Here is a 114452-nt window from a genome sequence, read left to right on the forward strand (position 1 = left end):
CGTCCCGGTTGCGCAGCTTTTCCGGCGCGGTGGGTACGATGGCGACGCCGCCGCCCGCTGCGCGCAGCGCGGCGAGTACGCGCTCGCGGCGCGTGCGGTAAACGTCGATGGCGATGGTGGGTTCGGTCGGCTGGTTCATCGTGCGATTGTAGCGCCCAATGCGCGGACTTTTTTTGTGCGGATACGGATGATCGAGGTGGCGGAGCTTGCCTCGCGCGGCAGGCTGGCGCAGTGTCCCGATAAGACGCGCGACGGCGGCAGCGCCGCGCGCCTCGTGTCAGTCTTTCAGTCAATCGGCCGTTTAGCCTGGTAGACGTCCGGCGCGCGGCACGGCAATGTTGCTATCCATCCACAGCCAGCATCCACGCGGCTTGCGAAGATGCGGCACCGCACTCGGAATGCCGCCGACCACTTATACTTTCGCCGAATTCAAGAAAAGGGCAGATGTGATGATGAAACTCATCGGTTCGCTCGGCAGCCCGTTCGTGCGTAAAGCGCGCATCGTGCTGGCCGACAAGAAGATCGACTACGAGCTGGTGCTGGAGAACGTCTGGGCGCCGGATACCGCGATTCACACCTTTAACCCGATCGGCAAGGTGCCGTGCCTCGTCATGGAAGACGGCGAAGCGGTGTTCGATTCGCGGGTGATCTGCGAGTACGTCGATACGCTCTCGCCGGTCGGCAAGCTGATTCCGCAGTCGGGGCGCGAGCGCGTCGAGGTGCGCTGCTGGGAAGCGTTGGCCGATGGCATGCTGGACGCGGCGGTGCTGATTCGCCTCGAGGGCACCCAGCGCACGCCCGAGCAGCGTGTGGACGCGTGGGTCGCGCGGCAGCAACGCAAGATCGACGAAGGCCTGATCGCGATGTCGCAGGGATTGGGCACCAAGCCCTGGTGCACGAGCAATCACTACACGCTCGCGGATATCGCAATGGGTTGCGCGCTGGGCTACCTCGATTTCCGCATGCCCGAGCTGAACTGGCGCGAAGCGTATCCGAATCTGGACAAGCATTTCCAGAAGCTGTCGCTGCGCCAGTCGTTTATCGATACGGTGCCGGCGAACTGAGCGAGCGGCGTGGGCGCCGCGGCGAGTCGAGTATGTTGAGTTCGCATCCGGCTTCACCGGCGCGCGCACAGCATATTCAGCAGCGGATCGCTTTGAATCAGTAAAGCCTGATTTGGTTAAAGAGGCGCGCGCATCTGGTTTTCAGAGCGCGCGCTTTTTTGTGGGCGGATTTTTGCGATTCAACAGCGCTTTTATGTATAAACCGCAGAAACGTAGTATCGGCGTTTTAGCGCAGCTTCAATTCTTACCGCTGCGCCGCCGCGTAATCCCTGGCCCGAACGCAAACCCGAAAGCCAGCAGGAACAACGAAATCGCCAGCACCGTGTTGTTGCCGCTCGTCACATAAGGCGTCCTGCCCGACGTGCCTTGTACTGTCACATCGAGCGAACCGACTGTGTAAGGCGTCAGGCGCCCCAGCACCTTGCCGTTAGCATCGATCGCAGCCGTCATGCCGGTGTTGGTCGCGCGCAGCATCGGCCGGCCGGTCTCCAGCGAACGCATCCGCGCAATCTGCAAATGCTGATCGAGCGCGATTGTGTCGCCGAACCAGGCGAGATTCGTCGAGTTGATCAGCACGCCCGCGGGCGTATCGCTCTCGCGGATGCTCCGCGCGATCTCTTCGCCGAAAATATCCTCGTAGCAAATATCGACGGCGACCGGCTGGTTATGCACGATGAACGGTTTCTGCACCGGCGCGCCACGTGCGAAATCGCCGAGCGGAATGCGCATCAGATTCACGAACCAGCGAAAACCCCATGGCACGAATTCGCCGAACGGCACGAGGTGGTGCTTATCGTAGCGATACACGTCGCGGGTGCCCGGCGTGACGCCGAACAGGCTGTTCGTATAGTCGATCACCTGACCTTCCGGGGTAATGGTGCCGCCGATCGCGCCGAACAGGACCGCGGTGCCCGTGGTATCCGAAAAGTTGCGCACCGCCGACGCAAACTGCGGCGGCAATTGTTGCGCGAGTACCGGAATGGCCGTTTCCGGCGTGACGACCAGGTCGGCGGGCCTCGACGTGATCATCTGCTGAAACTGGTCGATCGCGGCGCGCATGCCCGCTTCCTCGAACTTCATCTCCTGCTTGACGTTGCCTTGCAACAGGCGCACGGAGAGCGCCGCGTTGGCCGGTACGGTCCATTGCGCGAGCGGCAGCAGCAGGCCGGCCGCAAGCAGCGCGAGCGCGATCAGCGCCGGCACGGCGACACGTGCGCCACGCTTACTGCCTTTAGTGGTATCGAGCGGCTCACGCAAACGCACTAAAGCCTGCGCGATCAACGCCGCCACCAGCGCCAGCATCCAGCCGACGCCGTATACGCCCGCCACCGGCGCAAAACCGGCGAGCGGACCGTCGACCTGCGCATAGCCGCTCGCGAGCCACGGAAAACCGGTGAACACGGTGCCGCGCAGCCATTCACCGATCGCCCAGGCACTGGCAAAAGCCAGCGCGCCGTGCAAGGTCGGCGAAAAGGGTTTGTCGTCGTCGAGTGCGCCGTTGCGCGCGTGGCCGGCGCAGAAAGACCAGACACCCGCGGCCAGCGCCGGATAAAGCGCCAGATACAACGAGAACAGCACGACCGCCGCGCCCGCCAGCGGCGCGGCCATGCCGCCGTAGTCATGCATGCTGACGTACAGCCACCACACGCCGGTGACGAAGTTGCCGAAGCCAAATGCGCCGCCCGTCAGCGCGGCGCTCTTCCAGCCGGTCGTGCGTGTGAGCCACGTGAAGAAAAACGCGAAGATCACGAGTTCGAGCCAGCCGCCGTGCGGCGTCGGCGCAAACGAAAGCGTGTTGGCCGCACCGGCGGCCAAAGCGACGAGATAGTGCCAGCGGGGCAGTGCGCGGCCGCGTGTTTCCTCGGCGGCAGGGGCACTCACGCCGCGGCGCGAACGGGAAGTAATCGGGTCGGCCATTGTTGCGCGGTCGGCGTGAGGAGTTGAAGAAACGAAGAAGTGAAGCGGCTCAGGTCTGCACGTGCTGTGCGTCGCGCTCGCGCTGGCCGGCAAGCGGATCGCGGCGCACCAGCAGCATGTGAATCTGGCGGGCGTCGCCACGCAGAATCTCGAAGATCAGATCGTCGATGCGGACCTTTTCGCCACGATGCGGCACGCGTCCGAAGTGATGCGTGACGAGGCCGCCGATCGTATCGACTTCCTCGTCTGAGTAATGCGTGCCGAACGCCTCGTTGAACTGTTCGATCTCGGTGAGCGCGCGCACGCGGAACCGGCCGTCCGGCGAGGCGATGATGTTGCCGCTTTCCTCGTCGAAATCGTATTCGTCTTCAATATCGCCGACGATCTGTTCCAGCACGTCCTCAATCGTGATCAGACCGGCGACGCCGCCGTATTCGTCGACCACGACCGCGAGGTGATTGCGATTCACGCGAAAGTCGTGCAGCAGCACGTTCAGGCGTTTCGACTCTGGAATGAATACGGCGGGGCGCAGCATGCCGCGCACGTCGAATTCCTCTTCGGCGTAGTAGCGCAGCAGGTCTTTGGCCAGCAGCACGCCGATGATGTTGTCGCGATTGCCTTCAAAAACCGGATAGCGCGAGTGCGCTTTTTCCAGCACGTAGGGGATGAATTCGGCGGGATTGTCCGCGATGTTGATCGCGTCCATTTGTGCGCGCGGCACCATGATGTCGCGCGCGCAGAGCTCGGAAACCTGGAACACGCCCTCGATCATCGACAGCGAGTCGGCGTCGATCAGGTTGCGCTCGTGCGCGTCCTGCAGAATTTCCAGAAGTTCGCCGCGCGAGTCGGGCTCAGGCGAGATGAAGTCGGTCAGTCGCTCGAGGAGTGAGCGCTTTTCCTGCGGTTTGTCGATTTGGCGTCGACTGGGATACGTGTCGTTCATGGTAGTGCGCCCGGCAAGACTGGGCGCGCTGTTGCAGAGCATTAAGGATACACCAGGCACATGGCAGGACCGTGTCCCGCCGGGCGAGGCGCTGAGTGAAGCAGCCGTGAAACTGCCCCGTCGCTAACCGCGGGGCGTAGGTCAATCGTAACTGATAACGCGAGGAAAAGCGTTCTGAAGCAAAAAAGTGCGGCTTGTGGCGCAGTAGGCGGCACCGGTGCCGTCGAAACGGGTGTTGCCCGGTTGTCCGCGGGCTGCACGCGCAGTGGCCGTCCGGTGGCCGCCCGGCGGCGGACCTGAGTCGCTGCCGCTTTCGTCCCGATCGCCGGCCTGACTACTGCCTCGCCTCGCCGCTTTCCTCGCGGCAGCGCTCGAGCAGCGCTTCCAGCGCGCGGTCCGGCATGCCGCTTTCGCGCAGCGCATGCACGGTGCGGCTGACGTAGTCGAGCGTCGTGCCGTAGCGGCCGCGGGCGCAACCGAACACGGTTTTGACGACCTCGTCGCGCAGTTTGCCGGTGTAGGTGGACACGTCGCGGCGCATCACGAACGCGAGCGCATCGACGCGCCGGCCGTCGGCGAGCACGCACGGCAGCCATGCCGGACGATACGAACCCATCGCCATTTCACGGCGCCACAGTGCGTCGAGATGCGGCATCGCGCCCTCGGCGGCCAGGCGAAACGCAATACCGGTGCAGGAACCGCCGCGATCGAGCGCGAGCACGAGGCCCGGCTGTTCGGGCGTGCCGCGATTCACGCGCGACCACAGATACAGCCCGCGGTGGTAACCATGCACCTTGGAGCGGGTCGCTTCGACGGTGGGCAGGCCGGGATTCCAGATCAGCGAGCCATAGCCGAACAGCCACAGATCGCTTTTGCGGTCCCAGTCGCGCAACGTGCATTCGAGCGACGCGCGCAGCTCCTCGTCCGTCAGCAGCCGCGATTCGCCGAGCGCCGGCGGGTAGTCCGGACAGGGCTGGCGGGTGTCGGCTTCGGGGGAAGAGGTGCTCACGGCGGCTTTAAACGATGCTGTCGGCGGCTATTGATAAGGATCGGGGAAACCGAGCTTGCCGAGAATTTCAGTTTCGATCGCTTCCATTTCCTCAGCTTCTTCCTCGACCTCGTGATCGTAGCCTTGTGCATGGAGCGTGCCGTGCACCAGCAGATGCGCATAGTGCGCGACGAGCGGCTTGCCCTGCTCGGCGGCTTCTTTCTCGACCACCGGACAGCACAGGATCAGGTCGCCGGTCACCGGATCGTCTTCGGATTCGGCGTACGCGAAGGTCAGCACGTTGGTTGCGTAATCCTTGCCGCGATAGGTGCGGTTCAGCGTGCGGCCTTCTTCAGCGTCGACAAAACGCACCGTCAGCTCGCCGTCCGCGAAGAGCGCCGCGCGGATCCAGCCGGCCACGGTGGCGCGTGGCAGCAGCGCCTTGTGTTCCGGCCAGGCCTTGGCGGCGGGGAATTGCAGATTCAACGTCAATTTCGGAGCGCGGCTCATGCGTGATCGATTTGTTGCTTTCTTTGTGACGGCATTTTCAACCGCATTTTCAACTGCATTTTCAACGGTAATCGACGCCAATCAGCGAGAATCCGCCGGACTGGCGGTCTTCTGCGAATGCGCATCGTACGCCTCCACAATTCGCGCGACCAGCGGATGCCGCACCACGTCCGCGCTGGTGAAGCGCGTGAGCGCAATGCCTCGCACTTCCGACAGCACCTGCTGCGCCTCGATCAGTCCGCTCTTCGCACCGCGTGGCAAATCCACCTGCGTCGTGTCGCCGGTGACCACCGCCTTCGAGCCGAAGCCGATCCGCGTGAGGAACATCTTCATCTGTTCGGGCGTGGTGTTCTGCGCTTCGTCGAGGATGATGAACGCGTGGTTCAGCGTGCGGCCGCGCATGTACGCGAGCGGCGCGATTTCGATCATCTGCCGCTCGAACATCTTCGCGGTTTTGTCGAAGCCGAGCAGGTCGTACAGCGCGTCGTACAGTGGGCGCAGATACGGATCGACCTTCTGCGCCAGATCGCCCGGCAGGAAGCCGAGGCGTTCGCCCGCTTCGACAGCCGGACGCGTCAGCACGATGCGCTTGACCTGATCGCGCTCCAGCGCATCCACCGCGCAAGCCACCGCGAGATACGTCTTGCCCGTACCCGCCGGACCGACGCCGAAGGTCACGTCGTGCGAGATGATCTGCTTCAGATACTCGCGTTGCGCCGGCGTGCGGCCGCGCAGATCGGCGCGCCGCGTGTACAGCTTCGGGCCGAGTTCTTCGAGGTCTTCGTCATCGTTGTCGGCCGGTTGGTCGAACGGATGATCCGGATTGCCGGGGAAACGCGCATCGCCTTCTTCACTGCCTTTGCCGTTCGTGCGATGGCGCGCCGGATTGCGCACTTCGACGAGCGCAAGCTGGATGTCGTCGACCGACAGCGGCTCGCGTGCGTTGTTGTAGAAGTTTTCGAGCGCGGTGAGCGCGAGTTTCGCGCCGCGTCCACGAATCGCGATGCGATGGCCACGGCGTTGCAGCGTCACGTCGAGCGCCTGCTCGATCTGCCGCAGATTTTCATCGAGCGGTCCGCAGAGGTTGGCGAGCCGCGCGTTGTCTTCGCGCGGTGCGGTGAATTCCAGATGCTGCTGAGTGGTCTTCAAGGCGGTGGATCGATCCTGTCGGTTTCGAAACGGCTTAGTGGGTGGTGGCGGGTGCGTCGTCGTGCACCAGCACGAGTTCGCCGCGTAGCGAATGTGGGTACGCGTGGACGATTTTCACGTCGACCATCTGGCCGATCAGCCGTGCGTGCGACGCGATCGGCGCCGGGAAATTCACCACGCGATTGTTTTCGGTGCGGCCCGCGAGTTCGTTCGGGTCCTTGCGCGCCGGGCGCTCGACCAGAATCCGCTCGACCTTGCCGACCATCGAATCGCTGATGCGCTGCACGTTCTCTTCGATGGTGGCCTGCAAATGTTGCAGGCGTTTGAGCTTCACTTCGCGCGGCGTGTCGTCGTGCAGATTCGCTGCCGGCGTGCCGGGGCGCGGGCTGTAGATGAACGAGAAGCTGGTGTCGTACTTCATCTCGTTCACGAGTGCCATCATCTTGTCGAAGTCTTCTTCCGTCTCGCCGGGGAAGCCGACGATCATGTCCGTCGACAACGACAGGTCGGGGCGGATCGCGCGCAGCTTGCGGATCACCGACTTGTATTCGAGCACCGTATAGCCACGCTTCATCGCCATCAAAATGCGATCGGAGCCGTGCTGCACGGGAAGGTGCAGGTGGCTGACCAGCTTCGGCACTTTCGCGTAGGTGTCGATCAGGCGCTGCGTGAATTCCTTCGGATGCGACGTGGTGTAGCGAATCCGTTCGATGCCCGGAATATCGGCGATGTATTCGATCAGCGTCGCGAAGTCGGCGATTTCAGACGAGCCGAGCGTGAGGCCAGCGCGGTAAGCATTCACGTTCTGACCGAGCAGCGTGACTTCGCGCACGCCCTGGTCGGCGAGGCCGGCGATTTCGGTCAGCACGTCATCCAGCGGACGCGACACTTCCTCGCCGCGCGTGTACGGCACGACGCAGTAGCTGCAGTACTTGCTGCAACCTTCCATGATCGACACGAACGCGCTCGGGCCGTCGACGCGCGCCGGCGGCAGGTGATCGAACTTCTCGATTTCCGGAAACGAAATATCGACTTGCGCGCGGCCGCTTTCGCGGCGCTTGTCGATCATCTGCGGCAAACGGTGCAGCGTTTGCGGACCGAACACCAGATCGACATACGGTGCGCGCGCAACGATCGCCGCGCCTTCCTGGCTCGCCACGCAACCGCCGACGCCGATGATCAGATTCGGATTCGCTTCCTTCAGCTCGCGCACGCGGCCGAGGTCGGAGAAGACTTTTTCTTGGGCTTTTTCGCGCACCGAACAGGTGTTGAACAGAATGACGTCCGCGTCTTCCGGGGTGTCCGTCTTGACGAGGCCTTCAGCCGCGCCGAGTACGTCGACCATTTTGTCGGAGTCGTACTCGTTCATCTGGCAGCCAAAGGTCTTTACATAAACTTTCTTGGTCATCGAATTTCGCCGGTCGCAGTGGTTAACCTGGGGGCGTCGTTTAAAAGGTGAAAGAGAGGCCAAACGTGCGGGCAGCGTGCGGACGAGCCGCGGGACGGCGCGTGGGTTGCCTTTCCGGGCCACTTTCAATGCACGTTTGCAGCGTAGCTCAATATTATAGCCCTTCGTCGAATGAGGTTTCTGCCGCGGCCCGTGCTTCCGGCCGCTCCGGCGGCAGGCCCAGCAGGCCTTCCAGTTCGTCCGATACCTGCGCGAAGCGCTCGCTCAGGAAATCCAGCAGCACGCGCACGCGCGGCGCCATGAAACGGTTGCGGTGATAGAGCGCGTGCAGCGGCGCGTCGGGATAGCGCCACTCCGGCAGCAGGATTTTCAGGCCGTCGGCGCGCAAGTCCGCTTCCACGTCCCACATCGACTTGATCACGATTCCATAACCGCGCAGCGCCCACTCGCGGGCCACTGCGCCGTCGTTGGTCTCGCGCGCGGTGTCGAACGGCACGGTGTAGTGCTGCACTTCGTCGCCGCGCGTGAAGCGCCATTCGTTGACGGGCCCGGACGCGGTGCCGAGCACGATGCAGTCGAAATTCGCCAGATCGTGCGGATCCTTCGGCTCGCCGCGCCGCGCGATGTAGTCCGGCGACGCGCACAGCACGCGCCGGTTCGGCGCCAGTTTGCGCGCGACCAGCGAACTGTCCTGCGGCACGCCGAAGCGGATCGCGAGGTCGATGTCTTCCTGCACCAGATTCGACAGCGAGTCCGACAGCGTGAGCGCGAAAGTCACCTCCGGGTAGCGCGCGTTGAACTCGTCGAGCCAATGCATCAGCAGATTGCGGCCGAAGTCGGAGGTCGCGGAAATCCGCACCTTGCCGCGCACCACGCCCTGGCCGGCTTGCAGCGCGGCTTCGGCGTCGTCGAGCGATTGCAGCGCCTGGCGGCAGCAGTTGAGGTACAGCCGCCCTTCGTCGGTGAGCCGCAACTGGCGGGTGGTGCGCTCGAACAGGCGCGCTTTCAGGCCGGCTTCGAGCTTGGCCAGCCGCGCGCTGGCGGCGGCCGGTGTCAGGCCCATCTTGCGGCCCGCCGCCGACAGGCTGCCTTGCTGCGCCGCTTCGACGAACAGGCGAATGTCACCGAGGTTATCCATCGCAGTCTTTCAAAAAGAATTTGAAAATGCTTCAAATGCTACGCCAATTATCAAAACCACGCTGTCCGCCGACAATGCACTCCTCGAAAACCCTAATGTCCGCTGAGCCGCCAACGCCATGCAACTCGATCACGCGACGATCGTCACCGCCGATCTCGACACCGCCCGACGTTTTTTCGTCGACGTTGTCGGGCTGACGGATGGCGCGCGGCCGCCGTTCCGGATCGACGGCAATTGGCTGTATGCGAACGGCCGGCCGGTGATTCATCTGATCGACGCGACGGTGCAGGCCCAAGTGGGAAGGGCAGCGCCGCGCATCGATCACATTGCGTTCCGGCTCGAGAGTGCCGGCGAATGGCAGGCGTTGCTCGGCCGGCTGCATACGGCGGACGTGCCCTACCAGCTCGCCGAAGTGCCTCCGATGGGCCCGCAGCGAGCCGAATTACAACTGTTCGTCGCGCTCGCGCCGGGTGTGGTCATCGAATTCGTGACCGCGCTACGCCACGCTCAGCACGTGCAACTTTAGAACCTGGAGAAGATAGATGCCCATTCCATTACTGGCGTTAGCGATTAGCGCATTTGCAATCGGCACCACCGAGTTCGTGATCATGGGTTTGCTGCCCGAGGTCGCGCACGATCTGGCGGTGTCGATTCCGTCGGCCGGTTTGCTCGTGAGCGGCTATGCGCTCGGCGTCGCGGTCGGTGCGCCGCTACTCGCGGTGATCACCAGCAAGATGCCGCGCAAGCTCGCGCTGCAGTTGCTGATGGGCGTGTTCATCGTCGGCAACGTGCTGTGCGCGGTCGCTTCCGGCTATTCCGTGCTGATGATTGCGCGTGTGGTGACGTCGTTCGCGCACGGTTCGTTCTTCGGTATCGGCGCGGTGGTGGCGGCTTCGCTCGTGCCGGCCGAAAAGCGCGCGAGCGCGATTGCGCTGATGTTCACCGGCCTGACGCTGGCGAATGTGCTCGGCGTGCCGTTCGGCACCTTCATCGGCCAGGAGTTCGGCTGGCGCGCCGCGTTCTGGATCGTCGGCGTATTGGGCGTGCTGTCGCTGGCCGGTGTGTCGGCGCTGGTGCCGAACCGTCACGATTCCGGTCCGGTCGGCCTCGGTCATGAAGTGCGCGTGCTAAAGGATCCGCAGGTCTGGACCGCGCTCGCGATGACGGTGCTCGGCTTCGGCGGTGTGTTTGTCGTCTTCACCTATATCGCGCCGATTCTCGAGCAGGTGAGCGGCTTCTCGCCGCGCGGCGTGACGCTGATTCTGGTCCTGTTCGGCATCGGCCTGACGATCGGCAATACGGTGGGCGGCAAGCTCGCCGACCGCGCGCTGATGCCTTCGCTGATGGGCATTCTGGTCGCGCTCGCAGTGGTGATGGCGATCTTCGCGCGCACCAGCCACTCGCAGGTGGCCGCGGCGATTACCGTGTTCGTGTGGGGCATTGCCGCGTTCGCGACCGTGCCGCCGTTGCAGATGCGCGTGGTCGAGAAGGCGGCCGCGGCGCCGAATCTGGCTTCCACGTTGAACATCGGTGCGTTCAACGTCGGCAATGCGGGTGGCGCGTGGCTCGGCGGTCTCGTGATCAATCACGGTCATTCGCTCGATACGCTGCCTTGGGTGGCGGCGGCGGTCAGCGTGGTGGCTTTGCTGCTAGCGTGGTTCGCGGCGCGGATGGATGCGCCGGCATCGACCGTCGCGCTGCGTGCCTGAATGCGCCTGAGCGTACGGATCGGCATGCGGGCGCCCATATGAAAAATTCGCACAAGCTTTGCGAGAATCGTCCTCCGCAATGCTGATAACAGTGTGAAGATAACTTCGTTGGGTGCAGCCAGGGGCGATGCTATCTTGCTTCCACTAACCGCTTGCCCGCCGTCCGGCGGCGCTCCTGGAGGCAATCATGCATTCCCCGCTTGCGCTGGTTCGCGATCCCGCGGCTGACACCGAAGCGTCGCCGCGTGCCGCCGAACCCTTCGACGCACTTGAACATCTGGTCGGCGTGAATCTCGCCCGATTGCGCGCCGAGCGGCAACTGTCGCTCGACGCCTTGGCCCGCGCTTCGGGCGTTTCGCGAGCGATGCTCGCGCAGATCGAGTCGGCGCGCAGCGTGCCGTCGATCAAGGTGCTGTGCAAGGTCGCGGCGGCGTTGAAGGTGTCGGTGGCAGCGTTTTTGCGGCGTCACGCGACTAACGGCTTCGAGCATCTGCCGGCTGAACGTTCGTCGCGCGTGGTTAGTTCGAACGGGCGTTATTCGGCCCGGCCGCTTTATCCCGACGCCGAACCGACCGCCGCCGAGTTTCACGAGCTGCGTATCGCGCCGCTGCATACCGAGGCCGGCACGCGCCGCGCGCCGGGCACGACCGTGAATCTGGTGGTGAGCGAAGGCACGCTGGAAGTCAGCGTGCACGATCAGCGTCAATTGCTGGCAACGGGTGACGCGATCGTCTTCGATGCCGATCAGCCGCATAGCCTGCGCAACCCGGGCGACACCGAAGCGCGCGCGTTTCGTGTGACACTGAAGGCGGAATCGCCGCCGCGCTGGGACGTGCCTGCATCACACGATGCGACTCGGCAGACCGCGCCGGTTTAATGTATTGAGGCTTCGCGGCGCGAGTAGGGTCCCGCTTGCGCTGTTAAGCAGAGGTGTCCGTCTAATCCGTAGGGGTTGCGCTGCACGTCCGGCGCGACTGTTGTATGCTTTGCCCGCCGGTCGATCCGGCAATCAGTGCGTCTTCAGGGCGGGGTGAAATTCCCCACCGGCGGTATGCCGGCAGCGCGACAGCGTTAGCCGACGAGCCCGCGAGCGCCCGCGTCGTCAAGGTGTTTGGAACTGTGCAACTACGTTGCATGGGACCAGAGTAAGCGCTAACTCTGGTCGACACGGGGTCAGCAGATCTGGTGAGAAGCCAGAGCCGACGGTTAGAGTCCGGATGGAAGAAGATGTGCAGATAGTCATGTTCGTTTCCGTGGCGCCGCTTGTTGGTCGAGCGGTGTGCGAGCGTCGCTTTAAGCGGCGTTCAACGGCGCGTCTTTGTCTGTTTGCAATGCCCTGAAACGTTTTTCGCCCAACTTTTGCGATGAGCGTTTCAACTATGTCCTTTGCTGCTTTTCCTGCTCCGTCGGTGATTGCGAATGACGCATTCCTCGATCTCCCGCTGCTCGCCACCGAAGCCGTTCCGCCGCGTATCGCAGCCGCCTTGCAAGCGATGCGCGATGGCCGCGCCGTGGTCCTGCAAGACGATCACGACCGCGAGAACGAAGCCGATCTGATCGTTTCCGCCGAGCGTCTTTCCGTCGAAACCATGGCGCTGCTGATCCGCGAATGCAGCGGCATCGTCTGCCTGTGCCTGCCCGACGACAAGATCCGCGCGCTCGAATTGCCGCCGATGGCCGTCAACAACGAAAGCCGTCATGGCACCGCGTTCACCGTCTCGATCGAAGCACGCGACGGGGTGACGACCGGCGTGTCCGCGCTCGATCGCGTGACGACGATCCGCGCGGCAATCGCCGATACGGCGAAGCCTGCGGACATCGTGCGTCCGGGCCACGTGTTCCCGCTGCGTGCGATGCCGGGCGGCGTGCTGGCGCGCCGCGGCCACACCGAAGGCACGGTGGATCTGGCAATTCTCGCGGGCCTGAAGCCGGCCGGCGTGCTGTGCGAACTGATGAACGCGGACGGCACGATGACGCGCGGCGCGGATGTGGAGCGCTTCGCGGCGCAACACAATCTGCCAATGCTGACGATCGCCGAACTGGTGGAATTCCGTCAGGCGCTGGCGACGGCACGTGAATGCGTGGCCGACGAGGCGTGATGCGCGTATCCGCGCTGACCGTTGTTCGATAAAAAAGCCGGCGATCCAGCCGGCTTTTTTGTTGCATCATGGCGAGCCGTTAGCCGCTACGACTGCACGTCGCCGAATTCGCCGCGCACGCCTGCCTCGATCAACGCGGGCAACTCATCCATATGTTTCATGATGCGCGTCATGCCCATCTTGCGCAGCGCGTCCGCATAGCCGTCGGGGATATGACTCGCGCCGACGAAGGCGATCGTCTTCATGCCCGCCGCGCGCGCTGCGTTCAAGCCGGCCACGCTGTCTTCCACGACGATGCAGCGGGACGGCTCCACACCCAGTGTCTTGGCGGCGAACAGATACACATCCGGATAAGGCTTTGGCCGCGCGACCTGTTCGGCGCTGAATATCCGCTCGCCGAAAATCTGCTGCAAACCCGCGCGCCGCACCGACGCGTTTACACGCGCCATCCGGCTGTTCGACACCACCGCTGCCGGCAGTGTCACGCGTTGCAAGGCGTCGCGCACGCCGTTGATCGGACTGAGCGACGCCGCGAGCGCGAGCTCGACATTGTGTTCGATGGTGTTGAGGAAATCCGCCGGCAGGGTGACGTCGAACGACGTCTCGATGCCTTCGAGAAAGCGCGACGTCTGCTGGCCGAAGGCCGTTTTGACGACGGGTTCGAAGTCGAGGCCGGGGAAGGTGGCGGACAGCGTTTCGAGGAGCACGTGGTCAGCGATGATTTCGCTGTCGACGAGCACGCCGTCGCAGTCACAGATGAGGTGGTCGATCATGCGTTAATACGGAAAGCGAGAAGCGCACGAGCAAGACAGTTGCAAGCTCATGCGCGGAGATTGAAAGCAACATGATACGTGCTTTGGCGCCGCCTGCGCGGCGCCGTCGCTTTCCGTTCTCGCGTTTCCTTACTGCGCAATCAGTGCGCGTGCAGGTACATATACAGCGCTGTTGCCACCGCGCCACCCAGCAGCGGGCCGCAGACCGGAATCCACGAATAACGCCAGTCGCTGTCGCGCTTGCCCGGAATCGGCAGCAGCGCATGCATCAGACGCGGCGACAGGTCGCGCGCCGGGCTCATCGCGTAACCGGTCGGGCCGCCGAGCGAGATGCCGATGCCGAGCACCAGCAAGCCGACCGGCAGTGCGTCGAGCGCGCCCAGGCCGACTTGCGGCGACGCCAGATACAGCACGCCGAGAATCAGCACGAAGGTCGCGATCATCTCGGTCAGCAGGTTATGCGGCACGCTGCGAATCGCCGGCGACGTGCAGAACACGCCGAGCTTCACGTCGGCATCGCCTTCTTTCGCGAAGTGTTGACGATACGCGACCCACATGAGCAAGGCGCCCGCCATGCCGCCGAGCATCTGCGCCGCGACGTAGCCGGGGACCTTGGCCCAGGCGAACTTACCAGCGAGAGCGAGGCTGATCGTCACGACAGGATTCAGGTGCGCGCCGCTAAAAGAAGCGGTGACGTACACGGCGATGAACACCGCCATCGCCCAGCCCATCACGATTACGATCAGGTCCGCGCCTTTGCCCTTGGTGCGCGCGAGCAGCACGTTGGCGACCGCGCCGTTGCCGAGCAGAACCAGAAGGGCTGTGCCGATGAATTCCGCAATGTAAGGAGACATGGTTGGTTGTCCGAAATATAGTTATTAGGGAAGCCGCTGGAGGAAGCGGCTTCGTTATGTCGAAAGGTGTTTTATGGAGCGGTGAAACGCGCGGTCAGGGCGTGTCGGCCCAGGCCTTCGCGGCGCGAATCGCGCGCTGCCAGCCGTCGAGGCATGCCTTGACGTCAGCTTGTTCGAGCGCAGGCGTGAAGCGGCGATCGAGCTTCCACTGGCTTTGCAGTTCGTCGACGTCCTTCCAGTAGCCGACCGCGAGACCGGCCAGATACGCCGCGCCCAATGCGGTTGTTTCCGAAACCTGCGGGCGTACTGCGTCGACGCCGAGAATGTCCGCCTGGAACTGCATCAGCAGATTGTTCGCGCAAGCGCCGCCGTCCACACGCAGCTCGCCGATGCGAATACCGGAGTCGGCTTCCATTGCCTTCAGCACGTCGAGCGATTGGTACGCGATCGAATCGAGCGCGGCGCGTGCGATATGTGCCGAGGTCGTGCCGCGCGTCACGCCGAACAGCGTGCCGCGAGCGCGGGCGTTCCAGTGCGGCGCGCCGAGGCCGGCAAACGCGGGCACCAGATACACGCCGTCACTATGGGGCACGCTGCGCGCCATCGTTTCGGTTTCCGCAGCGTTCTTGATGATGCCGAGGCCGTCGCGCAGCCATTGCACCACGGCGCCGCCGATGAAGATGCTGCCTTCGAGCGCGTAGTTGATCTGGTCGCCGATCTGCCACGCGATCGTGGTGACGAGGTTGTTCTTCGATTCGATCGGCTTGTCGCCGGTGTTCATCACGAGGAAGCAGCCCGTGCCGTAGGTGTTCTTCACCATGCCCGACTGCGTGCACATCTGACCGAACAGCGCGGCGTGCTGGTCGCCGGCGATGCCCGCGAGCGGAATCTTCGACGCGAATACGGTGGTCTTGGTCGGCCCATACACTTCCGACGACGCACGCACTTCCGGCAACATGCTGCGCGGAATGTCGAGCGCTTCGAGCAGTTCGTCGTCCCACTTCAGCGTGTGAATGTTGAACAGCATCGTGCGCGACGCGTTGGTCACATCGGTGACGTGCAGGCCGCCCTTGGTGAAATTCCACACCAGCCAGCTGTCGACCGTACCGAACGCGAGGCGTCCTTGCTTCGCCTTTTCGCGTGCGCCTTCGACGTTGTCGAGAATCCAGCGGATCTTGGTCGCCGAGAAATACGAGTCGATCGGCAGACCGGTTTTCGCGCGAACTTTTTCTTCGAGACCTTGCTCCTTGAGCTGGTCGCAGAAGTCGGCGGTGCGGCGGTCTTGCCAGACGATCGCGTTGTAGATCGGATGCCCGGTTTCGCGGTCCCATACGATGGTGGTTTCGCGCTGATTGGTGATGCCGATCGCGGCGATCGACGTGCCGTTCATGCCGGCGCGCGTGACGGCTTCGGCGGCGACGCCGGCCTGGGTCGACCAGATTTCCTGCGGATCGTGCTCGACCCAACCCGGGCGCGGATAGATTTGCTGAAATTCTTTCTGAGCGGTCGACACGACATTGCCGAGCCGGTCGAATAGCATTGCGCGGGAGCTGGTGGTGCCTTGGTCAAGCGCGAGGATGTATTGATCCTGCATTGTGTCTTCTCCATGCGTTTTATGAATCGCCGGAATGCGAGCCGGCGACGGGAACGGCTTGTTGTTTTAAGCGGGCTGCAACAGCTTGCGGTGGTGCGTCCCGGCTTTGTCCGTAGCCGAGGGGTGAAGCGTTTCAGGTTGTGCGATCGGGCCGCGTTGCGATGGCCTTACGCGTTCTGCTTTTGTCTAACGGGCTCGCGGGCGAACCACGCGTCGATCTCGTGGGTGACCGACTCGAGCGTGCCGGGCTCGACGTGCAATCCGAGCTTCGAGCGGCGCCACAACACGTCCTGTGCGCTGCGCGCCCATTCGGTGTCGCGCAGATAAACGAGTTCTGCTTCGTAGAGACCGGGCGCGAATGCGTTGCCGAGTTCAGCGAGCGAGCGTGCCTTGCCGATCAGGTCCTTGACTCGCGTGCCATACGCGCGAGCGAGGCGATGTGCCAGTTCGGCGGGGAGCCACGCATGCTGTTGCTTGAACTGGGCGAGAAAGCGCTCGAAGTTGGCTTGCGGAATATCGCCGCCGGGTAATGGCACACCGGCCGTCCACGAAGGCGTGTTGTTTTGCAGCGCTTGCGCTAGTTTGTCGACGGCTTCTTCGGCCAGCTTGCGGAATGTTGTGATTTTGCCGCCGAACACAGACAGAAGTGGTGCTTCGCTCGCGGGTGCGTCGAGTTCGAGCGAGTAATCGCGCGTGACCGCCGACGGGTTGTCCGCGCCTTCTTCTTCGAGCAGCGGACGCACGCCCGAGTAGGTCCAGCGTACGTCTTGCGGCGTGATCTTCTGCTTGAAGTAGCGGTTGATCGAATCGCACAGATACTGCGTTTCGTCCGGCGTGATCGCGACTTGCGACGGATCGCCGCGATATTCGATGTCGGTCGTGCCGATCAGCGTGTAGTCGTGTTCGTACGGAATCGCGAAGATGATCCGCTTGTCCGGGTTCTGGAAGATGTACGCATGATCGTGTTCGAACAGGCGCCGCGTGACGATGTGGCTGCCTTTCACGAGGCGCACGCTGTGCGTTGCTTCCCGGCCGAGCGCGCCTTGCAGCAGTTCGCCGACCCACGGACCCGCCGCGTTAGCAATCGAGGCGGCGCGCACGTCGAGGATCGTGCCGTCGGCGCGCTTGAGTTGTGCGCGCCATTCGCCGCCGGCGCGCACCGCGCTCACCAGCTTGGTGCGTGTGAGAATCTTCGCGCCGCGTTCCTGCGCGTCCAGCGCGTTCAGCACGACCAGGCGCGCGTCATTCACCCAGCCGTCCGAATACACGAAACCGCGTTTGATCGAATCGACCAGCGGCGCGCCCGCCGGATGGCGGCGCATATCGATGCCGCGCGAGCCGGGCAGCAGTTCGCGTTTGGCGAGATGGTCGTAAAGGAAGAGGCCGGCGCGGATCAGCCAGGCGGGGCGCAGATCGGGCATGTGCGGCATCACGAAACGCAGCGGCCACATGATGTGCGGAGCCGCGCGCAGCAGCGTTTCGCGCTCCTGCAAGGCTTTGCGCACCAGCCCGAACTCGCGGTACTCGAGGTAGCGCAGGCCGCCGTGAATCAGCTTCGTGCTGGCCGACGACGTATGCGCCGCCAGATCGTCCTGTTCGCAGAGCAATACCGACAGGCCACGGCCCGCCGCATCGCGTGCGATGCCTGCGCCGTTGATCCCGCCGCCCACGACGAGCAAATCGTACTTTGAGCCTTGCGTCACCTGCTGTGTCCCCTACGCCGTATTCGGAAGCTATCTGAAAAAACTATCGAACCGATAGTGTTCGTTTTCGAACTTTAATGAACATATTCGAAAAAGTAAAGTTCGGTTTGTCTAAGAATTCCTCTAACAGTTAGCCAGGGCGGTGGCGCAACGCGCGGCCACGGACGATACTCTCGGCAGCAGCCATATCGAGGTGAATTCATGCGTGGACTTTGGATGATCGGCGCGGCGGCGCTTGTCGCGGGATGCGTCAGCACGCCGAGCTTGAAGGGGACGAGGGGCGCGCCGTCGTTTGCGTCGTTGCAACAGATGTGCAGCGCGCAGACGGTCGACTACGGCAACGACGCGCAAGGCGTCTACGTGACGCTGTTCGATGCGTATGTGGCGAATCGGCGCGGCAGGCTGTCGAAGGATGACTACTGTGCGTTCCAGACGTCGATCGCGCAGCACTACACGAGCCTGGGCGTGAGCAGCGACCCGCAGGCACGGAATCAGTGGGTCACGTTCTTTACCGACCAGCGTGTCAAGGCGTTGAGCTGGCGCGCTGCGGTGGATCCGACCTTGCGCAGCGGCTGAGTTTTTTGCTTGGTTTTCCGCGCAGTTCCCTGTGTAGTTGCCTGATTAGCTCGCTCAGGCCTTGGCGCGCTGCGGCTGCGCGCCGCGCCACAACATCTGGCGAATCTGCGCGAGCACGGCCTCGCGCGTCGGCGCCTTGCTCGCGGCGGGCTGCTGCGCTTGCGGCAGCGGCAGATGATTGGCGAGCGCCAGCATCGTGAAGCCGTGCAGGCTCGCCCAATACGCGTAGCCGATCAACTGTGGATCGCCTTCCAGAATGCCCGCGGCGACGAGCCGCTCGAAATGCGCGCCGAGCATGTGCCACGCTCGCTGCGACGCGGCTGCGAGTTCCGGGTAGCCGCTTTCCTGCTGCGTCAGATCGAACATCAAACGATACGCGTGCGGTTCGTCGAGCGCGAACGCGACGTACGCGTCGCCGACGGCCGAGTGGTTGGTCTCCTCTGGGGCCAGCTTGGCTGCTGCCTCCAGACGCGCCGCGAAGCGGTTGAACGCCGCGGCACGGACCATCGCGAGAATCTCGTCCTTGTCGCGGAAGTAGCGGTAGGGTGTCATCGCGCTGCAACCCAGTTCTTTCGCCAGTTCGCGCATCGTCACGCCCTGTGCGCCGCGCGTGGCGAAGGCGTTCTCGGCCACGCGCCGCATGGTTTCGCGGAATTGCTGGATGTCGTCGGAGGAGAGCGTTTTTGGCATGCGCGAAGGCAGAGGGTCCGTCGCGTCAATTTACTGTGTAAATGAATTGTGCACAACAAAACGTCCGCGTGAGCGGACCGACAGCTTTGCAGAAACAGAATGCGAGGCAGCTTTCAGGGGCGCGCGCCTTTACAACCAGCAACAGCCAGCGCGCAGCCCACCTTCAGCTGCCGAACGTCGACCGCACAGGCCGACGTACCTGAAAAAACACTACGAGAAACGTTTAATGGCTCGAATTGCGCTGTCGCCGGATTCGGTCACGCGCCATTGTTCGTTGCCCGACGCGAGCCGTTCGAGTTGTACGAGCTGGCGTTCCAGCAGGGCGTCGAGTTCTTCTCGCTCCATGTCGACTTGATTGGGAGCGTCCTTGACGAGCAACAACGTGGCGAATTCATGCGGACTCAGCATCGTTTCTCTCCATGTCAAGCTAGCGCGGACGGCCTTGCCGGCGACTGGCCATATGCCAGTGGAGTCCGCTAGAGGATCAGGCGGGAAATACGGCTAATACACACAGGTTCATGCAACCGGCACTACGCGCAACGCGGAACGGACGCCGGGGAACTGGAGTGTAGTCAACCGCACGTTAAACACCAAATGGGTCCCAGTAAATTTTTCCTTTGACAATTGCGCCATGCAGAGGCGGTTTGGGGCCGCGCTCAAATCCTTGATTTCACTCGAAGTTTTGCGTGCGCTGCAACATGGCGGAAGATGCCTGGGGTTACGCTGCGATGTACACCTGACAGCCGGCGGCGGCCAGCGTTTCGGCCATCTCGGCGGGCGGTGCGGCGTCGGTGAAAAGCGCGTCGATCTGGTCCAGATGACCCTGGCGAACCAGAGCCGGGCGGCCGAACTTCGAATTGTCGGCGGCGAGGAAGACCGTGCGTGCGTGCTGGATGATCGCCTCGGCGACGCGCACTTCGCGGGTGTCGAAATCGCGCAGCGTCCCATCCGTCTCGATGCTCGACGTGCCGATGATCGCGAAGTCCACCTTGAACTGGCGGATGAAGTCGATCGCCAGTTCGCCGACGATCCCTTTGTCCCAAGGCCGCACGATGCCGCCCGTCACCAGCACTTCGCAATCCGGATAGCCGCTCATCATGCTGGCGACGTTCAGATTGTTGGTAATCACGCGCAAACCGCGATGCCGGTTGAGCGCACGCGCGACTTCTTCGGTGGTGGTGCCGAGGTTGATGAAGAGGGAAGCCTGGTCGGGAATGTGAGTGGCCACTAGCGCTGCGATGCGCCGTTTCTCTTCATGGAACATCCGCTGACGCGCGGTGTACGAGACGTTCTCGGAGCTCGTCGGCAGACTCGCGCCGCCGTGATAGCGGCGCAGCAGGTTCATGTCGGCGAGCCAGTTGACGTCGCGCCGGATCGTCTGCGGCGTCACGTCGAAGTGGGCCGCGAGGTCGTCCACGGTCACGAAGCCGTCGCGTTGCACCCACTCCAGCAGTTCCTGTTGCCGGGCGTTGAGAGTCAGGCGGGGGTCTCGGGTCATGTGTCTCGGGTCGTGGGTTTTTGTCGGTGCCGCCCAGCCACCGGCGCGGTGCGTCGTGCCGGGGAGCAGGCGATGCGTGAATAGGAGTGAGCGTATTGTAAGACCTTCGCACGCCTTGTCTGCCAACTCGTGCGACACGCGTCAGATAGGCGCCGACCCATTCAGGCCATTTATGCATTTATTCATTTGATAAATGAATTTGTTTTTTGTGCCGGATCGCGCTGCAATCCGGGGTTCTCCATTTCACCGTCTTACCACGGTTTCCGGCGTCCCCTACGGCGGCGGGCCGTGCTTTCGAGAGTGTTCGACATGACTGGTTTCGACTGGCAAAACCCTTATCCGACGCCGCGTCTGCCTGTATTCGCGCGCAACATCGTTTCGACGTCGCATCCGCTCGCCGCGCAAGCCGGGCTGCGGATGCTGTGGAAGGGCGGCAATGCCGTCGATGCGGCGATCGCGGCGGCTGCGGCCATCACGGTGGTCGAGCCGGTGTCGTGCGGGCTGGGCGGCGATGCATTCGCGCTGGTGTGGGACGGCAAGAAGCTGCACGGCCTGAATGCGTCGGGTGTGTCGCCGGCAGCGTGGAATGTGGATTACTTCAAGCGCAAGTACGGCGAGGAAAACGGCCTTGCGAAGCAGCCCAAACGCGGCTGGGACGCGGTGACGGTGCCGGGCGTGATCGCCGGCTGGGAAGCGCTGCATCAGAAATTCGGTTCGCTGCCGTTTGCCGATCTGATGGAGCCGGCCATTGAAATCGCCGAGCGCGGTCATGCGCTCGCGAGCATCGTTGCGCACAAATGGGCGGCGGCGGTGCCCGAGTTGAAAGACCAGCCGGGTTTCGCGCAAACCTTCATGCCGCGCGGGCGCGCGCCGGAAGTCAGCGAACTGGTGCGCTTTCCCGGCCACGCGAAGACGCTGCGCAAGCTGGCCGAGCAAGGCCCGCGGGCTTACTACGAAGGCGAGATCGCCGAGCAGATCGCAGCCTTTGCGCGTGATGGCGGTGGCGCGCTGAGCGTCGACGATCTGCGCAATTACCGCGCGGATTGGGTCGAGCCGATCGGCAAGGATTATCGCGGCTACACCGTGCACGAAATTCCGCCGAACGGCCAGGGTATCGCGGCGCTGATCGCGCTCGGCATCCTCGAAAAATTCGACGTGAGCCCGCTGACTGTCGACAACGTTGAATCGCAGCATTTGCAGATCGAAGCGATGAAGCTGGCGTTCGCCGACGTGTATCGCTACGTCGCCGATCCGCGCTCGATGGAGGTTACACCCGAGCAGATGCTCGACGACGCGTACCTCACGTCGCGCGCCAGGCTGATCGATCCCAGGCGCGCGACCCACTTCAACTTCGGCATGCCGAAGGCCGGCGGCACGATCTACATGTCGGTGGCCGACGAACGCGGCATGATGGTGAGCTTCATCCAGTCGAACTACATGGGCTTCGGCTCGGGCATCGTGGTGCCCGACAGCGGCATCGCGCTGCAGAACCGCGGCTGCGGTTTCTCGATGGACCCGAAGTCGCCGAATGTGGTGGAAGGCGGCAAGCGGCCGTTTCACACGATCATCCCGTCGTTCCTCACGCAGCAGGTGGACGGCAAGCAGGAAGCGGTGATGAGCTTCGGCGTGATGGGCGGCGACATGCAGCCGCAAGGTCATTTGCAATCGATCGTGCGGATGCTCGACTACGGTCAGCAGCCGCAGGCGGCGTGCGATGCGCCGCGCTGGAAGGTCAACCGCGACTTCACGATCGATATCGAATCGACGCTCGATCCGAAGACCGCGGTGGCGTTGCAGAAGCTGGGCCACACGATCAAGTCGATCGACGATCCGTACATGGACTTCGGCTCCGGCCAGTACATCTGGAAGCTCGACCGCAACGATCCGGAGCGTGGATACGTGGCGGCGAGCGATAGCCGTCGCGACGGGCTGGCAGCCGGGTTCTAGGCGATTCAAACGAAGCGCGGCGCCGCGTTCCAGAGCAATGGTGCGGCGTATCGTGTTTTGGTCGTCGAGACGTTTATACATTTGACCGGTGACAAGCTTGCACCAAGTTACTACGTGCTGATTGCCGCAGTGCTGTCGGGCACGTCGGTCGTCATCGTCGCGCCTGACTTCGAAGCAATGTATCCACACACGAGCCAGCTCCTTGAGCTGGCTTTTTTGTGCCGTCCGCGCGCCTTTTTATTTCTGACTGAATATTTCGACTACCTTGATATTGGAACTGCGGCGGTTCGGCATGGTCTGTGCTGGGTTATCTGCAGAGTTGTGAAACACCGGCTAAGATGCAAGATACAAGGGGTTAACTCTAATTCAAGGCGCTGTATCTGACACGGCAAACCGTCCTGACGAGAGCGGGCGGTTTCGAGCACGCTCCGCGAGTCGATACAGCTTTGGGAGCAAGACACGATGCACACTGAGCTGAACCATGTGATGCCCTGGCGGATCGAGGATATCGACCTTACCCGCATAGATCGCCAGAGGGCCGTCGCTAACGAAGATCTGCTGCTGCTGCTGTGCGCCGCTTCGTTTATCGAAAGCGGCTCGGATCTCTACACCAGCAATCTGAACACCTTCTTCGACGGCGATCCGGAAGTCTCGGCCTGGCTCAACAGCGAATGGGAGCCGGAAGAATTGCAGCACGGCCGGGCGCTCAAGACGTACGTCGCTTACGTCTGGCCCGAGTTCGACTGGGACACGGCGTTCCGCAATTTCTTCGAAGAGTATTCGCTGACCTGTTCGGTGGAAGACTTCGAAAAGAGCCGCGCGCTCGAGATGGTGGCGCGCTGCGTCGTGGAAACAGGCACGGCTACGCTGTATCGCGCGATCGGAGAATGTTCGGACGAACCGGTGCTCAAGCAGATCATCGACAACATCCGTACCGACGAAGTCCGCCACTACAAGCACTTTTTCAAGTACTTCAAAAAGTACAACAAGATTGAAGGCAACGGCCGTCTCGCCGTGCTCGGCGCTTTGATGCGCCGCGTGATGGAGATCAAGAACGAAGACTCGGAGATCGCGTTGCGGCATGTATTCGCAATTCGTTATCCTGAGCGCGTGCACGATTCGGCTTATAACCGTGAGCGCGCGGCACGGATCAACGCGCTGGTGCGCCGCAATCTGTCGGCGGACATGTGCGTGAAGATGCTGCTCAAGCCGCTCGATCTGCCGGCCAAGATTCAGCCAGGCGTGCATTACCCGCTAGCGAAAATCACGCAACATGTGTTTTTCCGCTGAACCTCTTATCTCTGACGTAACGGTATGAAAACGAATGGCCCGCCTGTGCGGGCCATTCGTTTTTCGAGGCATGATGTGCTTTTCGACCCGCGCGACGTTTGCGACATGCGCGACCTTCACTGACCGGATCAAGAATATGAGCGATTCACCTGCACCCGAACGTCCGCTCGAACAGACCGTGTTCGACGAATGGCCCGACGCTGTCCGCACGCTGTTCGACGGCTCGTCGCTCGCGAGCAAGACGGGCTTTACCGCGTCGCTGCTGACGGTAGATACGAACGATCATGTGCGCACGTCGCTGCTCGGCGTCGGCGAGTTGTATGCGCCCGATTCGCGCACGCTGTGCATCGCTTTATGGCCGCAAGCGCGGGCCGCGCGCGCGATTGCGCAAAGCGGCCGGGCAGCGCTAACGTTTGTCTGCGATGAGGCGTTTTATCAGGTGCAGTTGCTTGTGACGCTGCTAACGGCCGTCGAAGGCGATGACAGCGGCCTGGCGTATCTGATCGGCTCGATCGATACCGGTGAGGCGCAAAGCGTTCGTTATGCGCGCCTGACGGGCGGCATCACGTTCGAACTGCAAGGGGAAGGGAAGGCGGTGCTCGATCGATGGGAACGGCAGATCGAGCACCTGAAGCAAGCAGCCGCTGCGGCTAACCGTAGGGACTAACGCCCCGCAGTCAGTCTGTCAGCGGCTTTGAATCTCAACGGCCGCGCTGGCCGCTGCGCGACGGTTGGCCGCCACGCGGCGTATCGTTGCGCGGCTTCGCGCCACCCAGCAATGCACCCGGATTGCCGCCTTGCGGCTTACCGCCCTGCGGTTTGCGCGGCGCATGCTGCGCGGCACTGCCTTCATGCGCCGCTGCGCGCGGCTTGTCGTCGTGACGTTGGCCGTCCCGGCGCGGCTGGCCGCCGTTACCCGCTGGCTTCGCACCTTGCGGACGCGGCTGCTGCTGACCATTCGCCGGACGCTGACCCGAACGTTGCGCCGGTTTTGCCGGCGCAGCGCCGTCGCGCCGGGCGCCGTCGCGCTTCGGCGCGCCTTGACCCTGACGCGGCTGACGGCCACCGCCGCCGCCACCACCCTGGCCGCGGCGCAGAATCGGCTCCGGCTTCGCATTCGGATCCGGCTCGAAGCCCGCGATCACTTCCTGCGGCACTGGACGCTTGATCAGCTTCTCGATGTCCTTCAGCAGTTGCAGTTCGTCGACGCACACCAGCGAGATCGCTTCGCCCGTCGCACCTGCACGGCCTGTGCGGCCGATGCGGTGTACGTAATCTTCCGGCACGTTCGGCAGGTCGAAGTTGACCACATGCGGAAGTTGATCGATATCGATGCCGCGTGCGGCGATGTCGGTCGCGACCAGCACTTGCAGCGTGCCGTCCTTGAACTCGGCGAGCGCGCGCGTACGGGCCGACTGGCTCTTGTTGCCGTGAATCGCCAGTGCGCTGATGCCGTCTTTGGTCAGCTGTTCAGCGAGCCGGTTCGCGCCGTGCTTCGTGCGCGTGAACACCAGCACCTGGAACCAGTTGTGCTGCTTGATCAGATGCGTGAGCAGTTCGCGCTTCTTGTCACGATCGACCGGGTGAATCTTTTGCGCGACCGTCTCAGCCGTCGTGTTGCGGCGCGCGACTTCGATCAGCGCCGGCGAGTCGAGCAGGTTGTCGGCGAGGGTCTTGATTTCGTCGGAGAAGGTGGCCGAGAACAGCAGGTTCTGACGCTTCGGCGGCAGCTTCGCGAGCACGCGCTTGATGTCGTGGATGAAGCCCATGTCGAGCATGCGGTCAGCTTCGTCGAGCACGAGAATCTCGAGATGCGACAGATCGATGGTCCTCTGCTGCATGTGGTCGAGCAAACGGCCAGGCGTCGCGACGACGATGTCCACGCCGCTGCGCAGCGCGCCGATTTGCGGATTGATGCCGACGCCGCCGAACATCACGGTCGACTTCAGCTTCAGATACTTGCCGTAGGCGCGCACGCTTTCTTCGACCTGTGCGGCCAGCTCACGCGTCGGCGTGAGGATCAGCGCGCGTACGGCGCGCTTGCCCGAGGCCGTGGCGACGGCGGGCATGGTGTTCAGACGCTGCAGGATCGGCAGCGTGAAGCCGGCGGTCTTGCCGGTGCCGGTTTGCGCGCCGGCCAGCAGATCGCCGCCGTTGAGCACGGCGGGAATCGCTTGCGTCTGGATCGGAGTCGGCGTGGTGTAGCCGAGTTCGTGTACAGCGCGGACCAACGGTTCGGACAAGCCGAGGGAATCAAAAGACATAAAAGCTCTTTGCAATGCAGTTTTGCGAACGGCACAAACGGGCCCAAGCGGGCACAAACGAGCCCAAGCGCGGCATGAACACGCCTCTATGGCGCGTTCGAGGCCAAAGCCCAGTTCCGGTCGCGGAGAAATCGGCGGCACGCTCAAACGCGTGCCGAATGCTTCAACGCGCTATGCAGACACGTTGACTGGCCTTAAGTTGCATTTCGCCGCCGTGGCGTGTCACGCGACGTAGCGCGCGACACTGACGAATTGACACAGACTGCCCGCCAGTACGAACAGGTGCCAGATACCATGTCCGTGCCGGATGCGCTCGTCGTTAATGAAGAAGTAGATGCCGGCGCTGTAGATGACTCCGCCGGCCACGAGCCAGGCGGTACCCGCTGCCGGTAAGGCTTGAATCAGCGGGCGGACGGCAACGAGCGCGAGCCATCCCATCAATACATACAGCACCATCGAAACGCTGCGGGTGCGTCGCCCGAGCGTCAGTTCCTGCACGATGCCGAGGGCGGCAAGCCCCCAGCTTACGCCGAATAGCGACCAGCCCCACGGTCCGCGCAACGTGACAAGCGTGAACGGGGTGTAGCTGCCGGCGATCAGCAGGTAGATCGCCGAATGGTCGCATTTTTGCAGAACGGCTTTCACGCGCGGGTTGCGCACGCTGTGGTAAAGCGTCGAGATAGCATACAGCACGAACAGCATCGCACCGTACACACTGAAACTGACCACTTTGTACGCGTCGCCGTCGAGCGCGCCCATCGTCACGAGCGCAGCAAGCCCCGCCACCGACAGCACGGCGCCGACGAGGTGGGTAATGCTGTTAAAACGCTCACCGACATGCACGGCTCTTTCCTCCTGCGCGGTTTCATAAGGGCAAATGTGCCCACATGATACCGGTCCTGAAAAAACGAAGGGCGCGGCTGCGTTTTTCGCAGGCCGCGCCCCGGGTGCATCTAACGCTGCTTAGTCGAGCGGCGCCGAACGCAGATCGGCCACTTGCTGCGGCGACACGGCCGTGCCGTGGTTGCCCCACGACATACGGATGTACGTCACAACGGCCGCGACTTCCTGATTCGACAGCGCCTGTGCGAACGGCGGCATGCCGTACGGATGCGGGTTGGCAGCCGTGCTCGGCGGGTAACCGCCGTTCAGCACCATACGGATCGGGTTGACCGCCGACGGCATCTGGATCGACTGGTTGTTCGCGAGCGGCGGGAAGGCCGACGGCCTGCCGAGGCCATTTTCCGCGTGACACTTCGCACAGTTGTCAGCGTAGATCTTCTGACCTTGCTTCAACAGTTCGCCGCCGAACTTCTCCGACGTTTCGAGTTGCAGCGGCTCCGGCGCCTCGCTCTTTTGCGGAATCGTCTTCAGATACGTCGACATCGCGCGGATGTCGTCGTCCGACATGTACTGCAGGCTGTTGTGAACCACTTCAGCCATCGGGCCGAACACCGCGCCGCGCTGCGACACGCCGGTCTTCAGCAGATCCGAGATGTCTTTGATATCCCAGTCGCCGAGGCCCGCTTCCTTGTTCGACGTCAACGAAGGTGCGTACCAGTTCTGCAGCGGGATCAGACCGCCCGCAAATGCAGCCGAATTGACCGGACCGCCCATCGCGTTGATCGACGTGTGGCACATGCCGCAGTGGCCGAGGCCTTCGATCAGGTACGCGCCGCGGTTCCATTCGACCGACTTGGTCGGATCGGCCTTGTACTCGCCTTCACGGAAGAACAGCGTGCGCCAGCCGATCAGCAGGTTGCGGTTGTTGAACGGGAACTTCAGTTCGTGCGGACGGCTTGCGACGTTGACCGGCGTGACCGAGCGCAGGTACGCGTAGATCGCGTCCGAGTCGGCGCGCGTGACCTTCGTGTAGCTCGTGAACGGGAAGCCCGGATACAGCAGGCTGCCGTCTTTAGAACGGCCGGTGTGCATGGCGCGATAGAAGTCGTCTTGCGTCCACTTGCCGATACCGTACTGGTCGTCAGGCGTGATGTTCGGCGTGAACATCGTGCCGAACGGCGTAGCCATCGGCAGGCCGCCAGCGAACTCCTTGCCGCCGCGCACCGTGTGGCACGCAATACAGTCGCCGGCGCGGGCAAGGTACTCGCCCTTCTTGATCAGTGCGGCCTCGTCGGCGGGCGTGGCCGCCACGGCCGTGCCGTTATGCAGGTTGTCGCCGCCCGACCACAGGACGGGAACGAGTGCGGTAGCCGCTACGACGACGACTGCCGAGAGGGCGAACAAAGACTTGCGTTTCATTTGAGTGTCTCTCCCGGTGCCTTATTGCGGTTCGCTGCCGCAGGCAAGCGGAGTCTTCATCGAGCGGGCCGGAGCCGGCACGGGGTTTTGCGGAGCCGTCTGCGTGGAAAGCCATGCAGCGACGGCGTTCACGTCTTCATCGGTAAGACGCGTAGCGATGGTATGCATGCAATCAGGCGCGATTGCGTGGCGCGAGCCCGAACGCCATGCGCCCAACTGCGCGCTGATGTAATCAGCATGCAGACCGACCAGACCCGGGATAGCGGGTTCCATACCGGTCAGCGCCTTGCCGTGGCAAGCCGCGCAAGCAGGAATCTGTTTCGATGCGTCGCCTTGCAGCACGATCTGCTGGCCGCGCGCAACGATAGCCGGCGACACGGTCGGCTTGGCCGGCGTCGGGTACGGCGGACGTTGCTGCGAGAAGTAAGTGGCGATCTGATGAAGGTAGTCGTCCGAGAGATACGTGACGAGGTAGTTCATCGGCGGGTACTTGCGGCGCCCTTCACGGAAGTTCTGCAACTGGTTGTACAGATAGTCCGCCGGCTTGCCCGCCAGACGCGGGAAATAGTCGTTGTCAGTACCTTGGCCGTGCGTGCCGTGGCAGGCCGTGCAACCTTGCACACGCGCTTCCATCGTATCGGGGGCCTTCGGTTGAGTCTGCGCTTTCGCAGCGCTATAGACGCCCGCGGAGCCGATCAGCAGAAGGGCAAGCAACGGGCGGAAAATGCGTCTTGAAGACACGCGTAACTCCATCAAAATCGGGGACCTGACCGAACTTCGAGCGGCTCGGTGTAAAGGGCAGACGGCGCTGCGGCGACGCAGCATTCTAGCATCGAAGGGTGATGGTGACTATTTGCCACATAAGAGAAGGTTCCAGCTGTCACAGGTATGCGACAGTTTGCCGCGGATTGTGGTTGACATGGCTTGCCAGTCATCTCGATTTTGCGTGCGCGATCCACCTCGCAATCAGTGAACGTGGTTGTTCGAATAACAAAGCAGGTTGAACCGACGCGCGTGGCAACCATCGAAGCGTACACTTCCGGGCGCGCCAGCGCGTCTCCGGCAGAAGCGTCCATCGGCTCGACGTCCACCGTTTTCTTTTTTCACAAGCTATCGGCCTTTCATGAAGCTATTCAATTTTTCTTGTCCGGCGCTGCGTGCGTTGACTGTCGGCGCCGTGGCGCTGGCTCTGACGTCCACGGCTTTCGCGCATGCGCATCTCGTGTCGAGCGAGCCGGCGGCGAACGCCGAAGTTGCCGCGCCCGCTGAAGTGACGATTCATTTCACCGAGCCGCTCGAGCCGGCTTTCAGCAAGATCGCACTGAGCGACGCGAGCGGTAAGGCTGTCGCGCCGGCTGCCTCGCAAGTCGACAAGAACGACGCCAAGGTCATGCACCTGGCGCTGCCGTCGTTGGCGGCGGGCCGCTACGCGGTGCACTGGAGCGCGGTCGCCACGGACGGGCACCGTACCCAAGGCGACTTCGCGTTCACCGTCAAATGAGCATCGACGGACTGTGGATCGGGCAGGTCGCAATGGCCGCGCTCATGAATGTCGCGTTTGCGTTTGCCGTGGGTTCGGCGCTGCTCGGCGCGTGGCTCGCGAAGGACGCGCAGGCCAAGATCGCACCGGCGCGGCCCGCCTGGTTGCGTGCGCAACGGTCGATGCTGACGGCCACCGTCGTGCTGGTGCTCTCGGATCTCGGCTGGCTGCTGTACCAGGCGGCGTCGATGAGCGGCGTCGCGTTGCCGGCTGCGATCGGCGTGGTGCCGACCGTGCTGACCCAAACGCATGTTGGCTACGGCTGGAGCGTGGCGTTCGCGGGCGCGCTGGTCCTGCTCGGAACCGCCATGGCTCATCACACGGGCATGGTGCGCAACGCGCTCCTGTGGCTGGCGGTGATTGCAATCGCCGCGGGCAAGGCATCGCTCGGGCATGCCGCCGATGCCGGACCGGCCTCGGCGGCGATCGGCATGCAGACGCTGCATGTGCTGGTCACGGGCGTATGGGGCGGGCTGGCGATGGCGGCGGGGCTATCGGTTTTGCCCGCGCTTGGCATCTCCACTGCGCGTGGCATGCTGATCCGCACGGCGACCCAGGTGTCGAACGTGTCGCTGGTGGCGGTCGGCTTCGTGTTGCTGACCGGCATATTCAATGGCGTGCGCGGTTCGGGTGGCTCGTTCGAGGCGATCGAGATCAGCACGTGGGGTCACGTGCTGACGCTGAAGCTCGCGCTGGTCGCGCTGGCGCTGGTGCTCGGCGGCCTCAACCGTTTCCTGGCTCTGCCGCGTTTGCGCCGCACCGCATCGACGATGGATGCGCATACCTTCGTCAACGTGCTGTATCTGGAAGCGCTGGCGATCATCGGTGTGTTCGTCGCGGCGGCGGTGCTGGCGCATAGCGTGCCGGCGTTCGCTGCGCTGGGCTGAGTTGTCTCGCGGCTAGCCTGGCGCGCGGACCGGGGGCACGCCGGCGCTCCGAATGCCTGACATAGCGCGGCATAAAAAAGCGCCGCACAGCAAAAGCGTGCGGCGCAATACACACGGTCGCCCGGCGGTGGCCGATTGATCCGTTACTACCCGCTAGGCGGCAAGCGCGTTCTTCGCCCGTTCCAGCGTTTCTTCCGGAAACATGTCCTGATGCAGTTCGCCATCGTCGCCGAACCATTGGCAGATCAGCCAGTTGCCAGGCGCGAACACCACCGGGCCGGCCCAGGTGGCTGTCATCGGACGTCCGCCGGACTTCAGCATCAGTACGTCGCCGGTGCGGTACGCGGGTCTTTTTGCCAGTCGCATGGAGAACATCCGATCGATGAATGCGGGGTTATTCAAAGCCGAGCCGATGTCCGAGGATCGGCGCGCAGAACAGCGCAATCGCACAGCCCGCTACCTTGCCTTCCAGTTCCGCGCCCGCGGCGCGTGAGCCGTACATGTGCGTCAGCAGGTCGAAGAGTTGCGGCAGGCAGTACAGCACGGCGGCAGCGATGAAGCATTTCTCGACCACCGAGATGCGCCAGCCGCGTTCGAACGCGAGCGCCGCGCCGATAATGCGAAGCACGCCGAACACCACCAGCGCGCCCACGGCGGCCTGTTCGCGAAGCAGATAGTCTGGAAGGAATTCGCTCATGATGCCCCCCGATGCATTGTCGTTTGAATGCATTTGAGCAAGGAGCGGGCCAAGCGTATGTCCGGTGCCGAACAAACGGCGTGAAAGCCTTTGTGGGCAAGGCTTTGCGCGATCCGTGGCGGGGCGCGGAAAGTGCCGGAAACGACGTGTTTCGACCGTTTCGGTCCGGGATGTTACGTAACTGCGACGGCGTGTGCGCCACACTTTACGTAACGCGCGCCGACGCCGCGGGGCGTTCAAAACAGAACGCCGCCCTCAGGCGGCGTTTTCGTTCACGCAATTACCATTCCGCGACGCTGCCATCCTCGTGGCGCCACACCGGATTGCGCCAGCGGTGGCCGACCTTCGCCATCTCGCGCACCTTCTCTTCGTTCACTTCGATGCCGAGACCCGGGCCTTGCGGAATCGACACGAAGCCGTCTTCGTATTTGAAGACTTCCGGATTCTTGATGTAGTCGAGCAGATCGTTGCCCTGGTTGTAGTGGATGCCGAGGCTCTGTTCCTGGATGAACGCGTTGTAGCTCACGGCGTCGATCTGAAGACACGTGGCCAGGGCGATCGGGCCGAGCGGGCAGTGCAAGGCGAGCGCGACGTCGTACGCTTCGGCCATCGACGCGATCTTGCGGCACTCGGTGATACCGCCCGCGTGCGACGCATCCGGCTGAATGATGTCGACGTAGCCGCCCGACAGAATGTGCTTGAAGTCCCAGCGCGAATACAGACGCTCGCCGAGCGCGATTGGCGTGTTGGTCTGATTGACGATGTCGCGCAACGCTTCGGCGTTCTCCGACAGCACCGGTTCTTCGATGAAGAGCAGCTTGTACGGGTCGAGTTCTTTCGCCAGCACCTTCGCCATCGGCTTGTGCACGCGGCCGTGGAAGTCCACGCCGATGCCGATGTTCGGCCCGACCGCTTCGCGCACCGCGGCGACGTTGTTGATCACGCCTTGCACTTTGTCGAAGGTGTCGATGATCTGTAGCTCTTCCGAGCCATTCATCTTCACTGCCTTGAAGCCGCGTTCGACCACGGCGCGCGCGTTGTTCGCGACGTCGCTCGGACGGTCGCCGCCGATCCACGAATACACCTTGATCCTGTCGCGCACCTGGCCGCCGAGCAGTGCATGAACCGGCACACCGTGATGCTTGCCCTTGATGTCCCATAGCGCCTGGTCGACGCCGGCGATCGCGCTCATCGTGATCGGACCGCCGCGGTAGAAGCCCGCGCGGTACATCACCTGCCAGTGATCTTCGATCAGCAGCGGATCCTTGCCGATCAGATAGTCGGACAGTTCCTCGACGGCAGCCGCCACCGTATGCGCGCGCCCTTCGACCACCGGCTCGCCCCAGCCGACGATGCCTTCGTCGGTCTCAATCTTGAGGAAGCACCAGCGTGGCGGAACGATGAAGGTTTCAAGCTTGGTGATTTTCATGGCGTGCGTCTCCTTGCGGCTTGCCCGTCTGCGGAATATTTCGAGGAGTCACATGCTACAACAAAACGCTGCTTCAGTACTATTAATAGTACTATTGGCGAAAGTTTGGGATCGATTCGACGGATCCGACGCGGTAGGTGCGAGGGCTGGGATACCGGATAATCCCGCTCGTTCCGGCCTTGCTTCCAATATCAAATAGCGCCGCAAGGCTGCTGGGAGAAAGCTATTCAGCACGATCTGCATGGGCGCGTCGCCCATCTGCTGGCGACCGCGATTCTGCGCGGCGACTACGCGCCCGACTCGATCCTGCCGCGTGAGGCGGAGTTGATGGACACGTTCGGTGTGAGCCGCACGGTGCTGCGCGAGGCGCTGCGCACGTTGACGTCGAAAGGATTGATCGAATCGCGGCCGCGCGTAGGCACGCGCGTGCGGCCGAAAACCGCGTGGAATCTGCTCGATGTCGATGTGCTCGACTGGTACTCGCGCGTTGCCGAGCCGATGGCGTTCGCACTCAAGTTGCAGGAAATGCGCGAGATGATCGAGCCGTACGCGGCGGGTCTGGCGGCGGCCTCTCACACCGATGAGACTTTCGACACGCTGGCAACGGCACATGCGGCGATGGTCGCGGCGCGCAATGTCGATGAATGGGTGCGCGCCGATCTGCAGTTTCATTTGAGCGTGCTGAGCGCTTGCAGCAATGAACTGCTGATTCCGCTCGGCACGCTGATCGAGCGCACGCTGGAAGCGCAACTGCGGCTGAATGCGAAACGCGCGGATGTGTTCAACGCGTCGCTCGCCGAGCATTCGGCGGTGTTCGAAGCGATCCGCGAGTGCGATGCCGCGGCGGCGCGCGCGGCGATGGCGGGGTTGCTGGGCGTGACGCGAGGAAGAATCGAGGCTTGACCGTTGTGGTTAAGGCGGCCTGCGGATCAATCCATCGCTGCATGCGCGAGCGATGCATCCGGTGCCTTGCGCGCGGGCCGGATCAGCAACAGCAGTGGAATCACCAGTAGCGTTGCGACGAACATCAGTTTGAAGTCGTTCAGATAAGCAATCATCGACGCCTGCTGCGTGATCGACACGTTCAGCGCCGCGATGTCGTAGTTCGAACCGTTGTTGAGCATCGGCGAACGCCGCTGTTCATTTCGATTCAGACGCGGCACCCGACGGCTGGACCAGTTCGAAACATGCCGCCTTCGTTTTGGCATCGGATTGCGACGGGTCGATGCATTTGAATGCGCTCTGGTCGCGTTGGACAAAAATAGTGTCGGCGGAGCCGGCGCTGAAGTGCGCACCGTTGACCACTGCGACGATCTTGTAGCCGTCCTGCAAAAGCGTGGAGAGTGTGATCGGATTGGCGCGCCACTGGCCGTCGGGTGCTGTCTCGGCGTGAGCAGTGAGCGAAGACGCGGCGAAGAGAATGACTGCGGAAGCGGTAGCCGCGGTGGTACGGAACGTCATCAAGAAAACTCCTTGAAGTTGAAGTTTGGAAAGCCGGCAGCGCGTTCGACACGGCAGCGGGCCAGGGCAAGAATCTTTTTGCTCTCGATTTCGGCCATCTCGATTTCAGTTATATTACGCACCCGTTGTCTCCATACCTCCAAATGGGGCAGCTATCCGGTGGTTTCCGCGAGTTGCTCCCGCGCGCTCGGCAATTGCGTTCAGTGCGCTTTTTTGGTGCGCTCGACGTTGAGTGTCGTCGGCTCTAGCCCCGTTCACGTTTGTGGCAGTTGGTTTTCATTTCAAGCGGCGTCCATATCCTGCGACGCACTACGCACCCGAGACACAAAAAATTTGTCGCCGTACGCGATGGGAAGTCATAGCGCTTCCCATGCGCAGGCTTTTACTGATGCATTCGGTTCCTCCGTTCGGGACTCCGATTGAGATGTGGGAAGGCTTTTTGCCGAAACCGTTCAATCGGAAGTCCCGGTAAGGATTTTGTGCACGTTGAGAAAGGTTGTTCATTTTGCTTAAAACGATAAGAGCAGTTTTGTTGGGGTTGGTTCTTTCCGTGACCGCGCTTTCCGCGCAAGCCGGCGAGACGAAAAAGGTCGATGTCCTGCTGGTGGGCGGCGGCATCATGAGTTCGACGTTGGGCGTGTGGCTCCATGAGCTCCAGCCCGATTGGTCGATGATAATGATCGAGCGTCTGGACGGTGTGGCCAAGGAAAGCTCGAATGGCTGGAACAATGCCGGCACGGGGCATTCCGCATTGGCCGAGCTCAACTACACGCCCGAGAAGCCGGACGGCACGATCGATATTTCGAAGGCCGTCGAAATCAACGAGGCCTTTCAGGTGTCGCGCCAGTTCTGGGCCTGGCAGGTCAGGAACGATGTGCTCAAGAATCCGCGATCGTTCATCAACTCGACGCCGCACATGAGCTTCGTCTGGGGTGACGACAATGTCCGTTTCCTCAGGAAGCGCTACGACGCGCTGCAGGCGAGTCCGTTGTTCCGCGGCATGAAGTACTCGGACGACTTCGACCAGATCAAGCAGTGGGTTCCGCTGATGATGGAAGGCCGCGATCCGAAGCAGAAGGTCGCGGCGACCTGGTCCCCGGTGGGCACCGACATGAACTTCGGCGAGATTACGCGCCAGTTCGTCGGCTATCTGCAGAGCCAGCCCAATTTCAATCTCTCGCTCTCCAGCGAAGTACGAAGCATCAAGCGCAATGCTGACGGCACGTGGCGCGTGTCCTACGTGAAGACTCAGACCGGTGATTCCGAGCAGGACGTCGACGCGAAGTTCGTGTTCATCGGCGCAGGCGGCGGCGCGCTGCACCTGCTGCAGGCGTCGGGCATTCCGGAAGCCAGGGACTATGGTGCCTTTCCGGTCGGCGGCTCCTTCCTCGTGACGGAAAATCCGGAGATCGTGAGCCGGCACCTGGCCAAGGCTTACGGCAAGGCTTCCGTCGGTTCGCCGCCGATGTCGGTGCCGCACCTGGACACGCGCATCATCGATGGCAAGAAGATCATTCTGTTCGGACCGTTCGCGACGTTCTCGACCAGGTTCCTGAAGAACGGTTCGTACTTCGATCTCCTGAGCAGCACCAATGTGCATAACGTCGTGCCGATGGTGCACGTGGGCATCGACGAGTTTCCGTTGGTCGAATACCTGGCAGGTCAGCTGATGCTGTCGGATGACGATCGCTTCAATGCCTTGAAGGAATACTTCCCGCAGGCCAGGAAGGAAGACTGGCGCCTGTGGCAAGCCGGTCAGCGCGTGCAGATCATCAAGCGCGACGGTGCGAAGGGCGGCGTCCTCAAGCTCGGCACTGAAATCGTGAGTTCGCAGGATGGGAGTATCGCCGGTCTGCTGGGTGCGTCGCCAGGTGCCTCGACCGCTGCGCCGATCATGCTCAGCCTGCTCGAGAAGGTGTTCAAGGACAAGGTCGCTACGACGGCCTGGCAGGAAAAGATTCGGCAGATCGTGCCGAGCTACGGAACCAGGCTGAACGACAGCCCGGCCAAGGTCTATCAGGAATGGACCTATACCAGCGACGTGCTGCAGCTGACGCCGCCGCCGCAGATCGACCTCTCCGTCGCGCCGCGTTCGAATTCGGGAACGGGTGCGCCTCGGCCGGGCAAGGCTGCGGCTGACATGGCGCTATAAAGTCTGAGATAGGGAAGCGGCCAGCCGTACGGTCGCTTCCGATTGCTGCAAATTCAAAGCGCGGTATGTGTTGCAGTTTGGCAAGCCAAAACAAAAAAGCCGCTGCTTCGTGAGAAGCAGCGGCTTTTTCTTGCAACTGGTGGCGAATCAGGGACTATCGCCGTATAAATCAAGCCATTGAAAATCAACGACTTGGAAACTCAAGCACCGCGCTCCTGTACTCGTACTTTGTACCAGCCTCGGCAACACCGCGCAAGGGGCCGTACCTGCACGTCTGGTGTGCTAACGCCTGCCAAGTGCATCAAGCATTGCTTCGCGGTTAGCGGCTTGAGCACGTTCGAGTTCCTGTTGCGTAAACTCAGGAAGTGCGGGGCGGTTCTCCTGTCCTATGAAGTCGTTGAACCATTGGAACGCAAGCGCGTTCGCCTCGGCTTCCTGAGCGTCGTTTTCGTCCTTCGATATTTCGTTGGGTGGACGATGGTCGCAGTAGGCATGCGCTACTTCGTGTAGCACAGCGAATACGAAATAGCGGACCTGCGCGTCCGCTTCACTCCTGTGACCTTTGGGAACGATGCGCTCCGACAGCACGACAATGTCGCGGCCTTCACAGAACCTTTGTGTCAGACGGCGGCCGTCAGACTCCGTCGTGCTCACGAACGCCAATCGGTCACCGCATTGCGTCAAAACTTCGTCTGGCAGACAGCCAAGGGCGTAATTGCCCCAGAAGTTTCCATCACGTCCGCAGTCCCACATCATGGTGCGCTCCACTACAAAGGATGGGTAATTCTCGACCATCCTCATCGTACCCTTTACGGCGTCCGGCTGAAAACGCTGGCTTGCCCCGGCTGACTGTTGCTTTTGCCATGCGCTCCCATTTGCCGGAGAATGCGCAAAGGCAATCTTGGGGAAGAATAAGATGGATGACGAATTGAAGGAGCTTGAGGAGTTGCAGGCGGAGAACGCCAACGTTGTCGACGAGGCCAGCAGCGACGATGCTTCTGTACCGCACACCTACAATATATCGAGCTATGGTGCGGATTACGACGTAGACGGCCTGGTCAAGCGCATGAAGAATGGCCATATCTTCATTCCTCCGTTTCAGCGCGACTACGTCTGGAATCTTAGAGACGCCTCTAGGCTCATTGAGTCGTTGCTGCTCGGTTTGCCCGTTCCGGGCATATTTCTCGCCAAGGAGTCTGAGTCAAATAAATTGTTGGTTATCGATGGTCAGCAGCGATTGAAAACTCTCCAGTATTTCTACGAAGGCATTTTCAATCAAAAACCCGATGACAAGAAAGTTAGGCTTTTTAGGTTGTCTAATGTGCAGCCTCAGTTCGAAGGTAAGCTATATGAGGACCTGGATGAAAAGGATAAGTTAAGGCTTAATGACACGATTATCCATGCAACCATTATTAAGCAAGAGTCTCCCGAGGGTGATGATACTAGCGTTTATCACGTCTTTGAGCGTTTGAATACTGGTGGCCGGAAGCTGACGCCTCAGGAAATACGTGTCGCCATATTCCACGGTGACCTTATTGACCTGCTACGGAAATTGAATGCGACGCCTTCTTGGCGGGCGATATTTGGGAAGGAAAGCAATCGCCTGAAGGACCAGGAACTGATTTTGCGCTTTTTGGCGATGTATTCGGAAGGGGATAAGTATGAAAAGCCAATGAGCGAGTTTCTGAGTAAATTCAATAATAAATGCAGAGTGTTGTCGGCGGAACAGGTGCGGCAGTTTACGGAGATATTCGTTAAAACAATCGATACCGTGTACAAATCGGTTGGGGCGCATGCATTCAGACCAGAGCGAGCATTGAACGCCGCGGTGTTTGATTCCGTGATGGTCGGCCTGGCAAGACGAATACGAGACAAGGGCGACGCCGACCCGGCGGCCGTCGCGAACGCATATGGTTTGCTATTATCGGACGCGGGCTTCCGTGCGGCAATGTCGATAGCAACGTCCGACTCGGCAAACGTTGGCACGCGGCTGCGGCTTGCAACTGAAAAGTTCGCGGCCGTTTAGTCGTTCGCCATGAAAAATCAAGAAATGTCCAGACAACTCCAGCGCTTGGACTCTCTGTTCAAGCGCGCGGCAGAGGCATCGAATGGAGACTTTGACCTTCAGTCTCACTGGGCGCGGTACCTATGTGTTTTGGTTTCCGGCTTCGTGGAGAATGGAGTGAAGGAAATTTATTCTGAATATGTAAGCCACGGGGCGTCAAAACCCGTGGCGGACTACGCGATTGCACACCTGTCAACAATCCAGAATCCGAAGGCGGAAAAAATACTAACCATCGCTGGCTCATTCAAGAAAGAATGGCGGGAGGAGTTGGAAAAATATCTTGAAGATGACGGTAGAAAGGATGCCATTGATTCGATAATGGCAAATCGCCATCAGATTGCTCATGGAAAAGACGTGGGTATTACGCTTGTTCGTATCCATGAATTTTTCAAGAAGATTGTCGATATTTTCAAATTAATCGAGCAACAATGTGGCGCGTAACAATCTGTTTCGTTTTTGTGGATTGAGTGCTTTGTAAGGTATTGCGGCGCACGTTCCGAAAGCGATGTGCCGCAAGGCGGCACATCGGGGAACCATTTAGCAATCCGGGTAATAGATGTACTGGTTGCGCTTTTTCAGTTGCTTTTTGAAATCGGCGGGTGCCGGCTCGTCAGTGGTTACCTTGACCAGCTCGGGAGGGAGATGATGGACGGCCGTCCTGAAATGGATTTCTGCCTGGTCGTCCCACGGCAAGGGAAAGCTGAGGAGCATCGAAAATTTCGCCAGTCCGTCGATGAAGTGGGACATTTCATCGTCATCTGATACGCCATGCAGTAGCGCAATGTCGGAATCGCCTACGGGAAATCCGATTCTCGTCGAGCCTTTGTGTGTTCTCACCTCGAGCTCGGTCTCCGCGAGAGCGACGACGGCGGCAGCAATTGTCGCCGGGTGCGTGGTCGCCAAAAGCCTGCGCTCGCCGAGGTAAAGGTCGCCAACATAGACCTTCGACGTGTTTTTATAAAACCTTAGATTAAGCACTGTACTCTCCGGTTGAAAGGGCCTATCAGGTGTAGCGACGCGAAAATGCGTCTAAAGCACTAGGCCATCTCGCATATATCGGCGGCGGCGCAGCAAACTTCATCGAACAAAGGGGCTGACACGGTGGACGGCTATCGTGAGGCCTTTCGCGAAGTCGCATTGGCAAGCCGCCGGCCCCAAGGCCGGCATCAAGCGGCCCGGAGGGGGCGTAGCGCCAGCGCAGCATCCTGGCCCGCCCACGGGCCAGGACCGCATCGGGGGGAGCCGACGCCCGGCATCGCCCCAGCGATGAGCCGCCCCAGCGGCGACGGGCGTTGGGGGGTGCAAGCACCCCTCGGGGCGCTGGGGCGGCGCCCTAGCCCGATGCAGGGAAGGTCATCGAAGATGAGCCAAACGCCCGGGACGAAGTCCGGGGAGTTTGCCGGCATTGGGCTAGGGGGGCAATCGTCCGAAAAGGACGATTGAGCACCGACGCCCCGACACACAGTGAGCCGGCCCCCAGGTCGGCAGGCTGCGGGTCCGCGTGCAGCGGACGAAAGCGGCCGGTCACGGCACCCTGTTTATCACCCTGTATGACAGCGTTTTAACAGGGGACTCAACAGGCTAGGGAGCGACTGCCGCTGTTCGCGATGTGCAATCCATGCACAAAGAACTGTTTCTCGAGAATATTCGTTTTGTCTCTGCCAAAAAAATTAAAACCAGTTTTGATTTTGCGTTGGCCGTTGCATATGCGACAAGGTGGGCATAAGCTGTATCTTCTAATTGGAGAGCGATAATGGGTATTAAAAATTGGATGCTCGGACTTTATGCGAAACCTGGGGGCGAGTGTATGAACGACGACGATGCTCTTTCTGTTGGAAACTGCATCGCTGTACAGTACGAAAATATGGCATTGGCTTTGGCGATACCGGATTTTGACGAGCCGGCGCCGAACTTGCACAGTGAGCCAATCTGTTTTGAAACTCAGTTTTTTGGAAATGACTGAAAAAAGACCCGCCGAGACGGCGGGTCGTGAAGTTGGTTATCACTGTATGAATCTTAATGCAGCACTGATTTGCTGGATTCCAACACGATGAAGTAACCATCCAGGTATTGCGGGACAGTTACAACATAATCTTCCTCAACTGACTCGTAGCACCAATGCTCGGCTGTCGTTGGAAGGGAATCGAGCTGATGTCTTACTTCGTGTACCCGTGCTAGGGCTTCATCATCATTGGCTGCTTCGACAATGACGAGTGGTCGCCCCGTACCGGAGTCTGAAAAAAGGTATCGGCGCATAAAAGTTCCTTGGGTGCGTGGAGCAGGGCGCCGAAACTCGACAACCTGACTTGGTGTAGCGAGCGAGAAACATGACAGTTTCGATGGACCTAATACTCTGGCTGGTGGCCTGCGCGGTCGCATTGAGACCGGTTTGGCGATTTGGAGCGATGGTCTTACGCGCCTACGGTACGTCTGCGCGGCGCTGATGGCTGAAAACGCTCTAGATACCCTGGAAACTGCTGCTTGCGGCAAAGCGGCGGTCTAGTGCTATGGAACTCGTCCAGCCTACGTCGAAGCTAGGTTTGCTGCGCTTCGAAGTACGCTCTGCTTGGTGCTTGAGGCTTTTTTGCAGGCGGCAACGCCGCCTGGTGCAGCTAGGCGATGTGCGACACGCACATCGCAGCGCGCGCGGTAGCGCGCAGTGCCCCAAATAACGGACTACCACAAGACCAACGGCTAACCAGTTTTATGCGAGACTGCGGAGCGCTGCGGAGCAGGGTTAAGGCTTTTTAAAGTTGAAGCGAATGGGTTTTAAACTTTCGACGTTGCTTCAAGCATTTCTGAGTGGTGGCACGCGGGTGCAGAGAAGCTGGACGACGCTGTCGCCAGGCGTGACAAAGGTTTCAGCCCCCAAAGGCCTTTCCGGTGAAAAACATCCGGGCGCACGCACAATTAAGAGTATCCTGAATAATCTTCAGGCACCCTGTCCGCTCGCACGGCACGTCGTGTCACCTGGCACCAGTCACTGCCTGTGACTTTCAGCGGTAGCTGACCGTTCGAAAACGTCACCAGTCCGACGAACCAGGAGCCGGACTGACGAATAGTCAGCATTGAGCGGCTACCACAGGCCGCCAGAACGTCTTCGCCCGAGAACATGACCTCGTAGTCCTGCAGCTCCAGCAGCGATTTTGCTTCGGAGCGACTGAACTCCAGATGAAGGGCAGCGAGCCACGCCTCGGTTACAGGTGGTACCCGAAACGTCTTTTTGGATTTGGTTGCGTCAACCACATCAGTGAAGCCAATTCGGCTGTCCGATACAACGATAAACGGGAACCGGTGAAGGATGCATTGCACGGCTTGCGCAAACGCTTCAAGTGATAAAATGGCATACTCCGTAAACGCATCGTGCGCCAGATATTGCTTTTCCTTGTAAACGCCGCCGATTAGCGCAATCCCGGTAAGCTGTAAGTCTGCCTGTTTCATCGACCGTTCCATTTGAATTTAATCCTCATTTCGCAGACCGGAGGCCATGTTAATCTTTAATAATAATGGTGGCGGCGAGTGCGGCCATTATCTGATGGCTTGGCGTGTCGTGGAATTTCCAGTTAAGAATGGCCTCATTCAGCTGTTTGTTATATAGTTCGACTGTATTTGGGGTGGTCGAGCCGGGCGGGGCGAAAAGCATGTAGCATTCGAGCTCGGCTTCTGTGAGATGAATTAAATTGCCTGAACGTAACAATTACCCTCCTGCGGGCATCTATCGTCTTAGACTGTGTGCGATTTGTCCTTAATAGAGCGAGTTACTGCCTGCTTAAATCGACTCCAGATTTCTTCCAGCTCAATGGATTGGCAAACATCGAGTCGCTCCGCAAAACAGCGTATTTCGACGCAGAGATTATCGATGCCGTCCCCCCAAACATTCGCGGTGACGGTTCCGAACTCCAGTCTGCGTTCGAGGGAAATACCATCGTCCCGTTTCTGGACCGACCATCCATCAATAAGGGCCCAGTGAACAAAGTGCTCCATCATGCGATGACCTAGTGCGCAGACAAGGCGTCTGCACCTAGTTATAGTGACCGCGCTGGCAGCCAGCAGACTGGGCTCCGCGCGAGCGGATACTAATCGCTACATGTCTTGTCGATATCGACGACAGGACATCGTATGACAACTCATAGTAGCAAGCGCACTGCCGTCGGCGAGGCGCTGGCACCGGCCGTTTTGGTCGTTCGGACTCGTCTTCGTGAGGTGCTGAACGCGCAATTGCACGAGTCGGCATGCCCAATCTCCGATGCCGGGCTCGAAGCTCTTTGTCGGCAGGTAGGAATATCACCCTTACCGGAAACGTTACGCGCCAAGCTGCTCGCGCTCGAAATTTTTGCTGCGCGAGCCTTGCCGCTTTTCGCTGAACTCGAAAGCGGGGGACTTCGAGGGCAGACCGAGCATCATTTCAAAAGATGGTGTGATGCGATTCGACGCGCCGATGTGCAACGAGCGCGTGCCGAGGCCATCAACTGCCGCCTTTGGGAAGGCGGCGACTGACGGCGTTTGCGATTTCTCTGATTACGCAGGCCCCGGCTGGGGCCTGCTGTTCTAGTATGTGAGGAGAAGCCGGTCTGCAACGTGGTGAGCATCGCCGGTTTGGTCGGCTAGCTGGAAGCGCTTCAACATTGACGAACCCAGATGGACGAAAACTTCCCGCTCGAACAGGCCGTCTGGGATAGGTAGCTCGACCGTCTTGCCCCCGGACTTCTTGGTACCGTCCAGGCTGAGCGCGACGCGTACGTGCCTACGCTTCAGCGCCTCAATCACCGAGAATAGCCGCGATACGCTGAAGTCTTGTGCGCCGTAAATGATGGTTTGCGAGTCAACGTACGGAGGGTCCAGGTAAACGAGGTCGCCTGCCTGGGAGCTAGCGAGCGCATGTTCGAAATCGCTGTGAACGAATCTTGCGCCTTTTGTGCGCGCGGCCCAAATGTGTGCGCGTTCAGCGAAGTTCGATGGCGGCATCGGCTTGTGCGGTCCGCAAGGCGTACTCATATAACCGTCTGCCTTCCGGAAGCGCACCACTCCTCCGTAGCACACCCGCGACAAGAACAGCAAATCCGCACCATTGGGCCCCGAGTTGTACGACGCCTTGACTCGCTCGTATGCCCCCTCTTTGCCGAGGCTGTCGATTAACGCGTGGCGTTCACTGTACCATTCGATGAGGCCGTCGGTGTCATCGTGCAGCTTCTCCCAGATTTCGACCAATGGGCGAAATATGTCGCTGGCCACTGCACGCTGCGGCGCTAGCGTCGCTAGCACTGCGCCGCTTCCGAGGAACGGCTCGAAATATGTGCCGTAGTCGTTCGGGAAATATGTGATGATTTCCCGCGCGAACTTCTGCTTATTGCCTATCCACTTGAGCAACTGCCCTTTGAGGGCAGGCAATGTAGGCTCGGTGAAAGGAAATTCGACTTGGACGGGGTAACTTTCGTCTTCTAGTTCTAGAAGGGACATAAATGGGGAATCAATGAGAGCTGATAAAAGGTTTGTTGCCCAAAGCAAGTCGTTTTGGGCGCATGTGCGAAGCATTAGTGAGGCGCTGGGCTACACCGAGCGTTCCACCAGTCGAATCCGGACTCTCACGGCAGCGGACATCACGAAAGCGTTTAAGAAGCTGGGACTCTCCTCGGCACACCTCGTCGTCAACGGGCAATTGTCTCACCTTGGTGAGGCACTGTGCGCCTACTTCGGCTACCGCGCAACCGTTCTCAATGATTTCGTTCAGCCTCGACTCATGGACGCCGCCCAAGCGGCAGAGCTCTACGAAGAAATGAAGGCGCGGCTCAAGCCTCGCTTGGCCGAGACGATGAACAAACAGAGCGGCGACATGAAGAAAGTCGCGTACCTCACTGCTCTGGTCAATATGATTGTCGAAAGTGTCGCCGGTTTCGACGGTTTTAACCCTAACCCGGGCCAGTTGACAACGTTCACGCGGGACTCGCAACCCCTTCGGACGTTGTCGCGCCGCGTCGATGGCGCTCTACCTGGCGTCGTCAACCCGGTCGCCCTCTGGGAAATCAAGGAATACTACTACACGACTACCTTCGGTAGTCGAGTTGCTGACGGCGTCTATGAGACGCTGCTCGACGGAATGGAACTTGAAGAAATGCGTGAGCACGAAGGGCGCCACGTGGAGCACGCGCTCATCATCGACGCGCACTTTACGTGGTGGGTGAAAGGGCGCAGTTACCTTTGTCGCATCATCGACATGTTGCATATGGGCTATGTGGACGAAGTTATCTTCGGTCGAGAGGTAGTGGAGAGGCTTCCCGCGCTGGTTAAGGAGTGGGTTGCTCTGGCCCGACAACCGGCTGCCGAGCCAAAGCTCAGGGGTGAGGCGGAAAAGCAATTGCGCCTAGTTGAAGAGGAGTGAGCAGGCGAGGCGACCTGCCTGGCGGCCCTAGTTGCTAGGCGGCTTCCTAGCCCCGGCCCGGGCAGGTCTGAGGCGAAAGCGGAAGAGCCAAAGCCCCGGGCCTTTGCCCGGGCGTTTTGCTGAGATGGGATGTGAGAAACCGGGCCGATATAGGCCACCTGTTCCATTCATGCCGGATTGAGGTGTTGTCGGTGCCTACTTTTTCACCAGTTGCCGCTCGTCTCCTGTTCGAGGGCTGTCTCGGAACGTCGGCCATGTTGGATAGCCGACCGGAAGCAGTTCTAGGTGCCTTAGAGAGCACATTGCCTCGAGAAGCGGCTCCTCTGGGTACCAAGTGCTGCCGTAGTATTCCACCCCCGCGTTTGTGTCAGCTCCAGCGTGTCCCGTGAGCGCATCCTGCACTTCTCGGGGCACCTTCGCGCGGCGCAGTTCATCCCTAAATGTATGGCGCAGGCTGTAAATCGTCTTCTTGGCGTCGGTAATTCCAACCACCTGCCTGAGGAACGGATTCAGGTAGTTCAGCGTTTGCCGTACCCGGCCCTCGGCGCTGTCTGCGTCGGCATCCTGCGCGGCTGCCTTGCACGGGAGCAGCCATTGTCCATGCGGGATGGTCGCGATGTACTCGCCGAAGCCCAACTGCATTAGCCAAGGCGGCACGGGCAGATGCCGTACACTGGCATTGCGTTTCGGTATGCGGGCAAGGCCGTCGGGGCTGGTCGTGGGGCTGAATATGTGTATCCAGTGCTGGCCGCTGTCGTCGATACGAATGTCGTCGCGTACGAGTGTCGCCATTTCCTCCGGCCGAGCACCGAACGCGAAAAGGAGTAGCGGAAGCCAGTAACTGACGGCGCGTTCTACTCTATGGTCGCTTAGCCAGTAGTTCATCTGACCGAAAAATCGCGTGATTTCATCAGCATCAAGCGGATGCCTCTTTGCCTTGGCTACGGTCACGCGCCCGGCTGGCAGGCCGCGGAGCGCCAACGTGTCCAGTTTGATGCCCATCGCCGCATTCACGTCAATGTTTCCGCGGCTCGTGGCAATCTCGAGAACTGCGCGGACCGCCGCGAGGTACTTGCTAAGGGTTTTACGTTGTACCCCTCGGTCTCTTGCGACTGACTCGAGCCACGCAATCACGTGAGGGCGGCCTTTGATGTCGTCGACGCCCGCCGCGTCGACGGGCACATTGTTCGCCGCGATAAACGCAACAAATTGGGTAAAGATATTTGCAAATTCTTTGCGCGATTTGCCTTTCTTTGCGCCGGTGCTCAGCCAATCGTCAAGGCATTGTCTAAGCAGATACCCGTTGCTTGGTCGTGGCGTGCTCGCTCGTGTCGGGGATGCGTGTTCTGGCGCGGGCTGGCGGGAGGCGGTAGGCAATGGTGGTGTTGGAACCAACTCCCCGCCAAAACGCGCAAGCGACGCTTTGATGGCGTTCAGTTCTTCGGCGAGCACACGCATCAGGAACGGTCGCCGGTCTGGACACTCGTCGTCCAGCCGCATGCGATGCTCTTCTTCGAGCAACTCGGCGACTTCGGCTTCCCATTCTGTGGGAGGCGCCATGCGCCGTACGCCGCGCTTTAGCTCGGTGAGTCGGCGGTTTAGTTCTTGCTCGTACTCATCCAGCTCTTGCGCAGTCAGTGTTGGCACTTGCTCGTCATGCCACGCGAGCGTGCGTGCCTGCCACGATTCGGCGAATTCGTTCAGCCGTTCCCGGTCCTCGTCGGTCAGCGTCTTGAGTAGCCGCACCGGGCCGGCGGTAAGTCGCAAATCGAGCGAGTCTTGCGCGGCCGCGGCGCGGGCGTTGGCAAGCAGTGTTTCATATTCGCTCAGCAGCTTTGCATATTGCTCGCGCTGCCTCGACGGGTCTTTGCCAAGTGTCCGCTTGAACACTTTTTGGCCGTCCGCATAGATGCGGAGATTGACCGGGATGATGGCTCGAAAATGCGGCACGGAAGTGCCGGTCGGATGAATTACATAAGGAAGCTTGGCCAATTCGTCGTCCATCGGATGTGGACCTCCCTGCGAGCCCGGGTTGTACCAGTCATTTGTACCAGCAGGCTTATCGGCCAAACGCGCCAAGTCCTTGAATTGACTGAAAGCGTATAAAAATCAAGGACGACAAAAAGCCCGCCGAAGCGGGCTTTTTGAATTTGGTGGCGAATCAGGGACTCGAACCCCGGACCTGCGGATTATGATTCCGTCGCTCTAACCAACTGAGCTAATTCGCCGAAAGAAGCGAAATTATGAGGATAGTGCCGGGGGCTGTCAACCCCTGGCACTCAACTTTTTCAAGTTGGCCTGTCCAGCAGGGTTTTAATCGCGGGCGTAGATGTCCGAGTCCTTGGTTTCCTTGACGAACAGCATGCCGATCACGAAGGTGATCAACGCAATCACGATCGGATACCACAGCCCCGAGTAGATGTTGCCCTTCGCCGCGACGATCGCGAACGCGGTTGCCGGCAGGAAGCCGCCGAACCAGCCATTGCCGATGTGATACGGCAGCGACATCGACGTATAGCGGATGCGCGTCGGGAACATCTCCACCAGCATGGCCGCGATCGGCCCGTACACCATCGTCACGTAGATCACCAGGATCGTCAGGATCACCACGCTCATCGGCCAGTTGATCTGCGATGGATCGGCCTTCGGCGGGTAGCCGGCGGTCTTGAGCGTCGTAGCGATGGTCTTGTCGAACACCTTGGCCTGGTCTTTCGCGTCCGCGGCCTTGCCGTCGTACGCGTTGACCACGGTATCGCCGACCTTGATCTCGGCCAGTGTGCCCGCCGGCGCCGCGACGTTCTCATAGTTCAGGCCGGCCTTCGACAGCGCGCTCTTCGCGATGTCGCACGACGACGTGAACTTCGACGTGCCGACCGGGTTGAACTGGAACGAGCACTCGGCAGGATCCGCGATCACGACGATCGGCGACTTCGCGGTGGCGGTTTCCAGCGCCGGGTTCGTGTAGTGCGCGAGCGCCTTGAACAGCGGGAAGTACGTGCACGCGGCGATCAGCAGGCCGGCCATGATGATCGGCTTGCGGCCGATCCGGTCCGACAGCGATCCGAAGAACACGAAGAATGGCGTGCCGATCAGCAGTGCGATCGCGATCAGGATGTTGGCGGTGGCGCCGTCGACCTTCAGCGTCTGCGTGAGGAAGAACAGCGTGTAGAACTGACCCGTGTACCAGACTACGGCCTGGCCGGCGGTCAGGCCGATCAGCGCGAGAATCACGACCTTCAGGTTTTTCCACTGGCCGAATGCTTCGGACAGCGGCGCCTTCGAGGTCTTGCCTTCAGCCTTGATGCGCTCGAACACCGGCGATTCATGCAGTTGCAGCCGGATCCACACCGACACGCCGAGCAGGATGATCGACGCGACGAACGGAATGCGCCAGCCCCAGGCGCCGAACGCGTCTTCGCCCATTGCCGTGCGCACGCCGAGAATCACCAGCAGCGACAGGAACAGCCCGAGCGTCGCGGTCGTCTGGATCCATGCGGTGTAGAAGCCGCGGCGTCCCGCGGGCGCATGTTCGGCCACGTACGTGGCAGCACCGCCGTACTCGCCGCCGAGCGCGAGACCTTGCAGCATCCGCATCGCGATGAAGATCACCGGCGACGCAAAGCCGATTGCCGCGTAGCCTGGCAGAAAGCCGACCAGGCACGTCGACAGACCCATGATCACGATCGTGATGAGGAACGTGTACTTGCGTCCGACCATATCGCCGAGGCGCCCGAACACGATCGCGCCGAACGGCCGCACCGCGAAGCCCGCAGCGAAGCTGAGCAGCGTGAAGATGAAGCCGGCGGTCGGGTTGACGCCGGAGAAGAAACTCTTGCTGATGAAGGCCGCAAGCGAGCCGGCCAGATAGAAGTCGTACCACTCGAAAACCGTACCCAGCGACGATGCGAAGATCACCCGCTTCTCTTCTCGCGTCATGGGCTCGTGCGAGATTTGCCCGCCAACGGTAGCCATATGTCGTCTCCAATATTGATATGTGCACGCGGTTCGCCGGCAAAGGCGTTCCCGTGGAACCGATTATTGGAGCGGAAACTTACGGCGTACTGACGTGGCGGGGTGAAATGATAGGGCGGGGTGAGAAGGGTGAGTTCGCGCAATGCCTGTCAATGTATGGCTAAATGTCGATAATTTGCGACTAAGTTTCTATATTCGCGCGATTACCGATTTTTGAGGCGTTCGCGCGTTAGGGTAAGTCCCGTACTCGTTCGAGCACGCGTAAGCTGACGCGCACAAGCGTTCCGGCGAGCCGCGGCGAGGTTTGGTAGACGTTATCCTCGATGGTCAGTTCGCCGCCATGCATCGTCGCAATCTCGCGGACGATCGCAAGCCCCAGGCCGCTACCGTCGCCTTCGCGGCCGAGAATCCGGTAGAAGCGCTCGATGACCCGCGCGCGCTCGGCCACCGGAATGCCGAGCCCGGTGTCTTCGACTTCCAGATGCACGAGCCGCGCCGGCACGTCATGACGTACCCGCACCGTGATGCGTCCGCCAGCCGGCGTGTAGCGGATCGCGTTGTCGATCAGATTCGACAGCATCTCGCGCAGCATGACCGGATTGCCGTCGACTTCGACAGGCTCGTCGGGCGCTTCGTAGCCGAGGTCCATCTGCTTGGCGAGCGCGGCTTGAACCCAGTCGCGCACGGCGTTGCGCGCTACCTCGGTCAGCTCGACCGGCGCGAAAACCTGCCCCGACATACGGTTCTCCGCGCGCGCTAACGCAAGCAGCTGCGTGACGAGGCGCGCCGCGTGTTCGGAGCTGGTGGCGATCTGCTCGAGCGAACGGTGGACTTCTTCAGAGGCGTCCTGACGCAGCGCCAGTTCGGCCTGCGTGCGCAGGCCGGCAAGCGGCGTTTTCATCTGATGCGCGGCGTCGGCGATGAAGCGCTTTTGCAGCTCCATATTCTGTTCGAGGCGCGTTAGCAGATCGTTGAACGACGTGACCAGCGGCTCGATTTCCGGCGGCGCGCGGCGTGCTTCGAGCGGCGACAGGTCGTCGGGGCGGCGCGCGCGGATGTGCACCTGCAGCGCGTGCAGCGGCGCGAGGCCGCGCGACAGCCCGAACCACACCAGCAGGATCGCCAGCGGCAGGATCACGAACTGCGGCAGGATCACACCTTTGATGATGTCGTTGGCGAGCTGGCTGCGTTTGTCGAGCGTCTCGGCGACTTGCACCAGTACCGGCTGCGCGCCGGGCGTCTGCGGAAACTCGACGGTCGTATAGGCGACGCGGATATCGTTGCCGCGCAGCACGTCGTCGCGAAATTCGACGAGGCCGGGCTGCGGCCGGTCTTCCTCATGCGGCAGCGGCATGTCGCGCTCGCCGCCCACTAGCTCGCCGCGCGTGCCGAGCACCTGATAGAACACGCTATCGACATTGTCGGTGCGCAGGAAATCGCGGGTGGAGTCGGGCAGCGCCAGCTCCGCCACGCCGTTGACCGGATGAATCTGGCGGGCGAGCACGTAAGCGTCGGTTTCGAGCGCGCGGTCGAACGGCCCATTGGCGATCGACTTGGCGACCAGATAGGTGACTGCGAGGCTCATAGGCCATAGCAACAGCAGCGGCGCCAGCATCCAGTCGAGAATCTCGCCGAACAGCGAGCGCGGGCGTGCCTGGGCGGCGGCTTCGGTCTCGTCGGGCGGGGCGAACGGGTTGGCGTAGCGCTCGTCGCGTGCCTCGTCGAGGTCCGCCGCGTGCGCCGTGGCGCGATCTGCGCGTGCGGACATGGGCGCCCTCTATTTGTAGTGGTGGCTCGCCGGCATCGCGCCGGACGGGGGCGAGGCGGGCGGCTCGGGGTCGGCCGCAGGCGTTGCAATCGTGTTCGCATTGGCCGGCAGCGTGGCTTTCTCAAGACAATATCCCAGCCCGCGCACGGTGATGATGCGTACGCCGCTCGGCTCGATTTTCTTACGCAGCCTGTGTACGTAGACCTCGATCGCGTTATTGCTGACTTCTTCGCCCCATTCGCACAGATGGTCGACGAGCTGTTCCTTCGACACCAGCCTGCCGATCCGTTGCAGCAGCACTTCGAGCAAACCCAGTTCGCGCGCCGACAGGTCGATCACCTGCTCATTGACATACGCAATCCGGCCGACCTGATCGAACGACAGCGAGCCATGCCGCACCACCGTCGGACCGCCGCCCGCGCCGCGCCGCGTCAACGCTCGCACGCGCGCTTCGAGTTCGTTCAGCGCGAAGGGTTTGGCCATGTAATCGTCGGCGCCGAGGTCGAGCCCTTTGACGCGTTCGTCGACGCTGTCCGCGGCCGTGAGGATCAGCACCGGCACGGTCGAATTGCGCGCGCGCAGGCGGCGCAGCACCTCGAGCCCGGACATGCGCGGCAGGCCGAGATCGAGAATCAGCAGGTCGAACGTTTGCATCGACAGGGCGGTGTCCGCCTCGACGCCGGTCTTGACGTGATCGACGGCATAGGCCGATTGGCGGAGTGATCGAACCAGACCGTCCGCGAGTATGCTGTCGTCTTCGGCAATCAGAATTCGCATGGTGCGCCAGCTTGGGCTCTGCCGGCACCGTGGGGTGTCCCTGGGTGCACAGCGGTCTCCGAAAATTATTGTGGGTAGTTTGGGCGGCGCGACGGTAAAAATGCGCGTTCGCATGAGAATCGCGCTTGCCAAAACTACTGTTTTTTTATACAGTGTCTGAGTTTAGTGTGCTGCCCGTGATAAATGGGCTGCACATCTGCCTCAGACGCCGTTCATCATAGCAAAGGACGATTCATGGAAGAAAGCAAGAAAGGCTCGGCTGGACTGACTGCTGAAAAGAGCAAGGCACTCGCTGCCGCGCTTGCGCAGATCGAAAAGCAGTTCGGCAAAGGGTCGGTCATGCGGCTCGGCGCAGGTGAGGTAATCGAAGACATCCAGGTGGTCTCAACCGGATCGCTCGGCCTCGACATCGCGCTGGGCGTCGGCGGTTTGCCGCGTGGCCGTGTGGTCGAAATTTATGGCCCGGAATCGTCCGGTAAAACCACGCTGACGCTGCAAGTCATCGCCGAGATGCAGAAGCTCGGCGGCACGGCAGCGTTTATCGACGCGGAACACGCGCTGGACATCCAGTACGCGAGCAAGCTCGGCGTGAACGTGAACGACCTGCTGGTTTCGCAGCCGGATACCGGCGAACAGGCGCTCGAAATCGCCGACGCACTGGTGCGCTCGGGCTCGATCGACATGATCGTGATCGACTCGGTCGCGGCACTCGTGCCGAAGGCTGAAATCGAAGGCGAAATGGGCGACTCGCTGCCGGGTCTGCAAGCGCGTCTGATGTCGCAAGCGCTGCGCAAGCTCACCGGCACGATCAAGCGCACGAACTGCCTCGTGATCTTCATCAACCAGATCCGTATGAAGATCGGCGTGATGTTCGGCAACCCGGAAACCACTACGGGCGGTAACGCGCTGAAGTTCTACGCGTCGGTGCGTCTGGACATTCGCCGGATCGGTTCGATCAAGAAGAACGACGAAGTGATCGGCAACGAAACGCGCGTGAAGGTCGTCAAGAACAAGGTGTCGCCACCGTTCCGCGAAGCGATTTTCGACATCCTGTATGGCGAAGGTATTTCGCGTCAGGGCGAAATCATCGACCTCGGCGTGTCGGCGAAGATCGTCGACAAGGCCGGTGCCTGGTATAGCTACAACGGCGAACGGATCGGTCAGGGTAAGGACAACGCGCGCGAATTCCTGCGCGAAAATCCGGACATCGCCCGTGAGATCGAAAACCGTATCCGTGAGTCGCTGGGCGTGAATGCGATGGCGGACGCGGTGACCGGCGCAGGCGCCGAAGTCGCGGACGAAGAGGAGTAACCGTCGCGTGATACGCAGGGGCCGGCCGCTGTCCAACGCTACCAATGCTGGACGTCACGCGGGCGGCCCGCGTGACGCCGCCGCCGATCCCTTCGAATCCTTCGACGCACATGATCGCGCCGCAGGTCGGGGTGCGCAGTCTGAATCTTCCGCGCAAGGCGCCTCGGATCCTTCCGAAACCACCTACACCCGCTCGCGTCGCACACCTGGCGAAGCGAAACCGGAAGACAGCGGTACGAAAAAATCCCAACGCCCAGCCCGTTCGCTAAAAGGCCGCGCCCTTGGTTATTTATCGCGGCGCGAGTACAGCCGGTCCGAACTCGCGCGCAAGCTGAAGCCGTTTGTCGAAGAAACCGATTCGCTCGAAACCTTGCTCGACGCGCTCGAGACCGAAAACTGGCTGTCCGATTCGCGTTTCGCGGAAAGCCTGATTCATCGGCGCTCGTCGCGGTTGGGCGCGAGCCGGATCGTTGGCGAGTTGAAGCAGCACGCAGTCGATCAGACTCTGGTCGAAGAAGCCAGCGCGCAATTGCGCGAAACCGAACTGGCTCGTGCTCAAGCCGTATGGCGAAAGAAATTCGGTCAGCTTCCCGAAACGGCCGCTGACCGGGCTAAGCAGGCGCGTTTTCTGGCGTCGCGAGGTTTCTCCGGCGCGACGATCGGCAAAATTCTCAAAGGTATCGACGAGGAATGGAGCGGCGACTAGCTGCGTCGTCCCGCCGGGCGGCCCTGCGCATTCCGCCCTGTCTCAAATACCCAGTATGCTAAAATTCGCGGGTTTTCCAATTCGGCCTTTCCTTCCCGCATGCCGCTCTCCCCGCCAGTGTCCCGTCAGTTGCGCCACCGTCGCGCAATCAGAGCGGAAGCCTACGAGCGAGCCGATGGCCTGTGGGATGTGGAAGCGTGCTTGACCGACGAAAAGCCGCGCGATGTGGTGCTAGCGTCGGGCGTCCGGCCCAAGGGTCAGCCGATCCATGAACTCTGGCTTCGCATCACCATCGATCGCAAGCTCAATGTCGTCGACGCGCAAGCGTCGTCCGACTGGGTGCCCTATCCAGGTTTGTGCCAAGCCAGCAATCCCGCCTACCGTGCCCTCATCGGGCTCAATCTGTTCCACAACTTCCGTCGCGATGCTGCCCGTTTGCTGGCCGGCACGGCTGGCTGCACGCATCTCACCGAGTTGTGCGCGCTTCTGCCGACCGTCGCGATCCAGGCATTTGCCGGCGACGTGTGGAACACCAATGAAGGCACGCCGGGCGCAACGGCAAAGTCAGGGACCGAGCAGGCCAAAAGCGCAGACAGCACTGACGAGCATTCCAACAACGACAAACCGCCATTCCAGCTGGGACGCTGCCACGCGCTGCGTTTCGACGGCGAGGCGGTGCAACAGTTTTATCCGCGCTGGTATGGCCACGCACCGCGTTCAGCGGATCGCGCGGCCGGGTCAAGCGACGGGGCGGCTCGCCAAGCAGGCAACGGCGGCGCGTCCGGCATGAACGACGGCAGCGGAAACGAAGTTCAATCCAACTCTCAGACTGAAGGGAATCACGCATGAAGATTCACGAGTACCAGGGTAAGGAAATCCTGCGGAAATTCGGCGTCGCGGTACCGCGCGGCAAGCCGGTCTTCTCGGTGGATGATGCGGTCAAGGCCGCGGAAGAGCTCGGCGGCCCGGTATGGGTCGTGAAGGCTCAGATCCACGCGGGTGGCCGTGGCAAGGGCGGCGGCGTGAAGGTTGCCAAGTCGCTGGAACAGGTTCGTGAATACTCGAACCAGATCCTCGGCATGCAGCTCGTCACGCACCAGACCGGTCCGGAAGGCCAGAAGGTGAATCGTCTGCTGATCGAAGAAGGCGCTGACATCAAGAAGGAACTGTATGTCGGCCTGGTGATCGATCGTGTTTCGCAGAAGATCGTCGTGATGGCATCGAGCGAAGGCGGCATGGACGTCGAAGAAGTCGCGGAAAAGACGCCTGAGCTGATCCACAAGATCGCTGTCGATCCTTCGACCGGTCTGAAAGACGCCGAAGCGGACGAACTTGCCACGAAGATCGGCGTGCCCGCCGCTTCGCTGCCGCAAGCGCGCGCGATCCTGCAAGGCCTGTACAAGGCATTCTGGGAAACCGACGCATCGCTGGCCGAAATCAACCCGCTGATCCTGACCGGCGACGGCAAGGTCATCGCGTTGGACGCCAAGTTCAACTTCGATTCGAACGCACTGTTCCGTCATCCGGAAATCGTCGCGTATCGCGATCTGGACGAAGAAGATCCGGCTGAAGTCGAAGCATCGAAGTTCGACCTCGCGTACATCTCGCTCGACGGCAACATCGGCTGCCTCGTGAACGGCGCTGGCCTCGCCATGGCGACGATGGACACCATCAAGCTGTTCGGCGGCGAACCGGCGAACTTCCTCGACGTCGGCGGTGGTGCGACGACCGAGAAGGTCACCGAAGCGTTCAAGCTGATGCTGAAGAACCCGAACCTGACGGCGATCCTGGTCAACATCTTCGGCGGCATCATGCGCTGCGACGTGATCGCCGAAGGCGTGATCGCCGCGTCGAAGGCGGTTCATCTGCAGGTGCCGCTCGTCGTGCGCATGAAGGGCACGAACGAAGACCTCGGCAAGAAGATGCTCGCTGAATCCGGCCTGCCGATCATCTCGGCGGACAGCATGGAAGAAGCTGCTCAGCAGGTCGTCGCGGCCGCTCAAGGCAAGTAAGAGCGCGTTTAACCAGGATTAACCAGGATTACGAATGGCGGCGCGTGAGTGACGCGGGCGGGGAATATTCTGCCTCGTGGCGCAGCAGCGCGACGCCAAACGAACAGAGGTCAATACATGTCGATTCTGATTAACAAAGACACCAAAGTCATCACGCAGGGCATCACCGGCAAGACCGGTCAGTTCCATACGCGTGCTTGCCGTGAATATGCAAACGGCCGTGAAGCGTATGTCGCGGGCGTGAACCCGAAGAAGGCCGGCGAAGATTTCGAAGGCATTCCTATCTACGCTAGCGTCGCTGAAGCCAAGGCTGAAACGGGCGCAACCGTGTCGGTGATTTACGTGCCGCCGGCAGGCGCTGCGGCTGCGATCTGGGAAGCTGTCGAAGCCGACCTGGATCTGGCGATCTGTATCACGGAAGGCATTCCTGTCCGTGACATGATCGAGATCAAGGACCGTATGCGTCGCGAAAACCGCAAGACGCTGCTGCTCGGACCGAACTGCCCGGGCACGATCACGCCGGACGAACTGAAGATCGGCATCATGCCGGGTCACATCCATCGCAAGGGCCGCATCGGCGTCGTGTCGCGTTCGGGCACGCTGACGTATGAAGCAGTCGGTCAATTGACGGCGATTGGCCTTGGCCAATCGTCGGCGGTCGGTATCGGCGGCGACCCGATCAACGGTCTGAAGCACATCGACGTGATGAAGATGTTCAACGACGATCCGGAAACGGACGCCGTCATCATGATCGGCGAAATCGGCGGTCCGGACGAAGCGAACGCAGCGTACTGGATCAAGGAAAACATGAAGAAGCCGGTGGTTGGCTTTATCGCCGGTGTCACGGCGCCTCCGGGCAAACGCATGGGCCACGCCGGCGCGCTGATCTCGGGCGGTGCGGATACGGCTGAAGCCAAGCTGGAAATCATGGACGCCTGCGGCATCACGGTCACGAAGAACCCGTCGGAAATGGCGCGTCTTCTGAAAGCGATGCTGTAAATCGAAATTCGCGCGCTGTAGCGGCGCGTTTTTTGATACGCTTACGAAACCCTTTCGTAAGCGTGCTGTCTTAAAAAGCGGGGGAGTTTTCGACTCCTCCGCTTTTTTATTGGCCGCGCGTTCGGCTTCCTCTCATTCTTTCGCTCATGCTCGAGTTTTTCGCCACGCTCCACTGGGGCGCTGTCATCCAGATCATCGTCATCGACATCCTGCTCGGCGGCGACAATGCCGTCGTGATCGCGCTTGCCTGCCGCAATCTGCCGCACGCACAGCGTACGAAGGGCGTGCTGTGGGGCACGGCCGGCGCCATCCTGCTTCGGGTCGCGCTGATCGCGTTCGCGGTCGCGCTGCTCGACGTGCCGCTGCTGAAATTCGCCGGTGGTCTGCTGCTGCTGTGGATCGGCGTGCGCCTGATGGCGCCCGCGCACGATATCCACGAGAACATCAAGCCGGCCGACAAGCTGATATCGGCGATCAAGACGATCATCCTCGCGGACGCGGTGATGAGCCTCGACAACGTGATCGCGATTGCCGGCGCCGCCGAGGCGGCCGATCCGGGACATCGTCTCGCATTGGTGATTTTCGGGCTGGTGGTGAGCATTCCGCTGATCGTGTGGGGCAGCCAGTTGGTGCTTAAGCTGCTCGACCGTTTTCCGATCATCATCACGCTCGGTGCCGCGCTGCTCGGCTGGATTGCGGGCGGTCTGATCATCAACGACCCGGCTGGCGACCGTTGGCCGATCCTCGATACGCCGGTTGCCGAGTACGGCATGAGCATCGCGTGCGCGGTGTTCGTCGTGCTGCTCGGCTACCTGCTCAAGCGCCGCAACGCCAGGCGCGCGGCGGCCTAGACCTTGAGCGGAACATTGCCGTGCTAGCGCAACGTTAGCCATCCGGCTGACTGTGTAGCGCGAGCGACGCTGGCTACGATGGAAACGCCTGCCCCCGATTCGCGGGGCAGGCGTTTTTCGTTTCAGGAGCCTGCCGATGATCGTTACTTTGCCGTATGCCTCTTATTCACAGTCCACGCTTTCGCCACGCTTACCCTCTCGGCGAGCGCTGTGGCCCGCGCGGCTCGCACACGCCTGCCGCAGTGTCGGCTTCGGCTTTACGCTGATCGAGCTGATGATCGTGCTGGCGATTGTCGGTGTGATTGCCGCTTACGCGATTCCGGCGTATCAGGACTATCTGGCTCGCAGCCGTGTCGGCGAAGGCTTGTCGCTGGCCGCGTCCGCGCGCCTTGCGGTGTCCGAGAACGCCGCCAGCGGCAATGCGTTCGGCGGCGGTTATGCGTCGCCGCCGGCCACCCGCAACGTCGAGTCGATTCACGTCGACGACGACACCGGCCAGGTCACCGTCGCTTTCACGACTCGCGTGGCGCCCGCCGGTTCGAACACGCTCACGCTGGTGCCTTCGGTGCCCGACAACATCGACGCGCCCACCGCGCGGATCGCGTTGAGCAAGGGTTCCGTGCAGCCTGGTGCGCTCACGTGGGAATGCTTCACCGGCGGCAAGACGGCGTCTTCGTTGCCGGCGCCGGGTGCAGGTCCCGCGCCGGCCGATGCGCCGACATTGCCGTCAAATCTTGCACCACCGGAGTGCCGCGCATGAGCCGCTATCTGAGTGGTAGCCGAACCTAAAAGGCTGATTTTCAGGATATTTCGGCGCAGCCGGCGCACAGCGGAAGAATTTTTTTGTATAGTGCGCCGGTTGCTGACGCCTCCGGTTACTCAATGCCCACCCCATTTGCGCGCTACCTGTCTCTCATTCTGTTGGCTCTCGCGTTGATGCTGCCTTATGCAGTCGTCGGCCACACGTATCCGATTCCGACGTTTTATGCTGAATTCACGGCACTCGCGCTGTATCTGTTGACCGGCGCGGGTGTCGTATTGCTCATGTGGAGCGCCAAGCCGCGCATTACGTTTGCGTCGCCGGTCGTCGCGCTGGTGCCGCTGTTTTTCGGGCTGGTGCTGGTCGCGCAATCGGTGTTGCTGCCGGTCACGCAGCCGTCAATGAACTGGCTCGGCGGCGGTTATCTGCTCGCTGCGTTCATGGCCGTGCACGCCGGCTATGGCTTCGCTCGCGCAAAACTGACCGACACCGCGCTGCGCTGGGCCGCTTGGGCGTTGATCGTCGGCGGGCTGTTTGCGGTGTTCTGCCAGGTCATCCAGCTGTTTCACCTCGAGGTGAAGGTATCGCCGCTCGTCGTTGCCTATAACGTGACCGTCGAGCGCCGGCCGTTCGGCAATATGGCGCAGGCGAATCACCTCGCCACCTATATTGCGTTCGCGATGGCGGGCGCGCTGTTCCTCGTGCAGACGCGGCAACTTGCCGTCGGCATCTGGCTGCTGGTGTCGACGAGCTTTGCGGTTGGCCTGGCGTTGACCGTGTCGCGCGGGCCCTGGCTGCAGATGGGCGTCATCGTGGTTGCGGGTTTCTGGATGGCGTTTGCGCAGATGCGCAATCAGCCGCTTCTACGCCGCAGCAATCGCGCGTGGCTTATCCCGATCGCATTGGCGGTGCTGTTCTTTGTCATCAATGCGTTGATCCGCTGGGCCAACGTGCACTATCACCTGGAACTCGGACAGTCCGCGGCTGATCGTTTCAAGGACGCCGGCCAGATCGCGCCGCGTCTCGCGCTGTGGAAGTACGGCTGGACGATGTTCAGGACGCATCCGCTGCTGGGTGTCGGCTGGGGCGAGTTCCCGAGCTATCAGTACGAGTTTGTGAAGACGCTCGGCGGCGTCGAGATCGCCAATAATTCGCACGATATCTTCATCGATCTGCTCGCGAAAACCGGCCTGATCGGCCTTGCGATCGTGCTGTTCGGCCTGATCGCCTGGCTGGTGCGCGTGGTGCGCGCGCCGTACACCGCCGCGCGCGTGTTCGGCATTGCGCTGATCGGCGTTCTAGTGATGCACGCGCTGGTCGAATATCCGCAGCAATACATGTTCTTTCTGCTGCCGGCGATGTTCGTGTTCGGTGTGCTGGAGACGCGCCCGCTGCGCCTCGTGCCTGGCCGCCTGTCATTCGGCGTGTTCGCGGCGGTGGTGTTGGGCGGCGTGGCGGCGCTGTATCCGGTGTATCGCGATTACACGCGTGCCGAGGTGCTGTATTACGGCTCGCGTCCTGCCGAACAGTACCGTGCGGACCCGTCGTTCCTGTTCCAGGCGTGGGGCGAGTATGGCCTCGCGACGCTGCTGCCGATGAATTCGATGGACCTGCAACACAAGCTCGCGATGCACAAGCAGGCAATGGCGTTACTGCCGGGCGAAACGGTGCTGCGCCGCTATGCGGTGCTGCAGGCATTGAGCGGCGATACGGCGGCGGCGTTCGACACCGTCGCTCGCCTGAAGATTTTTGCCGAGGAATTGAAGGATTGGCCGTCGCAGTTGAGCTATCTGTACGAACTGTGCGACGAGCAGAAGACGCTGACCGGCTTCAAGGCGGAATTGGTGAAGCGCTATGGAATGCCGCCGAGCAACGTCAATCAGGACGACGACAGCGACGAGGAATAAATCGCGCTGTCGTTCCTGAGCTTCAGCGGTGAAGTGGGGCGATGACGGTGGCCGTCATCAACCCGCCACCCAGTCCCCCGATTTTCCCCCGTGCTTCTCCAGCACCTTTACCTCGGTGATCGTCATGCCGCGATCGACCGCCTTGCACATGTCGTACACCGTCAGCAGCCCGACCTGCACGGCGGTCAGCGCTTCCATCTCCACGCCGGTGCGTCCGAGCGTCTCCACTTGGGCCGTGCAATGCACGCCGGGCAGCGTTTCATCGAGCTCGAAGTCCACTTTGACGCGCGTCAGCGCGAGCGGATGACATAGCGGGATCAGATCGGCGGTGCGCTTTGCGCCCTGGATCGCGGCGATGCGCGCGATGCCGATCACGTCGCCCTTCTTGGCGTTGCCGTCGCGGATCAGCGCGAACGTCTCCGGCAGCATGCGAATCGAGCCGCGCGCGACAGCGATGCGCTTGGTCTCCTGCTTGCCGCCGACGTCCACCATATGCGCCTGGCCTGCGGCGTCGAAATGGGTGAGTTCAGGCATGGTTGGGCTCCTTCAGAGGGCGCCTATCATAGCAGCGTGGCGACGCCGGCCGGCAGCCGGGGCTGAGCTTGCCGCGTCGAGCGCGTCATCAGGCCGCACTTGGCGAGCCTGGCGTCGAAGTGGCTCGAATCGCCGCGGTGACTGATTACAATTGTCGTATGCCTGCTATCTTAGTCCGAGCGGCGGGCGTCGCCTTTCGACTCCGTCTTACCGACCTCGCGATGCGTCCGAAACGGTTTCTTGCTGCGTTATTGTCCGTCGCGCTCTTGACGCAGCCGGGTGCGTTCGCGCAGTCCCGCGGCTCTTCGACCGTCGGTATCAGCACACAAACTGAAGGGCCGCCGATGGAAATCGGCCCGCTGAATTCTTATGTCGAACCCATCGTGCCGCCGGAGATTGCGCAGGGCGTGTTCGGTATCTACGGTGGCGCCCAGAGTCGCTTCTCTGGTAATGCCGGCGCGAACACCGGCTGGCGCGCGCCGATCGTCACCCAGCAACTGCCCGACCTCGGCAATGGCGGCGCCGCGTCGCTGACGCCGCAAGCCGAGCGCAAGCTCGGCGAGCGCGTGATGCGCGAGTTGCGCCGCGACCCCGACTATCTCGACGACTGGCTGGTGCGTGACTACCTGAACTCGGTCGCGACGAAGCTCGCCGCGGCCGCTAATGCGCAATACATTGGGGGCTATCGTCCGGACTTCGACCTCTTCGCGATCCGCGATTCACAGATCAACGCATTCTCGTTGCCGGGCGGCTTCATCGGCGTGAACACGGGTTTGATCGTGACGACGCAGACCGAATCCGAACTCGCGTCCGTGCTCGGGCACGAGATGGGGCACGTCTTGCAGCGGCACATCTCGCGGATGATCACGACCGGCGAGCGCAGCGGCTATGCCGCGCTCGCCGGCCTGTTGTTCGGGATTCTGGCGGGCGTGATTGCACACAGCGGTGATCTTGGCAGTGCGATCGCGATCGGCGGCCAAGCGTATGCGGTCGATAACCAGTTGCGCTTCTCGCGTTCCGCCGAGCACGAAGCCGACCGTGTCGGTTTCTTGCTGCTGGTCGGCGCCGGCTACGACCCGTACGCGATGGCGACGTTTTTCCACCGGCTCGACCGTGCCTCGATGAGCGACACGGGTGTGCCGGCGTACGCGCGCACGCATCCGCTGACTGGCGAGCGGATCGCCGACATGGAGGACCGTGCGCGTCGCGCGCCATACCGGCAACCGCACCAGGCGTCCGAATATGGTTTCGTGCGGGCGAGGGCACGCTTGCTTCAGGATCGCTCGCGCGGTGAATACACCGATGAGATTTCGCGGTTGCGCTCCGAGATCGAGGACCGGACGGCGCTGAATGTTGCCGCGAACTGGTACGGCATCGCGTATGGGCAGATGCTGCTCGAGCGTTATGACGACGCGGCGGCCTCGCTTGCTTCTTCTCGTGCTGTATTTGTTGCGGGCGAGCGCAGTGAAGGTGAGGCGGCGCGCAGTTCGCCGAGTCTGGACGTGCTGGCCGCCGATATTGCGCGCCGCGCCGGGCGCGATGACGAGGCGGTTCGTCTTGCCGAGCTCGCGCAGAAGCGGTGGCCGCAGTCGAATGCGGCGATCGATATGCATATCCGGACGTTGTTGACGATGCGGCGATTTGCTGATGTGCAGGCGTTGGCGTTGAAGGAGACGCGTGCTTATCCGGAGCAGCCGGCGTGGTGGTTATATCTCGCGCAGGCGAGTGCTGGCAACGGGGATGCGTTGACGCAGCATCGGGCGCTTGCTGAAAAGTTTGCCCTCGAAGGGGCTTGGCTTTCCGCCATTCGGCAGCTGAAGGAAGCGCGGGATATCAAGACCATTGGATACTATGATCTCGCTACCGTCGACGCGCGGTTACATGAGATGGAGAGCCGCTATCGGGAGGAGCGGCTTGAGGAGAAGGGGTGAATGGTTTTTTTTCTGCCTTTGGCGGCGGCATTTGTCTGGGTGCCTGCGGTGGTGGCCTTTCCTTGATTTCTTGGTGGTCTATTAGCGTCGCCCCTGTGCGGGGCAGGCACTTACTTTCTTTGCCGCCGCAAAGAAAGTAAGCAAAGAAAGCGGCTTCACACCGCTAATTCTTAAGCGGGTCCCCCGGCTTGGAGGAGGCAGTGGAGCATCTGGAATCAGTGTTCTCGCACATTCCGCGCCGGTGACAAGGCAGTCATACTTCCGGCGGCGCTGCGCGCGCCGACGCGGTACTTCTCAAAGCCATCCGCCATTTTCGCGTCAACGTTTTGCCTGGTAAGGTGGCCCGCATTTGGGTGGATTTGTAGTGATCGGCGCGTACCTTTCTCAGTACCGTAGCAGCCTCTGCGTCTCGCCGAATTATCTCCGGGTGTCACTTTTCCGCAAACCGCACATCACCTCGGCGCCTCGCCGAGGCAAAGCCGATGGCCCCCAATCACGCACAAACGAAGCCCCTGGTTTCCCTTGCAGACCGTTTCCGCGAGCACGTAGTGCGAGGCGGGAAGGATGATGCCGAAGGCGCACACGCCCCATCGGTTTTGAGAAGTACCGCCACGGCGCGCGCAGCGCCGGCGGAAGAATGACTGCCTTGTCACAAACGCGGAGTGTGCGAGAACACCGATTCCAGATGCTCCACTCTCCATTTCCGTATTGGAACAGAGGTGTTGCAACGACCGGTTGAATCCGCCGCCGCTTTCTTTGCTTACTTTCTTTGCGGCGGCAAAGAAAGTAAGTGCCTGCCCCGCACAGGGGCGACGCTAATAAACCAATAACAGAACAAGGAAAGGCCAACACCGTAGGCGCACAGACAATGCTGCCGCCAAAGGCAAAAAAACTACTGCCCCTCTGCCGGGCTAACAACAAACCCAAACCGCGCAGCAACATCACCTCGCCGCACAGGCCGTAGCGGCAAAATAACCCCATCTCGCCAGAAAAAATCCCCACTGACGGCATCGTCAGCCAACTTTGCATGATCAGAAAAAACTCCCAGATCATGATCATGCAAAACAGCAACTCTCGGCGGCACCGAGCCATCAACAAACAGAATTCCGCCTTCATCATCGACAAACACAGCCGAAGGTTCAAAAGCGCCCCCAGCTTGATCAGTCAAAGAAAGCACCCCGTCAGCATCGGCGGATAACCTCACAACCCAGGGCGTGTACCCCAACTCGACATAAACCCTCTGCGGCCCATTCTGAAAAAACCACTGTCCACGTTCATCCGCCTCGTAATTCCGATTGATAAACGCCAGCAACGCCGCATGCCGAATCGGCGTACCAGGCGCACCACTAGCCTGCGCAGCCTCATCCCTCATGCGCCAGTTGCCGCGCCGGTCGAGCAACAACCAACCCGTGCAACTCGGCACATTCGGCCATTTGGTCAAGGCCTGCCTGACGATGTCATCCATGATCGACGTGCCGCTCCAGGTAGCCGAACACGCGCCGCGACAGCCAGTCGATGCGGCCCGGGAACGGTCCGGTCATAAAGCCGGCGTGGCCGCCGTGTCTGGGTTGATCGAGTTCGACGGCCGACGACACTTCATGCCGCGACGGCAACGCCTCGCTCGGCAAGAACGGATCGTTGCGCGCGTTCAACACCAGCGTGGGTACCGCAATGTGCGGCAACAATGGCCGCGTGGTCGCGCTGCTCCAGTAATCGTCGGTATCGCGAAAGCCGTGTAGCGGCGCTGTCACCACGTTGTCGAACTCATACATCGTGCGGCTCGCGAGCATCGTGTCACGGTCGAACAAACCCGGAAACTGGATGAGCTTCTGCTCGGCTTTCTGCTTCAGCGTCTTCAGGAAATTGCGCGTATAGATCATGCCGAATCCCTGCGCCAGCGCGCGTCCGCCGGCATGTACGTCGATCGGCGCCGAAACCGCCGCGGCGGCCGAGATGACCGACGACGCGTCCTCGCGCCGCTCACCGAGCCAGCGCAGCAGCACATTGCCGCCAAGCGACACGCCCGCGGCCACGATCGGCCCGCGATGCGCGGCACGCAACCGCCGCAGCACCCAGTCCACTTCGTTGCTGTCGGCAAGATGATAGAAACGCGGCAGAAGATTCAACGGTCCGCTGCAACTGCGAAAGTGCGGCACCACGCCGTGCCAGCCATATTCGCGCGCGCCGGCCATCAGCGACAAGGCATAGTGCGACGCCGAACTGCCTTCGAGGCCATGGAACAGCACGAACAGCGGGGCGTCGTCGGCTGGAGCTTCCAGAGTAACGGAGGCGCTCGACGGGCCAACGGACTGGCCATCGTGCACAACCCAATCGAGATCGATGAAGTCGCCGTCTGGCGTGTCCCAGCGCTCGCGCCGGAAAGTGACCGCCGGGCGGCGCGCGAACAATGACGGGACGATGGTTTGCACATGCCGGTTCGGCAGCCAGAGCGGCGCACGGTAGAGCAGATCGGCAGTTGCCTCGACGGCAGCCGCGGCGCGGGCCGTGCCGGGAGAAGCGGATTTGTCGTGCGTCGTCCCCCAATCCCCCAATCTCCCAAGAGGACTTCCTTCGGGGCGCGGGACATCCTTCGGGGCGGGGGACTTCCTGTAGAGCGTACTCATACCAGCGTCGGAGCAAAAACGTGAAGCTTCAACAAAAAGTCAATGCAACGCCCCTTGGCCATGCCGCATCTTCGCGGCGAACTGGCTCGCGGCCTCGTTTGGCATCGGGCTTGCGTGAATATGCGCAATGCGCCATTCGCCGCGCTCATGAACCATCACATACGTGGTGAACACCATTGTCGGCGTGGTGGACGGATTGGCCGGCCGGTGCGCTTCAGCAATTGCGTAGACGACGGTGCCGAGGCTGTCGTAGACGCGGATATCGAGCGGCTCGATCGACACCGGCGCGGCTTCCAGCTGGATCTGCAAGCCGGCGCGAATGCTGTCGAGGCCGTGCAGATGCGAGCCGTCGGCGCAGATGCAACTGACGAACTCCTCATCGATCCACAGGCCCATCAAGCTGTCGATATTGACCTCGGCGACGGCCTGGTAATAGGCGTTCAGGGTATCGGCGGCGGCTTCGAAGATATGGGCAAAACGTGGCATGGCTCGTCAGTCTCTTGTGCGCGGCGCGCGGTTGCGGGGCAGCAGTCAGCGGGACAGTCCGGAGCACCGGACAATCGCACTCAAGCGCGAGAATGCCCGCGCCGCAAGGCGCGAACATGACGCGACGCGCTCAGGTGCGTGCGGTGTTGCGTGCAAGTGTCAGTCGGTTCAGCGTTGCGCGAGCAACATGCCGCGTAAATCGCCGAATACCTGCTCGGCGCTCAACTGCTTCAGGCAGTTCAGATGACCGAGCGGACACTCGCGCTCAAAACAGGGGCTGCATTCGAGATGGAGCCATTGTACCTTCGCAAGCTCGGACAAGGGCGGCGTGTGGCGCGGATCGGTCGAACCGTACACAGCCACGAGCGGCCGGCGCAGCGCGGCGGCCACGTGCATCAGGCCCGAATCGTTGGTGACGACCGCGTTGGCCCGCGAGATCAACGCGCAAGCCTCGCCGAGCGCGGTCTGGCCGCACAGGTTGCGTACGTTCGGCGCCTTCTCGGCGATCGCCTGGGCCAGCGGCGCGTCTTTCGGCGAACCGAGCGCGACGATCTGTGTGTATGGGAACGACTGGCCGACCATCTGCGCAAGCGCTGCGAAATGCTCGGGTGGCCAGCGCTTGGCCGGGCCATACTCGGCGCCGGGGCAGAACACCAGCAGCGGCACGCGCGTATCCAGATTGAAGCGCGCCGACACGCGCGACGCCTCGTTCAGGTCCGCGTCGAGCCGCGGCATCGGCAGATCGCCGGGGACCTTGGCGCCGGGCGCGTAGGCGAGGGCGGCGTAATGGCCGACCATTGGCGGGCGCTCGTCCTTGCGCGGATTCGCGTGGCGCACGTTCAAGAGACCGTAGCGGCTTTCGCCGGTATAGCCGATACGTAGCGCAATACCCGCCATCCACGGAATCAGCGCCGACTTCAGCGAGTTCGGCAGCACATAGGCCGCGTCGTAGCCGACGTCGCGCAAGTCGCTCGACAGTTGCCAGCGGCGCAGCATCTGCAGCTTGCCGTGCGCGAGATCGGTTGCGTAGACGTCGCGGATCTCGGGCATCCGTTCGAGCACGGGCGCGACCCACGAAGGCGCGACCGCGTCGATCACGATGCGCGGATGCAATTTCACGAGGCGCGCGAACAGCGGCTGCGCCATCAATGCGTCACCGATCCAGTTCGGTGCGATAACCAACGCGCGACGCATCAGAGTGAGTGTCCGGTGTCGAAACGAAGCGCCGCGCGCGCCATGCGCGTGGCGTTCGGATTTGTAAAAGGGGATATGTCGCGAGTCGCGTGGCGCGGACCCGGCACGGCCGGACCCGCCGCGGCTGCGGCGTTGCTGCGACGCGCTTGCCCGGTCACCTGCTGCAAAGGCAAATACGGCAAGTCAAACGACAAACCGGACAGCGGGCGAAGCCAACAGGGCCACAAGCAGCGGCGCAAGCGCTCAGCGTTCAGTGTTCAATGACCTCTGACCACTTCGCCGTCGCGCAGCTTGTAGCGCGTGCTGCAGTACGGGCAACGCGCTTCGCCGTGCGTGACATCGATAAAGACGCGCGGATGCGCGCTCCAGCGCGGCATTGCCGGATTCGGGCAGTACGCCGGCAGGTCTTTCGCCGACAGTTCGACCAGCGGCATTTCCTTGATTTCGCTCATGGGGACTTTCTCGTTGTATGCAGGGTGCGTGCGTTGCGCCGTTAAAAAGGCCGGCGCAGCGCGCGTTAGATCTTGGTCAGCCAGTGCGCGTACTTCTCGCTCCTGCCGTTCACGATGTCGAAGAAGCCCGCTTGCAGCTTCTCGGTGATCGGGCCGCGTGCGCCCGAGCCGATCGTACGGTTGTCGAGTTCGCGGATCGGCGTGACTTCGGCGGCCGTGCCGGTGAAGAACGCTTCGTCGCAAGTGTAGACCTCGTCGCGCGTGATGCGTTTTTCGATCACTTCGATGCCCGCGTCTTTCGCCAGCGTGATGACCGTGTCACGCGTGATGCCGTCGAGGCACGACGACAGATCCGGCGTGTACAGCTTGCCGTTATTCACGAGGAAGAAGTTCTCACCCGAGCCTTCCGACACGTAGCCGTCCACGTCGAGCAGCAGCGCTTCGTCGTAACCGTCAGCGGTGGCTTCCTGGTTGGCGAGGATCGAGTTCACGTACCAGCCCGACGCCTTCGCGCGGACCATCGACACGTTCACGTGATGGCGCGTGAACGACGAGGTCTTCACGCGGATGCCCTTCTGCAGGCCGTCTTCGCCGAGATAGGCGCCCCACGGCCAGGCGGCGATCGCCACGTGGATCGTGTTGCCCTTGGCCGACACGCCGAGCTTTTCCGAGCCGACCCAGATGATCGGGCGCAGGTAGCAGGACTCGAGCTTGTTTTCGCGGACCACTTCGCGCTGCGCGGCGGCGAGCGTTTCGTGGTCGAACGGCACGTCCATCTGGAAGATCTTCGCCGAGTTCAGCAGGCGCTTGGTGTGTTCCTGCAGGCGGAAAATCGCGGTGCCGCCGTCGGCCGTCTTGTAGGCGCGCACGCCCTCGAAAACGCCCATGCCGTAATGCAGCGTGTGGGTGAGCACGTGGATCTTGGCATCGCGCCAGTCGATGAGCTTGCCATCCATCCAGATCTTGCCGTCGCGGTCGGCCATTGACATACGATTCTCCAGCGGGTGCGGTTGTGAGTGCCCCTAAACCTGTCGCTTCGCGTCAGGCTCCCCGAGGGGGCAATCCCCCAATCCCCCAAGGGGACTTTCTTCGGGGCGGGGAACTTCCTGCGGGGCGGAAAACCCGGGGGGCGGCCCGGCGTTTTCTTGTGAGGTCTAGCAAAGAGCGTTATTTTAGCGTCTTTTGCACACGGAACGGGCATTTGGCCGCATGCCGGGCGCTATAATTCGGCGCACGCATAATTCAAATCCGAATGCGCCAGCGGGTGCTTGACGACCTGGCGCCGACTTCCCTTCGTTGCGGCGCGTCCCGCGCCAACGCCTCTCGTCTCATGCTCGCTCGCCTGTCAGATACCGATCGCCGTGCCTTCCGTCAGGGCGCGCGCGACTATTCGCCCACGCTGATGGCGATTTTCTCCTGGGGCCTGGTAACCGGCATCGCGATGAGCAAGTCCGTGCTCACGCTGCCGCAGGCGCTCACCATGTCGCTGCTGTGCTACGCCGGCTCGTCGCAACTGGCGGTGCTGCCGCTCCTCGCGGCCAAGCTGCCGGTGTGGACCGTGCTGCTCACGGCCGCGATGGTCAATACGCGTTTCGTGATCTTCAGCGCCGGTCTCGCGCCGCATTTCTCCTATCTGCCGATGTGGCGGCGCATCGTGCTCGGCTATTTCAACGGCGACGTGATCTATCTGCTGTTCCAGAAGAAAAGCTTCCAGACCGGTTACGTACCGGGCAAGGAAGCGTACTTCTGGGGTATGGCGGTCTGCAGCTGGCTGTCGTGGCAGGTGTCGTCGATCGTCGGCATTCTGCTGGCGAGCCTGATTCCGGACAACTGGGGTCTCGCGCTGGCGGGCACGCTGGCGTTACTGCCGATCATGGTGACGGCGATCGCGACGCGCTCCACGCTGGTCGCGGTCAGCATCGCCGGCGTGGTTTCGCTGCTCGCCCTCGATTTGCCGTACCGGCTCGCGCTGCCGCTGGCGGTGATCGCGGCGATCATCGCGGGCAGCGCGGCCGATCTGATGGTCGAGCGCGCCGACTTGCGCCGCATCCGTAACAGCGCCGGAGATTCCCCATGACTTCCACACAGATCTGGCTGGCCATTATCGGCATGACTTTCGTCACCGCGGTGACACGTGCGATGTTTCTAATCGGCGGCGAGCGCACCGTGTTGCCGGAGCGCGTGCAAAGAATGCTGCGCTACGCGCCGGCCGCGGCGCTCGCCGCCGTCGTGCTGCCCGACGTGCTGGCGACCCCCGACGGCCTTTCTTTCGCGCCGTCGAATCACGAGTTTTACGCGACGCTAGCCGGTCTCGCGTGGTTTTTGTGGCGCCGCACCATGCTGGGCACGATCGTCGTCGGCATGGTTGTGTTCACGCTCATGCGGCTCTTCATGTAATTGCGCAGGTCTGAAATGCTGCGATGCAGCACGCGTGGTGCATCCGTCAAATACGGGACATTCGCCCCGTTGCGGGTCAGAAGGCAGTGTGGATCAGTTAAAATGGACGTTTTCGGGATAACCGCGCCAGTGCACGGCGCGAGAGCCGCGGCTCGTGCCGCCGGCGCCCGATTCAGTGGAGCCGCTGCCGTGCCGAAGCGCTGGAGTTTTGTTTTGCGCTGTCCGTCAGTGCGTCGTCCGCCACCGCCTTCTCATCAACTCGCACATACACGCCCATGAACAAGGTATTGCGTCTCTCCGATCTGATCGCCGACGGCAAGCTATCCGGCAAACGCGTGTTTATCCGCGCCGATCTGAACGTGCCGCAGGACGATCAAGGCAACATCACCGAAGACACCCGTATCCGCGCCTCCGTGCCAGCTATCAAGGCCGCGCTGGACGCAGGCGCCGCCGTGATGGTCACCTCGCACCTGGGCCGCCCGACCGAAGGCGACTTCAAGCCGGAAGACTCGCTCGCGCCGGTCGCGAAGCGTCTGGCCGAGTTGCTCGGCCGCGATGTGCCGCTGGTCGCGAACTGGGTCGAAAACGGCGTGAATGTTGCGCCCGGTTCGGTTGTGCTGCTGGAAAACTGCCGCGTCAACAAGGGCGAAAAGAAGGATTCGGACGAGCTCGCGCAAAAAATGGCGAAGCTCTGCGACGTCTACGTGAACGACGCGTTCGGCACCGCGCACCGCGCCGAAGCCACCACGCACGGTATCGCCAGGTACGCGCCCGTCGCTTGCGCCGGCCCGCTGCTGGCGGCTGAACTCGACGCGCTCGGCAATGCGCTCGGCGCGCCGAAGCGTCCGCTGGTGGCGATCGTCGCAGGCTCGAAGGTGTCGACCAAGCTGACCATCCTGAAGTCGCTGGCCGAGAAGGTCGATCAGCTGATCGTCGGCGGCGGCATCGCCAATACGTTCATGCTGGCCGCGGGTCTGAAGATCGGCAAGTCGCTCGCCGAAGCCGATCTGGTGAACGAAGCCAAGGCCATCATCGACGCGGCGAAAGCGCGCGGCGCCTCGGTGCCGATCCCGACCGACGTAGTCACGGCCAAGGAGTTCTCGCCGACCGCCAAGGCCGAAGTGAAGGCTGTCGCCGACGTTCAAGACGACGATCTGATCCTCGACATCGGACCGGAAACCGCCAGGGTGCTCGCCGCGCAACTGGAAAAAGCCGGCACGATCGTGTGGAACGGTCCGGTCGGCGTGTTCGAATTCGACCAGTTCGGCAACGGCACGAAGACGCTGGCTGACGCGATCGCCAAGTCGTCGGCGTTCTCGATTGCAGGCGGCGGCGACACGCTCGCGGCGATCGCCAAGTACGGCATCCACGATAAGGTCAGCTACATCTCGACGGGCGGCGGCGCCTTCCTCGAGTTCCTCGAAGGCAAGAAGCTGCCGGCGGTCGAAGTTCTGGAATCGCGGGCTTAACGTGGCGACGCGCTCCCCAACGGCTAAGTCTGCAAAAGCGCGCGGCGGCAAGTCGCCGCGCAACACCGCAGCAGCTACGGCAGGGGAGCGCGCAGTGCGCTCCGCCGCCAGGCCGGCCACGCCGGCCGCTGTTATCCAGCAAGAAGAATCCGGGTCGCCCCTCGCGCTCGCGGAGTTGACCACTGCCAACGAGGCAGCGGAGTTGTCCAGCGGACAAGCCGCCCAATCGCAGGCAGAACTCCATGACGAAGAAGTGGCGCTCGCGCCCCCGCCAGCGCGTCCCGTGCTGGGGTCGAACACCGCCTCACCCCATAAAGCGACGCTGGTTTCAACCGGCGCGCAGCCCCCGGCAGCAACCTTCGGTGCGCAGCCTCCGCATCCGACTCGCAGCGCTCATTCCAGCGATCCTATCCAGACGAGGAGACTCATGCATCGCGCCACCAAGATTGTCGCCACCATCGGCCCGGCTTCCAATACGCCGGAAATCCTGCTGCAAATGATTCAGGCGGGGCTCGACGTGGTGCGGCTCAATTTCTCGCACGGCACGGCCGACGATCACCGCCAGCGCGCCGAATTCGTGCGCGACGCGGCCCGTCAGGCGGGCCGCGAAGTCGCCATCATGGCCGACCTGCAAGGCCCGAAGATCCGGGTCGGCAAATTCGAAAACGGCAAGACCACGCTGATCGCGGGCAACCCGTTCATCCTCGACGCCGACTGCGAACTCGGCAACGATGATCGCGTCGGCCTCGACTACAAGGACCTGCCGCGCGACCTGAAACCGGGCGACGTACTGCTGCTCAATGACGGCCTGATCGTGCTGAACGTGGTCCGCGTGCTCGGCAGCGAGATTCACACGACCGTGAAGATCGGCGGCGAACTGTCGAACAACAAGGGCATCAACCGCCAGGGCGGCGGCCTGACGGCGCCGGCGCTGACCGCGAAAGACATGGAAGACATCCGCACCGCGATGTCGATCGGCGTGGATTTTGTCGCGGTATCGTTCCCGAAGAACGCGACCGACATGGAAATGGCCCGCCAACTCGCGAATATCGCGGGCGCGCCGTACGGCATCAAGCCGAAGATGATCGCAAAGATCGAGCGCGCGGAAGCGATTCCGGCGCTGCAAGGCATCCTCGACGCGTCGGACGGCATCATGGTCGCGCGCGGCGATCTGGCTGTGGAAGTGGGCAATGCCGCAGTCCCCGCGCTGCAAAAGCGCATGATCCGGATGGCGCGCGAGTCGAACAAGTTCGTGATTACCGCGACCCAGATGATGGAGTCGATGATTTACGCGCCGGTGCCGACCCGCGCCGAAGTGTCGGACGTCGCCAACGCCGTGCTCGACGGCACGGACGCGGTGATGCTGTCGGCGGAATCGGCGGCGGGCAAGTATCCGGTGCAAACCATCGAAACGATGGCGGCCATCTGCGTCGAAGCCGAGAAGTCGGAGCAGTCGGAACTGGACAAGGATTTCCTCAACCGTACGTTCACCCGGATCGACCAGTCGATCGCGATGGGCGCGCTGTTCACCGCTTACCATCTCGGTGCGAAGGCGATTGTCGCGCTGACCGAGTCAGGCTCGACCGCGCTGTGGATGTCGCGCCACTCGACCCACGTGCCGATTTTCGCGCTTACGCCGCGAGTCGGCAGCGAACGGGCCATGGCGCTGTACCGCAACGTGACCTCGCTGCATCTGGACACCAACACCGACCGCGACACCGCGTTGCAACAGGCGCTGGAAACCGTGGTTCGCAAGGGGTACGCGTCGCGCGGCGACATGGTGGTGCTGACGGTCGGCGAGCCGATGGGGCAGGCCGGCGGGACGAACACGCTGAAAATCGTACGGGTCGGTGAGCCGTATTGATTTGGCAGCAACCATCTTGTATGGGATCGGAGTAAGCGCTATGGGACCAGAGTAAGCGCTAAAGCGCTAACTCTGGTCGACACGCTAACTCCGATCGACACAGGAGACTGCTCGATCGGCACCGGCTTGACCTGCGCGAAGCAGGCTGCAATATCCCCGCGAGAGGCGGCGCCCAGACTCCAATCGCGCGTGAAGGAAACGCGCTTTAGGGAAGGTGTGCACGGGTAGGCGGCTTGCTTCGCGATAAAATCGCCCAAAAGATGCCGACGGCTCAGAATTCGTTTCAATCTAAGGAGTTACAGCATGCCTCTCGTATCAATGCGTCAACTGCTGGACCATGCTGCCGAAAACGGCTATGGCCTTCCGGCATTCAACGTGAACAACCTGGAGCAGGTGCAGGCGATCATGGCGGCGGCCGACAAGGTCAACGCACCGGTCATCATGCAGGCATCGGCCGGCGCGCGTAAGTATGCGGGCGAGGCGTTCCTGCGCCACCTGATCGAAGCAGCAGTCGAGTCGTATCCGCACATTCCGGTCGTGATGCACCAGGACCACGGGCAGTCGCCGGCAGTCTGTATGGCGGCGATCCGCAGCGGCTTCACCAGCGTGATGATGGACGGATCGCTCGAAGCCGACGGCAAGACGGTTGCCTCGTACGAATACAACGTCGAAGTCTCGCGCAAGGTGGTTGAAGCGGCGCACTCGATCGGCGTCACGGTGGAAGCGGAACTGGGCGTGCTCGGTTCGCTGGAAACCATGAAGGGCGACAAGGAAGACGGCCACGGCGCGGAAGGCACGATGACCCGCGAGCAACTGCTGACCGATCCGGAGCAGGCTGCGGACTTCGTCAAGCTGACCCAATGCGACGCACTGGCGATCGCCATCGGCACGTCGCACGGCGCGTATAAATTCAGCAAGAAGCCGACGGGCGATATTCTGTCGATTCAGCGCATCAAGGAAATCCACCAGCGCATTCCGAACACCCATCTGGTGATGCACGGTTCGTCGTCGGTGCCGCAGGAGCTGCTCGCGGAAATCCGCGAATTCGGCGGCGACATGAAGGAAACCTACGGCGTGCCGGTCGAGGAAATCCAGGAAGGCATCAAGAACGGCGTGCGCAAGGTCAACATCGACACCGACCTGCGTCTGGCGATCACCGGTGCGATCCGCCGCTACATGGCGCAGAATCCGGGCAAGTTCGATCCGCGCGATTATCTGAAGCCGGCGCGCGAAGCCGCGATGAAGATCTGTATCGAGCGTTACACGCAATTCGGCTGCGAAGGCCAGGCCGGCAAGATCAAGCCGGTTTCGCTTGATAAAATCGCGGAGAAGTACAAGTCGGGCGACCTCGCGCAAGTCGTCCGCTAAGTTGTCAACTAAGCTGTCAATACCTTAAGACCTGGCCGGACGGCCAGGTTGTCGTTAGATCGCCGTTCCCGCATCATCCGGGGAACGGCGTTTCCCTTTTGTTCCGGTCACACTTTTTGCCTCATTTTTAGCGAACCACGACGATGTCTACCCTTTACGAATCCACGCTCCGCTCGCTGCCGCTGCTCGGCCGCGGTAAAGTCCGCGACAACTATGCGGTGGGCAACGACCAGTTGCTGATCGTCACGACCGACCGTCTGTCGGCCTTCGACGTCATCATGGGCGAGCCGATTCCGAATAAGGGGCGCGTGCTGAACCAGATGGCCAACTTCTGGTTCGAGAAGCTCAAGCACATCGTGCCGAATCACCTGACGGGCGTGGCGCCGGAATCGGTGGTGGCGGCAGACGAAGTCGAGCAGGTACAAGGCCGCGCCGTAGTGGTGAAGCGCCTCGAGCCGATCCTTGTCGAAGCGGTGGTGCGCGGTTATCTGGCCGGCAGCGGCTGGAAAGACTATCAGGCAACGGGCGCGGTCTGCGGCGTGGAATTGCCGCCGGGCCTGCAAAACGCACAAAAGCTGCCCGAGCCGATTTTCACGCCGGCCGCCAAGGCGGAAATGGGCCACCACGACGAAAACATCACGTACAACGAGATGGAACGGCGCATCGGCACCGAACTGTCGGCCACGATCCGCGACATCTCGATCAAGCTATACAAGGAAGCCGCTGACTTCGCGGCTACGCGCGGCATCATCATCGCGGATACGAAGTTCGAATTCGGTCTCGACAACCACGGCCAGCTGTATCTGATGGACGAAGCGCTGACTGCCGATTCGTCACGCTTCTGGCCCGCCGACCAGTACCAGGTTGGCACCAACCCGCCGTCGTTCGACAAGCAGTTCGTGCGCGACTGGCTGGAAACCCAGCCGTGGAAGAAAGAGCCGCCCGCACCGAAGCTGCCGGACGACGTTGTCACGAAGACGGGCGAGAAGTATCAGGAAGCGCTCGAACGCCTGACCGGGCAGAAGCTCGCTTAATCCCGGTTATCGCGCCGCTCGAGAGACAAGGAAGCCGTAAGATGAGTGAAGTCCAGACCGCCCATACGCATAGCGCACCAGTCGTCGGCGTGCTGATGGGGTCCAGTTCCGATTGGGAAGTGATGAAGAACGCTGTGGCGATTCTGCAGGAATTCGGCGTGCCGTACGAAGCGAAGGTCGTGTCAGCGCACCGGATGCCCGACGAGATGTTTGCGTACGCCGAAAGCGCGCGTGAGCGCGGCATTCGCGCGATCATCGCGGGCGCGGGCGGCGCGGCGCATCTGCCGGGCATGCTGGCCGCCAAGACCACGGTGCCGGTGCTTGGCGTGCCGGTGGCGAGCAAGTATCTGAAGGGCGTCGATTCGTTGCATTCGATCGTGCAGATGCCCAAGGGCGTGCCGGTCGCGACATTTGCGATCGGCGAAGCGGGCGCGGCGAATGCGGCGCTGTTCGCGGTGTCGATCCTGAGCGGCACGAACGCCGAGTATGCGGAGAAGCTGGCAGCGTTTCGCGTGCGCCAGAACGAAGCGGCCCACGCGATGGTGCTGCCTGCGCTGTAAGCGCGATAGCGGATTGCTTTTAGACGTCCCCATGTCTGACCCCCGGCTTGTGCGTCCAGCTTGAGTGCTGACGCGCCGGCCGCGACCGACCACTAAGATGAACCCAGACAACACACCGGTTTCACCGATTCTGCCCGGCGCATGGCTTGGCATGGTCGGTGGCGGCCAGCTCGGCCGCATGTTCTGCTTTGCCGCCCAGGCGATGGGCTATCGCGTTGCCGTGCTCGACCCGGATGAAAACAGTCCGGCGGGCGCCGTCGCGGACCGCCATCTGCGCGCGGCTTACGACGACGAAGCGTCGTTGACTGAACTCGCGCGGCTGTGCGCGGCGGTGTCGACCGAATTCGAGAACGTGCCGGCCGCGAGCCTCGACTTTCTCGCCAGGTCCACCTTTGTCAGCCCGGCTGGCCGTTGCGTCGCCGTGGCGCAGGACCGGATTGTGGAGAAGCGCTTTATCGCGTCGTCGGGCGTCACGGTGGCGCCGCACGTGGTGATCGAGTCGTCGGATGCGCTTGCCGCGCTCGACGATGCGAAGCTCGAGGCCGTGCTGCCCGGCATCCTCAAAACCGCACGCCTCGGCTACGACGGCAAGGGCCAGATTCGTGTGCGCAACGCCGAGGAAGTGCGCGAAGCGCATGCGTCGCTGGCGGGCGTGCCGTGCGTGCTGGAGAAGCGTTTGCCGCTGAAATTCGAAGTGTCCGCGCTGATTGCGCGCGCGTCGAGCGGTGCGTCGGCGGTTTATCCGCTCGCGCAGAATTCGCATCGCGACGGCGTGCTTTCGCACACCATCGTTCCCGCGCCGGATGCGAGCCCGACGCTGGTTGCCCAGGCGCAGCAAGCCGCACTGCAAATCGCTGGCAAGCTGGGCTATGTCGGTGTGCTGTGCGTCGAGTTCTTCATTCTGGAAGATGGCTCGCTGGTGGCGAATGAAATGGCGCCGCGTCCGCACAATTCCGGCCACTACACCGTCGATGCCTGCGCGACCAGCCAGTTCGAACAGCAGGTGCGCGCGATGACCGGCATGCCGCTCGGCGACACGCGCCAGCATTCCCCGGCGGTGATGCTGAACATCCTCGGCGACGTCTGGTTCCCGGACGGTCCGAAGCGCGCGGCGGTCACGCCGCCGTGGCACGAAGTGGCGGCGATGCCGGCGGCGCGTTTGCATCTGTACGGCAAGGAAGAGGCGCGTTGTGGCCGCAAGATGGGCCATGTGAACTTCACCGCCGCGACGCTCGAGGAAGCCCGCACGTCCGCACGCGATTGCGCGCGGCTCCTGCATATCCTGACGAGCTGACGCGAGCACTATGCCGGATCAAACCAAACCCGCTGATAGCGCCGAGACCGCGGTGCCCGTGAGCGCCGCGCAGATCGAGCACGCGGCGGCGTTGCTGGACGCGGGCGAGCTGGTCGCGTTTCCGACTGAGACCGTCTACGGGCTGGGCGGCGATGCCGAGAGCCCGGATGCCGTCGCCCGCATTTACGCGGCGAAGGGGCGGCCGGCGAACCATCCGGTGATCGTGCATCTGGCGCCGCAGGGCGATCCGAACTACTGGGTCGAGCATTTGCCTGCCGAGGCGCAACGCCTGATCGACGCGTTCTGGCCGGGGCCGTTGACCTTGATTCTGAAGCGCGCCGCGAGGATTCCGGCGGCGGTGAGCGGCGGACAGGACTCGGTGGGGTTGCGGTGCCCATCGCACCCTGTTGCGCAGGCTTTGCTGGATGCGTTCAGCGCGTTGCGCGGTGGACATGGTGGTGTGGCTGCGCCGTCGGCGAACCGCTTTGGTCATGTCAGTCCGACTACTGCGCAACACGTGCGGGATGAGTTTGGCGGGGCGATTCATGTGCTGGACGGCGGCGCCTCTGACGTCGGAATTGAATCGACGATTCTGGATTTATCGCGTGGGTTTCCAGCGTTGCTGCGGCCAGGGCGTGTGACGCCGCAGGACATTGCCGATGTGCTCGGCGAGGCGCCGCGGTTGGCGGATGGGTCGGATGCGACTGCGCCGCGGGCTTCAGGGACGTTGAAAGCGCATTACGCGCCGCGCACGCCGCTTGCGCTGCTGCCGTTCGAGTCGCTGGAGCCCTTGCTGGCGGCGCGCGAGCCGAACGAGCGCGTGGCGCTGGTGGCCCGCGTGTCGCGCGCCGGCCGCTGGGCCGATGCCGACGGCGTGCACTTCGTGGCCGCGCCAGAAGATCCCCATGTGTACGCGCGTGAACTCTACAGTTTGCTGCGTGCACTCGACCGGGCGAACGTGACGCGCATCCTGATCGAGAAGCTGCCCGATACGATCGAATGGATCGCGGTGAACGACCGGCTCGGCCGAGCGGCGGCGGCGTTCGAAGCGCAGGGTTAGGGATTCTCGCCCGACCGGACCTTGAATACGAAGCTCGTCGAGACTGGCGTGCTTTAACGCGTCCCGCTCCGGCGCACCATCAATAAAAAAAGCCCGGCTGAACCCAGCCGGGCCTTTCATCACCACAAAGGTAACGGCAGATCACCCAGATCCGCCGCTTCACTTCATTACTTGCCCAAGCCCGTCGCCGCGATCTGCTGCTCGACGTACTGCGCGAACAAGGCGTTCAAGTGCGTGCTCCCGTGGACCGTGTCCGCGAACATGTAGGTCTGGTCAGCGCCAGCCACCGTGTAGGTCTGCGGTGAGCAGAACAGCGACGAGCCGAACTGGGCGCCGTACTGGGCCGGGGTCAGCCCGTTCGTTGCGCTCGGATGGGCGGTGGCGTACGCGGTTGCGTTGGCCACCATCGACGTCAGGTTACACGCCGTGCCGGTGTTGGACACCGTGAAGCCCAGCGCCTGGAAGTTCGGCAACTGCTGATCCAGCCACGTGAACGCATCGGCCACAACGACCTTGCCCGTACCCACCAGGCCGAGGGCCGTCAGGTTCTGGACCAGGAGGTAGTTATACGCCGCGGTAATCCCCGACAGCAGTGCAGCCGAGCCAGGCGTGACTGCGTTTGCTGCGACGCCGAGCGGCGTATTGCCGATGTCCGGCACCGTCGACACCACTACGTGGGTCGCACCCGAGTTGACGATGGTCTGGACTTGCGCGGCGAGCTGGGTGGCGGCCTGCGCGATCTGGGGGTTGGTCAGCTGCTGCAGGTAGCCGACGATGAACGCTACCTGGCCTGCCTGCGAGTTCGGCAGTTTGCCGGCCTGCACGAGCTGCGGATATTGCGTCTGTAGCGCTGCGCCGAGCGCCGTCAGATTGGCGGTGGTCGAGAACTGGAAGATGTCGTTCGCGCCGCCGTTCACCAGCACGAGCTGGTTCGAGTTGAAGCTCGTATGCGCGCTCAGGTAGTTTGCCACCTGGGTCACCACCGGCACCGTCGTAGCCGCCATGCTGTTCGGTGCCCAACCTATACCTTGGGCGTTGACGACGTCCGAGCCGCCCTGCGCATAACCATAGCCGCCCGCTGCGACCAGCGGCTGGCCGAAGCCGCCGAGGTACGCCGGCGTCAGCGTGCCGCCGTAGTATTCCGCAACCTTCTGCGTCCACACTTCGCCCGGATTGGTCGTGAAGCGGCCGCCGCCGAAGCTCGCCTGGATCACCGGCGCATACGTGCCGGCGTCCGACAAGCTGTCGCCGAACGACACAACCTGCAATTTGACGCCGCCTGCCGGCGTGCTGCTGCTGGAGTTGTTGTTGTCGCCGCCGCCGCAAGCCGCGAGCAGGGCAAACGCAGCGCTGGCCATGGCGACCTGCGTGGCGCGCGTGAAATGATGCTTCCTCGATGCTGTTTGTTTCATGTTGACTACATCTCCTCGTATGTTTTGGCCCTTGTGCCATGTGTTGCAGGCAGCGCCCGCCGCGTCGTCGGCGTGGCGACACCTTGCAGAATCTTCTACGGTCTACGCGATGTTTGAAACGCAGCCGTATTGTTGTTTTCATTCACGCTGGTAGCTCCGCCCGATACACCTGACCCGGCGGCGCGACCCGCGTGATAGTCGGCCGCCCAAGCGGGCGGCGCAAACAGCGCACGCAATTTATTGCGCCAGCCACGCACGCTCGCGAAATCGGCGGCCATCGACACCCATTCGTGAAACGTCGCCTTCAGCGGGTTATACGTGTGGAGCGGCTCGACGATGCCGTACACCGGCGCATCGCTCGGATCTTCCTCGACGTAGCTGCCGAACAGACGATCCCAGATCACCAGCACGCCGGCGTAATTGCGGTCGATATAGCGGTCGTTGCGCGCGTGATGCACACGGTGAATCGACGGCGTATTGAACACGTACTCGAGCCAGCCGAGCTTGCCGATCGCCTGCGTATGCACGAAAAACTGGAAGCCGAGATTGATCAGCACGATCGCGACGATCTGCTTCGGCGGAAAGCCGATCACAGCGAGCGGAATCCAGAACAGCCACATGCCGGCGACCGGATACATCAGGCTCTGGCGGAACGCGGTCGAAAAATTCATCCGCTCCGAAGAGTGATGCACGACATGCGCGGCCCACAGCCAGCGCACCCGGTGGCTGCAACGGTGAAACACGTAATAGAGCAGATCCTGAGCGACGAACAGCACGACGAACGAGACCCAGCTCGCCTGCCACGTATAGACGCGGTAGTGATCGTAGAAAAACGCGTAGACAGGGATGATCGCGAGCCACGCGAACTTGTCGGCGGCTTGCTGCATCAGCGCGAGCGCGGCGTTGCAGAACGTGTCGCGCCAGCTATAGAGTTGCGCGCCCGGGCGCGTGCGCCGCAGGTGCCACGCCTCCCAGCCGATGCATGCGAGAAAGACTGGCGCCATGGCGAGCAGCAGCAATTCGGCATCGAATTGCATGGTGTCTTCCTCCGTCGTCCCTGGCCGCTGCGCTTGCCGCAGCGAACGTTGTCGTTATCGTTTGATGGGGCCGCGCTACGCCGCGTAGGAAGTCCCCCGCCCGAAGGAAGTCCCCTTGGGGAATTGGGAGACCGTAACCGGCGCACCACTCGCGTGTCACGCATTGCGTTTTCCGCGCGCCTCAAACACTGCCCGACAGCGTACACGCTTGGACGCGTTGCCGCGCGTGGCTTCGCTAGAAGGAATCCTCAATGGGCTCCGCGCTTGTGCGGGTTTTTCCTGGGCTTGCTGCGCGGTTCCTCGACGGCGCCGGCAACCTTGGTGAAGCCCTGAGCCGGTCCCTGATACACCCATTCGAGCAATGCGTCGTGCGCGGAGCGCGCCGCTTCCGAATGCGGGTCGTTGATCAGGCTGACCACAACATAGCTGTTGCCATCCGCCGACGCGACATAGCCCGCGATCGCCCGCACGTCGCGCAGCGTGCCGGTTTTGATGTGCGCGTTGCCACCCGCGCCCTGGTTGGTCAGGCGGTTGCGCATGGTGCCGTCGACGCCCGCAATCGGCAGCGACTCGACGAACACCTGCGCCACCGGGCTCGCATTGGCCCGCTGCAGCAGATCGGCAAGCGCGAGCGCGGTAATGTGCTCGTCGCGCGAGAGGCCCGAGCCGTTGTCGAGCATCAGGTATTCGATGTTGATGGCGTCGCGGCGCAGAAATGCTTCGATCGCGCGCGCCGATTTGGCCGACGTGGCGGGCGGCTTTTCTTCCGTCGCGCCGATCGTCAGGTACAGGTTGCGCGCCATCGTGTTGTTGCTGAACTTGTTGATGTCGCGAACGATGTCGGACAGCATCGGCCCCTGGTGGGTAGCAATCAGGCGCGCGCCGGTGGGCACCGGGCCTTCGCGGGTCGCGCCGCTGAAGGTGCCGCCGGTTTGCTGCCACAGCGCGAGGAAGCCGCCCGCGAAGAACGCGGAGTGATCGAGCACGGCAACGTTGATCGTGCGCGGGCCGCAGCGCACCGAGTAGTCGCCGGTGAACGACGCCACCACCTTGCCGTCCGGCTGCGGCGTCACGCTCGGCGAGACGGAGGCCGCGCCGCCGCGGCAAGGGCCGTTGACTGCTTGCAGCTGATTGTCGATCTGCAACTGCGCGAGTGCGGGCAGCACGTCGATGGCGACGCTGCCATCAGTCGACGGCGTCAGCGTGAACGACAGCGACTTGAACGCATACAGCAGTGGATCGGGGCCGACGTTGTACGGCGCGGTGGCATCGTCGTCGAAGGGCGGCAGGTCGCGCGTCGAGGTGTCGAAGTAGCGCTTGTCGAGCACCAGCGCGCCGTCGATGCCGGTGATGCCCGCCTTGTGGATCTTCTGCACGAGATCGATCAGTTCTTCGGGCACGAGCTTCGGATCGCCCGTGCCTTGAATGTACAGATTGCCGTGCAGCACGCCGTTGCCGTCGAGCGTGCCGTCCGTATAGGCGCTCGTGCGCCAGCGATAGTCCGGCCCGAGTATCGACAGGCCGGAGTAGGTGGTGACGAGCTTCATCGTCGAGGCGGGCATCATCGGCTTGCCGGCGTTCAGCGCGACGATCGGCGTGCGGTCGCCGACCTTTTCGATCACCACGCTGATCGACGACAAGGGCACGTGCGCGCGCTGCAAGCCGGCCATCACGGGCTGCGGCAGGACCGTGCTGACGTTGACGCTCGGATGCATTGCCTTGACGCGAGCCTGCGCGGACAGCGGCAGCGCCGTGCCGCAGGCGAGTGCGGCGCAGGCGAACAGCAACGCCGCCGTGCGCGGCGCGAAGCGGCGAGGCATGAGATCGGCAGTGGAAGAGCGGAGCGGGCGCGGCGCTATATGGCGTGCAAGAGAAGTCAGGAAAGCGTGCTTCATGGACGGGCTGGACGGGCGAAAGAGGGACGGGCAAAAAAGCAGGATTTCAGGGCGTAGGGCACGCGGCAATTCAAAGTGCGCTGATGCATCGCGTGACCCGTCCGGGCAGTGGTTTCGTCGCGCGCTCGCGAGCGTGGCATCGATCGATCATGCAAACGCGGCGGCGCATTTACGCATCCCGCATACACAGCGGAGCGAACCACGAATCCGGCCGCGTGACGCAAAGCGCCCATTGTAGAGACATGCCGCTACGCTGCGGTGAAAAAGCGTCGCGCGACGCGCACGTCAGGGCCGGGCGCTAGAATGCGGCATCATCAAACGATTCAGGACCGTACTGCCATGCGCATATTGCTAGTCGAAGACGACCGGATGATCGCCGAGGGTGTGCGCAAGGCGCTGCGCGGCGAAGGCTTCGCGGTCGACTGGGTGGAAGACGGCGAAGCGGCGCTGAGCGCGGTGGCCGGTGAACCTTACGATCTGGTGCTGCTCGACCTCGGCCTGCCCAAGCGCGACGGGCTCGATGTGCTGCGCACGCTGCGCGCGCGTGGCCACGCGCTGCCGGTGCTGATCGTCACCGCGCGCGACGCGGTCGCCGATCGCGTCAAAGGACTCGACGCCGGCGCCGACGATTACCTCGTCAAACCTTTCGATCTCGACGAACTCGGCGCCCGCATGCGCGCGCTGATTCGCCGGCAATCGGGCCGCAGCGATTCGACCATCCGCCACGGCAACCTGACGCTCGATCCCGCGTCGCACCAGGTCACGCTCGACGGCGCGCCGGTCGCATTGTCGGCACGTGAATTCGCGCTGCTCGAAGCGCTGATCGCGCGGCCGGGCGCCGTGCTCTCCAAGAGCCAGCTCGAAGAAAAAATGTACGGCTGGGGCGAGGAAATCGGCAGCAACACCGTCGAGGTCTACATTCACGCGCTGCGCAAGAAACTCGGCGCGGATCTGATTCGCAACGTGCGCGGTCTCGGCTACATGATCGCGAAGGACGCCTGAGCCGATGCGTTCGATTCGCCGTCAATTGTTGTTCTGGCTGCTGGCGCTGGTGTTGCTCGGCGTCGGCATTGCGGGTTGGTTGATTTACCGGCAGGCGCTCGCCGAAGCCAACGAACTGTTCGATTACCAGCTGGAGCAGATCGCCGCGGCGCTGCCGTCGGAACCGTTTTCGCAAGTGCTCGGTTCGCGCGACACCGGCGACGAAGGCATCGTGCTGCAAATCTGGAATCGCAACGGCGTGCTGATGTACTACTCGCGTCCGCGTGCGCCGCTCGCGCCGCGCGCCGAAATCGGTTTTTCGACCGAGCATACCGACCGTGGCGATTGGCGCGTGTATGGCGCGATCGTCGGCGATAACGTCGTGCAACTGGCGCAGCCGGTTTCCGTGCGCAACCGGCTGGCGGCGAATGTCGCGCTGCGTACCTTGTGGCCGTTGATCGTGCTGTTGCCGCTGATGGGCCTCGCGGTGTGGTTGATCGTCGGGCGCGGACTCAGGCCGTTGCGGCGCGTGACCAGTGCGCTCGACGCGCGCCACCCCGAAGCGCTGGACCCGCTGCCCGATCAGGGTTTGCCGCTCGAAGTGCAGCCGCTCGTGCGGGCCTTGAACGGCCTGCTCGAGCGGCTCGCCACGGCGCTCGACATTCAGAAAGCGTTCGTCGCCGATGCCGCGCACGAGCTGCGCACGCCGCTTGCCGCCGTGCAGATTCAATCGCAACTGGTGGCGCGCGCGAAAGACGACACTGCGCGCGGCGAAGCGCTCACCGATCTGCAAGCCGGTGTCACGCGCGCGACGCGTCTTGCCGAACAGTTGCTGGCGCTCGCGCGTTCGGAGCCGGACGGTCTCACCGTCAGCGACACGATCGATCTGCGCGCGCTGCTGCAAGAGTGCGTCGTGGCTTACGCGCCGCTTGCGCAAAATCGCGGCGTCGATCTCGGCATCGAGGCGAGCGAAGCGGCCACGGTGATCGGCGACGCTGAAGCGCTGCGCGTGATGTTCAACAACCTCGTGGACAACGCAACCAAGTACACGCCGCACGGCGGCCGCGTCGACGTCAGTCTGCATGTGGAGGACGGCCACCCGGTGGTGCGGATCGCCGACAGCGGGCCGGGCATCGAGCCGTCCGAGCGCGATCGCGTGTTCAATCGCTTCTATCGCGCCGGCGCCGGCGCGAACCGCGCGCGCACCGACGTGGCGGGCAGCGGCCTCGGCCTCGCGATCGTGCGCCGCATCGCCACCCAGCATCATGCGGCGGTGACGCTCGACGAATCGCCGGCGGGCGGATTGCAGGTCAACGTGCGTTTCTGAACGGGAGGCTTTCTGTTCGTAAAGACGCTTAAATGAGCCTTAAAAACCGGGTTAAAGCGATCTGGCGCTGCTTAAGACTCTTTTAAGCGATCCCACGTACGCTTCGAGACATTCAGAAGCCTCTTTCTCCCAGTCAGGAGTACACGATGAACGCGAAAACCTTGTCCCGCAGCGCGGTTGCCATTGCTGTCGCCGTTGCGCTGTCCGCCGGTTATGTGGCAGGACATCGCGACGTCCCTGCGCCCCAGGTCATCACGCCGGCGCAAGCTGCGATGATGCCCGCCGAAGCCGCCGCGAAAACCGGCATCCCTGATTTCTCCGGGCTGGTCGAAACCTACGGCCCGGCCGTTGTCAACATCAGCGCGAAGCACGTGGTCAAGCAGGCCGCTTTGCGTGGCAATGGCGCCGGCAACGGCGGCGGCAATCAGTTGCCGATCGATCCGAGCGATCCGTTCTACCAGTTCTACAAGCACTTCTTCGGCGGCATGCCGGGCATGCAAGGCGGCGACGGCGGCGATGCGCCGGATCAGCCGAGCGCGAGCCTGGGCTCGGGGTTCATCGTCAGCAATGACGGCTATATCCTCACCAACGCGCACGTGGTGGACGGCGCGAACGTCGTGACCGTGAAGCTGACCGACAAGCGCGAATTCCGCGCCAAGGTGGTCGGCGCGGACAAGCAGTCGGACGTCGCCGTATTGAAGATCGACGCGAGCAACCTGCCGACCGTGAAGATCGGCGACCCGCGTCAAAGCAAGGTCGGCCAGTGGGTCGTCGCGATAGGCTCGCCTTACGGTTTCGACAACACCGTGACCTCGGGCATCATCAGCGCGAAGTCGCGCTCGTTGCCTAACGAAAATTACACGCCGTTCATCCAGACCGACGTGCCGGTCAATCCGGGCAATTCGGGTGGCCCGCTGTTCAATCTGCAAGGCGAAGTGATCGGCATCAACTCGATGATCTACTCGCAGACCGGTGGCTTCCAGGGCCTTTCGTTCGCGATCCCGATCAATGAAGCGATCAAGGTCAAGGACGATATCGTCAAGACAGGCCACGTGAGCCGCGGACGTCTCGGCGTCGCGGTGCAGGGCATGAACCAGACGCTGGCCGATTCGTTCGGGATGCAGAAGCCGCAAGGCGCGCTCGTCAGCTCGGTCGATCCGGGCGGCCCGGCCGCCAAGGCCGGTTTGCAGCCGGGCGACGTGATCCTGTCGGTGAATGGCGAGCCGGTCGGCGATTCGTCGAATCTGCCGTCGCAGGTCGCCGGTCTCGCGCCGGGCAGCTCGGCTACGGTGCAGGTGTGGCGCGACAAGGCCACCAAGGATCTGAAGGTGACCATCGGTTCGCTGTCGGATGCGAAGGTCGCCTCGGACAAGGCCGATCAGCCGACGCAGTTGCAGGGCCGTCTCGGCGTGGCGGTGCGGCCGCTGACGCCGGAAGAGAAGAACGGCGCGTCGGTGTCGCACGGTCTGCTGGTGCAGCAATCGGGCGGCGCGGCTGAAAGCGCCGGCATTCAGCCGGGCGACGTGATTCTGGCGGTCAACGGCCGGCCGGTGACGAGCGTCGATCAGTTGAAGCAGATGATCGCCGGCGCCGGTAACAGCATCGCGTTGCTGATCCAGCGCGACAATGCGCAGATCTTTGTGCCGGTCGACCTGGGCTGATTTCGCCTGATTTTTGGCCTGGGTTTTGGTTTGGGCCCTGGCCGATTCCCCGGTCGCTTCGGCCAAGGTTTCAAGTAATGCTTGCCGGTCTGTTGCACTTACTGCTGACAGACCGGCTTTCTTTTACCACTTCAGGCGCCATTGATCATCGCGCTGAGCCCGGCGCGGCGCGGCGAAGCAGCGGTTCCCGCACGAGGCAACCGGCTTTCTGGCACGCAGGTTGCATCTGCGTCTATCAGGACCCGCCGAGGACACGGGACGGCAAGAACCGTAAAAAGGGAGCGAACCGATGAAAAACCAACGCATTCAGCAAAGGATCGTAGCCGCTGCGGTATGCGCAGCACTCACGCTCGGTCTGGCGGGCAGCGCCTATGCGCAGCAGGCGAGCGAGGTGGCAGGCGGCACGACCACAGACGAAACCAGCGCCGGCAACGCCAACGGCGGCGGCCTGCCGCAAATTCAGCAGCAGGGCGACGTATCGTTCGTGTCGGGCGGCGTCGGTCTCGACGAATCGAAGGCGCTGCAGCAGGCGCAAAGCCACTGGCCGCTGTCGTTGCGCTTTACGGGCCCCGGCTCCGACTTTCTCGCCGACGTCCACGTGCGGGTGGTCGATGCGCACGACGGCGAGGTGCTGAACACCACGTCGCGCGGGCCGTACATGCTGGTCAAGCTGCGCCCGGGCCGCTACACCGTGCACGCGCAATACAAGGATCGCGACCAGACCAGGGCGGTGACGGTCCCGGCCAAGGGCAGCGCCCGGGCCGCGTTCTACTGGAATGTCCAGTAATCGCCCGGTCTTCCTGACTTTTCGTTGGGCGGATCGCCTCGCGACGTGCGGGAAGGCTGCGCAATCGGCGGAGTTTGGCCGATAATGAAGCCACGGGTGCGCCCCGTGGCTTTTCTGTTTGCATGGCAGCCCACCATCACGGAGCCGAGACATGAGCGATGCCTTGACACCTCACGGAAGTCCCGGCCAGGACGCCGGCGCGAGCTCGGGCGCGCACGTTATCGTCATTACCGGCAACCGCCACCGCGTCCGCGTGATTCACGGCGGCGTCACGGTGGCGGACACGCAAGCAGGCTTGACGCTCACCGAAACCGGTCTGCCGGACGTGTTCTATTTCCCGCGCGCCGACGTGAACATGGCGCGGCTCGAACGGTCCACGCATACCTCGTATTGCCCGTTCAAGGGCGATGCTTCGTACTTCCATTTGCGTACCGAAGACGGCCGGATTGAAAACGCCGTGTGGAGCTATGAGACGCCGCTCGAAGCGGTGCAACGGATCAAAGGGTATGTCGCGTTTTACGCATCGCGCGTCGACCGCATCGATCAGACGTCCTGATCCCGCTGTCGCGCGTTCATCGGGGAGGCTGTCATGGAACTGAACGACGCGTTAAGGATTCCGCTCGCGCCGACCGACGTTTGGGACGCGTTGCAGGACCTCGCTTTGTTGCGTGCCAGCCTCGACAACTGCGAGTCGTTCACGCGGCTCGGTCACGGTGAATATGCGCTGACAATGACCGTGCCGCTCGGGCCTTTGCGCGCGCGTTACGAAGCGCGCGCCCATGTCGCCGGGCAGGATTCCGGACCGGCGGACGCGCAGCGCCGCACCATCAACTTCAAAGCCCGCGCCGAAGGCATCGGCTCGCTGCGCGGACAGATCGAAGTAAGGTTGCGCGCGGAAGATGCCGCACACGGCATCGGCAGGGAGCGCGGCACGCGGATCGATTACACGATCTGGGCGACGTCGTCCGGGCCGCTCGCCGAACTGCCCACGCGCCAACTCGAAAACGCGCTGCATCAGCTTGCCGATGATTTTTTCACCGAATTCGGCGCGGTCGTGAGGGCCAAACATGGGCAAGGGCCGAACCGCGCGCGCGGTTCTTCGGCGCGCCGTCAACATGTCTTTTTACGGCCGATCAATCTCAGCGGCATCGCGCGGCGCCCGCGCCCGCACGATCCTGGCAATACGCTGACCGGACGCGCCGCGAGTGCGTCGCACGGCGTCTCGCATGGTGTTTCGCATCGCCAGCCCAGTCCACATGCGGTGCCGAACTGGGCGTGGGCGGCGATGATTTTTCTGGTCGCGCTGCTGTTGTATGTGGCGCGCTGGGTCAGCGAGCACTAACGGCGCGGCTCGACTTGCCGGCGCGTTACTGTCGCGTAGGCGCTACTACGAAATCTCGGTGATTCACTACGAACGGCGTTGGCTGCGCGCAGCGCTGTACGCCCTCATACGCTTTCGCACACCCTCACACGCCGCGAAACTCCCGCCGCCATGCGGAAGGCGAAGTGCGGAACGCCTCCGTGAAATGCTGCCGTAACGAGGCCGTCGAGCCAAAGCCTGCGATTCCCGCAATCGCTTCGACCGACTCGTCGGTGCTTTCCAGCAATTGCTGCGCGCGGGCGAGCCGTTGCGACAGCAGCCACGCGCCGACGGTCGTGCCGGTGGCGAGCCGGAAGCGTCGCGTGAAGGTGCGGCGGCTCATCAATGCGCGCCCGGCGAGCGTGTCGAGTGTGTGTGGCGCGTCCAGATTCGTGCAGACCCAATCGAGCAGGCCTGACAACCGGTCGCCGCGTACGTTCGGCGGCACCGGCTGCTGGATGTATTGCGCCTGGCCACCCTGCCGATGCGGCGATACCACCAGCCGGCGCGCCACATAGTTCGCCGCCTGCGCGCCGCACATCTTGCGCAGCACGTGTAGACAGCAGTCGAGGCCGGCGGCAGTGCCCGCCGACGTCAGCACGTTGCCGTCGTCGACGTAGAGCACGTCGGGGTCGAGGCGCACGCGCGGATAGCGGCGCGCGAAATCGTCGGCCCAAGCCCAGTGAGTGGTCGCCGGCCGGTCGTCGAGGATGCCGGCGGCGGCCAGCACGAATGCGCCCAGACACAGGCCGACCAGCCACGCGCCACGTGCGTGCGCGGCGCGCAGTGCGTCGAGCAGGGCAGCGGGTGGTGCTTCGTCCGGATCGCGCCAGCTCGGCACGATGATCGTCTGTGCGTCGGCGAGCGCTTCGAGTCCGTGCGTGACGGCGATCGAGAAGCCGACGGTGGTGTTCAGCGCGCCCGTCTCAGCGGCGCAGACGCGAAAATCGAAGACCGGCACATCGCCGCCGCTGCGATCCTCGCCGAAGACGACGCAGGGCACCGAAAGATGGAACGGGCTGATGTGGTCGAACGCGACGACCGCGACGATGTGGCGAGGCGCGGCGGCGACCTCGGCTGAGGAAGAGATCGGTGTCGTCATCTGCCGGCCCATGAAATTCAACGATGGCCCGATTCTAGCGAATCTTGTCATTCGGGTCACTGTCGGGAAAGCGGCCACAAGCGAACAATGCAGTCATCGCCGCTGCTTCCGAAGCGCTCATCCCGGGCCACGCAGCGCGAGCCGTATCTGACAGGAGTCTTGCCATGGCCACACCACGCCGCGCGCTGATCGTCATCGATGTGCAGAACGAATACGTGACGGGCGATCTGCCGATCGAATACCCGGATGTGCAAACCTCGCTTGCCAACATCGGCCGCGCGATGGATGCGGCGCGCGCCGCCGGCGTACCTGTAGTGGTCGTGCAAAACTTCGCGCCGGCCACCTCGCCGCTGTTCGCGCGCGGCAGCGCGGGCGCGGAACTGCATCCGGTGGTGGGCTCGCGCGCACACGATCACTATATGGAGAAGTCGCTGCCGAGCGCCTTCACCGAGACCGATCTGGCCGACTGGCTCGCCGCGCAACAGATCGACACGCTGACGGTAGTGGGCTACATGACGCACAACTGTGACGCCTCCACCATCAATCACGCATTGCACTCGGGACTCGCGGTCGAATTCCTGCATGACGCGGCGGGCTCGGTGCCGTACGAAAACAGTGCGGGCTTTGCGAGCGCGCAGGACATTCATCGGGTGTTCAGCGTCGTCTTGCAGTCGCGCTTCGCGGCGGTGGCGAGTACCGAGCAATGGATTGCGGCGGTGAAGGGCGGGGTGCCGCTCGAACGCGGCAACATCTACGCTTCGAACCAGAAAGCGCGTGCGAGCCAGGCTGCGGCTTGAGCCGTGAATCCAGCGGTAACCCTGTAGCGGCATCCATATAACGGGACGCGTAAACGGAAACGGGCGGGTTGCGCGAATGCGCACCCGCCCGCCGTCTGGAATGCGCCCTATCTAATCAGTTGACTGATCGGATTGTCGCGCCGCATGGCCCTTGCGCAGCGCCGGGCTCAGCCGCAACGCATCGATCATCCCTTCGACCATCTGTTCCGCGTGCGTGCCGAAATCGGTTGCATCCGGCAGGAACAGCATGTCGCGCAGCGAACCGCTGACGAACGCATGCACCATCGCCGCCGCCAGCTTCGTATCGAGATCGGCCGGCATTTGCCCTTTGGAGATCGCGTTGCGCAGGCCGCCTTCGATCTTCGCGAGCCCTTCGCGCATGTTGGTCTGATAGCGGACCATTACCGGGCCCATCTCTTCGACGAGCTCGCACTTCAGAAACAGGATGTCGAACACGCGCCGGCGTCGCGGGTCGTTGGCGGTGTCGCGCAGGCAGACAATGCAGATCTCCATCAGGCGCCCGAGCGGATCGGGCTCGTTGGGATCTTGCGTGGCGGCTTTGAGTTCGTCGAGCGGTAGCAGCACGCGGTCGAACATCTCGGTGAACAGGTCGCTTTTATGCGCGAAATGCCAGTAGATCGCACCGCGCGTGACACCGGCCGCCTGCGCGATGTCGGCGAGCGACGTGCGCGATACGCCCTTCTCGAAGAACACCCGTTCGGCTGCGTCGAGAATGCTGTTGCGCGTCTCCTGCGCCTCTTCTTTGGTTCTTCTGACCATATTGGTGTGATTTATCTCGATCGTGGGGTTTTCCCGAGCGTTTTTAAGTACGCCCAATGACAATCCGTCTGCGGTTAAGCATTTTACGAAGCGAACTTGCGGTTCCCCGCCCGTAAGAGATGTAAACTTACTTTTACATGCATTCGTGAATGTATATATAATAGCATCCCACGATCGGATAGCCCAAGCCGGGACGACCGGTTAATATCCGTCACTGTTGCCTTTCAAAACGGTATTGCGCCGTGCCCGGACGGGCGGCTCGTGCGGCATTTCCCCGGTATGGCGCATTTCGCTCAGGATGCCCCTGCACGTTCGGTTTGCACCAGTGGGCTTCCGGTCAAGCGTCGCAAGACGCATGTGTGCGCTGTTGTCCCCGGGGTAGGGATGCGCGCACTTTTTCATTCTCAGTCATTGACAGAGGTCGCTCCATGCGCGTCGAACGGGTTCCATTCCGCTTAATCAGTGCCGCGACGGCTGCCGTATTGCTGGCAGCGTGCGGACCAAAACAATCGGCCCCGCCGCAACAAACCCCCGAGGTTGCCATCGTCACAGTCCAGCCGACGACTGTGCCGGTCACCACCGAATTGCCGGGCCGTACCAATGCATTCCTGGTGGCACAGGTGCGTGCGCGGGTTGACGGCATCGTGCTGCGCCGCGAATTCACCGAAGGCAGCCAGGTCAAGGCCGGCCAGCGTCTGTACAAGATCGATCCGGCGCCTTATATCGCGGCGCTGAACAGCGCCAAGGCGACGCTTGCCAAGGCTCAGGCGAATCTCGCCACGACCACCGCGCAGGCAAATCGCTACAAGGTGCTGGTCGCGGCCAATGCGGTCAGCAAGCAGGATTACGACAACGCTGTCGCGGCGCAAGGGCAGGCCGCCGCAGATGTGGCTTCGGGCAAGGCAGCGGTCGATACGGCGCAGATCAATCTCGGCTATACGGACGTGACTTCGCCGGTGACCGGTCAGGTCGGCATTTCCCAGGTCACGCCGGGCGCGTATGTGCAGGCGAGCGCGGCGACGCTGATGTCGACGGTCCAGCAACTCGATCCGGTCTATGTGGACCTGACCCAATCGAGCCTCGACGGGCTCAAGCTGCGCCGCCAGGTACAGGAAGGGCGCCTGAAGACGAACGGCCCGGACGCGGCGAAGGTCACGCTGATCCTCGAAGACGGCCGTACCTATTCGGAGCAGGGCAAGCTGCAGTTCACCGACGTGACGGTCGACCAGGGCACCGGTTCGGTCACGATCCGGGCGATCTTCCAGAACAAGGACCGTGTGCTGCTGCCGGGCATGTTCGTGCGTGCGCGCATCGACGAAGGCGTCAACGATAAGGCAATCGTCGTGCCGCAATCGGGCATTACGCACGATCCGAAGGGCCAGCCGACCGCGCTCGTTGTCGACGCGCAAAACAAGGTCGGGGTGCGCCAGCTCGTCACCTCGTCGACCTACGGTTCGAACTGGGTGGTCGAGAGCGGCCTGAACCCGGGTGACCGTGTGATCGTGCTCGGCACTGACAAAGTACGTCCGGGCATGACAGTCAAGACGGTCCCCGCGCCATTGCCGGCCTCCGACGCAGCTGCTCAGGAAGCGCCGGCGGCGAGCGGTGCACAGATGGCGCAGGCTGCCTCCGCGGCATCGGCCGCGAAATAACAGGGAGCCTGCTTCATGGCAAAGTTCTTTATTGATCGCCCGATTTTTGCATGGGTGATCGCCATCATTCTGATGCTCGCGGGTGTCGCGTCGGTGTTTACTCTGCCGATTGCGCAATACCCGACCATCGCGCCTCCGGCGGTGCAGATCAGCGCCGTGTATCCGGGCGCGTCGGCGAAGACGGTGGAAGACACCGTCACGCAGGTGATCGAGCAGCAGATGAGCGGCCTCGACCACTTGCTGTACCTGTCGTCCACCTCGGACGACTCCGGTACGGCGACCATCACGCTGACGTTCGCGGCCGGCACGAATCCGGACATCGCCCAGGTGCAGGTGCAGAACAAGCTGCAACTGGCAACGCCGCTTCTGCCGACTATCGTGCAGCAGCAAGGGATTAACGTCACCAAGTCGAGCAGCAGCTTCCTGCTCGTGCTGGCGTTCAATTCCGAAGACGGCAGCATGAGCAAGATCGACCTCGCGAACTACGTCGCGTCGAACGTCAAGGATCCGATCAGCCGTCTCGACGGCGTGGGTACCGTGACGCTGTTCGGCACGCAGTACGCGATGCGGATCTGGCTCGATGCGTCGAAGCTGACCAAGTTCAATCTGACGCCGGTCGATGTCCAGACTGCGCTGCAGGCGCAGAACGTTCAGGTGGCAGGCGGTTCGCTCGGCGGCACGCCTTCGGTGTCGGGCCAGATGCTGCAGGCAACGATTACCGAGGCGACCCTGCTGAATACGCCTGAGCAGTTCGGCAACGTGCTGCTGAAGGTGAACACGGACGGCTCGCAGGTGCGCATCAAGGACGTCGCGCACATCGAGCTGGGCGGCGAAAACTACAACTTCGACACGAAATACAACGGCAAGCCGACCGCCGGTCTGGGCATCCAGCTCGCGACGGGCGCCAACGCGCTGCAGACCGCGAAGAACGTGAAGACGAAGATCGACGATCTGTCGAAGTACTTCCCGCACGGCCTCGTCGTGAAGTACCCGTATGACACGACGCCGTTCGTGCGCCTGTCGATCGAAGAGGTGGTGAAGACGCTGCTCGAAGGCATCGTGCTCGTGTTCCTCGTGATGTACCTGTTCCTGCAGAACCTGCGCGCGACGTTGATTCCGACGATCGCGGTGCCGGTGGTGCTGCTGGGTACGTTCGCCATCATGAGCGCGGTGGGCTTCTCGATCAACGTGCTGTCGATGTTCGGGCTCGTGCTCGCGATCGGTCTGCTGGTGGACGATGCGATCGTGGTGGTGGAAAACGTCGAGCGGGTGATGGCCGAGGAGGGATTGTCGCCACGCGACGCCACCCGCAAGGCGATGGAGCAGATCACCGGCGCACTGGTCGGCGTGGCGCTCGTGCTGTCGGCGGTGTTCGTGCCGGTCGCGTTCTCGAGCGGTTCGGTGGGGGCGATCTACCGGCAGTTCTCGCTGACGATCGTGGCGGCGATGGTGTTGTCGGTGCTGGTGGCGTTGATTCTCACGCCGGCGCTGTGCGCGACGATTCTCAAGCCGATCCCGAAGGGTCATCACGAAGTGAAGAAGGGCTTCTTCGGCTGGTTCAACCGGACCTTCGAGACGAGCCGCGACAAGTACCACAGCGGCGTGCACCACGTGATCAAGCGCTCGGGCCGGTGGCTCATCATCTACCTGGTGGTGATCGTCGCGGTCGGTCTGCTGTTCGTCCGTCTGCCGAAGTCGTTCCTGCCGGATGAAGACCAGGGGATCATGTTCGTGCTGGTGCAAACGCCGGCCGGCTCGACCCAGGAGCGCACGGCGCGTGCCCTCAAGGATGTGTCGGACTACGTGCTGGACCAGGAAAAGGACATCGTCGAATCGGCGTTCACGGTGAACGGCTTCAGCTTCGCGGGCCGGGGCCAGAATGCCGGTCTCGTATTCGTGAAGCTGAAGGACTACGCTGCGCGCCAGCACGCGAACCAGAAGGTGCAGGCTTTGATCGGCCGGATGTTCATGCACTTCTCGTCGTATAAGGATGCGCTGGTGTATCCGGTGAATCCGCCGTCCATTCCGGAACTGGGTACGGCATCGGGTTTCGACTTCGAGTTGCAGGATCGTAGCGGTCTGGGCCACGCGAAACTGATGGAAGCGCGCAACATGCTGCTCGGCATGGCCGCGAAGGATCCGACGCTTGCCCAGGTGCGTCCGAACGGCCTGAACGATACGCCGCAATTCAAGATCTCGATCGATCATGAAAAGGCGTCGGCGCTGGGCGTGTCGCTGTCGGCAATCGACCAGACGTTCTCGATCGCGTGGGCTTCGGTCTACGTGAACAACTTCCTCGATACCGATGGCCGGATCAAGAAGGTGTACGTGCAGGGCGACGCGCCGTTCCGGATGAATCCAGAAGATCTGAACTACTGGTATGTGCGTAACACGGCGGGTGGAATGACACCGCTCAACTCGTTCGCGTCGGGCAGCTGGAGCTACGGTTCGCCCAAGCTCGAACGCTACAACGGTATTTCCGCTGTCGAAATCCAGGGTGCAGCAGCCCCAGGCAAGAGTACCGGTCAGGCGATGGGGGCCATGGAAGCGATCGCGGCAAAACTGCCGGCGGGTATCGGCTACGAATGGACGGGCCTGTCGTTGCAGGAACGCCAATCCGGTTCGCAGGCGCCGATCCTGTACGGCATCTCGATCCTCGTCGTGTTCCTGTGTCTCGCGGCGCTGTATGAAAGCTGGTCGATCCCGTTCTCGGTGATCATGGTGGTGCCGCTCGGCGTGTTGGGCGCGCTGCTTGCCGCTACGCTGCGCGGGCTCGAGAACGACGTGTTCTTCCAGGTGGGGCTGTTGACCACGGTGGGTCTGTCGGCGAAGAACGCGATTCTGATCGTGGAGTTCGCCCGCGAACTGCAGCAGAGCGAAGGCATGGGGCCGATCGAGGCCGCGCTGGAAGCAGCGCGTCTGCGGTTGCGCCCGATTCTGATGACCTCGCTCGCGTTCATTCTCGGCGTGATGCCGCTCGCGATCAGTAACGGCGCGGGTTCGGCCAGCCAGCACGCGATCGGTACCGGCGTGATCGGCGGGATGTTGACGGCGACCTTCCTCGCGATTTTCATGATCCCGATGTTCTTCGTCGTGATTCGCGCGAAGTTCGGCGGCGAGAAGGAAGACCCGGATGCAGCGCTCGAACACTACAACCAGCACCATCCGCACGATCCGCAAGGTGGCGCGTCGGACGGTAACGGCTCGGGCAAGGACGGACATTGAGATGCAAAAACACTCTTTGATTGCAGTGGCGGTCGCGTTCCTCGCCGCGGGTTGCACGATGGCGCCGAAGTACGAGCGCCCGGCCGCACCCGTGTCGGGGGCCTTCCCGGCCGGCGGCGTGTACGAAACGCAGCCGGGTGCGACCCAGCCTGGCACGACGGGGCAACCGGGTGCATCGAGCACCGCGCGCAGCGCGAATGGTCAGGCCGCCGCCGATATCGGCTGGCGTGATTTCTTCGTCGACGCGCGTTTGCAGCGGCTGATCGAAATCGCGCTGAAGAACAACCGCGATCTGCGCGTGTCGGTGCTGAATATTCAGGCGTCGCAGGCGCAGTATCAGATCACCCGCGCGGCGCTGTTCCCGACGCTCAACGCTGCGGCGTCGCAAACCAAACAGCGCACGCCGAAAGATCTGACGTCGACTGGCCTGACGATCTCCAACACCTACTCGGTCGGTCTGAATGCATCGTGGGAAATCGACTTCTTCGGGCGGATTCAGAGCCTGAAGGACCAGGCGTTGGCTCAGTACCTGGCTACCGCCCAGGCGCGCAAGGCAGCGGAAATCTCGCTGGTGTCGCAGGTGGCGAATCAGTACCTGACGGTGCTCGAACTCGACGATCTGCTGAAAGTCACGCAGGGCACGCAGAAGACCGCGCAGGAGTCGTACCGGATCACCAAGCTGCAATTCGAGACCGGCACTGGCTCGGAACTCGATTTGCGGCAGGCGCAAACTGTGGTCGAGCAGGCTTTGGCGAACCTGCAATCGCAGGCTCGTCTGCGGGCGCAGGCAGATAACTCGCTGGCTTTGCTGATCGGCGAGCCGCTGCCTGCTGATTTGCCGCCGGGCGTGCCGCTCGGCAACCAGAATCTCCTCACGGATATTCCGGCTGGTCTGCCCTCCGATCTGCTGACGCGCCGGCCGGATATCATCGAAGCCGAGGAGAATCTGCTGGCGGCCAACGCGAACATTGGCGCGGCACGTGCGGCGTTTTTCCCCAAGGTTTCGCTGACCGGCAGTTTCGGTACGCTGAGCCCCACGCTCGGCGGTCTGTTCAAGCCGGGTTCGGCGGCGTGGAGTTTCGCGCCGTCGATCACGTTGCCGATCTTCGAAGGTGGCCAGAACAAGGCTAACCTCGATCTCGCCCACGTGCAGAAGAACATTCAGATCGCGACGTACGAAAAGGCGATCCAGACGGCCTTCCGCGAAGTGGCGGACGGCTTGGCGGCGCGCGGCACCTACGATCAGCAGATCGAAGCGCTGGAGCGCAATACCTTTGCCGAGCAGCGCCGGCTGGACCTATCTAATCTGCGTTACACGAACGGCGTCGACAGTTACCTGTCGGTACTGACCGCACAGACCAGCCTCTATACGGCGCAGCAGTTGCTGGTTACCGCGCGGATGCAGCGTCTGCAGAACCTGGTTACGCTGTATCAGGCCCTGGGCGGCGGCTGGATCGAGCGGAACGGCGAGCAGCCGCGTCCGGCCGATGCGCCGGTCGATTACGGCGCGGCAAGTGCGCCGGTGGCGGCTTCGGCAGCGACGTCGGGCTAAGGCCCGGCTAAGGTCCCTGGCACCGAGCGCGTGCGGCGGGTTTCTGTTTCAGGGAGCCCGCCTCACGCAGTCGGCAATAAAAAAATGCCACGGCATGCCGTGGCATTTTTTTTATCCGCAGCGCCTGCGCGGCGCTCGCCAGCGTGTGACGCTCAATGCACGTCCACTGCCCGCAGCACCTCGTCACGCTGCGGTTCATTGCCGCCGCGCCCGTCGAAATCGTGCCCTGCCCGGCGAATTTCACTCTGCGCTTTCTTCTCGCTTTTGACGCCGTTGAAGATCAGGTTCAGCACTACCGCCGACACCGACGCTAGCAAGATCCCGCTATGCAGGAGCGGCGACAGGGCAGGCGGCAGCTTCGAGAAGAAGTGCGGCGACACCACCGGCACCAGACCCAGACCGATACTCACCGCGACGATGAACAGGTTGTGGTGGTTCTTTACGAAGTCGACCTTCGACAGCACCTTGATGCCGTTCGCCGCGACCATCCCGAACATCACGATGCCGGCACCGCCGAGCACGAAGGCCGGCACCGACGCCACCACTTGCGCCATCTTCGGGAACAGGCCCAGCAGCACCAGGATCACGCCGCCCATCGCGCAAACGAAGCGGCTCTTCACGCCCGTCACGCCGATCAGGCCGACGTTCTGCGAGAACGAGGTATGCGGGAACGAGTTGAAGATGCCGCCGATCAACGTGCCCAGACCGTCGACGCGCAGGCCGCGCACCAGCGTCTTCTGATCGACCGGACGATCGACCATGTCGCCGACCGCGAGGAACATGCCGGTCGATTCGATGAAGGTGACGAACATCACGGTGACCATCGTCGCGATCGAAAGCGGATCGAAATGCGGCAGGCCGAAGTTGAACGGCATCACGAAGCCGACCCACGGTGCATGCGTGACGCCTTCCATGTTGACGCGGCCGAGCGCCAGCGCGATCACGAAGCCCGCCACGATACCGAGCAGCACGGAAATGTTGGCGATAAAGCCTTTGGCGAACTTGTTGATGAGCAGAATCAGCATCAGCACGAGCAGTGACAGGCCCAGATACACCGGATTGCCGTAGTCAGGATTGCCGACGCCGCCGGCCGCCCAGTTGATGCCCACCTCCATCAATGACAGACCGATCACCGAGATCACCACGCCGACCACGACCGGCGGGAAGAAGCGCAGCAACTTGCCGATTGCCGGTGCGAGGAGGATGCCCACGACCCCGGCCGCGATCGTCGAGCCGAAGATGTCGAGAATGCCGAGTGAAGGATTGGTGCCGATCGCGACCATCGGACCGACGGCGGCGAACGTGCAACCCATGATGACCGGCAGACGGATGCCGAAGATCCACAGACCGAGCGTCTGAATCAGCGTGGCGATGCCGCAGGAAAACAGATCGGCGCTGATCAGGAACGCGATCTGGTCTTTCGGCAGCTTGAGCGCCGCGCCGATGATCAGCGGCACCGCGACTGCGCCTGCGTACATCACCAGAACGTGCTGAATGCCGAGCGTGAGCAACTGGCCCGCGGGCAGCCGCTCGTCGCACGGGTGAACCGTGTTCGATTGCATTTTGTCTCTCTCCACTATCTCGTTTTGGGATGACTCCAAGGTATGTGGAACGAAAAAGTGCAACAAGACCACTGGGGCCTATTCCGGCATTCCCGGTGACGATATGCGTGAGGGGCGTTTGAAAGTCAAAAGAAATGCGCGCACCGCACAAAACGGCGGCAAGCCCTGTGCAGCGGCGACGCGTGGCGGCGCGCGGCGCAGTCCGGCTTCAGGAGATATGTGTGAGAATCAATGAGGTGTATCTCGCTCGGCGCATAGTGCTGTTTTCGTGTGGCTCGCGGCGTGGCGGGGTTAACCCGCGAATCACGGTTTTCCGCGTGAGTTCGGACGCGTTTCCGAACCGGGCCCGCGATGACGGACAATGCACCACTCCCGGCACCTTCTGCGTGCTTATTCCCATGCCTGACCTGACGTTTTTTCGCTCATGAGTTTTCTTGGCATCGACCTCGGCACCGGCTCTCTCAAAGTAGCAATCGTCGACGAAAACGGCCGCGAGCAAGCGGCGGCGAGCGTCGCTTATGCACTCGATACACCGCATCCCGGTTGGGCGGAAACGTCGGTGCAAACCTGGTGGCGTGCGCTCTGCGAGGCGGCGGCGCGTTTGCCCGCCGATTTGCGTCGCGACGTTCAGGCGATCGGCTTCTCCGGACAGATGCACGGCGTCGTGTTAATCGACGCCGATGGCGAAGCGGTGCGCCCAGCGATGCTCTGGCCCGACACGCGTGCCTTGACGTTGCTCGATCTATGGCCTGAGCCGCAAGCCAATCCTGTTGCGCCCGGCATGGCCGGTCCGCTGCTGCGCTGGATCGTGCAGCATGAACCGCAGTCCGCGCGAAAGACGCGTTGGGCGCTGCAACCTAAGGACTGGTTGCGCGTCGCCTTGGGCGGCGTGATCGCGACCGATCCGTCCGATGCCTGCGCGACCGCGCTTGCCGATCCTGCGGGCGTGTGGGATCGCGCGTTGCTCGACCGGCTCGCGTTGCCGCATGAATGGTTTGCGCCGTTGGCGCCCTCGTATGCGGCGGGCGGCGTGTTGTCGGAGCAGGCCGCGCAAGCGCTCGGTCTGTGCGCCGGCATTGTGCTCGCGACCGGCGCCGCCGATACGCCATGCGCGGCGCTCGGCAGCGGTCTTGCTCGCGACGGCGACGCGCTGCTGACCACCGGCACCGGCGGACAGATCGTCGTGCTTGCCGAACACACGCCGGCCGCGGTGCGAGGCTTGCATCGGTATCGCGCGGCGAGCGATCACTGGTATCGGATGGCGGCGATGCAAAACGTCGGCGTCGCGCTTGAACGTGTGCGGGGTTGGCTGTCGTATGAGTGGGCCGATGCTTATCGAGCAGCATTCGGCGACACCGAAGCCGCAGCAGCAGGTCTCACGTTTCTGCCATACCTCACCGGCGAGCGCACGCCCTGGCTCAATCCGGCCGCGCGTGGCGGCTGGCTCGGCCTCGCACTCGACCACACGCGCGGCACGATGATGCGTGCGGCTTTCGAAGGCGTGGCGTTCTCGTTGCGCGCCGGGCTCGATGCGATTCGTCAGAGTGGCGCGACGGTCGCCACATTGAAGCTCGCCGGCGGCGGTTCCGTGGATGCACGCTGGCGGCAGTTGCTTGCCGATGCGCTCAACGTCGAGCTGTATGCGGTCGATTGTCCCAACGCGGCGCCGCGTGGTGCGGCGATCCTCGGCGGCCTGGCGAGCGGCCACTGGCATGCGGGCGATCTGGCGGCATTGGCGCCGGGTGCAACGCGTGTCGCCGGTCCGCAAGGCGATGCAGCGCTCGCCGGGCGTTACGCGCGCTTTCTCGATCTGTATGGCCGCGTCGAAACCTGGTTCGGCGAAGACAAGGCCCAGTAACCGGGGCGATGTCACGTTCAGACAATGCCGCGACGCACTTTGCAATACCATGACGACTTTCGCGCGCTAAGTTATTCCTGCGTTATCCCTGAGTTATCCGTGGGGACGCGCTGCCGCGCGCCAGCCACACCATCCGTGCGCAGCGCGGTACACGAATTAACTGCAGCAGCCGAACCGCGACACCGGCGCACCGCGAGAAATCTCGCCGCGACGCGCCACGCATTCACAGACTCACAGGAGCATTCACGATGAAGACCAAAGCAGCAATCGCATGGAAAGCAGGCGCCCCGTTGACGATCGAGGAAGTGGATCTGGAAGGGCCGCGCGCCGGTGAAGTGCTGATCGAAGTGAAGGCGACGGGCATCTGCCACACCGACTACTACACGCTGTCCGGCGCGGACCCGGAGGGCATCTTCCCGGCGATTCTCGGCCATGAAGGCGCTGGCGTGATCGTCGATGTCGGTCCGGGTGTCGGCACGCTGAAGAAGGGCGATCACGTGATTCCGCTCTACACGCCGGAATGCCGCCAGTGCAAATTCTGCCTGTCGCGCAAGACCAATCTCTGCCAGGCGATCCGCTCGACGCAGGGCAAGGGTCTGATGCCCGATGCCACGTCGCGTTTCTCGCTCGACGGCAAGCCGCTGTTTCACTACATGGGCACGTCCACGTTTTCGAACTACATCGTCGTGCCGGAAATCGCGGTCGCGAAGGTGCGTGAAGACGCACCGTTCGACAAGATCTGCTACATCGGCTGCGGCGTGACGACGGGCGTCGGCGCGGTCGTGTATTCGGCGAAGGTGGAAGCGGGCGCGAACGTGGTGGTGTTCGGTCTCGGCGGCATCGGCTTGAATGTGATCCAGGGTGCGAAGATGGTCGGCGCGGACAAGATCATCGGCGTCGATATCAACCCGGGCCGCATTGAGCTGGCGAAGAAATTCGGCATGACCCACTTCGTCAACCCGAACGAAGTCGAGAATGTGGTCGACCATATCGTGCAACTCACCGACGGTGGCGCGGACTATTCGTTCGAATGCATCGGCAACACGAAGGTGATGCGCCAGGCGCTGGAGTGCACGCACAAGGGTTGGGGGCAGTCGTTCATCATCGGCGTGGCGGCGGCGGGCGAGGAAATCAGCACGCGTCCGTTCCAGCTGGTGACGGGCCGCGAGTGGAAGGGCTCGGCGTTCGGCGGCGCGCGTGGCCGTACCGATGTGCCGAAGATCGTCGACTGGTACATGGAAGGCAAGATCAACATCGACGATCTGATCACGCACCGTCTGCCGCTCGAACGGATCAACGAAGGCTTCGATCTGATGAAAAAGGGCGAGTCGATCCGCTCGGTCGTGCTGTACTAATTCTGAACTGAGCGAGGATCATCGCGATGCTTGAGCTATTGTCGTCGCACGCTTGCCACGGCGGCGAGCAGCGCATCTACCGGCACGACTCGCAGACCATTGGTCTGTCGATGCGCTTCTCGGTGTATCTGCCGTCGCACGCATTGCAGGCCAACGCGAACGTGCCCGCGCTGTTCTATCTCGCAGGCCTGACTTCCACCGAAGAAACCTTTCCGATCAAGGCAGGCGCGCAGCGCTTTGCCGCGCAGCACGGCATCGTTTTAGTCGCGCCGGACACGAGTCCGCGCGGTGCGGGCGTGCCGGGCGAAAGCGCGGCGTGGGATTTTGGCGTGGGGGCGGGCTTCTACGTCGATGCGACTCGAGAGCCGTGGTCGAAGCACTATCGGATGTACTCGTACGTGCGCGACGAGCTGCGCGAAACGGTGCTCGCGAATCTGCCGGTGGACGGCGCGCGCCTTGGCATTTTCGGGCATTCGATGGGTGGTCATGGCGCGCTAGTGCTGGCGCTGCGCAATCCGGAGATTTACCGGTCGGTGTCGGCGTTCGCGCCGATTGCCGCGCCTTCACGGTGCCCTTGGGGCAAGAAGGCGTTCGGCGGTTATCTGGGCGAAGACCGTGAAACGTGGAAGCAGTACGACGCGAGCGAGCTCGTCGCACACGCGTCGCACAAGTTCGCGGCAGGGATTCTGGTCGATCAGGGACTGGCGGATCAGTTTCTCGCCGAGCAGTTGAACCCGGATGTGTTCGAAGCCGCTTGCAAGGCTGCGGGGCAGGCGCTGACGCTACGCCGCCACGCGGGCTACGACCACGGGTACTACTTCATCTCGACTTTCATCGAAGATCACATCGCGCATCACGCGAAGGTGCTGCTCGGTTGAAATAGCGCGGAGTGATGCGACGGCATGCAAGCGTGCCGTCGCCACCGCAGCGAGCGCGGCTCAATGCCGCCTCAGCAAACTCCCGCCATACACCAGCGCCGACAGCACGGTGATCCAGAAGCTCGTCGGCCAGTCGGTATAGAACGCCAGAGTCAGACCCAGCCACGCCTGCAATAGTGCGAACACGGCTGCGAGCACGAGACCGGTCGAGAGCCGTGTCGTCATGTTCTGCGCAGCGGCGGCCGGGCCGACCATCAGCGTGAACACCAGCAGCACGCCGACGATCTGCGTACACGCCGCTACCGCCAGCGCCGCGATCGCCAGAAACAGCACCGACACCAGACGCAACGACACGCCCTTGGCTTCGGCCAGTTCCGGCTGCAACGAAGCGAACAGCAACGGCCGCATGATCGCCGCGAGCGCCAGCAAACTGACGACGCCCAGACCCGCGAGCACGCCGAGGGTCGACGCATTCACGCCGAGCACATTGCCGAACAGCAGTGCGGTGACTTGCGTCGCGTACGCGGTGAAGAAGTGCAGGAACAGCAAACCGAAGCCGAGCGACAGCGACAGGATCACGCCGATCGCCACATCGCGTCCGGCAAGCCGCTCGCCGAGCGCGCCCATGCCGATGCCCGCGGCCAGCGTGAAGCCGATCATCCCCCAGATCGGCGAAATGCCGATCAGCACCGCACCGGTCGCGCCCGTGAAGCCGACATGCGATAGCGCGTGACCCGCGAAGGTCTGTCCGCGTATCACCAGAAAATAGCCGACCACCCCCGACAGCACCGCGACGATCCCCGACGCCGCGAACGCGTTCACCATGAAATCGTATTCAAACATCGTGCGTGTGTCCGTCGCGTGAGTCGTGGGTGTGTGAGTGGCTGTGCGCGTGGCCATGGCCACCGTTTTCGTCGTGTTCGTGCTCGTGATCGTGCTTTTCGACTTCGACGTCGCCCGACATCACGAAGATGCGGCCGTTCACGCGCATCACTTCGATCGGCGAACCGTACAGACGCGACAATACGGGTTTGGTAATCACCTCATCGACGGTGCCGAGCGCGGCGACACCGCTGCCCAGATACAGCACGCGATCGAGCGAGTTCAGCAGCGGATTCAGTTCATGCGCCGAGAACAGCACAGCGATGCCGAGTTCCTGCTGCACGCGCCGCACCAGTTCGACCACGCTCTTCTGATGATGCGGATCGAGACTGATTAGCGGTTCGTCGAGCAGCAGCAGTTCGGGATTGCCGAGCAGGCATTGCGCGAGCAGCAGACGCTGACGCTCGCCCCCCGATAGTTCCGACAACGGCCGCGCGGCCAGCGCACGGCCGCCGACCAGGTCCAGCACCCGCTCGACATCCGCGCGGGTTTTGCTGTCCGCGTGCGGCACGCCCCACCGGTGGCCGTCGGCGGCCATCGCCACGAAATCGCGGCCACGCACGCGGCGGCCTGCCAGCGCGCTACGCGTCTGCGGCATATAGCCAATCGACGCATTGCCGCGCTCGACCGGTTGCCCCAGCACGCGGATCGCGCCGCTGACCGCCGGTACGAGACCGAGCACGGCGCGCATCAGCGTCGTCTTGCCCGCGCCGTTCGGCCCGAGCACGCCGATGAATTCGCCCTGGTTGACCACGAAGCCGGTGTCGCGCAGGATCGTGCGTCCACCGAGTTCCAGCGTCACGTGCTCGAGTTCGAGCACGGGCGCGCCGGTTGGTGCATTCGCTGGCGCGCTGCGGCCAGTCACATTCATTGCGTTTTTCCTTTGCTGGCTGAGGCGCCCTGGCTGGCTCCGCTTGCATCGCCCGCGGCCAGCGCCGTGGAGAGCGCGTCGAGCTGCGTCAGCATCCACGTCTGATAGGTCTTGCCGGCTGGCTCGGTTTCGGTGACGCTCATGGCCGGCACCTTCGATTGTTGCGCAAGCTTCAACATGCGTTTGGTCAGGGCCTCGGTTGCCTGGCTGTTATAGATCAGAACGCGCACGCGCTTTTCGCGCAGATCGCGTTCGAACGCGGCGATATCGGCCGCGCTTGCTTCGGTGTTGTTCATCGTCGCCAGCTGGAAGCGCAGGTTGCGCATCGTCAGGCCCACCGCGTCCGACATATAGCCGAACACCGGCTCGGTCGCCGTCACCGGTACGCCCGCATAGTGCGCATGCAGTTCGGCGACCTTGGCGTCGATCGGTTTGAGCGAATCGAGAAACTTCGCGAGGTTCGCATCGTACGCCGACTTGTGCGCCGGGTCAGACGCGACGAGCGCCGCGCTCACCGCGCGGGCCACCGCGGGCATGGTCGACGGTTCGTACCACAGGTGCGGATTATCGCCGCTCTTCTTGCCGACGAGCTCGGCGGCGACGATCGTGGTGCGCTTCGCGTTCTTCGAGGCGGCGAGCAGCTTGGCCATCCACGGATCGTAATCGGCGCCGTTGTAGACCACAAGGCTCGCATGCTGCAACGCGCGCGCTGTCTTCGGGCTGGCTTCGAACAGATGCGGGTCCTGATCGGGGTTGCTGAGGATACTCGTCACGTCGACCCGGTCGCCGCCCAGTTGCTGCACCACGTCGCCGTAGAAGTTTTCCGCCGCGACCACCGGGATTTTCGCGTCGGCGGCAAACGCGCCATGACCGAGTGCGAGCGCCGCGGCGCCCATGGCCACGTACTTCGACAGCTTCAGCGCACGGCGCGCCGCGTTCCACATCGAGTCGATTTTTTTCATCGTTGTTCCCTGTTGCGTGAGAGTTGAATGAACCACAAACGTTAGGAATGGCGGGCGCCCGCGCTCATCGCAGTGCGCTGCCGGGCTTGGCGGCGTGGGCGCATGCCGCGCACAGGCCGCTCAGTTCGACCACCTGGCGGTGCACTTCGAAGCCGTGCGCCGGCGCGCTAAGCGACAGTTGCTCGGCGAGTTCGCCGCCTGGAATCTCGACGGTCGCTCCGCACCGGTCGCAGATCAGAAACTGGCTGCGATGCGGTACCCCGACTTCGCAGCAGGCAAAAAACGCATTCTTCGATTCGATCCGATGAACGAAGCCGTGCTCGAGCAGAAAATCCAGCGCGCGGTAGACGGTGGTGGGCGGCATGCGACCGCGCTGCGGTTCAAGGGCATCCAGCAGTTCATAGGCGCCGACCGGCCGGTCGCTGGCGACGATCGCGGCGTACACCTGGCGGCGCAGCGGCGTGAGCGCGAGGCCGTGCAGGGCAGCGTGCGCTTCGGCATGCGCGAGCCGCACGGCGTGGTGTTCTGCAATCGTGGTAGCCATCAGCGCGGACCTCCTGACGAACGGGCAAGGCTTCGAAGCGAAGCAAGGTCGAAATGATATAACGTATCTCGAATTTTTGTCAGCGCATTGAGCAGAAAGCAGATCGGCCGTTCGCGGTTTCTTGTATTAGCGTCTATCGGGCTGGAGACGAGGCGCTGAATTCCTGCCGCGCTGCACCATCGAAATCTGCTCGTGCGGCTTGACATGACCCGGTGCGTATCCGATCATTCGATCACAAACAGAGCAATTGTTCGCGCAATGAGCGTTCGCTCACTGTGCTTCAAGAAGCAAAACGAACCGGAGACAAGCGGTGGCAGCACGATTGCAAGACAAGGTGGCCATTCTGACGGGCGCGGCAAGCGGAATCGGTGAAGCCGTGGCCCGGCGATATCTGGATGAAGGCGCGCGCGTCGTACTGGTCGACGTGAAGCCGGCCGGCAGTTTCGGCGAAGCGCTGCTCGCCAGCCACGCCGACCGGGTCCTCACCGTCAGCGCTGATGTGACGCGTCGCGACGATATCGAACGCATTGTCGCGAGTACGCTCGCGCGCTTCGGCCAGATCGACATCCTGTTCAACAATGCGGCGCTGTTCGATATGCGCCCGATCCTCGACGAATCCTGGGACGTGTTCGACCGCCTCTTCGCGGTCAACGTGAAGGGCATGTTCTTCCTGATGCAAGCCGTGGCCCAGAAGATGGTCGAGCAGGGCCGTGGCGGCAAGATCATTAATATGTCGTCGCAAGCCGGGAGGCGTGGCGAGGCGCTGGTGTCGCACTACTGCGCGACCAAAGCAGCCGTGCTCAGCTATACGCAATCCGCTGCGCTGGCGCTCGCGCCGCACAAGATCAATGTGAACGGCATCGCGCCGGGTGTCGTCGATACGCCGATGTGGAACGAGGTCGACGCGCTCTTCGCCCGCTATGAAAACCGGCCGCTTGGCGAGAAGAAGCGCCTTGTCGGTGAAGCGGTGCCGCTCGGCCGCATGGGCGTGCCGGACGATCTGACCGGCGCCGCACTGTTTCTCGCGTCGGCGGACGCCGACTACATCACCGCGCAAACTCTGAATGTCGACGGCGGCAACTGGATGAGTTGAACGCGGCTCATCGAACCAACCTGGAACACACGGCAGAACACACGCAGCATCACATAACGTACGAGAAAGGAGACAAGACATGAAACCAGCTCTCAAATCCGCCCTGAAGGCGGTTAGTGCCGGCGCAGTCGCATGCGCCGCGTTGAACGCCTCGGCGGGCACGGTGACGATCGCGACGTTGAACAATCCGGACATGATCGAACTGAAGAAGCTGTCGCCCGCTTTCGAGCAGGCGAATCCGGACATCAAGCTGAACTGGGTGATTCTCGAAGAGAACGTGCTGCGTCAGCGCGCCACCACCGACATCACCACCGGCAGCGGCCAGTTCGACGTGATGACGATCGGCGCGTACGAAACGCCGCAATGGGGCAAGCGCGGCTGGCTCGCGCCGCTCACCGGCCTGCCCGCCGATTACGATCTGAACGACGTCGTGAAGACGGCCCGCGACGGCCTCTCCACTGGCGGCCAGTTGTACGCGCTGCCGTTCTACGTCGAAAGCTCGATGACGTACTACCGCAAAGACCTGTTCGCGGCGAAGGGCCTGAAGATGCCCGATCAGCCGACTTATGAGCAGATCGCGCAATTCGCCGACAAACTCACCGACAAAGCCAACGGCATGTACGGCATCTGCCTGCGCGGCAAGGCGGGCTGGGGCGAAAACATGGCGTATGGCACGACTGTGGTGAACACCTTCGGCGGCCGCTGGTTCGACGAGAAATGGAATGCGCAGCTCACGTCGCCGGAATGGAAGAAGGCGATCACGTTCTACGTCGATCTGCTGAAAAAAGACGGTCCTCCGGGAGCGAGCTCGAACGGCTTCAACGAGAACCTCACGCTGATGTCGTCGGGCAAGTGCGCGATGTGGATCGACGCGACGGTGGCGGCCGGCATGCTCTATAACAAGCAGCAATCGCAGATCGCGGACAAGGTCGGCTTCGCCGCCGCGCCGATTGCGGTCACGCCGAAGGGTTCGCACTGGTTGTGGGCGTGGGCGCTGGCGATTCCGAAGTCGTCGAAGCAGCCGGATGCGGCGAAGAAGTTCATCACGTGGGCGACCTCGAAGCAGTACATCGAACTGGTGGCGAAGGACGAGGGCTGGGCTTCGGTGCCGCCGGGAACGCGTCACTCGACGTACGCGCGTCCTGAGTACAAACAGGCCGCACCGTTCGGCGATTTCGTGCTGAAGGCGATCGAAACGGCTGACCCGGATCATCCGACGCTGAAGCCCGTGCCGTACACCGGTGTGCAGTTCGTCGGCATTCCTGAGTTCCAGTCGTTCGGCACGGTGGTCGGTCAGAGCATCTCCGGCGCGATTGCCGGACAGATGACGGTCGATCAGGCGCTGGCGGCCGGTCAGGCAACCGCCGACCGCGCGGTAAAACAGGCCGGTTATCAGAAGTAAGCCGCGCTGTAGGCAACCGAGTAACGTGAAACGCGCCGGCTGACACCCGTCAGCCGGCTCACGCAGCACAGCGGGCCGTCCCGCCGGCCCGCGCATTACCGAACAGGTGGTCAATCATGCGTCCTCTGCGCCTGCCTCTCATGCATGCCCATCCCCAGACAGAAAAAGAACGCGAAGTCAGTCAGGCCAATTCCGCTCGCTGGTTAGTCTCGCCGTCCGTCGGCGTACTGGTGCTGTGGATGGCGATTCCGCTCGCGATGACAATCTGGTTTTCGTTCTCGCGCTACAACCTGTTGAATCCGGATCTCAAAGGCTTCGCCGGTTTCGACAACTACAAATATCTCGCCAGCGATCCGTCGTTCGGCCCGTCGATCGGGCACACGCTCGAACTGATTGTCTCGGTGCTGGTGATCACGGTGGTCGGCGGCGTGCTCATGGCGATCCTGTTCGACCGCAAGTTCTACGGTCAAGGCGTCGCGCGGTTGCTCGCCATCGCGCCGTTCTTCGTGATGCCGACCGTGAGCGCGCTGATCTGGAAGAACATGATCCTGCATCCGGTGTACGGCCTGGTCGCGAGCGGCATGCGTGCGATGGGCATGCAGCCGATCGACTGGTTCGCCGACTATCCGCTTACCGCTGTGATCATGATCGTCGCGTGGCAGTGGCTGCCGTTCGCGTTCCTGATTCTGTTCACCGCGATCCAGTCGCTCGATCAGGAGCAGAAAGAAGCGGCGCGCATCGACGGCGCGGGTCCGTTCTCGATGTTCTTCTACATCACGCTGCCTCACCTGAGACGGGCGATCGCGGTGGTGGTGATGATGGAAACGATTTTCCTGCTGTCGATCTTCGCCGAAATCTATACGACCACGGGCGGCGGTCCGGGCACCGCGACCACCAACCTGTCGTACCTGATCTACTCGTTGGGCCTGCAGCAGTTCGACGTCGGTCTGGCGTCCGCGGGCGGCATTCTCGCTGTCGTGCTGGCTAACATCGTGTCGTTCTTCCTCGTGCGGATGCTCGCGAAGAACCTGAAAGGGGAGTACGAAAAATGAGCCACGTTGCCTCTACGCCGGCGTCGAGCACGGCGCCCGCTGCTGCCGTCACCGTGCCGGCCAAGTCGCCGTTCGACGCGATTCGCCGCGGCATTCCCGGCGTGATCGCCTGGCTGGTCGCGCTGCTCCTGTTCTTCCCGATCTTCTGGATGACGATCACCGCGTTCAAGACCGAGCAGCAGGCCTATTCGTCGTCGCTGTTCTTCATTCCGACGCTCGATAGTTTTCGTGAGGTGTTCGCGCGCAGCAATTACTTTTCGTTCGCGTGGAATTCGGTGCTGATCTCGGCGGGCGTCACGGTGCTGTGCCTGATTCTCGCCGTGCCGGCCGCGTACGCGATGGCGTTCTTTCCGACGCGCCGCACGCAGAAAGTGCTGCTGTGGATGCTGTCGACCAAGATGATGCCGTCGGTCGGCGTGCTGGTGCCGATCTATCTGCTGTGGAAAAACAGCGGACTGCTCGATACGGTGTCGGGTCTCGTGATCGTCTACACACTGATCAATCTGCCGATTGCGGTGTGGATGTCGTTCACGTACTTCGCCGAAATTCCGCGCGACATTCTCGAAGCCGGGCGTATCGACGGCGCCGCGACCTGGCAGGAAATCGTCTATCTGCTGATGCCGATGTCGCTGCCGGGGCTCGCCTCGACAGCGCTCCTGCTGGTGATCCTGTCGTGGAACGAAGCGTTCTGGAGCATCAACCTGTCGAGTTCGCACGCCGCGCCGCTGACCGTGTTCATCGCGTCGTATTCGAGTCCTGAGGGTCTGTTCTGGGCCAAGCTGTCCGCGGCTTCGTTGCTGGCGGTCGCGCCGATCCTGATCGTCGGCTGGTTGTCGCAGAAGCAACTGGTGCGTGGCCTCACCTTCGGGGCGGTCAAATGACGGCAGGCACGAATGGAGGTCAGTTCGCGCTGATCTGCGATTGCGACGGCGTGCTGATCGACAGCGAAGCCGTGGCGGCGCACATGCTGGTGCACGAACTGGAAGCGCGCTGGCCCGATACCGACGTCGAGCCGGTGGTGCTGCCGCTGCTCGGTTTGCGCATCGAGAAGGTGCTGCAAGGCACGGCGACGCAGCTCGGCAAAAGCCTGTCCGCCGACGATATCGACGCGATCCGGCGGGCCGTGGAAGCGGCGGCGATGCAGGCGTCCACGGTCGAGGGCATCGAGGTCGCTCTGGCGCAAGTGCCGTTGACCAAAGGGTGCGCGAGCAACAGCTTCCGGCCGTATGTGGAGTCGGTGCTGGCGCGCACCGGCCTTGTCAGATTTTTCGGCGATCGCATTTTTTGCGCCGACGCGGTACCGAATCCGAAGCCCGCGCCCGACGTTTATCTGGCCGCGGCGCGAGGTCTCGGTCTGGCGCCCTCGGCATGCCTCGTGGTCGAAGACAGCGTCACGGGTGTGACGGCAGCGACCGCTGCGGGCATGACGGTGCTGGGCTTCATCGGCGGCGGTCATGCAAGCGATGCGCAGATCGACGCGTTGCATGCGGCCGGCGCGCGTCACGTATTCGACGACATGCAGCAGTTGCCGGAACTGGTCGCGCAATGGACGCTGAGCGCGACAGCGGCCACGCCCTGAGGGCGATAAAAACCGCAGCATATCCAACGAATCCACGCAGCTAGAGCAACGAAAACGCAACACACAGCATTACACGGAGACACATCATGGCAAGCCTGACTCTGCGCAATATCGCGAAGCGCTACGACGACAACGAAGTGATGCGCGACATCAATCTCGACATCGCGGACGGCGAGTTCGTCGTGTTCGTGGGCCCGAGCGGTTGCGGTAAATCGACGCTGATGCGGATGATCGCCGGCCTCGAAGACATCAGCGCCGGCGATCTGACCATCGACGGTACGCGCGTGAACGACGTGCCGCCCGCCAAGCGCGGCATCGCGATGGTGTTCCAGTCGTACGCGCTGTATCCGCACATGACGCTGTATGACAACATGGCGTTCGGCCTGAAACTCGCGGGCACCAGGAAGCCCGAGATCGATGTGGCGGTGCGCAATGCGGCGAAGATCCTGCACATCGACCATCTGCTGGATCGCAAGCCGAAGCAGCTCTCGGGCGGTCAGCGTCAGCGCGTCGCGATCGGCCGCGCGATTACCCGCAAGCCGAAGGTGTTCCTGTTCGACGAACCGCTGTCGAACCTCGACGCCGCGCTGCGCGTGAAGATGCGCCTCGAATTCGCGCGTCTGCACGACGAATTGAAGACGACCATGATCTACGTGACGCACGATCAGGTCGAGGCGATGACGCTGGCCGACAAGATCGTCGTGCTGTCGGCGGGGAACGTCGAGCAGGTCGGCAGCCCGACGATGCTCTATCACGCGCCGGCCAACCGTTTCGTCGCGGGCTTCATCGGCTCGCCGAAGATGAATTTCATGGATGGTGTGGTGCAGTCGGTGTCGCGTGACGGCGTCACGGTGCTCTATGAAACCGGCGAGACGCAGCGCGTCGCGGTGGAACCGTCCACCGTCAAGCAGGGCGACAAGGTGACGGTCGGGATTCGTCCGGAGCATCTGCATGTCGGCACGACCGAAGACGGCGTCTCGGCCCGCACGATGGCAGTCGAGTCGCTCGGCGACGCCGCCTATCTGTACGCGGAATCGAGCGTCGCGCCGGATGGGTTGATTGCGCGGATTCCGCCGCTCGATCGCCAGTCGAAAGGCGCGACGCAGAAACTCGGCGCGACGCCGGAGCACTGCCATCTGTTCGACAGCGAAGGGAAAGCCTTCCAGCGCAAGATCGTCGAAGTGTTGGCCGCGTGACGACGGGGAAAGCGGCGGACGCGCCGCTTTCTTTTTTCAACCACGCTCAGAATCACGGAAGGCTTGCCGGTTCGGTAGGCACAGGTCGCACAGGTCAGCGCCGCGTTCAGGCTTCGAGCGCCGCGCGTGCGCACAGTTCGTCCGTCACGAGTCCCGACAGCCAGCCGCCTTTCAATACCGCAATCACCGCTTCGCGCTTGCGCGCACCGCCGGCAAAGCCGATGGTCGGGCGCTTGGGCGGAGTGTCGAGCGCGATGCTGGTGACGCGCCGGCCGGTCGGCGATTCGACGTGTGCGCCGGCGGCGTCGATCGGCAGGCCGAGCATTTCGGCGACCGCGCCGTTCTGCATCAACTCCTTCACTTCCGCCGACGTAATAAAGCCGTCTTCATGCAGCGGACATTTCGGCCCGATATTGCCGATGCCGACAAACGCGACATCCGCCTGAGCCGACAGCGATTCGACGATCCGGTACAGCCGGTGATTGCACCACTGCGCGCGTTCGGCTTCGCTGTCGGCGAGCAGCGGCGCGGGCAGCAGAAAATGCTTGCCGCCGGTCTTCTCGGAAATGTGCAGCGCGACGTCGTAGCGGTTCGAGGAGCCGTCCGAGGCGATCGCCCCGACCATCGATACCAACCGGTGCTGCGGACGCTCCAGCTGCGCGATCTGATCGACCGCGGCCTTCAGCGTACGGCCGCTGCTGACCGCGACCACCATCGGCTTTTCCTCGACGAGATAGCGCTCCATCACCTGGGCGCCGGCTACCGCCAGCTTGCGGTTGACTTCCTCCGTCGTGTCGCTGTCGATCGGCACCACTTCGCACATGCTCAGGCCGTAGCGCTTTGACAGCTGATCGGCGAGCGCGAGGCAATCGGCCAGTTGATGATCGACCCGCACGCGAATCAGATTCTTCTCCACCGCGAAGGCGACCAGCCGTTGCGCGACCGGGCGTGACACCTGCAGTTTCTCGGCGATTTCGTTCTGGGTATTGCCGGCGACGTAGTAAAGCCACGCGGCGCGCGTGGCGAGGTCGAGTTTTTCGGTGGACTTGGGCACGGTGACGTTTCGCTTTTAGTGCGCCGATGATAGCAGCCGGTGTTCGCATCGCAGCGTATCGCAACGCGAACCCGGCTACGGTTTTCCGGGTTAGGCGAGCGGCTTCCGCGCCGGCTCGAACAGCGGCCGCACGTGGCGGTAGAGCGCGCGATACGCTTCGAGGCGCGTGCGCAACTCAGCATGCCGTTGCGGGTTCGGCGTGAACTCCTTTTCGATCGGCGGTTTGGTCAGCACCTTGGCGGGGTCGCCGCCGGCCGCCAGCCAGCCAAGGCGAGCCGCGCCC

General features: G+C 62.5%; 105 protein-coding genes, 1 tRNA gene, 1 pseudogene and 1 riboswitch (2 of these 108 cut by a window edge). Of the genes and pseudogenes, 55 read left to right on the forward strand and 52 right to left on the reverse strand.

What is annotated here, in order from left to right:
- On the reverse strand, window positions 1–139 hold the 5' portion of the coding sequence (locus WN982_RS03065; protein WP_341314326.1) for an aminopeptidase P N-terminal domain-containing protein. 1268 nt of this gene lie to the left of the window's left edge; only the first 139 of its 1407 coding nucleotides appear in the window; its start codon is at window positions 137–139; the stop codon falls past the left edge of the window.
- Between the two features lie 310 nt (window positions 140–449).
- Between WN982_RS03065 and WN982_RS03070 the strand changes: the two genes are divergently transcribed.
- Window positions 450–1064: a glutathione S-transferase C-terminal domain-containing protein gene (locus WN982_RS03070; RefSeq protein WP_341314327.1), complete on the forward strand. Its 615-nt coding sequence runs from the start codon at window positions 450–452 to the stop codon at window positions 1062–1064.
- 237 nt (window positions 1065–1301) lie between these two features.
- Here WN982_RS03070 and lnt read toward each other — a convergent pair whose 3' ends face one another.
- The 7 genes from lnt to WN982_RS03105 all read right to left on the reverse strand — a co-directional run bounded on the left by lnt (window position 1302) and on the right by WN982_RS03105 (window position 9117).
- A complete protein-coding gene (gene lnt / locus WN982_RS03075; RefSeq protein WP_341314328.1) occupies window positions 1302–2981 on the reverse strand; it encodes an apolipoprotein N-acyltransferase in 1680 nt (559 codons plus the stop codon).
- A gap of 49 nt (window positions 2982–3030) precedes the next feature.
- Window positions 3031–3924 carry a transporter associated domain-containing protein gene (locus tag WN982_RS03080; RefSeq protein WP_341314329.1) on the reverse strand — a complete coding sequence of 298 codons (894 nt, stop codon included), beginning with the start codon at window positions 3922–3924 and terminating at the stop codon, window positions 3031–3033.
- Between the two features lie 334 nt (window positions 3925–4258).
- Window positions 4259–4933: a gamma-glutamylcyclotransferase gene (locus WN982_RS03085; RefSeq protein WP_341314330.1), complete on the reverse strand. Its 675-nt coding sequence runs from the start codon at window positions 4931–4933 to the stop codon at window positions 4259–4261.
- Between the two features lie 27 nt (window positions 4934–4960).
- Entirely contained in the window at window positions 4961–5422 is a 462-nt protein-coding gene (gene ybeY, locus WN982_RS03090) for an rRNA maturation RNase YbeY (RefSeq protein ID WP_341314331.1), read from the reverse strand.
- Window positions 5423–5503: 81 nt separating this feature from the next.
- A complete protein-coding gene (locus WN982_RS03095; RefSeq protein ID WP_341314332.1) occupies window positions 5504–6571 on the reverse strand; it encodes a PhoH family protein in 1068 nt (355 codons plus the stop codon).
- 34 nt (window positions 6572–6605) lie between these two features.
- Window positions 6606–7979: a tRNA (N6-isopentenyl adenosine(37)-C2)-methylthiotransferase MiaB gene (miaB, locus tag WN982_RS03100; RefSeq protein WP_341314333.1), complete on the reverse strand. Its 1374-nt coding sequence runs from the start codon at window positions 7977–7979 to the stop codon at window positions 6606–6608.
- 154 nt (window positions 7980–8133) lie between these two features.
- On the reverse strand, window positions 8134–9117 hold the full coding sequence (locus WN982_RS03105) for a LysR family transcriptional regulator (RefSeq protein ID WP_341314334.1): 984 nt from the start codon (window positions 9115–9117) through the stop codon (window positions 8134–8136).
- Between the two features lie 118 nt (window positions 9118–9235).
- On the opposite strand from WN982_RS03105, the gene WN982_RS03110 reads away from it, so the two are divergent.
- The 4 genes from WN982_RS03110 to ribB all read left to right on the forward strand — a co-directional run bounded on the left by WN982_RS03110 (window position 9236) and on the right by ribB (window position 12925).
- Entirely contained in the window at window positions 9236–9643 is a 408-nt protein-coding gene (locus tag WN982_RS03110; protein WP_341314335.1) for an extradiol dioxygenase, read from the forward strand.
- A 16-nt stretch (window positions 9644–9659) separates the two neighbouring features.
- Window positions 9660–10826, forward strand: coding sequence for an MFS transporter (locus tag WN982_RS03115; protein ID WP_341314336.1), 1167 nt, complete (start codon window positions 9660–9662; stop codon window positions 10824–10826).
- A gap of 187 nt (window positions 10827–11013) precedes the next feature.
- Window positions 11014–11703 (forward strand): XRE family transcriptional regulator, encoded by a 690-nt coding sequence (locus WN982_RS03120; RefSeq protein WP_341314337.1) that lies wholly within the window; start codon window positions 11014–11016, stop codon window positions 11701–11703.
- Window positions 11704–11838: 135 nt separating this feature from the next.
- Window positions 11839–12059, forward strand: a riboswitch (FMN riboswitch).
- 146 nt (window positions 12060–12205) lie between these two features.
- Window positions 12206–12925 (forward strand): 3,4-dihydroxy-2-butanone-4-phosphate synthase, encoded by a 720-nt coding sequence (ribB, locus tag WN982_RS03125; protein WP_341314338.1) that lies wholly within the window; start codon window positions 12206–12208, stop codon window positions 12923–12925.
- A gap of 86 nt (window positions 12926–13011) precedes the next feature.
- Here the strand turns inward: ribB and WN982_RS03130 are convergent, their stop codons facing one another.
- The 4 genes from WN982_RS03130 to glpD form a co-directional block, all read right to left on the reverse strand.
- Window positions 13012–13698, reverse strand: a complete 687-nt coding sequence (locus tag WN982_RS03130) for an HAD family hydrolase (protein WP_341314339.1) — start codon at window positions 13696–13698, stop codon at window positions 13012–13014.
- A gap of 140 nt (window positions 13699–13838) precedes the next feature.
- Window positions 13839–14552, reverse strand: a complete 714-nt coding sequence (locus tag WN982_RS03135; protein ID WP_341314340.1) for an MIP/aquaporin family protein — start codon at window positions 14550–14552, stop codon at window positions 13839–13841.
- Window positions 14553–14646: 94 nt separating this feature from the next.
- Window positions 14647–16146, reverse strand: coding sequence for a glycerol kinase GlpK (gene glpK, locus WN982_RS03140; protein ID WP_341314341.1), 1500 nt, complete (start codon window positions 16144–16146; stop codon window positions 14647–14649).
- Between the two features lie 167 nt (window positions 16147–16313).
- Window positions 16314–17849 carry a glycerol-3-phosphate dehydrogenase gene (gene glpD / locus WN982_RS03145; protein ID WP_341314342.1) on the reverse strand — a complete coding sequence of 512 codons (1536 nt, stop codon included), beginning with the start codon at window positions 17847–17849 and terminating at the stop codon, window positions 16314–16316.
- Between the two features lie 201 nt (window positions 17850–18050).
- Here glpD and WN982_RS03150 point away from each other — a divergent pair, with 201 nt between their 5' ends.
- On the forward strand, window positions 18051–18425 hold the full coding sequence (locus WN982_RS03150) for a hypothetical protein (RefSeq protein WP_341314343.1): 375 nt from the start codon (window positions 18051–18053) through the stop codon (window positions 18423–18425).
- 54 nt (window positions 18426–18479) lie between these two features.
- Here the strand turns inward: WN982_RS03150 and WN982_RS03155 are convergent, their stop codons facing one another.
- From WN982_RS03155 to WN982_RS03165, 3 genes are all read right to left on the reverse strand, one after another.
- Window positions 18480–19115, reverse strand: a complete 636-nt coding sequence (locus WN982_RS03155) for a TetR/AcrR family transcriptional regulator (RefSeq protein WP_341314344.1) — start codon at window positions 19113–19115, stop codon at window positions 18480–18482.
- Between the two features lie 210 nt (window positions 19116–19325).
- Window positions 19326–19523, reverse strand: coding sequence for a hypothetical protein (locus tag WN982_RS03160; protein WP_341314345.1), 198 nt, complete (start codon window positions 19521–19523; stop codon window positions 19326–19328).
- A 310-nt stretch (window positions 19524–19833) separates the two neighbouring features.
- A complete protein-coding gene (locus WN982_RS03165) occupies window positions 19834–20613 on the reverse strand; it encodes a DeoR/GlpR family DNA-binding transcription regulator (RefSeq protein ID WP_341314346.1) in 780 nt (259 codons plus the stop codon).
- A 309-nt stretch (window positions 20614–20922) separates the two neighbouring features.
- Between WN982_RS03165 and WN982_RS03170 the strand changes: the two genes are divergently transcribed.
- The 3 genes from WN982_RS03170 to WN982_RS03180 all read left to right on the forward strand — a co-directional run bounded on the left by WN982_RS03170 (window position 20923) and on the right by WN982_RS03180 (window position 24517).
- A complete protein-coding gene (locus WN982_RS03170; protein ID WP_341314347.1) occupies window positions 20923–22560 on the forward strand; it encodes a gamma-glutamyltransferase family protein in 1638 nt (545 codons plus the stop codon).
- Window positions 22561–23022: 462 nt separating this feature from the next.
- Entirely contained in the window at window positions 23023–23850 is an 828-nt protein-coding gene (locus WN982_RS03175; protein WP_341314348.1) for a ferritin-like domain-containing protein, read from the forward strand.
- Window positions 23851–23986: 136 nt separating this feature from the next.
- Window positions 23987–24517, forward strand: a complete 531-nt coding sequence (locus tag WN982_RS03180) for a hypothetical protein (protein ID WP_341314349.1) — start codon at window positions 23987–23989, stop codon at window positions 24515–24517.
- 34 nt (window positions 24518–24551) lie between these two features.
- On the opposite strand, the gene WN982_RS03185 is transcribed toward WN982_RS03180, so the two are convergent.
- The 4 genes from WN982_RS03185 to WN982_RS03200 all read right to left on the reverse strand — a co-directional run bounded on the left by WN982_RS03185 (window position 24552) and on the right by WN982_RS03200 (window position 29129).
- Window positions 24552–26114, reverse strand: coding sequence for a DEAD/DEAH box helicase (locus tag WN982_RS03185; protein ID WP_341314350.1), 1563 nt, complete (start codon window positions 26112–26114; stop codon window positions 24552–24554).
- A 222-nt stretch (window positions 26115–26336) separates the two neighbouring features.
- Window positions 26337–26957 (reverse strand): hemolysin III family protein, encoded by a 621-nt coding sequence (locus WN982_RS03190; protein ID WP_341314351.1) that lies wholly within the window; start codon window positions 26955–26957, stop codon window positions 26337–26339.
- A 120-nt stretch (window positions 26958–27077) separates the two neighbouring features.
- Window positions 27078–28376 (reverse strand): cytochrome c, encoded by a 1299-nt coding sequence (locus WN982_RS03195; RefSeq protein ID WP_341314352.1) that lies wholly within the window; start codon window positions 28374–28376, stop codon window positions 27078–27080.
- A gap of 21 nt (window positions 28377–28397) precedes the next feature.
- Entirely contained in the window at window positions 28398–29129 is a 732-nt protein-coding gene (locus tag WN982_RS03200; protein ID WP_341314353.1) for a c-type cytochrome, read from the reverse strand.
- A 370-nt stretch (window positions 29130–29499) separates the two neighbouring features.
- Between WN982_RS03200 and copC the strand changes: the two genes are divergently transcribed.
- Both copC and WN982_RS03210 read left to right on the forward strand, forming a co-directional pair.
- Window positions 29500–29877: a copper homeostasis periplasmic binding protein CopC gene (copC, locus tag WN982_RS03205; protein ID WP_341314354.1), complete on the forward strand. Its 378-nt coding sequence runs from the start codon at window positions 29500–29502 to the stop codon at window positions 29875–29877.
- On the forward strand, window positions 29874–30803 hold the full coding sequence (locus WN982_RS03210) for a CopD family protein (RefSeq protein WP_341314355.1): 930 nt from the start codon (window positions 29874–29876) through the stop codon (window positions 30801–30803). The genes copC and WN982_RS03210 overlap by 4 nt, the downstream gene beginning before the upstream one ends.
- Before the next feature lie 153 nt (window positions 30804–30956).
- On the opposite strand, the gene WN982_RS03215 is transcribed toward WN982_RS03210, so the two are convergent.
- The 3 genes from WN982_RS03215 to dgoD form a co-directional block, all read right to left on the reverse strand.
- Window positions 30957–31169, reverse strand: a complete 213-nt coding sequence (locus tag WN982_RS03215) for a YodC family protein (RefSeq protein ID WP_341314356.1) — start codon at window positions 31167–31169, stop codon at window positions 30957–30959.
- Between the two features lie 28 nt (window positions 31170–31197).
- Window positions 31198–31500, reverse strand: a complete 303-nt coding sequence (locus tag WN982_RS03220) for a hypothetical protein (RefSeq protein WP_341314357.1) — start codon at window positions 31498–31500, stop codon at window positions 31198–31200.
- A gap of 280 nt (window positions 31501–31780) precedes the next feature.
- On the reverse strand, window positions 31781–32929 hold the full coding sequence (gene dgoD / locus WN982_RS03225; RefSeq protein WP_341314358.1) for a galactonate dehydratase: 1149 nt from the start codon (window positions 32927–32929) through the stop codon (window positions 31781–31783).
- 225 nt (window positions 32930–33154) lie between these two features.
- Here dgoD and WN982_RS03230 point away from each other — a divergent pair, with 225 nt between their 5' ends.
- Entirely contained in the window at window positions 33155–33832 is a 678-nt protein-coding gene (locus WN982_RS03230; RefSeq protein WP_341315704.1) for an FCD domain-containing protein, read from the forward strand.
- Between the two features lie 26 nt (window positions 33833–33858).
- Here WN982_RS03230 and WN982_RS03235 read toward each other — a convergent pair.
- Window positions 33859–34056 (reverse strand): annotated as a pseudogene (locus WN982_RS03235) (EmrB/QacA family drug resistance transporter); the annotation flags it as partial.
- 13 nt (window positions 34057–34069) lie between these two features.
- A complete protein-coding gene (locus WN982_RS03240) occupies window positions 34070–34390 on the reverse strand; it encodes a hypothetical protein (RefSeq protein WP_341314359.1) in 321 nt (106 codons plus the stop codon).
- A 505-nt stretch (window positions 34391–34895) separates the two neighbouring features.
- On the opposite strand from WN982_RS03240, the gene mqo reads away from it, so the two are divergent.
- A complete protein-coding gene (gene mqo / locus WN982_RS03245; RefSeq protein WP_341315705.1) occupies window positions 34896–36542 on the forward strand; it encodes a malate dehydrogenase (quinone) in 1647 nt (548 codons plus the stop codon).
- A 282-nt stretch (window positions 36543–36824) separates the two neighbouring features.
- On the opposite strand, the gene WN982_RS03250 is transcribed toward mqo, so the two are convergent.
- Window positions 36825–37337 (reverse strand): hypothetical protein, encoded by a 513-nt coding sequence (locus WN982_RS03250; protein ID WP_341314360.1) that lies wholly within the window; start codon window positions 37335–37337, stop codon window positions 36825–36827.
- Window positions 37338–37458: 121 nt separating this feature from the next.
- On the opposite strand from WN982_RS03250, the gene WN982_RS03255 reads away from it, so the two are divergent.
- Together WN982_RS03255 and WN982_RS03260 are read left to right on the forward strand one after the other, a co-directional pair.
- The gene (locus tag WN982_RS03255) at window positions 37459–38568 is read left to right on the forward strand and encodes a DUF262 domain-containing protein (RefSeq protein ID WP_341314361.1); all 1110 of its coding nucleotides are present in this window, start codon (window positions 37459–37461) and stop codon (window positions 38566–38568) included.
- A 9-nt stretch (window positions 38569–38577) separates the two neighbouring features.
- Window positions 38578–39048 (forward strand): HEPN domain-containing protein, encoded by a 471-nt coding sequence (locus tag WN982_RS03260; protein WP_341314362.1) that lies wholly within the window; start codon window positions 38578–38580, stop codon window positions 39046–39048.
- A gap of 96 nt (window positions 39049–39144) precedes the next feature.
- On the opposite strand, the gene WN982_RS03265 is transcribed toward WN982_RS03260, so the two are convergent.
- Window positions 39145–39585: a hypothetical protein gene (locus WN982_RS03265; protein WP_341314363.1), complete on the reverse strand. Its 441-nt coding sequence runs from the start codon at window positions 39583–39585 to the stop codon at window positions 39145–39147.
- Window positions 39586–40360: 775 nt separating this feature from the next.
- Between WN982_RS03265 and WN982_RS03270 the strand changes: the two genes are divergently transcribed.
- Window positions 40361–40570, forward strand: coding sequence for a hypothetical protein (locus WN982_RS03270; protein ID WP_341314364.1), 210 nt, complete (start codon window positions 40361–40363; stop codon window positions 40568–40570).
- A gap of 947 nt (window positions 40571–41517) precedes the next feature.
- Here the strand turns inward: WN982_RS03270 and WN982_RS03275 are convergent.
- Window positions 41518–42048, reverse strand: coding sequence for a hypothetical protein (locus WN982_RS03275; protein ID WP_341314365.1), 531 nt, complete (start codon window positions 42046–42048; stop codon window positions 41518–41520).
- A gap of 651 nt (window positions 42049–42699) precedes the next feature.
- Here WN982_RS03275 and WN982_RS03280 point away from each other — a divergent pair.
- Complete coding sequence (locus WN982_RS03280) at window positions 42700–43104, forward strand: hypothetical protein (protein ID WP_341314366.1); 405 nt, start codon at window positions 42700–42702, stop codon at window positions 43102–43104.
- Between the two features lie 51 nt (window positions 43105–43155).
- Here the strand turns inward: WN982_RS03280 and WN982_RS03285 are convergent, their stop codons facing one another.
- Window positions 43156–44064: a Dam family site-specific DNA-(adenine-N6)-methyltransferase gene (locus tag WN982_RS03285; protein WP_341314367.1), complete on the reverse strand. Its 909-nt coding sequence runs from the start codon at window positions 44062–44064 to the stop codon at window positions 43156–43158.
- Window positions 44065–44077: 13 nt separating this feature from the next.
- On the opposite strand from WN982_RS03285, the gene WN982_RS03290 reads away from it, so the two are divergent.
- The gene (locus tag WN982_RS03290; RefSeq protein ID WP_341314368.1) at window positions 44078–44983 is read left to right on the forward strand and encodes a hypothetical protein; all 906 of its coding nucleotides are present in this window, start codon (window positions 44078–44080) and stop codon (window positions 44981–44983) included.
- 195 nt (window positions 44984–45178) lie between these two features.
- Here WN982_RS03290 and WN982_RS03295 read toward each other — a convergent pair whose 3' ends face one another.
- The 5 genes from WN982_RS03295 to WN982_RS03315 all read right to left on the reverse strand — a co-directional run bounded on the left by WN982_RS03295 (window position 45179) and on the right by WN982_RS03315 (window position 51500).
- On the reverse strand, window positions 45179–46987 hold the full coding sequence (locus WN982_RS03295; RefSeq protein WP_341314369.1) for a hypothetical protein: 1809 nt from the start codon (window positions 46985–46987) through the stop codon (window positions 45179–45181).
- 147 nt (window positions 46988–47134) lie between these two features.
- Window positions 47135–47211: transfer RNA gene (locus tag WN982_RS03300), tRNA-Met, on the reverse strand.
- Window positions 47212–47296: 85 nt separating this feature from the next.
- The gene (locus tag WN982_RS03305) at window positions 47297–48955 is read right to left on the reverse strand and encodes an MFS transporter (RefSeq protein ID WP_341314370.1); all 1659 of its coding nucleotides are present in this window, start codon (window positions 48953–48955) and stop codon (window positions 47297–47299) included.
- A 229-nt stretch (window positions 48956–49184) separates the two neighbouring features.
- Window positions 49185–50723 (reverse strand): sensor histidine kinase N-terminal domain-containing protein, encoded by a 1539-nt coding sequence (locus WN982_RS03310; protein ID WP_341314371.1) that lies wholly within the window; start codon window positions 50721–50723, stop codon window positions 49185–49187.
- Between the two features lie 9 nt (window positions 50724–50732).
- On the reverse strand, window positions 50733–51500 hold the full coding sequence (locus tag WN982_RS03315; protein WP_341314372.1) for a response regulator transcription factor: 768 nt from the start codon (window positions 51498–51500) through the stop codon (window positions 50733–50735).
- Between the two features lie 234 nt (window positions 51501–51734).
- On the opposite strand from WN982_RS03315, the gene recA reads away from it, so the two are divergent.
- The 8 genes from recA to WN982_RS03355 all read left to right on the forward strand — a co-directional run bounded on the left by recA (window position 51735) and on the right by WN982_RS03355 (window position 60046).
- Window positions 51735–52811 carry a recombinase RecA gene (gene recA / locus WN982_RS03320; RefSeq protein ID WP_341314373.1) on the forward strand — a complete coding sequence of 359 codons (1077 nt, stop codon included), beginning with the start codon at window positions 51735–51737 and terminating at the stop codon, window positions 52809–52811.
- A 7-nt stretch (window positions 52812–52818) separates the two neighbouring features.
- Window positions 52819–53517, forward strand: a complete 699-nt coding sequence (gene recX / locus WN982_RS03325; RefSeq protein WP_341314374.1) for a recombination regulator RecX — start codon at window positions 52819–52821, stop codon at window positions 53515–53517.
- Window positions 53518–53616: 99 nt separating this feature from the next.
- Window positions 53617–54366 carry a DUF2889 domain-containing protein gene (locus WN982_RS03330; protein ID WP_341314375.1) on the forward strand — a complete coding sequence of 250 codons (750 nt, stop codon included), beginning with the start codon at window positions 53617–53619 and terminating at the stop codon, window positions 54364–54366.
- Complete coding sequence (gene sucC, locus WN982_RS03335) at window positions 54363–55529, forward strand: ADP-forming succinate--CoA ligase subunit beta (protein ID WP_341314376.1); 1167 nt, start codon at window positions 54363–54365, stop codon at window positions 55527–55529. The genes WN982_RS03330 and sucC overlap by 4 nt, the downstream gene beginning before the upstream one ends.
- A gap of 117 nt (window positions 55530–55646) precedes the next feature.
- Window positions 55647–56528, forward strand: a complete 882-nt coding sequence (gene sucD / locus WN982_RS03340) for a succinate--CoA ligase subunit alpha (RefSeq protein ID WP_341314377.1) — start codon at window positions 55647–55649, stop codon at window positions 56526–56528.
- Between the two features lie 146 nt (window positions 56529–56674).
- Complete coding sequence (locus WN982_RS03345; protein ID WP_341314378.1) at window positions 56675–57379, forward strand: TerC family protein; 705 nt, start codon at window positions 56675–56677, stop codon at window positions 57377–57379.
- Window positions 57380–57515: 136 nt separating this feature from the next.
- Window positions 57516–58139: a pilin gene (locus WN982_RS03350; protein ID WP_341314379.1), complete on the forward strand. Its 624-nt coding sequence runs from the start codon at window positions 57516–57518 to the stop codon at window positions 58137–58139.
- Between the two features lie 122 nt (window positions 58140–58261).
- Window positions 58262–60046: a Wzy polymerase domain-containing protein gene (locus WN982_RS03355; RefSeq protein ID WP_341314380.1), complete on the forward strand. Its 1785-nt coding sequence runs from the start codon at window positions 58262–58264 to the stop codon at window positions 60044–60046.
- Between the two features lie 57 nt (window positions 60047–60103).
- Here WN982_RS03355 and moaC read toward each other — a convergent pair whose 3' ends face one another.
- Window positions 60104–60580 (reverse strand): cyclic pyranopterin monophosphate synthase MoaC, encoded by a 477-nt coding sequence (moaC, locus tag WN982_RS03360; RefSeq protein ID WP_341314381.1) that lies wholly within the window; start codon window positions 60578–60580, stop codon window positions 60104–60106.
- Between the two features lie 221 nt (window positions 60581–60801).
- Between moaC and WN982_RS03365 the strand changes: the two genes are divergently transcribed.
- On the forward strand, window positions 60802–62511 hold the full coding sequence (locus tag WN982_RS03365) for a M48 family metalloprotease (RefSeq protein WP_341314382.1): 1710 nt from the start codon (window positions 60802–60804) through the stop codon (window positions 62509–62511).
- Between the two features lie 892 nt (window positions 62512–63403).
- Here the strand turns inward: WN982_RS03365 and WN982_RS03370 are convergent.
- The 6 genes from WN982_RS03370 to WN982_RS03395 all read right to left on the reverse strand — a co-directional run bounded on the left by WN982_RS03370 (window position 63404) and on the right by WN982_RS03395 (window position 68256).
- Window positions 63404–63976, reverse strand: a complete 573-nt coding sequence (locus WN982_RS03370) for a DUF2946 family protein (RefSeq protein ID WP_341314383.1) — start codon at window positions 63974–63976, stop codon at window positions 63404–63406.
- Window positions 63969–65135 (reverse strand): alpha/beta fold hydrolase, encoded by a 1167-nt coding sequence (locus WN982_RS03375; protein ID WP_341314384.1) that lies wholly within the window; start codon window positions 65133–65135, stop codon window positions 63969–63971. Before WN982_RS03375 ends, WN982_RS03370 begins: the two co-directional genes overlap by 8 nt.
- A gap of 39 nt (window positions 65136–65174) precedes the next feature.
- Window positions 65175–65621: a nuclear transport factor 2 family protein gene (locus WN982_RS03380; protein ID WP_341314385.1), complete on the reverse strand. Its 447-nt coding sequence runs from the start codon at window positions 65619–65621 to the stop codon at window positions 65175–65177.
- Window positions 65622–65789: 168 nt separating this feature from the next.
- Window positions 65790–66815 carry a lipopolysaccharide heptosyltransferase II gene (gene waaF / locus WN982_RS03385; RefSeq protein WP_341314386.1) on the reverse strand — a complete coding sequence of 342 codons (1026 nt, stop codon included), beginning with the start codon at window positions 66813–66815 and terminating at the stop codon, window positions 65790–65792.
- A 257-nt stretch (window positions 66816–67072) separates the two neighbouring features.
- On the reverse strand, window positions 67073–67267 hold the full coding sequence (locus tag WN982_RS03390) for a zinc-finger domain-containing protein (RefSeq protein WP_035548391.1): 195 nt from the start codon (window positions 67265–67267) through the stop codon (window positions 67073–67075).
- Between the two features lie 65 nt (window positions 67268–67332).
- Entirely contained in the window at window positions 67333–68256 is a 924-nt protein-coding gene (locus WN982_RS03395) for a branched-chain amino acid transaminase (protein ID WP_341314387.1), read from the reverse strand.
- Window positions 68257–68597: 341 nt separating this feature from the next.
- On the opposite strand from WN982_RS03395, the gene WN982_RS03400 reads away from it, so the two are divergent.
- From WN982_RS03400 to WN982_RS03440, 9 genes are all read left to right on the forward strand, one after another.
- Window positions 68598–69344: an AzlC family ABC transporter permease gene (locus WN982_RS03400; RefSeq protein ID WP_341314388.1), complete on the forward strand. Its 747-nt coding sequence runs from the start codon at window positions 68598–68600 to the stop codon at window positions 69342–69344.
- Window positions 69341–69664 carry an AzlD domain-containing protein gene (locus tag WN982_RS03405; RefSeq protein WP_341314389.1) on the forward strand — a complete coding sequence of 108 codons (324 nt, stop codon included), beginning with the start codon at window positions 69341–69343 and terminating at the stop codon, window positions 69662–69664. The genes WN982_RS03400 and WN982_RS03405 overlap by 4 nt, the downstream gene beginning before the upstream one ends.
- A 275-nt stretch (window positions 69665–69939) precedes the next feature.
- A complete protein-coding gene (locus WN982_RS03410) occupies window positions 69940–71133 on the forward strand; it encodes a phosphoglycerate kinase (RefSeq protein ID WP_341314390.1) in 1194 nt (397 codons plus the stop codon).
- A gap of 427 nt (window positions 71134–71560) precedes the next feature.
- Window positions 71561–72997, forward strand: a complete 1437-nt coding sequence (gene pyk / locus WN982_RS03415) for a pyruvate kinase (protein ID WP_341314391.1) — start codon at window positions 71561–71563, stop codon at window positions 72995–72997.
- Between the two features lie 303 nt (window positions 72998–73300).
- On the forward strand, window positions 73301–74365 hold the full coding sequence (fba, locus tag WN982_RS03420) for a class II fructose-bisphosphate aldolase (RefSeq protein WP_341314392.1): 1065 nt from the start codon (window positions 73301–73303) through the stop codon (window positions 74363–74365).
- A gap of 143 nt (window positions 74366–74508) precedes the next feature.
- Window positions 74509–75399: a phosphoribosylaminoimidazolesuccinocarboxamide synthase gene (locus WN982_RS03425; RefSeq protein WP_341314393.1), complete on the forward strand. Its 891-nt coding sequence runs from the start codon at window positions 74509–74511 to the stop codon at window positions 75397–75399.
- Between the two features lie 41 nt (window positions 75400–75440).
- Window positions 75441–75959 (forward strand): 5-(carboxyamino)imidazole ribonucleotide mutase, encoded by a 519-nt coding sequence (purE, locus tag WN982_RS03430; protein WP_341314394.1) that lies wholly within the window; start codon window positions 75441–75443, stop codon window positions 75957–75959.
- 97 nt (window positions 75960–76056) lie between these two features.
- Window positions 76057–77253, forward strand: coding sequence for a 5-(carboxyamino)imidazole ribonucleotide synthase (locus tag WN982_RS03435; RefSeq protein ID WP_341314395.1), 1197 nt, complete (start codon window positions 76057–76059; stop codon window positions 77251–77253).
- Between the two features lie 10 nt (window positions 77254–77263).
- Complete coding sequence (locus tag WN982_RS03440; protein ID WP_341314396.1) at window positions 77264–78313, forward strand: L-threonylcarbamoyladenylate synthase; 1050 nt, start codon at window positions 77264–77266, stop codon at window positions 78311–78313.
- Window positions 78314–78480: 167 nt separating this feature from the next.
- On the opposite strand, the gene WN982_RS03445 is transcribed toward WN982_RS03440, so the two are convergent.
- The 3 genes from WN982_RS03445 to dacB form a co-directional block, all read right to left on the reverse strand.
- On the reverse strand, window positions 78481–79725 hold the full coding sequence (locus tag WN982_RS03445) for an SGNH/GDSL hydrolase family protein (protein WP_341314397.1): 1245 nt from the start codon (window positions 79723–79725) through the stop codon (window positions 78481–78483).
- A gap of 95 nt (window positions 79726–79820) precedes the next feature.
- Window positions 79821–80762 (reverse strand): sterol desaturase family protein, encoded by a 942-nt coding sequence (locus tag WN982_RS03450; protein ID WP_341314398.1) that lies wholly within the window; start codon window positions 80760–80762, stop codon window positions 79821–79823.
- 248 nt (window positions 80763–81010) lie between these two features.
- A complete protein-coding gene (gene dacB, locus WN982_RS03455; protein WP_341314399.1) occupies window positions 81011–82657 on the reverse strand; it encodes a D-alanyl-D-alanine carboxypeptidase/D-alanyl-D-alanine-endopeptidase in 1647 nt (548 codons plus the stop codon).
- A gap of 339 nt (window positions 82658–82996) precedes the next feature.
- Between dacB and WN982_RS03460 the strand changes: the two genes are divergently transcribed.
- The 6 genes from WN982_RS03460 to WN982_RS03485 all read left to right on the forward strand — a co-directional run bounded on the left by WN982_RS03460 (window position 82997) and on the right by WN982_RS03485 (window position 88755).
- Window positions 82997–83659, forward strand: a complete 663-nt coding sequence (locus WN982_RS03460; RefSeq protein ID WP_341314400.1) for a response regulator — start codon at window positions 82997–82999, stop codon at window positions 83657–83659.
- Window positions 83660–83663: 4 nt separating this feature from the next.
- Window positions 83664–84965: an ATP-binding protein gene (locus WN982_RS03465; protein ID WP_341314401.1), complete on the forward strand. Its 1302-nt coding sequence runs from the start codon at window positions 83664–83666 to the stop codon at window positions 84963–84965.
- Window positions 84966–85111: 146 nt separating this feature from the next.
- Entirely contained in the window at window positions 85112–86626 is a 1515-nt protein-coding gene (locus tag WN982_RS03470) for a DegQ family serine endoprotease (protein ID WP_341314402.1), read from the forward strand.
- A gap of 289 nt (window positions 86627–86915) precedes the next feature.
- On the forward strand, window positions 86916–87413 hold the full coding sequence (locus tag WN982_RS03475) for a carboxypeptidase regulatory-like domain-containing protein (RefSeq protein ID WP_341314403.1): 498 nt from the start codon (window positions 86916–86918) through the stop codon (window positions 87411–87413).
- A gap of 151 nt (window positions 87414–87564) precedes the next feature.
- Window positions 87565–87969, forward strand: a complete 405-nt coding sequence (locus WN982_RS03480; RefSeq protein ID WP_341314404.1) for a DUF427 domain-containing protein — start codon at window positions 87565–87567, stop codon at window positions 87967–87969.
- A 33-nt stretch (window positions 87970–88002) separates the two neighbouring features.
- Window positions 88003–88755 carry an SRPBCC domain-containing protein gene (locus WN982_RS03485; RefSeq protein ID WP_341314405.1) on the forward strand — a complete coding sequence of 251 codons (753 nt, stop codon included), beginning with the start codon at window positions 88003–88005 and terminating at the stop codon, window positions 88753–88755.
- Between the two features lie 124 nt (window positions 88756–88879).
- Here WN982_RS03485 and WN982_RS03490 read toward each other — a convergent pair whose 3' ends face one another.
- Complete coding sequence (locus tag WN982_RS03490; RefSeq protein ID WP_341314406.1) at window positions 88880–89875, reverse strand: helix-turn-helix domain-containing protein; 996 nt, start codon at window positions 89873–89875, stop codon at window positions 88880–88882.
- 164 nt (window positions 89876–90039) lie between these two features.
- On the opposite strand from WN982_RS03490, the gene WN982_RS03495 reads away from it, so the two are divergent.
- Complete coding sequence (locus WN982_RS03495) at window positions 90040–90672, forward strand: cysteine hydrolase family protein (RefSeq protein WP_341314407.1); 633 nt, start codon at window positions 90040–90042, stop codon at window positions 90670–90672.
- 111 nt (window positions 90673–90783) lie between these two features.
- Here WN982_RS03495 and WN982_RS03500 read toward each other — a convergent pair whose 3' ends face one another.
- A complete protein-coding gene (locus tag WN982_RS03500; RefSeq protein ID WP_341314408.1) occupies window positions 90784–91452 on the reverse strand; it encodes a TetR family transcriptional regulator in 669 nt (222 codons plus the stop codon).
- Between the two features lie 428 nt (window positions 91453–91880).
- Between WN982_RS03500 and WN982_RS03505 the strand changes: the two genes are divergently transcribed.
- Genes WN982_RS03505 through WN982_RS03515 form a run of 3 tightly spaced genes read left to right on the forward strand, consistent with a single transcriptional unit; the run spans window position 91881 to window position 97881 of the window.
- Complete coding sequence (locus WN982_RS03505) at window positions 91881–93104, forward strand: efflux RND transporter periplasmic adaptor subunit (protein WP_341314409.1); 1224 nt, start codon at window positions 91881–91883, stop codon at window positions 93102–93104.
- Between the two features lie 15 nt (window positions 93105–93119).
- Window positions 93120–96329 (forward strand): efflux RND transporter permease subunit, encoded by a 3210-nt coding sequence (locus WN982_RS03510; RefSeq protein WP_341314410.1) that lies wholly within the window; start codon window positions 93120–93122, stop codon window positions 96327–96329.
- A 1-nt stretch (window position 96330) separates the two neighbouring features.
- A complete protein-coding gene (locus WN982_RS03515) occupies window positions 96331–97881 on the forward strand; it encodes an efflux transporter outer membrane subunit (RefSeq protein WP_341314411.1) in 1551 nt (516 codons plus the stop codon).
- 152 nt (window positions 97882–98033) lie between these two features.
- Here WN982_RS03515 and WN982_RS03520 read toward each other — a convergent pair whose 3' ends face one another.
- Window positions 98034–99443, reverse strand: a complete 1410-nt coding sequence (locus WN982_RS03520) for a nucleobase:cation symporter-2 family protein (protein ID WP_341314412.1) — start codon at window positions 99441–99443, stop codon at window positions 98034–98036.
- 424 nt (window positions 99444–99867) lie between these two features.
- On the opposite strand from WN982_RS03520, the gene WN982_RS03525 reads away from it, so the two are divergent.
- The 3 genes from WN982_RS03525 (at window position 99868) to fghA (ending at window position 103534) form a co-directional block, all read left to right on the forward strand.
- Window positions 99868–101301, forward strand: a complete 1434-nt coding sequence (locus WN982_RS03525) for an FGGY family carbohydrate kinase (protein ID WP_341314413.1) — start codon at window positions 99868–99870, stop codon at window positions 101299–101301.
- A 248-nt stretch (window positions 101302–101549) separates the two neighbouring features.
- Window positions 101550–102656: an S-(hydroxymethyl)glutathione dehydrogenase/class III alcohol dehydrogenase gene (locus WN982_RS03530; RefSeq protein WP_341314414.1), complete on the forward strand. Its 1107-nt coding sequence runs from the start codon at window positions 101550–101552 to the stop codon at window positions 102654–102656.
- Window positions 102657–102682: 26 nt separating this feature from the next.
- Complete coding sequence (gene fghA / locus WN982_RS03535; RefSeq protein WP_341314415.1) at window positions 102683–103534, forward strand: S-formylglutathione hydrolase; 852 nt, start codon at window positions 102683–102685, stop codon at window positions 103532–103534.
- A 60-nt stretch (window positions 103535–103594) separates the two neighbouring features.
- On the opposite strand, the gene WN982_RS03540 is transcribed toward fghA, so the two are convergent.
- The 4 genes from WN982_RS03540 to WN982_RS03555 form a co-directional block, all read right to left on the reverse strand.
- Window positions 103595–104377 carry a metal ABC transporter permease gene (locus WN982_RS03540; protein ID WP_341314416.1) on the reverse strand — a complete coding sequence of 261 codons (783 nt, stop codon included), beginning with the start codon at window positions 104375–104377 and terminating at the stop codon, window positions 103595–103597.
- Window positions 104370–105287: an ATP-binding cassette domain-containing protein gene (locus WN982_RS03545; RefSeq protein ID WP_341314417.1), complete on the reverse strand. Its 918-nt coding sequence runs from the start codon at window positions 105285–105287 to the stop codon at window positions 104370–104372. Before WN982_RS03545 ends, WN982_RS03540 begins: the two co-directional genes overlap by 8 nt.
- Complete coding sequence (locus WN982_RS03550) at window positions 105284–106249, reverse strand: metal ABC transporter solute-binding protein (RefSeq protein ID WP_341314418.1); 966 nt, start codon at window positions 106247–106249, stop codon at window positions 105284–105286. The genes WN982_RS03545 and WN982_RS03550 overlap by 4 nt, the downstream gene beginning before the upstream one ends.
- A 64-nt stretch (window positions 106250–106313) precedes the next feature.
- Complete coding sequence (locus WN982_RS03555) at window positions 106314–106793, reverse strand: Fur family transcriptional regulator (RefSeq protein ID WP_341314419.1); 480 nt, start codon at window positions 106791–106793, stop codon at window positions 106314–106316.
- A 310-nt stretch (window positions 106794–107103) separates the two neighbouring features.
- Here WN982_RS03555 and WN982_RS03560 point away from each other — a divergent pair, with 310 nt between their 5' ends.
- From WN982_RS03560 to ugpC, 6 genes are all read left to right on the forward strand, one after another.
- A complete protein-coding gene (locus WN982_RS03560; RefSeq protein ID WP_341314420.1) occupies window positions 107104–107886 on the forward strand; it encodes an L-iditol 2-dehydrogenase in 783 nt (260 codons plus the stop codon).
- Between the two features lie 79 nt (window positions 107887–107965).
- Window positions 107966–109288, forward strand: coding sequence for a sugar ABC transporter substrate-binding protein (locus tag WN982_RS03565; RefSeq protein WP_341314421.1), 1323 nt, complete (start codon window positions 107966–107968; stop codon window positions 109286–109288).
- A 116-nt stretch (window positions 109289–109404) separates the two neighbouring features.
- Entirely contained in the window at window positions 109405–110340 is a 936-nt protein-coding gene (locus WN982_RS03570; protein WP_341314422.1) for a sugar ABC transporter permease, read from the forward strand.
- Window positions 110337–111221 carry a carbohydrate ABC transporter permease gene (locus tag WN982_RS03575; RefSeq protein ID WP_341314423.1) on the forward strand — a complete coding sequence of 295 codons (885 nt, stop codon included), beginning with the start codon at window positions 110337–110339 and terminating at the stop codon, window positions 111219–111221. Before WN982_RS03570 ends, WN982_RS03575 begins: the two co-directional genes overlap by 4 nt.
- The gene (locus tag WN982_RS03580; RefSeq protein ID WP_341314424.1) at window positions 111218–111919 is read left to right on the forward strand and encodes an HAD family phosphatase; all 702 of its coding nucleotides are present in this window, start codon (window positions 111218–111220) and stop codon (window positions 111917–111919) included. The genes WN982_RS03575 and WN982_RS03580 overlap by 4 nt, the downstream gene beginning before the upstream one ends.
- Before the next feature lie 86 nt (window positions 111920–112005).
- The gene (gene ugpC / locus WN982_RS03585; protein ID WP_341314425.1) at window positions 112006–113115 is read left to right on the forward strand and encodes a sn-glycerol-3-phosphate ABC transporter ATP-binding protein UgpC; all 1110 of its coding nucleotides are present in this window, start codon (window positions 112006–112008) and stop codon (window positions 113113–113115) included.
- Window positions 113116–113221: 106 nt separating this feature from the next.
- On the opposite strand, the gene WN982_RS03590 is transcribed toward ugpC, so the two are convergent.
- Both WN982_RS03590 and xylB read right to left on the reverse strand, forming a co-directional pair.
- Complete coding sequence (locus WN982_RS03590) at window positions 113222–114169, reverse strand: sugar-binding transcriptional regulator (RefSeq protein WP_341314426.1); 948 nt, start codon at window positions 114167–114169, stop codon at window positions 113222–113224.
- A gap of 90 nt (window positions 114170–114259) precedes the next feature.
- Window positions 114260–114452 carry the 3' portion of a xylulokinase gene (gene xylB / locus WN982_RS03595; protein WP_341314427.1) on the reverse strand. Its footprint extends 1289 nt past the window's final position, so only the last 193 of its 1482 coding nucleotides appear in the window; its start codon lies off the right edge, out of view; it ends in the stop codon at window positions 114260–114262.

It is taken from the genome of Paraburkholderia sp. IMGN_8, from assembly GCF_038050405.1.
In the GTDB taxonomy this organism is placed as follows: domain Bacteria; phylum Pseudomonadota; class Gammaproteobacteria; order Burkholderiales; family Burkholderiaceae; genus Paraburkholderia.

Coding starts and splice junctions, on each gene's coding strand:
- WN982_RS03070 (WP_341314327.1), top strand. CDS start 450: ATGATGAAACTCATCGGTTCGCTCGGCAGCCCGTTCGTGCGTAAAGCG.
- lnt (WP_341314328.1), bottom strand. CDS start 2,981: ATGGCCGACCCGATTACTTCCCGTTCGCGCCGCGGCGTGAGTGCCCCT.
- WN982_RS03080 (WP_341314329.1), bottom strand. CDS start 3,924: ATGAACGACACGTATCCCAGTCGACGCCAAATCGACAAACCGCAGGAA.
- ybeY (WP_341314331.1), bottom strand. CDS start 5,422: ATGAGCCGCGCTCCGAAATTGACGTTGAATCTGCAATTCCCCGCCGCC.
- miaB (WP_341314333.1), bottom strand. CDS start 7,979: ATGACCAAGAAAGTTTATGTAAAGACCTTTGGCTGCCAGATGAACGAG.
- WN982_RS03105 (WP_341314334.1), bottom strand. CDS start 9,117: ATGGATAACCTCGGTGACATTCGCCTGTTCGTCGAAGCGGCGCAGCAA.
- WN982_RS03110 (WP_341314335.1), top strand. CDS start 9,236: ATGCAACTCGATCACGCGACGATCGTCACCGCCGATCTCGACACCGCC.
- WN982_RS03115 (WP_341314336.1), top strand. CDS start 9,660: ATGCCCATTCCATTACTGGCGTTAGCGATTAGCGCATTTGCAATCGGC.
- WN982_RS03120 (WP_341314337.1), top strand. CDS start 11,014: ATGCATTCCCCGCTTGCGCTGGTTCGCGATCCCGCGGCTGACACCGAA.
- ribB (WP_341314338.1), top strand. CDS start 12,206: ATGTCCTTTGCTGCTTTTCCTGCTCCGTCGGTGATTGCGAATGACGCA.
- WN982_RS03130 (WP_341314339.1), bottom strand. CDS start 13,698: ATGATCGACCACCTCATCTGTGACTGCGACGGCGTGCTCGTCGACAGC.
- WN982_RS03135 (WP_341314340.1), bottom strand. CDS start 14,552: ATGTCTCCTTACATTGCGGAATTCATCGGCACAGCCCTTCTGGTTCTG.
- glpK (WP_341314341.1), bottom strand. CDS start 16,146: ATGCAGGATCAATACATCCTCGCGCTTGACCAAGGCACCACCAGCTCC.
- WN982_RS03150 (WP_341314343.1), top strand. CDS start 18,051: ATGCGTGGACTTTGGATGATCGGCGCGGCGGCGCTTGTCGCGGGATGC.
- WN982_RS03155 (WP_341314344.1), bottom strand. CDS start 19,115: ATGCCAAAAACGCTCTCCTCCGACGACATCCAGCAATTCCGCGAAACC.
- WN982_RS03160 (WP_341314345.1), bottom strand. CDS start 19,523: ATGCTGAGTCCGCATGAATTCGCCACGTTGTTGCTCGTCAAGGACGCT.
- WN982_RS03165 (WP_341314346.1), bottom strand. CDS start 20,613: ATGACCCGAGACCCCCGCCTGACTCTCAACGCCCGGCAACAGGAACTG.
- WN982_RS03170 (WP_341314347.1), top strand. CDS start 20,923: ATGACTGGTTTCGACTGGCAAAACCCTTATCCGACGCCGCGTCTGCCT.
- WN982_RS03175 (WP_341314348.1), top strand. CDS start 23,023: ATGCACACTGAGCTGAACCATGTGATGCCCTGGCGGATCGAGGATATC.
- WN982_RS03180 (WP_341314349.1), top strand. CDS start 23,987: ATGAGCGATTCACCTGCACCCGAACGTCCGCTCGAACAGACCGTGTTC.
- WN982_RS03185 (WP_341314350.1), bottom strand. CDS start 26,114: ATGTCTTTTGATTCCCTCGGCTTGTCCGAACCGTTGGTCCGCGCTGTA.
- WN982_RS03195 (WP_341314352.1), bottom strand. CDS start 28,376: ATGAAACGCAAGTCTTTGTTCGCCCTCTCGGCAGTCGTCGTCGTAGCG.
- WN982_RS03200 (WP_341314353.1), bottom strand. CDS start 29,129: ATGGAGTTACGCGTGTCTTCAAGACGCATTTTCCGCCCGTTGCTTGCC.
- copC (WP_341314354.1), top strand. CDS start 29,500: ATGAAGCTATTCAATTTTTCTTGTCCGGCGCTGCGTGCGTTGACTGTC.
- WN982_RS03210 (WP_341314355.1), top strand. CDS start 29,874: ATGAGCATCGACGGACTGTGGATCGGGCAGGTCGCAATGGCCGCGCTC.
- WN982_RS03215 (WP_341314356.1), bottom strand. CDS start 31,169: ATGCGACTGGCAAAAAGACCCGCGTACCGCACCGGCGACGTACTGATG.
- WN982_RS03220 (WP_341314357.1), bottom strand. CDS start 31,500: ATGAGCGAATTCCTTCCAGACTATCTGCTTCGCGAACAGGCCGCCGTG.
- dgoD (WP_341314358.1), bottom strand. CDS start 32,929: ATGAAAATCACCAAGCTTGAAACCTTCATCGTTCCGCCACGCTGGTGC.
- WN982_RS03240 (WP_341314359.1), bottom strand. CDS start 34,390: ATGACGTTCCGTACCACCGCGGCTACCGCTTCCGCAGTCATTCTCTTC.
- WN982_RS03250 (WP_341314360.1), bottom strand. CDS start 37,337: ATGGTCGAGAATTACCCATCCTTTGTAGTGGAGCGCACCATGATGTGG.
- WN982_RS03255 (WP_341314361.1), top strand. CDS start 37,459: ATGGATGACGAATTGAAGGAGCTTGAGGAGTTGCAGGCGGAGAACGCC.
- WN982_RS03260 (WP_341314362.1), top strand. CDS start 38,578: ATGAAAAATCAAGAAATGTCCAGACAACTCCAGCGCTTGGACTCTCTG.
- WN982_RS03270 (WP_341314364.1), top strand. CDS start 40,361: ATGGGTATTAAAAATTGGATGCTCGGACTTTATGCGAAACCTGGGGGC.
- WN982_RS03275 (WP_341314365.1), bottom strand. CDS start 42,048: ATGAAACAGGCAGACTTACAGCTTACCGGGATTGCGCTAATCGGCGGC.
- WN982_RS03285 (WP_341314367.1), bottom strand. CDS start 44,064: ATGTCCCTTCTAGAACTAGAAGACGAAAGTTACCCCGTCCAAGTCGAA.
- WN982_RS03290 (WP_341314368.1), top strand. CDS start 44,078: ATGAGAGCTGATAAAAGGTTTGTTGCCCAAAGCAAGTCGTTTTGGGCG.
- WN982_RS03295 (WP_341314369.1), bottom strand. CDS start 46,987: ATGGACGACGAATTGGCCAAGCTTCCTTATGTAATTCATCCGACCGGC.
- WN982_RS03305 (WP_341314370.1), bottom strand. CDS start 48,955: ATGGCTACCGTTGGCGGGCAAATCTCGCACGAGCCCATGACGCGAGAA.
- WN982_RS03310 (WP_341314371.1), bottom strand. CDS start 50,723: ATGTCCGCACGCGCAGATCGCGCCACGGCGCACGCGGCGGACCTCGAC.
- WN982_RS03315 (WP_341314372.1), bottom strand. CDS start 51,500: ATGCGAATTCTGATTGCCGAAGACGACAGCATACTCGCGGACGGTCTG.
- recA (WP_341314373.1), top strand. CDS start 51,735: ATGGAAGAAAGCAAGAAAGGCTCGGCTGGACTGACTGCTGAAAAGAGC.
- WN982_RS03330 (WP_341314375.1), top strand. CDS start 53,617: ATGCCGCTCTCCCCGCCAGTGTCCCGTCAGTTGCGCCACCGTCGCGCA.
- sucC (WP_341314376.1), top strand. CDS start 54,363: ATGAAGATTCACGAGTACCAGGGTAAGGAAATCCTGCGGAAATTCGGC.
- sucD (WP_341314377.1), top strand. CDS start 55,647: ATGTCGATTCTGATTAACAAAGACACCAAAGTCATCACGCAGGGCATC.
- WN982_RS03345 (WP_341314378.1), top strand. CDS start 56,675: ATGCTCGAGTTTTTCGCCACGCTCCACTGGGGCGCTGTCATCCAGATC.
- WN982_RS03350 (WP_341314379.1), top strand. CDS start 57,516: ATGATCGTTACTTTGCCGTATGCCTCTTATTCACAGTCCACGCTTTCG.
- WN982_RS03355 (WP_341314380.1), top strand. CDS start 58,262: ATGCCCACCCCATTTGCGCGCTACCTGTCTCTCATTCTGTTGGCTCTC.
- moaC (WP_341314381.1), bottom strand. CDS start 60,580: ATGCCTGAACTCACCCATTTCGACGCCGCAGGCCAGGCGCATATGGTG.
- WN982_RS03365 (WP_341314382.1), top strand. CDS start 60,802: ATGCGTCCGAAACGGTTTCTTGCTGCGTTATTGTCCGTCGCGCTCTTG.
- WN982_RS03370 (WP_341314383.1), bottom strand. CDS start 63,976: ATGGATGACATCGTCAGGCAGGCCTTGACCAAATGGCCGAATGTGCCG.
- WN982_RS03375 (WP_341314384.1), bottom strand. CDS start 65,135: ATGAGTACGCTCTACAGGAAGTCCCCCGCCCCGAAGGATGTCCCGCGC.
- WN982_RS03380 (WP_341314385.1), bottom strand. CDS start 65,621: ATGCCACGTTTTGCCCATATCTTCGAAGCCGCCGCCGATACCCTGAAC.
- waaF (WP_341314386.1), bottom strand. CDS start 66,815: ATGCGTCGCGCGTTGGTTATCGCACCGAACTGGATCGGTGACGCATTG.
- WN982_RS03390 (WP_035548391.1), bottom strand. CDS start 67,267: ATGAGCGAAATCAAGGAAATGCCGCTGGTCGAACTGTCGGCGAAAGAC.
- WN982_RS03395 (WP_341314387.1), bottom strand. CDS start 68,256: ATGTCAATGGCCGACCGCGACGGCAAGATCTGGATGGATGGCAAGCTC.
- WN982_RS03400 (WP_341314388.1), top strand. CDS start 68,598: ATGCTCGCTCGCCTGTCAGATACCGATCGCCGTGCCTTCCGTCAGGGC.
- WN982_RS03405 (WP_341314389.1), top strand. CDS start 69,341: ATGACTTCCACACAGATCTGGCTGGCCATTATCGGCATGACTTTCGTC.
- WN982_RS03410 (WP_341314390.1), top strand. CDS start 69,940: ATGAACAAGGTATTGCGTCTCTCCGATCTGATCGCCGACGGCAAGCTA.
- pyk (WP_341314391.1), top strand. CDS start 71,561: ATGCATCGCGCCACCAAGATTGTCGCCACCATCGGCCCGGCTTCCAAT.
- fba (WP_341314392.1), top strand. CDS start 73,301: ATGCCTCTCGTATCAATGCGTCAACTGCTGGACCATGCTGCCGAAAAC.
- WN982_RS03425 (WP_341314393.1), top strand. CDS start 74,509: ATGTCTACCCTTTACGAATCCACGCTCCGCTCGCTGCCGCTGCTCGGC.
- purE (WP_341314394.1), top strand. CDS start 75,441: ATGAGTGAAGTCCAGACCGCCCATACGCATAGCGCACCAGTCGTCGGC.
- WN982_RS03435 (WP_341314395.1), top strand. CDS start 76,057: ATGAACCCAGACAACACACCGGTTTCACCGATTCTGCCCGGCGCATGG.
- WN982_RS03440 (WP_341314396.1), top strand. CDS start 77,264: ATGCCGGATCAAACCAAACCCGCTGATAGCGCCGAGACCGCGGTGCCC.
- WN982_RS03445 (WP_341314397.1), bottom strand. CDS start 79,725: ATGAAACAAACAGCATCGAGGAAGCATCATTTCACGCGCGCCACGCAG.
- WN982_RS03450 (WP_341314398.1), bottom strand. CDS start 80,762: ATGCAATTCGATGCCGAATTGCTGCTGCTCGCCATGGCGCCAGTCTTT.
- dacB (WP_341314399.1), bottom strand. CDS start 82,657: ATGAAGCACGCTTTCCTGACTTCTCTTGCACGCCATATAGCGCCGCGC.
- WN982_RS03460 (WP_341314400.1), top strand. CDS start 82,997: ATGCGCATATTGCTAGTCGAAGACGACCGGATGATCGCCGAGGGTGTG.
- WN982_RS03465 (WP_341314401.1), top strand. CDS start 83,664: ATGCGTTCGATTCGCCGTCAATTGTTGTTCTGGCTGCTGGCGCTGGTG.
- WN982_RS03470 (WP_341314402.1), top strand. CDS start 85,112: ATGAACGCGAAAACCTTGTCCCGCAGCGCGGTTGCCATTGCTGTCGCC.
- WN982_RS03475 (WP_341314403.1), top strand. CDS start 86,916: ATGAAAAACCAACGCATTCAGCAAAGGATCGTAGCCGCTGCGGTATGC.
- WN982_RS03480 (WP_341314404.1), top strand. CDS start 87,565: ATGAGCGATGCCTTGACACCTCACGGAAGTCCCGGCCAGGACGCCGGC.
- WN982_RS03485 (WP_341314405.1), top strand. CDS start 88,003: ATGGAACTGAACGACGCGTTAAGGATTCCGCTCGCGCCGACCGACGTT.
- WN982_RS03490 (WP_341314406.1), bottom strand. CDS start 89,875: ATGACGACACCGATCTCTTCCTCAGCCGAGGTCGCCGCCGCGCCTCGC.
- WN982_RS03495 (WP_341314407.1), top strand. CDS start 90,040: ATGGCCACACCACGCCGCGCGCTGATCGTCATCGATGTGCAGAACGAA.
- WN982_RS03500 (WP_341314408.1), bottom strand. CDS start 91,452: ATGGTCAGAAGAACCAAAGAAGAGGCGCAGGAGACGCGCAACAGCATT.
- WN982_RS03505 (WP_341314409.1), top strand. CDS start 91,881: ATGCGCGTCGAACGGGTTCCATTCCGCTTAATCAGTGCCGCGACGGCT.
- WN982_RS03510 (WP_341314410.1), top strand. CDS start 93,120: ATGGCAAAGTTCTTTATTGATCGCCCGATTTTTGCATGGGTGATCGCC.
- WN982_RS03515 (WP_341314411.1), top strand. CDS start 96,331: ATGCAAAAACACTCTTTGATTGCAGTGGCGGTCGCGTTCCTCGCCGCG.
- WN982_RS03520 (WP_341314412.1), bottom strand. CDS start 99,443: ATGCAATCGAACACGGTTCACCCGTGCGACGAGCGGCTGCCCGCGGGC.
- WN982_RS03525 (WP_341314413.1), top strand. CDS start 99,868: ATGAGTTTTCTTGGCATCGACCTCGGCACCGGCTCTCTCAAAGTAGCA.
- WN982_RS03530 (WP_341314414.1), top strand. CDS start 101,550: ATGAAGACCAAAGCAGCAATCGCATGGAAAGCAGGCGCCCCGTTGACG.
- fghA (WP_341314415.1), top strand. CDS start 102,683: ATGCTTGAGCTATTGTCGTCGCACGCTTGCCACGGCGGCGAGCAGCGC.
- WN982_RS03540 (WP_341314416.1), bottom strand. CDS start 104,377: ATGTTTGAATACGATTTCATGGTGAACGCGTTCGCGGCGTCGGGGATC.
- WN982_RS03545 (WP_341314417.1), bottom strand. CDS start 105,287: ATGAATGTGACTGGCCGCAGCGCGCCAGCGAATGCACCAACCGGCGCG.
- WN982_RS03550 (WP_341314418.1), bottom strand. CDS start 106,249: ATGAAAAAAATCGACTCGATGTGGAACGCGGCGCGCCGTGCGCTGAAG.
- WN982_RS03555 (WP_341314419.1), bottom strand. CDS start 106,793: ATGGCTACCACGATTGCAGAACACCACGCCGTGCGGCTCGCGCATGCC.
- WN982_RS03565 (WP_341314421.1), top strand. CDS start 107,966: ATGAAACCAGCTCTCAAATCCGCCCTGAAGGCGGTTAGTGCCGGCGCA.
- WN982_RS03570 (WP_341314422.1), top strand. CDS start 109,405: ATGCGTCCTCTGCGCCTGCCTCTCATGCATGCCCATCCCCAGACAGAA.
- WN982_RS03575 (WP_341314423.1), top strand. CDS start 110,337: ATGAGCCACGTTGCCTCTACGCCGGCGTCGAGCACGGCGCCCGCTGCT.
- WN982_RS03580 (WP_341314424.1), top strand. CDS start 111,218: ATGACGGCAGGCACGAATGGAGGTCAGTTCGCGCTGATCTGCGATTGC.
- ugpC (WP_341314425.1), top strand. CDS start 112,006: ATGGCAAGCCTGACTCTGCGCAATATCGCGAAGCGCTACGACGACAAC.